This window comes from Pseudomonas sp. zfem005 (assembly GCF_032621735.1).
Taxonomy (GTDB): domain Bacteria; phylum Pseudomonadota; class Gammaproteobacteria; order Pseudomonadales; family Pseudomonadaceae; genus Metapseudomonas; species Metapseudomonas solani.
Genome location: NZ_JAVYJE010000009.1, coordinates 1 through 112364, shown reverse-complemented (window position 1 = coordinate 112364; position 112364 = coordinate 1). Strand labels below are relative to the sequence as shown.

At 67.3% G+C, this 112364-nt stretch carries 97 protein-coding genes, 1 other RNA gene, 2 pseudogenes and 1 riboswitch (1 of these 101 running past the window's edge); of the genes and pseudogenes, 47 read left to right on the top strand and 53 right to left on the bottom strand.

What is annotated here, in order from left to right:
- From hpaE to RTW82_RS20475, 7 genes are all read left to right on the top strand, one after another.
- A protein-coding gene (gene hpaE / locus RTW82_RS20505) for a 5-carboxymethyl-2-hydroxymuconate semialdehyde dehydrogenase (RefSeq protein WP_316926442.1) crosses the window boundary here: on the top strand, window positions 1–398 show its end. It extends 1063 nt beyond the left edge of the window; only the last 398 of its 1461 coding nucleotides appear in the window; the start codon falls outside the window, past its left edge; its stop codon occupies window positions 396–398.
- Between the two features lie 120 nt (window positions 399–518).
- Window positions 519–1442, top strand: coding sequence for a 3,4-dihydroxyphenylacetate 2,3-dioxygenase (gene hpaD / locus RTW82_RS20500; RefSeq protein WP_021221082.1), 924 nt, complete (start codon window positions 519–521; stop codon window positions 1440–1442).
- A 100-nt stretch (window positions 1443–1542) separates the two neighbouring features.
- A complete protein-coding gene (locus RTW82_RS20495; protein WP_316926273.1) occupies window positions 1543–1935 on the top strand; it encodes a 5-carboxymethyl-2-hydroxymuconate isomerase in 393 nt (130 codons plus the stop codon).
- A gap of 51 nt (window positions 1936–1986) precedes the next feature.
- Entirely contained in the window at window positions 1987–3291 is a 1305-nt protein-coding gene (locus tag RTW82_RS20490; protein WP_316926272.1) for an MFS transporter, read from the top strand.
- 12 nt (window positions 3292–3303) lie between these two features.
- On the top strand, window positions 3304–4107 hold the full coding sequence (gene hpaH / locus RTW82_RS20485) for a 2-oxo-hept-4-ene-1,7-dioate hydratase (RefSeq protein WP_184489932.1): 804 nt from the start codon (window positions 3304–3306) through the stop codon (window positions 4105–4107).
- A 100-nt stretch (window positions 4108–4207) separates the two neighbouring features.
- Window positions 4208–5011, top strand: coding sequence for a 4-hydroxy-2-oxoheptanedioate aldolase (gene hpaI, locus RTW82_RS20480; RefSeq protein ID WP_263401346.1), 804 nt, complete (start codon window positions 4208–4210; stop codon window positions 5009–5011).
- Window positions 5012–5099: 88 nt separating this feature from the next.
- Complete coding sequence (locus RTW82_RS20475; protein ID WP_316926271.1) at window positions 5100–6554, top strand: NAD-dependent succinate-semialdehyde dehydrogenase; 1455 nt, start codon at window positions 5100–5102, stop codon at window positions 6552–6554.
- Between the two features lie 427 nt (window positions 6555–6981).
- Here RTW82_RS20475 and hpaR read toward each other — a convergent pair whose 3' ends face one another.
- Together hpaR and RTW82_RS20465 are read right to left on the bottom strand one after the other, a co-directional pair.
- Window positions 6982–7404, bottom strand: a complete 423-nt coding sequence (hpaR, locus tag RTW82_RS20470; protein WP_111264608.1) for a homoprotocatechuate degradation operon regulator HpaR — start codon at window positions 7402–7404, stop codon at window positions 6982–6984.
- A 54-nt stretch (window positions 7405–7458) separates the two neighbouring features.
- Window positions 7459–8520: an extracellular solute-binding protein gene (locus RTW82_RS20465; protein ID WP_316926270.1), complete on the bottom strand. Its 1062-nt coding sequence runs from the start codon at window positions 8518–8520 to the stop codon at window positions 7459–7461.
- Between the two features lie 232 nt (window positions 8521–8752).
- Here RTW82_RS20465 and RTW82_RS20460 point away from each other — a divergent pair, with 232 nt between their 5' ends.
- The 4 genes from RTW82_RS20460 (at window position 8753) to RTW82_RS20445 (ending at window position 11912) form a co-directional block, all read left to right on the top strand.
- Window positions 8753–9196, top strand: a complete 444-nt coding sequence (locus tag RTW82_RS20460; RefSeq protein WP_316926269.1) for a heme-binding protein — start codon at window positions 8753–8755, stop codon at window positions 9194–9196.
- A 120-nt stretch (window positions 9197–9316) separates the two neighbouring features.
- Window positions 9317–10615 carry an FAD-binding oxidoreductase gene (locus RTW82_RS20455; protein WP_316926268.1) on the top strand — a complete coding sequence of 433 codons (1299 nt, stop codon included), beginning with the start codon at window positions 9317–9319 and terminating at the stop codon, window positions 10613–10615.
- Window positions 10616–10789: 174 nt separating this feature from the next.
- Entirely contained in the window at window positions 10790–11155 is a 366-nt protein-coding gene (locus tag RTW82_RS20450) for a cupin domain-containing protein (protein ID WP_111264605.1), read from the top strand.
- Window positions 11156–11252: 97 nt separating this feature from the next.
- Window positions 11253–11912 (top strand): helix-turn-helix transcriptional regulator, encoded by a 660-nt coding sequence (locus RTW82_RS20445; protein WP_184489924.1) that lies wholly within the window; start codon window positions 11253–11255, stop codon window positions 11910–11912.
- A 9-nt stretch (window positions 11913–11921) separates the two neighbouring features.
- Here RTW82_RS20445 and RTW82_RS20440 read toward each other — a convergent pair whose 3' ends face one another.
- The 5 genes from RTW82_RS20440 to RTW82_RS20420 form a co-directional block, all read right to left on the bottom strand.
- Window positions 11922–12830 carry a helix-turn-helix transcriptional regulator gene (locus tag RTW82_RS20440; RefSeq protein WP_316926267.1) on the bottom strand — a complete coding sequence of 303 codons (909 nt, stop codon included), beginning with the start codon at window positions 12828–12830 and terminating at the stop codon, window positions 11922–11924.
- 818 nt (window positions 12831–13648) lie between these two features.
- Window positions 13649–14965 (bottom strand): MFS family transporter, encoded by a 1317-nt coding sequence (locus RTW82_RS20435; RefSeq protein WP_316926266.1) that lies wholly within the window; start codon window positions 14963–14965, stop codon window positions 13649–13651.
- 297 nt (window positions 14966–15262) lie between these two features.
- The gene (locus tag RTW82_RS20430) at window positions 15263–15802 is read right to left on the bottom strand and encodes a GNAT family N-acetyltransferase (protein WP_316926265.1); all 540 of its coding nucleotides are present in this window, start codon (window positions 15800–15802) and stop codon (window positions 15263–15265) included.
- Window positions 15802–16146, bottom strand: coding sequence for a hypothetical protein (locus RTW82_RS20425; RefSeq protein ID WP_316926264.1), 345 nt, complete (start codon window positions 16144–16146; stop codon window positions 15802–15804). The genes RTW82_RS20430 and RTW82_RS20425 overlap by 1 nt, the downstream gene beginning before the upstream one ends.
- Window positions 16143–17183 carry an AraC family transcriptional regulator gene (locus tag RTW82_RS20420; protein ID WP_316926263.1) on the bottom strand — a complete coding sequence of 347 codons (1041 nt, stop codon included), beginning with the start codon at window positions 17181–17183 and terminating at the stop codon, window positions 16143–16145. The genes RTW82_RS20425 and RTW82_RS20420 overlap by 4 nt, the downstream gene beginning before the upstream one ends.
- Window positions 17184–17347: 164 nt before the next feature.
- Between RTW82_RS20420 and RTW82_RS20415 the strand changes: the two genes are divergently transcribed.
- The 6 genes from RTW82_RS20415 to RTW82_RS20390 all read left to right on the top strand — a co-directional run bounded on the left by RTW82_RS20415 (window position 17348) and on the right by RTW82_RS20390 (window position 22997).
- Entirely contained in the window at window positions 17348–18823 is a 1476-nt protein-coding gene (locus RTW82_RS20415; protein WP_316926262.1) for an NAD(P)/FAD-dependent oxidoreductase, read from the top strand.
- Window positions 18807–19745, top strand: coding sequence for an alpha/beta hydrolase (locus RTW82_RS20410; RefSeq protein WP_316926261.1), 939 nt, complete (start codon window positions 18807–18809; stop codon window positions 19743–19745). Before RTW82_RS20415 ends, RTW82_RS20410 begins: the two co-directional genes overlap by 17 nt.
- Window position 19746: 1 nt before the next feature.
- A complete protein-coding gene (locus tag RTW82_RS20405; protein ID WP_316926260.1) occupies window positions 19747–20508 on the top strand; it encodes an SDR family oxidoreductase in 762 nt (253 codons plus the stop codon).
- 109 nt (window positions 20509–20617) lie between these two features.
- Window positions 20618–21517, top strand: a complete 900-nt coding sequence (locus RTW82_RS20400; protein ID WP_316926259.1) for a DMT family transporter — start codon at window positions 20618–20620, stop codon at window positions 21515–21517.
- Window positions 21518–21778: 261 nt separating this feature from the next.
- The gene (locus RTW82_RS20395) at window positions 21779–22120 is read left to right on the top strand and encodes a ribonuclease E inhibitor RraB (protein ID WP_021222644.1); all 342 of its coding nucleotides are present in this window, start codon (window positions 21779–21781) and stop codon (window positions 22118–22120) included.
- A 133-nt stretch (window positions 22121–22253) separates the two neighbouring features.
- A complete protein-coding gene (locus RTW82_RS20390; RefSeq protein WP_021222643.1) occupies window positions 22254–22997 on the top strand; it encodes a type 1 glutamine amidotransferase in 744 nt (247 codons plus the stop codon).
- A 338-nt stretch (window positions 22998–23335) separates the two neighbouring features.
- Here the strand turns inward: RTW82_RS20390 and ydcS are convergent, their stop codons facing one another.
- Window positions 23336–24493, bottom strand: coding sequence for a putative ABC transporter substrate-binding protein YdcS (ydcS, locus tag RTW82_RS20385; protein WP_316926258.1), 1158 nt, complete (start codon window positions 24491–24493; stop codon window positions 23336–23338).
- A 395-nt stretch (window positions 24494–24888) separates the two neighbouring features.
- On the opposite strand from ydcS, the gene RTW82_RS20380 reads away from it, so the two are divergent.
- The 4 genes from RTW82_RS20380 to RTW82_RS20365 all read left to right on the top strand — a co-directional run bounded on the left by RTW82_RS20380 (window position 24889) and on the right by RTW82_RS20365 (window position 28917).
- Complete coding sequence (locus tag RTW82_RS20380; RefSeq protein WP_021222641.1) at window positions 24889–26298, top strand: circularly permuted type 2 ATP-grasp protein; 1410 nt, start codon at window positions 24889–24891, stop codon at window positions 26296–26298.
- Window positions 26299–26301: 3 nt separating this feature from the next.
- On the top strand, window positions 26302–27252 hold the full coding sequence (locus tag RTW82_RS20375) for an alpha-E domain-containing protein (protein WP_021222640.1): 951 nt from the start codon (window positions 26302–26304) through the stop codon (window positions 27250–27252).
- Entirely contained in the window at window positions 27249–28052 is an 804-nt protein-coding gene (locus tag RTW82_RS20370) for a transglutaminase family protein (protein WP_316926257.1), read from the top strand. Before RTW82_RS20375 ends, RTW82_RS20370 begins: the two co-directional genes overlap by 4 nt.
- Before the next feature lie 133 nt (window positions 28053–28185).
- Window positions 28186–28917, top strand: a complete 732-nt coding sequence (locus tag RTW82_RS20365) for a proteasome-type protease (RefSeq protein ID WP_111264281.1) — start codon at window positions 28186–28188, stop codon at window positions 28915–28917.
- Window positions 28918–29180: 263 nt separating this feature from the next.
- Here RTW82_RS20365 and RTW82_RS20360 read toward each other — a convergent pair whose 3' ends face one another.
- The 4 genes from RTW82_RS20360 to RTW82_RS20345 all read right to left on the bottom strand — a co-directional run bounded on the left by RTW82_RS20360 (window position 29181) and on the right by RTW82_RS20345 (window position 33710).
- Window positions 29181–32003 (bottom strand): DUF4132 domain-containing protein, encoded by a 2823-nt coding sequence (locus RTW82_RS20360; RefSeq protein WP_316926256.1) that lies wholly within the window; start codon window positions 32001–32003, stop codon window positions 29181–29183.
- A 22-nt stretch (window positions 32004–32025) separates the two neighbouring features.
- Complete coding sequence (locus tag RTW82_RS20355) at window positions 32026–32469, bottom strand: hypothetical protein (protein ID WP_316926255.1); 444 nt, start codon at window positions 32467–32469, stop codon at window positions 32026–32028.
- Between the two features lie 90 nt (window positions 32470–32559).
- Window positions 32560–33354 carry a cytochrome c gene (locus tag RTW82_RS20350; RefSeq protein ID WP_316926254.1) on the bottom strand — a complete coding sequence of 265 codons (795 nt, stop codon included), beginning with the start codon at window positions 33352–33354 and terminating at the stop codon, window positions 32560–32562.
- Entirely contained in the window at window positions 33354–33710 is a 357-nt protein-coding gene (locus RTW82_RS20345; protein WP_316926253.1) for a rhodanese-like domain-containing protein, read from the bottom strand. Before RTW82_RS20345 ends, RTW82_RS20350 begins: the two co-directional genes overlap by 1 nt.
- Window positions 33711–33830: 120 nt before the next feature.
- Here RTW82_RS20345 and RTW82_RS20340 point away from each other — a divergent pair, with 120 nt between their 5' ends.
- From RTW82_RS20340 to RTW82_RS20330, 3 genes are all read left to right on the top strand, one after another.
- A complete protein-coding gene (locus RTW82_RS20340; protein WP_043244162.1) occupies window positions 33831–34718 on the top strand; it encodes an AEC family transporter in 888 nt (295 codons plus the stop codon).
- Window positions 34719–35264: 546 nt separating this feature from the next.
- Complete coding sequence (locus RTW82_RS20335; protein ID WP_316926252.1) at window positions 35265–36470, top strand: acetyl-CoA C-acetyltransferase; 1206 nt, start codon at window positions 35265–35267, stop codon at window positions 36468–36470.
- Between the two features lie 76 nt (window positions 36471–36546).
- Entirely contained in the window at window positions 36547–38691 is a 2145-nt protein-coding gene (locus RTW82_RS20330; protein ID WP_316926251.1) for a 3-hydroxyacyl-CoA dehydrogenase NAD-binding domain-containing protein, read from the top strand.
- 57 nt (window positions 38692–38748) lie between these two features.
- Here RTW82_RS20330 and RTW82_RS20325 read toward each other — a convergent pair whose 3' ends face one another.
- From RTW82_RS20325 to RTW82_RS20295, 7 genes are all read right to left on the bottom strand, one after another.
- Window positions 38749–41037: an ATP-dependent DNA helicase gene (locus RTW82_RS20325; protein ID WP_316926250.1), complete on the bottom strand. Its 2289-nt coding sequence runs from the start codon at window positions 41035–41037 to the stop codon at window positions 38749–38751.
- Window positions 41007–42662 carry a VRR-NUC domain-containing protein gene (locus RTW82_RS20320; protein WP_316926249.1) on the bottom strand — a complete coding sequence of 552 codons (1656 nt, stop codon included), beginning with the start codon at window positions 42660–42662 and terminating at the stop codon, window positions 41007–41009. Before RTW82_RS20320 ends, RTW82_RS20325 begins: the two co-directional genes overlap by 31 nt.
- Before the next feature lie 107 nt (window positions 42663–42769).
- A complete protein-coding gene (locus RTW82_RS20315; protein WP_316926248.1) occupies window positions 42770–43732 on the bottom strand; it encodes a hypothetical protein in 963 nt (320 codons plus the stop codon).
- A gap of 84 nt (window positions 43733–43816) precedes the next feature.
- Window positions 43817–44839 (bottom strand): iron ABC transporter permease, encoded by a 1023-nt coding sequence (locus RTW82_RS20310; protein WP_316926247.1) that lies wholly within the window; start codon window positions 44837–44839, stop codon window positions 43817–43819.
- Window positions 44836–45801: an ABC transporter substrate-binding protein gene (locus tag RTW82_RS20305; protein WP_316926246.1), complete on the bottom strand. Its 966-nt coding sequence runs from the start codon at window positions 45799–45801 to the stop codon at window positions 44836–44838. Before RTW82_RS20305 ends, RTW82_RS20310 begins: the two co-directional genes overlap by 4 nt.
- The gene (locus tag RTW82_RS20300; RefSeq protein ID WP_316926245.1) at window positions 45798–46571 is read right to left on the bottom strand and encodes an ABC transporter ATP-binding protein; all 774 of its coding nucleotides are present in this window, start codon (window positions 46569–46571) and stop codon (window positions 45798–45800) included. The genes RTW82_RS20305 and RTW82_RS20300 overlap by 4 nt, the downstream gene beginning before the upstream one ends.
- A 22-nt stretch (window positions 46572–46593) precedes the next feature.
- Window positions 46594–48732 carry a TonB-dependent receptor gene (locus RTW82_RS20295; RefSeq protein WP_316926244.1) on the bottom strand — a complete coding sequence of 713 codons (2139 nt, stop codon included), beginning with the start codon at window positions 48730–48732 and terminating at the stop codon, window positions 46594–46596.
- A gap of 107 nt (window positions 48733–48839) precedes the next feature.
- Window positions 48840–49044, bottom strand: a riboswitch (cobalamin riboswitch).
- A gap of 237 nt (window positions 49045–49281) precedes the next feature.
- Between RTW82_RS20295 and RTW82_RS20290 the strand changes: the two genes are divergently transcribed.
- Window positions 49282–49725, top strand: a complete 444-nt coding sequence (locus tag RTW82_RS20290; protein WP_111263092.1) for a PaaI family thioesterase — start codon at window positions 49282–49284, stop codon at window positions 49723–49725.
- A 3-nt stretch (window positions 49726–49728) separates the two neighbouring features.
- Window positions 49729–50757, top strand: coding sequence for a zinc-dependent alcohol dehydrogenase (locus RTW82_RS20285; protein WP_316926243.1), 1029 nt, complete (start codon window positions 49729–49731; stop codon window positions 50755–50757).
- Here the strand turns inward: RTW82_RS20285 and RTW82_RS20280 are convergent, their stop codons facing one another.
- Window positions 50758–51225 carry a MarR family winged helix-turn-helix transcriptional regulator gene (locus RTW82_RS20280; RefSeq protein WP_043244173.1) on the bottom strand — a complete coding sequence of 156 codons (468 nt, stop codon included), beginning with the start codon at window positions 51223–51225 and terminating at the stop codon, window positions 50758–50760.
- Window positions 51226–51341: 116 nt separating this feature from the next.
- On the opposite strand from RTW82_RS20280, the gene RTW82_RS20275 reads away from it, so the two are divergent.
- Complete coding sequence (locus tag RTW82_RS20275; RefSeq protein WP_316926242.1) at window positions 51342–51947, top strand: glutathione S-transferase; 606 nt, start codon at window positions 51342–51344, stop codon at window positions 51945–51947.
- A gap of 466 nt (window positions 51948–52413) precedes the next feature.
- On the opposite strand, the gene RTW82_RS20270 is transcribed toward RTW82_RS20275, so the two are convergent.
- Window positions 52414–53604 carry a hypothetical protein gene (locus RTW82_RS20270; protein WP_316926241.1) on the bottom strand — a complete coding sequence of 397 codons (1191 nt, stop codon included), beginning with the start codon at window positions 53602–53604 and terminating at the stop codon, window positions 52414–52416.
- Between the two features lie 185 nt (window positions 53605–53789).
- Between RTW82_RS20270 and RTW82_RS20265 the strand changes: the two genes are divergently transcribed.
- Entirely contained in the window at window positions 53790–54131 is a 342-nt protein-coding gene (locus tag RTW82_RS20265; protein WP_316926240.1) for a hypothetical protein, read from the top strand.
- A gap of 161 nt (window positions 54132–54292) precedes the next feature.
- Here the strand turns inward: RTW82_RS20265 and RTW82_RS20260 are convergent, their stop codons facing one another.
- From RTW82_RS20260 to RTW82_RS20250, 3 genes and pseudogenes are all read right to left on the bottom strand, one after another.
- Window positions 54293–55504 (bottom strand): Bcr/CflA family efflux MFS transporter, encoded by a 1212-nt coding sequence (locus tag RTW82_RS20260; protein ID WP_316926441.1) that lies wholly within the window; start codon window positions 55502–55504, stop codon window positions 54293–54295.
- Between the two features lie 18 nt (window positions 55505–55522).
- Window positions 55523–58573 (bottom strand): annotated as a pseudogene (locus tag RTW82_RS20255) (efflux RND transporter permease subunit); the annotation flags it as partial.
- A gap of 1 nt (window position 58574) precedes the next feature.
- Window positions 58575–59696 carry an efflux RND transporter periplasmic adaptor subunit gene (locus tag RTW82_RS20250; RefSeq protein ID WP_316926239.1) on the bottom strand — a complete coding sequence of 374 codons (1122 nt, stop codon included), beginning with the start codon at window positions 59694–59696 and terminating at the stop codon, window positions 58575–58577.
- A gap of 140 nt (window positions 59697–59836) precedes the next feature.
- On the opposite strand from RTW82_RS20250, the gene RTW82_RS20245 reads away from it, so the two are divergent.
- Window positions 59837–60481 (top strand): class I SAM-dependent methyltransferase, encoded by a 645-nt coding sequence (locus RTW82_RS20245; RefSeq protein ID WP_316926238.1) that lies wholly within the window; start codon window positions 59837–59839, stop codon window positions 60479–60481.
- Window positions 60482–60510: 29 nt separating this feature from the next.
- Here RTW82_RS20245 and RTW82_RS20240 read toward each other — a convergent pair whose 3' ends face one another.
- The 4 genes from RTW82_RS20240 to RTW82_RS20225 all read right to left on the bottom strand — a co-directional run bounded on the left by RTW82_RS20240 (window position 60511) and on the right by RTW82_RS20225 (window position 63119).
- Window positions 60511–61164, bottom strand: coding sequence for a peroxiredoxin (locus RTW82_RS20240; protein ID WP_316926237.1), 654 nt, complete (start codon window positions 61162–61164; stop codon window positions 60511–60513).
- A gap of 114 nt (window positions 61165–61278) precedes the next feature.
- A complete protein-coding gene (locus tag RTW82_RS20235) occupies window positions 61279–61845 on the bottom strand; it encodes a DUF4291 domain-containing protein (RefSeq protein ID WP_316926236.1) in 567 nt (188 codons plus the stop codon).
- 42 nt (window positions 61846–61887) lie between these two features.
- Entirely contained in the window at window positions 61888–62595 is a 708-nt protein-coding gene (locus RTW82_RS20230) for a DUF1963 domain-containing protein (RefSeq protein ID WP_316926235.1), read from the bottom strand.
- A gap of 83 nt (window positions 62596–62678) precedes the next feature.
- Window positions 62679–63119 (bottom strand): MarR family winged helix-turn-helix transcriptional regulator, encoded by a 441-nt coding sequence (locus RTW82_RS20225; protein ID WP_316926234.1) that lies wholly within the window; start codon window positions 63117–63119, stop codon window positions 62679–62681.
- Window positions 63120–63191: 72 nt separating this feature from the next.
- Here RTW82_RS20225 and RTW82_RS20220 point away from each other — a divergent pair, with 72 nt between their 5' ends.
- The gene (locus tag RTW82_RS20220) at window positions 63192–63926 is read left to right on the top strand and encodes a siderophore-interacting protein (protein ID WP_316926233.1); all 735 of its coding nucleotides are present in this window, start codon (window positions 63192–63194) and stop codon (window positions 63924–63926) included.
- Window positions 63927–64012: 86 nt separating this feature from the next.
- On the opposite strand, the gene RTW82_RS20215 is transcribed toward RTW82_RS20220, so the two are convergent.
- The 3 genes from RTW82_RS20215 to RTW82_RS20205 form a co-directional block, all read right to left on the bottom strand.
- Window positions 64013–64477, bottom strand: a complete 465-nt coding sequence (locus RTW82_RS20215; RefSeq protein WP_316926232.1) for an SRPBCC family protein — start codon at window positions 64475–64477, stop codon at window positions 64013–64015.
- A 71-nt stretch (window positions 64478–64548) separates the two neighbouring features.
- Complete coding sequence (locus RTW82_RS20210) at window positions 64549–64791, bottom strand: hypothetical protein (RefSeq protein WP_263403468.1); 243 nt, start codon at window positions 64789–64791, stop codon at window positions 64549–64551.
- Window positions 64792–64906: 115 nt separating this feature from the next.
- Complete coding sequence (locus RTW82_RS20205) at window positions 64907–65854, bottom strand: LysR family transcriptional regulator (RefSeq protein ID WP_316926231.1); 948 nt, start codon at window positions 65852–65854, stop codon at window positions 64907–64909.
- A gap of 145 nt (window positions 65855–65999) precedes the next feature.
- Here RTW82_RS20205 and RTW82_RS20200 point away from each other — a divergent pair, with 145 nt between their 5' ends.
- On the top strand, window positions 66000–66749 hold the full coding sequence (locus RTW82_RS20200) for a 3-oxoacyl-ACP reductase family protein (protein ID WP_316926230.1): 750 nt from the start codon (window positions 66000–66002) through the stop codon (window positions 66747–66749).
- A 259-nt stretch (window positions 66750–67008) separates the two neighbouring features.
- Here RTW82_RS20200 and RTW82_RS20195 read toward each other — a convergent pair whose 3' ends face one another.
- From RTW82_RS20195 to RTW82_RS20160, 8 genes are all read right to left on the bottom strand, one after another.
- Window positions 67009–68331, bottom strand: a complete 1323-nt coding sequence (locus RTW82_RS20195) for a sigma-54 dependent transcriptional regulator (protein ID WP_316926229.1) — start codon at window positions 68329–68331, stop codon at window positions 67009–67011.
- On the bottom strand, window positions 68328–70232 hold the full coding sequence (locus RTW82_RS20190) for an ATP-binding protein (RefSeq protein ID WP_316926228.1): 1905 nt from the start codon (window positions 70230–70232) through the stop codon (window positions 68328–68330). Before RTW82_RS20190 ends, RTW82_RS20195 begins: the two co-directional genes overlap by 4 nt.
- Window positions 70233–70326: 94 nt before the next feature.
- Window positions 70327–71061, bottom strand: a complete 735-nt coding sequence (locus tag RTW82_RS20185) for an amino acid ABC transporter ATP-binding protein (RefSeq protein ID WP_021222213.1) — start codon at window positions 71059–71061, stop codon at window positions 70327–70329.
- Window positions 71058–71723 carry an amino acid ABC transporter permease gene (locus tag RTW82_RS20180; RefSeq protein ID WP_037022405.1) on the bottom strand — a complete coding sequence of 222 codons (666 nt, stop codon included), beginning with the start codon at window positions 71721–71723 and terminating at the stop codon, window positions 71058–71060. The genes RTW82_RS20185 and RTW82_RS20180 overlap by 4 nt, the downstream gene beginning before the upstream one ends.
- Before the next feature lie 5 nt (window positions 71724–71728).
- Window positions 71729–72475, bottom strand: a complete 747-nt coding sequence (locus tag RTW82_RS20175; protein WP_021222211.1) for an amino acid ABC transporter permease — start codon at window positions 72473–72475, stop codon at window positions 71729–71731.
- 133 nt (window positions 72476–72608) lie between these two features.
- Window positions 72609–73517, bottom strand: a complete 909-nt coding sequence (locus tag RTW82_RS20170; RefSeq protein ID WP_184489478.1) for a glutamate/aspartate ABC transporter substrate-binding protein — start codon at window positions 73515–73517, stop codon at window positions 72609–72611.
- A 416-nt stretch (window positions 73518–73933) separates the two neighbouring features.
- Window positions 73934–74821: an SDR family NAD(P)-dependent oxidoreductase gene (locus RTW82_RS20165; protein ID WP_021222209.1), complete on the bottom strand. Its 888-nt coding sequence runs from the start codon at window positions 74819–74821 to the stop codon at window positions 73934–73936.
- On the bottom strand, window positions 74818–76380 hold the full coding sequence (locus RTW82_RS20160) for an NAD(P)/FAD-dependent oxidoreductase (RefSeq protein ID WP_316926227.1): 1563 nt from the start codon (window positions 76378–76380) through the stop codon (window positions 74818–74820). The genes RTW82_RS20165 and RTW82_RS20160 overlap by 4 nt, the downstream gene beginning before the upstream one ends.
- 114 nt (window positions 76381–76494) lie before the next feature.
- Between RTW82_RS20160 and RTW82_RS20155 the strand changes: the two genes are divergently transcribed.
- Window positions 76495–77226 carry a TetR family transcriptional regulator gene (locus tag RTW82_RS20155; RefSeq protein WP_271658241.1) on the top strand — a complete coding sequence of 244 codons (732 nt, stop codon included), beginning with the start codon at window positions 76495–76497 and terminating at the stop codon, window positions 77224–77226.
- A gap of 57 nt (window positions 77227–77283) precedes the next feature.
- Here the strand turns inward: RTW82_RS20155 and guaD are convergent, their stop codons facing one another.
- The 6 genes from guaD to RTW82_RS20125 form a co-directional block, all read right to left on the bottom strand.
- On the bottom strand, window positions 77284–78588 hold the full coding sequence (gene guaD / locus RTW82_RS20150) for a guanine deaminase (protein WP_316926226.1): 1305 nt from the start codon (window positions 78586–78588) through the stop codon (window positions 77284–77286).
- Window positions 78589–78691: 103 nt separating this feature from the next.
- The gene (xdhC, locus tag RTW82_RS20145) at window positions 78692–79540 is read right to left on the bottom strand and encodes a xanthine dehydrogenase accessory protein XdhC (protein WP_316926225.1); all 849 of its coding nucleotides are present in this window, start codon (window positions 79538–79540) and stop codon (window positions 78692–78694) included.
- A complete protein-coding gene (locus tag RTW82_RS20140) occupies window positions 79537–79686 on the bottom strand; it encodes a hypothetical protein (protein WP_158480976.1) in 150 nt (49 codons plus the stop codon). Before RTW82_RS20140 ends, xdhC begins: the two co-directional genes overlap by 4 nt.
- Before the next feature lie 19 nt (window positions 79687–79705).
- Entirely contained in the window at window positions 79706–82102 is a 2397-nt protein-coding gene (xdhB, locus tag RTW82_RS20135; RefSeq protein ID WP_184489471.1) for a xanthine dehydrogenase molybdopterin binding subunit, read from the bottom strand.
- Between the two features lie 131 nt (window positions 82103–82233).
- The gene (gene xdhA, locus RTW82_RS20130; protein ID WP_316926224.1) at window positions 82234–83673 is read right to left on the bottom strand and encodes a xanthine dehydrogenase small subunit; all 1440 of its coding nucleotides are present in this window, start codon (window positions 83671–83673) and stop codon (window positions 82234–82236) included.
- Between the two features lie 249 nt (window positions 83674–83922).
- A complete protein-coding gene (locus RTW82_RS20125) occupies window positions 83923–85059 on the bottom strand; it encodes an alkane 1-monooxygenase (RefSeq protein WP_184489469.1) in 1137 nt (378 codons plus the stop codon).
- Between the two features lie 276 nt (window positions 85060–85335).
- On the opposite strand from RTW82_RS20125, the gene RTW82_RS20120 reads away from it, so the two are divergent.
- The 4 genes from RTW82_RS20120 to ligA all read left to right on the top strand — a co-directional run bounded on the left by RTW82_RS20120 (window position 85336) and on the right by ligA (window position 92985).
- Window positions 85336–85995: a GntR family transcriptional regulator gene (locus RTW82_RS20120; protein WP_316926223.1), complete on the top strand. Its 660-nt coding sequence runs from the start codon at window positions 85336–85338 to the stop codon at window positions 85993–85995.
- 26 nt (window positions 85996–86021) lie between these two features.
- Entirely contained in the window at window positions 86022–89510 is a 3489-nt protein-coding gene (smc, locus tag RTW82_RS20115; protein ID WP_316926222.1) for a chromosome segregation protein SMC, read from the top strand.
- A 210-nt stretch (window positions 89511–89720) separates the two neighbouring features.
- Window positions 89721–90545 (top strand): cell division protein ZipA, encoded by an 825-nt coding sequence (gene zipA, locus RTW82_RS20110; RefSeq protein ID WP_263402106.1) that lies wholly within the window; start codon window positions 89721–89723, stop codon window positions 90543–90545.
- A gap of 67 nt (window positions 90546–90612) precedes the next feature.
- Complete coding sequence (gene ligA, locus RTW82_RS20105; RefSeq protein WP_316926221.1) at window positions 90613–92985, top strand: NAD-dependent DNA ligase LigA; 2373 nt, start codon at window positions 90613–90615, stop codon at window positions 92983–92985.
- A gap of 96 nt (window positions 92986–93081) precedes the next feature.
- Here ligA and RTW82_RS20100 read toward each other — a convergent pair whose 3' ends face one another.
- Window positions 93082–93423, bottom strand: coding sequence for an HU family DNA-binding protein (locus RTW82_RS20100; protein ID WP_316926440.1), 342 nt, complete (start codon window positions 93421–93423; stop codon window positions 93082–93084).
- Window positions 93424–93600: 177 nt separating this feature from the next.
- On the opposite strand from RTW82_RS20100, the pseudogene RTW82_RS32235 reads away from it, so the two are divergent.
- From RTW82_RS32235 to ffs, 3 genes and pseudogenes are all read left to right on the top strand, one after another.
- Window positions 93601–94398: pseudogene (locus RTW82_RS32235) on the top strand (MCP four helix bundle domain-containing protein); the annotation flags it as partial.
- A 153-nt stretch (window positions 94399–94551) separates the two neighbouring features.
- The gene (locus RTW82_RS32230; RefSeq protein WP_410478829.1) at window positions 94552–95256 is read left to right on the top strand and encodes a methyl-accepting chemotaxis protein; all 705 of its coding nucleotides are present in this window, start codon (window positions 94552–94554) and stop codon (window positions 95254–95256) included.
- A 104-nt stretch (window positions 95257–95360) separates the two neighbouring features.
- An RNA gene (gene ffs / locus RTW82_RS20090) (signal recognition particle sRNA small type) lies at window positions 95361–95457 on the top strand.
- 26 nt (window positions 95458–95483) lie between these two features.
- Here ffs and RTW82_RS20085 read toward each other — a convergent pair.
- On the bottom strand, window positions 95484–96215 hold the full coding sequence (locus RTW82_RS20085) for a substrate-binding periplasmic protein (RefSeq protein ID WP_184489465.1): 732 nt from the start codon (window positions 96213–96215) through the stop codon (window positions 95484–95486).
- Window positions 96216–96360: 145 nt separating this feature from the next.
- On the opposite strand from RTW82_RS20085, the gene dnaX reads away from it, so the two are divergent.
- The 3 genes from dnaX to recR all read left to right on the top strand — a co-directional run bounded on the left by dnaX (window position 96361) and on the right by recR (window position 99664).
- Window positions 96361–98598 carry a DNA polymerase III subunit gamma/tau gene (dnaX, locus tag RTW82_RS20080; RefSeq protein ID WP_316926219.1) on the top strand — a complete coding sequence of 746 codons (2238 nt, stop codon included), beginning with the start codon at window positions 96361–96363 and terminating at the stop codon, window positions 98596–98598.
- An 11-nt stretch (window positions 98599–98609) separates the two neighbouring features.
- Complete coding sequence (locus RTW82_RS20075; RefSeq protein WP_021222150.1) at window positions 98610–98936, top strand: YbaB/EbfC family nucleoid-associated protein; 327 nt, start codon at window positions 98610–98612, stop codon at window positions 98934–98936.
- Window positions 98937–99064: 128 nt separating this feature from the next.
- Entirely contained in the window at window positions 99065–99664 is a 600-nt protein-coding gene (recR, locus tag RTW82_RS20070; RefSeq protein WP_021222149.1) for a recombination mediator RecR, read from the top strand.
- Between the two features lie 37 nt (window positions 99665–99701).
- Here the strand turns inward: recR and RTW82_RS20065 are convergent, their stop codons facing one another.
- Both RTW82_RS20065 and RTW82_RS20060 read right to left on the bottom strand, forming a co-directional pair.
- Complete coding sequence (locus RTW82_RS20065) at window positions 99702–100163, bottom strand: GNAT family N-acetyltransferase (protein ID WP_316926218.1); 462 nt, start codon at window positions 100161–100163, stop codon at window positions 99702–99704.
- Window positions 100164–100195: 32 nt separating this feature from the next.
- Window positions 100196–100633: a rhodanese-like domain-containing protein gene (locus tag RTW82_RS20060; protein ID WP_316926217.1), complete on the bottom strand. Its 438-nt coding sequence runs from the start codon at window positions 100631–100633 to the stop codon at window positions 100196–100198.
- A 98-nt stretch (window positions 100634–100731) separates the two neighbouring features.
- Between RTW82_RS20060 and ftrA the strand changes: the two genes are divergently transcribed.
- The 4 genes from ftrA to fabF all read left to right on the top strand — a co-directional run bounded on the left by ftrA (window position 100732) and on the right by fabF (window position 104844).
- On the top strand, window positions 100732–101700 hold the full coding sequence (gene ftrA, locus RTW82_RS20055) for a transcriptional regulator FtrA (protein ID WP_316926216.1): 969 nt from the start codon (window positions 100732–100734) through the stop codon (window positions 101698–101700).
- Between the two features lie 76 nt (window positions 101701–101776).
- Window positions 101777–102925 carry an acyl-CoA dehydrogenase family protein gene (locus RTW82_RS20050; RefSeq protein WP_316926215.1) on the top strand — a complete coding sequence of 383 codons (1149 nt, stop codon included), beginning with the start codon at window positions 101777–101779 and terminating at the stop codon, window positions 102923–102925.
- A 111-nt stretch (window positions 102926–103036) separates the two neighbouring features.
- Window positions 103037–103570, top strand: coding sequence for a PaaI family thioesterase (locus RTW82_RS20045; protein WP_316926214.1), 534 nt, complete (start codon window positions 103037–103039; stop codon window positions 103568–103570).
- Window positions 103570–104844 carry a beta-ketoacyl-ACP synthase II gene (gene fabF, locus RTW82_RS20040; protein WP_316926213.1) on the top strand — a complete coding sequence of 425 codons (1275 nt, stop codon included), beginning with the start codon at window positions 103570–103572 and terminating at the stop codon, window positions 104842–104844. Before RTW82_RS20045 ends, fabF begins: the two co-directional genes overlap by 1 nt.
- A 46-nt stretch (window positions 104845–104890) precedes the next feature.
- Here the strand turns inward: fabF and RTW82_RS20035 are convergent, their stop codons facing one another.
- The 3 genes from RTW82_RS20035 to RTW82_RS20025 all read right to left on the bottom strand — a co-directional run bounded on the left by RTW82_RS20035 (window position 104891) and on the right by RTW82_RS20025 (window position 108070).
- Window positions 104891–105457 (bottom strand): TetR/AcrR family transcriptional regulator, encoded by a 567-nt coding sequence (locus RTW82_RS20035; RefSeq protein ID WP_316926212.1) that lies wholly within the window; start codon window positions 105455–105457, stop codon window positions 104891–104893.
- A 130-nt stretch (window positions 105458–105587) separates the two neighbouring features.
- Window positions 105588–106721: a thiolase family protein gene (locus RTW82_RS20030; RefSeq protein ID WP_316926211.1), complete on the bottom strand. Its 1134-nt coding sequence runs from the start codon at window positions 106719–106721 to the stop codon at window positions 105588–105590.
- A gap of 158 nt (window positions 106722–106879) precedes the next feature.
- Complete coding sequence (locus tag RTW82_RS20025; RefSeq protein ID WP_316926439.1) at window positions 106880–108070, bottom strand: MFS transporter; 1191 nt, start codon at window positions 108068–108070, stop codon at window positions 106880–106882.
- A gap of 90 nt (window positions 108071–108160) precedes the next feature.
- Here RTW82_RS20025 and RTW82_RS20020 point away from each other — a divergent pair, with 90 nt between their 5' ends.
- Window positions 108161–108727 (top strand): TetR/AcrR family transcriptional regulator, encoded by a 567-nt coding sequence (locus tag RTW82_RS20020; RefSeq protein ID WP_316926210.1) that lies wholly within the window; start codon window positions 108161–108163, stop codon window positions 108725–108727.
- Between the two features lie 37 nt (window positions 108728–108764).
- Here the strand turns inward: RTW82_RS20020 and RTW82_RS20015 are convergent.
- Window positions 108765–112364, bottom strand: a 3600-nt coding sequence (locus tag RTW82_RS20015; RefSeq protein ID WP_316926209.1) for a calcium-binding protein, incomplete at its 5' end; no start/stop codon positions are given.

Genomic DNA, 112364 nt, shown 5'->3' with positions numbered 1-112364 from the left:
ACCTGGCCAAGGGGCAGTTCATCCAGCCCACGGTGTTCGCCGACGTCGACAACCGCATGCGCATCGCCCAGGAAGAGATCTTCGGCCCGGTGGTCTGCCTGATCCGCTTCAAGGACGAGGCCGAAGCGCTGCAGCTGGCCAACGACACCGAATACGGCCTGGCCTCCTACATCTGGACCCAGGACATCGGCAAAGCCCACCGCCTGGCCCGTGGCATCGAGGCCGGCATGGTCTTCATCAACAGCCAGAACGTGCGTGACCTGCGCCAGCCCTTCGGCGGCGTGAAGGGCTCGGGCACCGGCCGCGAAGGCGGCGAATACAGCTTCGAAGTGTTCGCCGAGATCAAGAACGTCTGCATTTCCATGGGGAGCCACCATATCCCCCGCTGGGGCCTGTGAGGCACCGCGCCCCTTCTCGCCTTCGAGGAAGGGGCGCAGGATAACGATTACCGAGCGTGCACCGACAATCACAATGAACCCTGAAGGCCCGGCGGCGGGCCTTCCACTCGGAGAACGACCATGGGCAAACTCGCTCTGGCTGCCAAGATCACCCACGTTCCATCCATGTACATCAGCGAGCTCGAAGGCCCGCGCAAGGGCTTCCGCAAGGCGGCCATCGACGGCCATATCGAGATCGGCCGGCGCTGCCGCGAGCTGGGCGTGGACACCCTGGTGGTGTTCGACACCCACTGGCTGGTGAACGCCAACTACCACGTCAACTGCGGCAAGCACTTCCAGGGGCTGTACACCAGCAACGAGCTGCCGCACTTCATCGCCAACATGGAGTACGGCTTCCCCGGCAACCCCGAGCTGGGCCACCTGCTGGCCGCGGAATGCAACCGCTACGGCGTGGAGACCATGGCCCACGACGCCACCACCCTGGCACCCGAGTACGGCACCCTGGTGCCCATGCGCTACATGAACACCGACCAGCACTTCAAGGTGATCTCGGTCTCCGCCCTGTGCACCTCCCACTACCTCAACGACAGCGCCCGCCTCGGCTGGGCCATGCGCAAGGCGGTGGAAGAGCACTACGACGGCACCGTGGCCTTCCTCGCCAGCGGCTCGCTGTCCCATCGTTTCGCCCAGAACGGCCAGGCCCCGGAGTTCGCCACCAAGATCTGGAGCCCCTTCCTCGAAACCCTCGACCAGCGCGTGATCCAGATGTGGGAAGGCGCCGAGTGGGAGGAGTTCTGCGGCATGCTCCCCGAGTACGCGGCCAAGGGCCACGGCGAAGGCTTCATGCACGACACCGCGATGCTACTCGGCGCCCTCGGCTGGTCGAAGTACGACGGCCACGCTGAAGTCATCACCCCCTACTTCGCTGCCTCCGGCACCGGCCAGCTCAACGCCGTGTTCCCGGTCACCCCGCAGGACGGCTCGACCATCCCGCAACCGCAAGCCTCCAACCCGGCCGGCGTCGCTTCCGCCAGCCGCCTGTAGCACCCGTGGCGGCGGGCCCCACGCCCGCCGCCACGCCCCCTGAACGCCACGCCAGCCGGTGGCGGATGCGCAGCCGCCATCCGCACCAGAGGAGGACCGCATGCCCCATTTCATCGCCGAATACACCGACAACATCGAACGCGAGGCCGACCTGCCCGGCCTGTTCGAAAAGGTCCACGCCTGCCTGGGCGACTCCGGCGTCTTCCCCCTCGGCGGCATCCGCAGCCGCGCGGTGCGCCTGGACACCTGGCGCATGGCCGACGGCAAGCACGACTACGCCTTCGTCCACATGAGCCTCAAGGTCGGCGCCGGGCGTGACCTGGAAACCCGCCGCCAGGTCGCCGATGCACTGTTCGAAGTGATCAAGGCGCACTTCGCCGAACTCCAGGCCTCGCGCCTGCTGGCCCTGTCCTTCGAACTCAACGAGCTGCACCCGGAGCTCAACTACAAGCACAACAACGTCCACGCGTTCCTCAAGGGGCAGGCGGGCTGACCACCGCCCCACCCCCGACCCGTCATTGGCAACTCCAAGAAGTACAAGACCATGAGCCAAGCGAAATCCCTGCCCCTGTCCCACGCCAGCGCCGACGACCTGACCTTCCGTCGCATCGGCTGGCGCCTGATGCCCCTGCTGCTGACCTGCTACCTGTTCGCCCACCTGGACCGCATCAACATCGGCTTCGCCAAGCTGCAGATGAGCGCCGACCTGCAGTTCAGCGACACCGTCTACGGCCTCGGCGCCGGCCTGTTCTTCATCGCCTACGCGCTGTTCGGCCTGCCCAGCAACATCGCCCTGGAGCGGGTCGGCCCGCGCCGCTGGATCGCCTTCCTCATGGTCACCTGGGGGCTCATGTCCACCGGCATGCTGCTGGTGGAAAGCGCCACCGGCTTCTACACCCTGCGCTTCCTCCTGGGCGTGGCCGAGGCCGGCTTCTTCCCCGGCATCCTGGTCTACCTCAACCGCTGGTTCCCGGCCCAGCGCCGCGGCCAGATGATCGCCCTGTTCGCCATCGCCGTGCCCATGGCCGGCGTCATCGGCGGCCCGCTGTCGGGCAGCATCCTCGACGGCTTCCACGACTTCATGGGCCTGCGCGGCTGGCAATGGATGTTCCTCATCGAAGGCCTGCCGGTGGTGCTGCTCGGCCTGCTGGTGTGGCGTGCCCTGCCCGACGGTTTCGAGCAGGTCGCCTGGCTCGACGCGCAACAGAAGGACAGCCTGCGCCAGCAGATGGCCGGCGAAGAGCGCGGCAAGACCATCACCTCGTTCAGCGGCATCTTCCGCGACCGCAACGTCTGGCTGCTGGTGGCGATCTACTTCGCAGTGATGCTGGCGGTGAACACCATCGCCTTCTGGATGCCCGCGCTGATCCACGGCGCCGGCATCGCCCAGGACCGCAACGTCGGCCTGCTCAGCGCCATCCCCTACCTCGCCGGCTGCTTCTTCATGGTCGCCCTCGGGCGTTCCTCGGATCGCCTGCGCGAGCGCCGCTGGCACCTCTGCGTGCCCCTGCTCATGGCCGCCAGCGGCCTGGTGCTGGCCGGCCTGTTCCCCGACCGCGTGCTGCCGGTGATGACCGGCCTGCTCATCGCCGGGATGGGCGCCAGCGCCGCCCTGCCGATGTTCTGGCAGCTGCCGCCGGCCTTCCTCTCGGTGCGGGTGCAGGCCGCCGGCATCGCCCTGGTCAGCTCCTTCGGCAGCATCGCCGCCTTCCTCGCGCCCTACCTGATCGGCTGGATGCGCGACACCACCCACAGCGCCAGCCTCGCCCTGTTCATGCTGGCCTTCCTCATCGCCCTCGGCGGCCTGCTGGTGCTGCGCACCCCGGCCGCCCTGGTCAACCCACGCTAAGAGAGACTCACCATGCTCGACGCCAGCATCATCCAGCAATCCGCCGCCCGCCTAGACGCCGCCGAGCGCTCGCGCCAGCAGGTGCGCCAGTTCTCCCTGGACCACCCCGAGATCACCATCGAGGACGCCTACGCCATCCAGCGCGCCTGGGTCGAGCAGAAGATCCGTGACGGCCGCAAGCTGGTGGGCCACAAGATCGGCCTCACCTCCCGCGCCATGCAGGTGTCCTCCAACATCACCGAGCCGGACTACGGCGCGCTGCTGGACGACATGTTCTTCGACGAAGGCAGCGACATCCCCTTCGAGCGCTTCATCGTCCCCCGCGTGGAAGTGGAACTGGCCTTCGTCCTCGGCAAGCCCCTGCGCGGGCCGAACTGCACCCTGTTCGACGTGCTCGACGCCACCGAATGGGTGATCCCCGCCCTGGAAATCATCGACGCCCGCATCCAGCAGGTGGACCCGGACACCAAGGCCACCCGCAAGGTCTTCGACACCATCTCCGACAACGCCGCCAACGCCGGCGTGGTCATGGGCGGGCGCGCCATCCGCCCCACCGAGCTGGACCTGCGGCGCATCCCGGCGATCCTCTACCGCAATGGCGTGATCGAGGAATCCGGCGTCTCCGCCGCCGTGCTCAACCACCCGGCCAAGGGCGTCGCCTGGCTGGCCAACAAGCTGGCCCCCTACGACATCACCCTGGAAGCCGGGCAGATCATCCTCGGCGGCTCCTTCACCCGCCCGGTGGCCGCCAACCCCGGCGACACCTTCCACGTCGACTACGACCAACTGGGCTCGATTGCCTGTCGGTTTGTATGAACTTGAGCTGGAAGCTTAGAGCTTGAAGCTGGAAGAAAAGGCGGTTCGTGCGCGCTTCCGGCTTCCGGCTTCCGGCTTCCGGCTTCCCAAGGAGCTTCCCATGTCTATTCCCATCAACACCTTCAAACAACGCCTCCTGGCCGGCGACGCGCAGATCGGCCTGTGGCTCGGCCTGGCTGATCCTTATTGCGCGGAGCTGGCCGCCAATGCCGGCTTCGACTGGCTGCTGATCGACGGCGAGCATGCGCCCAATGACCTGCGCAGCCTGCTCGGCCAGTTGCAGGCGGTGGCGCCCTACCCGTCGCAACCGATCATCCGCCCGCCCATCGGCGACCCGGTGCTGATCAAGCAGCTGCTGGACATCGGCGCGCAGACCCTGCTGGTGCCCATGGTGGATTCCGCCGCCCAGGCCGCCGAGCTGGTGCGCGCCATGCGCTACCCGCCGTCCGGCATCCGTGGCGTCGGCAGCGCCCTGGCCCGTGCTTCGCGCTGGAACAGCGTGCCCGGTTACCTGGACCAGGCCGACGAGCAGATGTGCCTGCTGGTGCAGATCGAAAACCTCGACGGCCTCGCCGCGCTCGATGCCATCGCCGCCACCGAGGGCGTCGATGGCGTGTTCATCGGGCCGGCCGACCTTTCCGCCGCCATGGGCCATCGCGGCAATCCCGGGCATCCCGAGGTGCAGGCCGCCATCGAGGACGCCATCGCCCGCATCCGCCGTGCCGGCAAGGCCGCCGGCATCCTCAGCGCCGACGAGACCCTGGCCCGCCGCTACCTGGAACTGGGCTGCGCCTTCGTCGCCGTCGGCGTCGACACCAGCCTGCTGATGAAGTCCCTGCAGGCCCTCGCCGGCCGCTTCAAGGGCACGCCGGCCCCGCAATCCAGCGCCGGCAGCGTCTACTGAGCCGAACACCCTCAACCTCTTACAGCCCGCCCCGGCCCTGCTCGCAGGCCCGGGAACGGGCATGGACCGTCCGAAACAAGGCAGACCGATGAAACTCAACGACCTCAACCTGCTGCGCGAACAGGCCTACGTGAACGGCCAATGGATCGAAGCCGACGACGAAGGCCGCTTCGGCGTGACCAACCCGGCCAACGGCGAGCTGATCGCCGAAATCGCCTCCCTCGGGCGTGCCGAAACCGCCCGCGCCATCGACGCCGCCCAGGCCGCCCTGCCCGCCTGGCGCGCCCGCACCGCCAAGGAGCGCAGCACCATCCTGCGCACCTGGTACGAACTGATCATGGCCAACCAGGAAGACCTGGCCCGCCTGCTCAGTTGGGAACAGGGCAAGCCCCTGGCCGAAAGCCGTGGCGAGATCGCCTACGGCGCCAGCTTCATCGAATGGTTCGCCGAGGAAGCCAAGCGCGTGTACGGCGACGTCATCCCCCACGACAAGCCCGGCCGCCGCCTGGTGGTGATCAAGCAGGCCATAGGCGTCGTCGCCGCCATCACCCCGTGGAACTTCCCCAACGCCATGATCACCCGCAAGGTCGGTCCGGCCCTCGCCGCCGGCTGCACCGTGGTGCTCAAACCCGCTTCGGAGACGCCCCTGTCCGCCCTGGCCCTGGCCGAACTGGGCGAGCGCGCCGGCCTCCCCGCCGGGGTGCTGAACATCGTCACCGGCACCCGCTCGCGGGAGATCGGCGGCGAGCTCACCGGCAACCCACGGGTGCAGAAGCTCTCCTTCACCGGCTCCACCGGCATCGGCAAGCTGCTGATGGCGCAATGCGCCGAAACCATCAAGAAGGTCAGCCTGGAACTGGGCGGCAACGCCCCCTTCATCGTCTTCGACGATGCCGACCTCGACGCCGCCGTGCAGGGCGCCCTGGGCTCCAAGTTCCGCAACAGCGGGCAGACCTGCGTCTGCACCAACCGCCTGCTGGTGCAAAGCGGCGTGCACGACGAGTTCGCCCGGCGCCTGGTGGCCGCGGTCAATGCCCTCAAGGTCGCCCCGGCGGACGAGGACGGCGCGCAGCAGGGCCCGCTGATCAACGCCAAGGCCGTGGAGAAGATCGAGGAACACATCGCCGACGCCCTCGCCAAGGGCGCCACCCTCCTCGCCGGTGGCAAGCGCCACGCCCTGGGCGGCAGCTTCTTCGAGCCCACGGTGCTGGGGGATGTGACCGCCGAGATGCTGGTGGCCCGCGATGAAACCTTCGGCCCCCTGGCGCCGATCTTCCGCTTCGACACCGAGGAACAGGCCATCGCCCTGGCCAACGACACCGAGTTCGGCCTCGCCTCCTACCTCTACACCCGCGACCTCGGCCGCGCCTGGCGCGTCAGCGAAGCCCTGGAATACGGCATGGTCGGCGTCAACGAAGGCCTCATCTCCACCGAAGTCGCCCCCTTCGGCGGCATCAAGCAATCCGGCCTCGGCCGCGAAGGCTCGAAATACGGCATCGACGACTACATCGAACAGAAATACATGTGCCTCGGCATCGGCTGAAGCCCCCTGGTGGGCTGAAGCCCACCCTACGGGAATGCCCCACCCCACCGGGCAGCACCCAGTGGGAGCGAATTCATTCGCGATGCTCTTCGTGGTTGAAACCGCTCCCACAATCCCCCCAAACGCCGCGCAACTCTGTAGGGACGAATTCATTCGCCAAGCGGCGCGCAGCGCCGCCATAGGTTGGTGCCATCCTGTGGGCGAATTCATTCGCGATGCTCTTCGCGGTTGAAACCGCTCCCACAATCCCCCCAAACGCCGCGCAGTCCTGTAGGGGCGAATTCATTCGCCAAGCGGTGCGCAGCGCCGCCATAGCTTCGCGAGCAGAGCTCGCTCCTGCGATCGTGCAATTGGGAGGGGATACAGCAACGCCCAGCTCCGCTGCGTTGGGCTTCGTACCTCAGCCCAACCTACACAGTTCACTGCCTCAAGGCTTGATGCCCTTCAGCTCCTGCAACAGCTCCAGCAGTTCCTGCAGCTTTTCCTCGCCCAGTTGCGCCTGGATGGATTGGTAGCCCCGCTCCATCTCCTGGCTCATGGACTGGAAGCAGGCCTCGCCCTGTTCGGTCAGGGCCAGGAGGATGCGGCGCTGGTCTTCGGCGACCTTGCGTCGGCGGACCATGCCGTCGCGCTCCAGGCGGGCGAGCACGCCGCTCATGCTGGGTTTGAGGATGCAGGCCAGGCGCGCCAGCTTGTGGCTTTCCATCTCGCCTTGCTGGCGGAGGATGCGGATGACCCGCCACTGCTGCTCGGTGAGCCCGTGGAGGTTGAGCTGGGGGCGGAAGAAACGCATGGCCGACTCACGGGCCTGCAGCAAGGTGAGGGTCAGGGAAGCACGGGTATTGGGCATGGGTTGGGCAGTGTCGGAAATTAGTTCACAGTTTAACGAATGACGCTTTCCGCGTCATGGCGAACGGCTCGCCTTGAGTTTCGCCCAGAAGGCATCCAGGGCCGTTTTCTGCTCCTGGTTGAGCCGCTCGAGCACATACAGGCGCCGGCGCTCGTCGCTTTTCAGCACCTGCATGGGGCGCTCCTTGGCCAGCTCCGCCAGCTCGGGGGTATCGGCGGCCAGGGGCGAATAGAACTGGCTGGCGCGGGCATCGGCCAGGGCGTTGCGTGGCTCCAGCAGGTAGTCGATGAAGCGGTAGGCCAGGTGCGGATGCTCGGCATTGGCGGGGATCGCCAGGCTGTCGATGAAGACCATCGCCCCCTCGTCGGGAATCCGGTAGCTGAGCGCCGGGTTGCGCGCGGAGGCGGTCAGCGCATGGCCGACCCAGGCCATGGCCACGCACAGGCGGCCGTCGGCCAGGGCATCGATGTAGGTGTCGTTGTCCAGGTGCCGCGCCATGCGGGCGATGCCCAGCAGGGGCTGCAGGTTGCGCTCGACCTGCCGCGCGCCATAGCTCGACAGGCTGCGGCCCCGGTAGTTGAACCACAGCGAGGCGGTCTCTTCCGGCGCGTCCAGCAGGCCGATGCCGCAACCGGCCAGCCGCGCGGCCTGGCGCTCGTCGAACAGCAGCCCCCAGCTGTTGGGCAAGGGCCCGCCATAGCTGGCTTCGGCCAGCTTCGGGTTGACCACCAGCCCCACCGAGCCCCAGAGGTAAGGCACCGCATAGCGGTTGGCCGAATCGATGCCGGCGAGCATCGCCAGCAGGCCCACGTCGACGCTGGCGTAATGGCTGAAGCGCCCCGTGTCCAGGGGCGCCAGCTGGCCGTTGTGGATCAGCCGCGAGAGCTGGAAGTGCGACGGCACGACGATGTCGAAGGCCTGCTCGCGGCCCAGGGCGGCGTCCAGTTCCTCGGCGGCGGTCATGGTCTGGTATTCGACCCGGATGCCGGTCTGCTTCTGGAAGTCCGCCAGCACCTGCGGCTCGATGTAGTTCTTCCAGTTGAGGACCCGCAACACCTCCTCGGCCCGGGCTTCCAGGGCCAGCAACAGCATCGCCAGGCAGGCCAGCAGTCTCATCGCGCAACTCCTTGCAGGGAATGGGGCCGGCACCTGCCGGGTGCGCCATTAGGAGCGAGGCGACGCCCGCCCGTCATGTTCGAGGCTGCCAGCTTCTTGCTTGCCCGTGCCGGATTCGCCCAAGCGTGACCCCGTGCCCATTCGCCGCCCGGAAAAACCCGCGCCCGGGTCATTGCGGCCGGTCATTAACCTGTTCATGATCGAGCGATAAAAACACCTAGAGGTCGCTCCCATGAACGCACTGCTGCGCACGCAGACCCACCTCGGCCTCGCCCTCGCCATGCAGGCGCTGCAGGCCGCCCTGGATGCCGCCGCCGAGCAGGGCGCCCGGGTCAGCATCCAGGTGGTGGACGCCGCCGGCCTGCCGATCCACAGCGCGCACATGGACGGCGCCCCCGGCCCCAGTCGCGCCATCGCCCTGAACAAGGCCTTCACCGCCGCCGGCTTCGGCATCGCCACCAGCGCCTGGCAGGAGCGCCTCGAGGGCTGCTCCGCCGCCGTGCGCCAGGGCCTGCCCCTGCAACCGGGGATGGCCCTGTTCGGCGGCGGCGAGCCCTTCCACCACCAGGGCCAGGTGATCGGCGCCATCGGCATTTCCGGTGCCTCGGAACGGCTCGACGGGCTCTGCGCCCGCGCGGCCGTGGAGCGCGTCGCAGAGCTGCTGGCGCCAGGTTGACCCGGCGCCTGTCACCCCGGGTCAAGGTGACGGGCAGTGAGGGACAAGACCGCAAGGGGCCGCACGCCCCTTAATAGTCGCCAGCAGAACGCATTCCACCCACCGTTTCAGGCTGCAGTCATGATCAATATCGAGACACCCACCTACTACACGGCCACCAAGAAGTACGACCTCGCCTTCCCCTCCCTGGAGGCGGACCTGGACGCAGACGTCGTCGTGATCGGCGGAGGGTTCTCCGGGATCAACACCGCGCTGGAACTGGCGGAAAAGGGCATCACCAACATCGTCGTGCTGGAGGCCCGCTACCTGGGCTTCGGCGGCACCGGCCGCAACGGCGGGCAGATCATGGCCGGCATCGGCCACGACCTGGAGAAGATCCGCAACGACGTGGGTGAGGACGGCCTGCGGCAGATCTTCGAAATCAGCGACCTGGGCGCCGACATCATCAAGGACCGCATCGCCAAGTACGGCATCGACGCCGACTTCTGCCACGGCTACGGCTACATGGGCTTCAACGGCCGCCAGGAGAACACCCTGCGCGCCTGGGAGAAGGAGTTCAAATCCCTCGGCTCGCCCCACGAGATCCGCTTCCTCGGCGGCTCCGAGGTGAAGCAGATCATCGGCTCCGACGCCTACAGCAGCGCCCTGCTGCACATGGGCGGCGGCCACGTGCACTCCCTCAACCTGCTGCTGGGCGAAGCCAAGGCCCTGGCCAGCCACGGGGTGAAGATCTTCGAATACAGCCCGGCGCTGGAAGTGACCTACGGCGAGCGCATCACCGTGCGCACCGGCAAGGGCTCGGTACGCGCCGGCAAGCTGCTCTGGGCCTGCGACAGCTTCCTCAACAAGCTGGAGCCGGAGCTGCACAAGACCACCATCAACACCTACGCCTTCCAGATGATGACCGAGCCGCTCTCCGACGAGCTGATCCAGCGCATCAGCCCCATTCGCGGGGCCTACAGCGACATCCGACCGGTCATCGACTACTACCGCGTGACCAACGAGAACCGCCTGCTGTTCGGTGCGGCGACGCCCTTCGTCGAACACATCCCCGGCGATCTCAAGGCCTGGAACCGCAACCTGATGCTGAAGATCTTCCCCTACCTCAAGGACGTGAAGATCGACCTCGCCTGGGGTGGCCCCATGGCCTGCAGCCCCAACCTGTTCCCGCAGATCGGCACCCTGCCCGGCCGCCCCAACGCCTACTTCGTGCAGGGCTACTCCGGTTTCGGCGTCACCCCCAGCCACATCATCTGCAAGGTGCTGGCCGAAGGCATGAGCGAAGGCTCGTCGCGCTACGACCTGATCAGCTCGGTGCGGCGCATCAAGGTGGTCGGAAAGGACCATATCCGCCCGCTGCTGCTGACCGCCGGCAAGAGCTGGCATCAGGTGTCCGGCTACTGGAACGGCCGCCGTTGAATCTGATCGGCGCGGCTGCGCGTCGGCGGTACGGCGTTGGGGTCGGCCTTGTACCGCTCTAGCTCGCTCGTGCCGGAAGCGATGCAGCGGAGATGCAAATACCGTCATTCCCGCGAACGCGGGAACTCACTAAACGAGCAACCCCACTTTTTCATCACTCGCAGGAGAACTGCCATGTCCCTCACCCCCATCAAGACCGGTATCACCCTCGCTGAACTGGATGCCTGGGGCACCGTCGCCGACCTGGGTTCGGAAATCCTCGAAGGCGAGGTCAAGGCCTTCGGCAAGATGACCGCCGGCGCCCCCACCGACCCGGTCAGCGCTGCCTATTTCGGCACCACCGGCGGCAAGTTCCGCATGGTCTACCCGTTCAACGAGCAAGCCACCGTGGTCACCGGCGAGGTGATCCTCACCGACGAATCCACCGGCCAGACCACCCGCTTCAAGGCCGGTGACAGCTGGTACGTCGCCAAGGGCACCCCGGTGCTCTGGGAAGTCCCCGGCGAGAGCTTCGTCAAGCACTACTACGCGGTGGCCTGACCTCTCCAGGTGCCTGCCCCCCGGGCAGGTTCGCGCCACTGGCAACCTCTGCGGCGATGGTCTGCACTGCCCTCACCGCCCACACGAGGGTTCCTCCATGACGCCATCCCCCGTCGAATTCGCCAGGCACTGCCTGAGCACCTTCACCCACTTCGTCCCCGCCTCCCTCGGTGCCTTCTACCTGATCGACGATCAGTTGCAGGCCCGCGACTTCCAGCTGCTGGGCATGCACCCGCAGATGCACGACGCCTACCTGCGCCACTACCGCCACCTCGACCCGCTGCAACCCGGCGCCTGCCTGGCCACCGGCCTGCCGGTGGTGCCCCTGCAAGCAGGCCAGGCCCGCCAGGACGAGGCGCAGAACCGCGAATACCAGGGGTTCCTGCGCGCCCATGAGGTGATAGACGTCGTTGAAGTCATCGCCCAGGCCGGCGAGCGCCCCGTGGCCGGGCTGTCCCTGCTGCGTTGCAGCGGCATGCCGGCGTTCTCGGAGGAGGAGCTGGCCAGCCTGGCGGCCCTGCAGGGGATGATGGAAGCCGGTGTTCAGGCCCTGGTGCCCGCCGCCGAGCCGAAGCTGCAAGGCCTCACCCCGCGTGAACGGGAGATCGCCCTGCTGCTGCGCGAAGGCATCGGCAACAAGCAGCTCGCCCGCCACCTGGGCGTCGGCCTGCCGACGGTGAAGACCCACCTGCTCAACCTGTTCCGCAAGGTCGGTGCCAGCAGCCGCACCGAACTGGTGGCGATGCTGTTCCTCTGACGGCGACCCTCAGCGCCCCGACTGCTGCACCAGGGTGGCGGGCACGGCGCCCGCCGGGGGCTCACCCAGTTCGGTGCCCAGCAGGTGATTGACGAAGAGGTGGAACAGCTCCGACTGGCTGGAAATGCCCAGCTTGCTGTAGAGGTGCTTGCGGTGGTTCTTCACCGTGCCCTCGGCAATCTCCAGGTGCAGGGAGATCGACAGGCTGGAATGCCCCCGCAGGATCAGCCCGACTATGGCCTGCTCACGCGCGGTCAGGCGGTCGGTGGCGAAGCCGGAGAAGGCCGCCGCCAGGTGCTCGGCGATGCTGCGCTCGGGCCGTGCCCCCAGCGGCTGGGCGGCGACCTTGGCGTAATGGCGCTGGAGAAAGGCCTCCAGCGCCGGCTGGCAGAGCCGCAGCGCGGCCACGTCCTGATCCGAGAACACCGGCGAGCCGTTGCAGCGCATCAGCGAATAGGCCGCGTAGGTGCCGCCGGGCAAGGGCGAAAGAAACACGATCTCCTCCGCCAGACTGCCCGACGCCATGGAAATGCACGGGTGCACGTCCGGCGAATTGAAATACTCGCCCTCGAAGAAGGCATCCGGCGCCAGCTCCGCCATGCGGTAGAGGCCGGCGGGCCGACCATGGGCGCAGGCGGTGTAGACCGGGTCCAGCAGGTAGGTGCCGTTGACGTAGCGCTGCATCGCGCCGGGCTCGGGGATGCCGTGCAGGTTGTCGTGCAGCAGCGCGGGGCTGCCGCCGGCCGGGTAGACGAAGATGCAGCTCTGGTCGAAGGGCGCCAGGGCCTGCAACGCCTCGTCCAGGCGCTCGGCGAAGGCCGCCGTCTCCACGCTGGCGATCAGCTCGGGGCTGTGTGCGTGCCAGGCTTCCAGCACCTGCCAGCCCTGGGAATGGGAGAGTCCTGCTGCGTGCGCCATGCTTCACCTTCTTGTTGTCCGGCCGCCCCGCCCAGGTGCAGAAATGGGCCTTGGAGCGCGCGTTTCAGGGGTGTTTTCAACAAAGCATTTTGCTTGCCACAACGCTCTCCGCGCCAGCGCTTTTCAGCGCGACCGTAGGGGCGAATTCATTGGCTATGTCTGCGTTAAGTGTTGCTAAAGGATTTGAGCTCAGCTGATTGTCGAGTTCTGGTGATGTTTCTGGTTTCGCCCACCCGGGCGAGTCCCTTTTCCAATCGTTGAAAAGGAACCAAAAAACTTGCCCCATCATCCGGCCCCGGCTTCGCCGGGGTTCCCTCACTCCATCGTCGCTCTGGGGGCCGGCGCGATGGGCCATCCATGGCCTGGCGCGCCTCTCGCGGCATCCATGCCGCTCGTCCCCCTGCGCAACGACTGCGTTCGGCCTCCTGGAGGGGCGTTGGCGGCTGCTCCAACTTTTTTCGTCCAGCGCATCACCACGTGGTGCGCACAGGCTTTCGTAGGATGGTGTAGAGCGAAGCGAAACCCATGCGGTGGAGGTGGTACGAACTCTTGGACGCCCGGAAAGGGCCGTGCTTGAGCGCTTGCATTAAAACCACAACAGCTAACGCCGACAGAGCCAATTCATTCGCCCACGAGCAACGGCGTTGCCCTGATGTGGGCAGTCGTAGGGCGGGTGAAACCCGCGATCCAGGTGCACGGACAATGTCGGGTTGCACCCGACCTACGGGCTGGAGGCTTCTTCCGTGGGGGCGGTTTCAACCGCGAAGGCCGTGGCAGGGTGCCCATTCGCGAATGAATTCGCTCCCACGATGGGGCCCCTACAGATCGTGATGCAGGTAGCTCGCCTGCTTCGGCAGCCGCAGGCTGAAGAGGAAGGCCACCACCATCATCGCCGAGACGTACCAGTAGAAGGTCTCCTCCATGCCGATGGATTTCAGTCCCAGGGCCGCGTATTCCGCCGAGCCGCCGAAGATGGCGTTGGCCACCGCGTAGGCCAGGCCCACGCCCAGGGCGCGGACTTCCGGGGGGAACATCTCGGCCTTCACCAGCCCGCTGATGGAGGTGTAGAGGCTGACGATGGCCAGGGCGAGGATGATCAGCGCGAAGGCGATATAGGGGCTCTCCACGCCCTTGAGTGCGGTGAGGATGGGCCAGGTGCACAGCGCACCGAGGGCGCCGAACCAGAGCATCGAGGTGCGCCGGCCGATGCGGTCGGAGAGAGCGCCGAACAGCGGTTGCATGAGCATGTAGACGAACAGCGCGCAGGTCATCACCGCACTGGCGGTCTTGGTGGTCATGCCGGCGCTGTTGACCAGGTATTTCTGCATGTAGGTGGTGAAGGTGTAGAAGATCAGCGAGCCGCCGGCGGTGTAGCCGAGCACGGTAATGAAGGCGCGCTTGTGGTGGCGGAACAGGTGGCCCAGGCTGCCGGATTCCTCGTTGTGCAACTGGTCCTCGCGGGCGGTTTCGTTCAGCGAGCGACGCAGGTAGAAGGCGATCACCGCCGTCGCCGCGCCGATCACGAAGGGAATGCGCCAGCCCCAGGCGCGCAGCTCGTCCTCGCTCAGCAACTGCTGCAGGATCACCACCACCAGCACCGCTAGCAGCTGGCCGCCGATCAGGGTCACGTACTGGAAGGAGGCGAAGAAGCCGCGCTGGCCCTTCAGCGCCACCTCGCTCATGTAGGTGGCCGTGGTGCCGTACTCGCCACCCACCGACAGCCCCTGGAACAAGCGCGCCACCAGCAGCAGCGCCGGGGCCAGGGCGCCGATGCTGGCGTAGGTGGGCATGAAGGCGATGGCCAGGGAGCCGGCGCACATCATCAGCACCGAGATCATCATCGAGACCTTGCGCCCGTACTTGTCGGCCACGCGGCCGAACAGCCAGCCGCCGATGGGGCGCATGAGGAAGCCGGCGGCGAACACGCCGGCGGTGTTCAGCAACTGCACGGTCGGGTCGTCGGAGGGGAAGAAGGCCGGGGCGAAATAGATGGAGCAGAAGGCGTAGACGTAGAAGTCGAACCATTCCACCAGGTTGCCGGAAGAGGCGCCGACTATGGCGAACACGCGTTTGCGGCGTTCTTCGAAGCTGTAGTGCGGATGGGGGCTCTCGAGGTGTTCGGTCGTACTGCTCATGGGGCGTGGCACTCGTTCTGGAATGAGTTCCGGCCCGCGTCCTCGAGCGGAAGCGGGCCGGGCCTGTCCATTGGATTGACTGCCGATGTCACAAAATGTTGCGGCGTCCTGATATCAGCCAAGCCCCGCTCGGTCGGAAAAGCAACGACCGCAGGGCGGCTCGCGGGGCGATGTTAGGGGACGTATAGGGCGCGCGTAGGATGGGTAGAGCTTGGCGAAACCCATGCTGTGGTGGTCGGTGGCGCTGGCGTGGGTTCGGGCTCGGGACCGATGGGTTTCGCTGCGCTCTACACCATCCTACGGGGCGGGGATCACCGGGCCGAGGCACAGCTGCATGGCCACGCGGTTGGCGAGGCCGAAGGCTTCTTCCTCCCTGAGACGGCGGATCAGCTCGTCGTGCAGCTCGGCTTCCTCCAGCGGGCGGAAGCCAAGCCGGGCGTAGTAGGGGGCGTTCCAGGGGATGTCGGCGAAGGTGGTCAGGTACAGCGCTTCGTGGCCGCGTGCCTCGGCCCAGTCGCGGGCGGCGGCGATCAGGCGGCGGCCGATGCCGCGACGGCCCAGGGCGGGCAGCACGTCCAGTTCCGCCAGCAGCGCGATGCCGCCGAGCACCTCCACCAGGGCGAAGCCCACGGCCATGCCGCCGCTGTCCTGGGCCACCCACAGGCGGCCTTCGGCCTGCCCCTGGGCCAGCAGCGCCTGGGGCACGGTGGCCTCCCGCAGCAGCTCGGGAATGACGCCCTCCGGGAACAGGCTGGCGGCGGCGCGTTCGATCTCGGCCAGGGCTGCCAGGTGGCGCGGCTCGGCGGGTACCACGGCGTAGTCGTCGGCCTGGCCCATCAACGCCACTCCCCTTGCTGGTCCACCAGGGTGCGCTCGCCCCGGGTCACGCTCAGGTGGCCGTCCTCGCCGACGAAGTAGCGGGTATCGCCGTTGTTGAACTCGTAGCCCAGGGAGTGGCAGGGGGTGACGCCGTCGGCGCACAGGCGCATCAACTGGCGGCCCTTGAGCTCCAGGGTGTTGCCGTTCTTCTTGCTGGTGCCGCGATAGAGCATGTTGTCGCAGCCGACCGTGCCTTCCTCGCACTGGTCGATGATCTCGATGCGGTAGCCGGGGGTTTCCAGGGTCTGGGCCAGCAGCGGGCCGGCGGCGAGCAGCAGGGGCAGGGCGAGGGCGTATCTCATGAAAGAGCGTTCCGGGGCTGGAGTTGGCTGCGGTACTGGCCGGGCGTGATGCCCTTCCAGCGCTTGAAAGCATGGATGAAGTTGGACAGCTCGCCATAGCCGAGGCGTTCGGCGATCTCTTCCAGTCGGATGCCATCGGCGGCCAGCAGTTCCTCGGCCAGGGCATTGCGCACCTCTTCCTGCAGCTGGCGGAAGGAGGTGCCCTCGGCGTCCAGGCGGCGGCGCAGGGTGCGCGAGGTCATGTGCAGTTCGGTGGCGATGCGCTCCATGTCCGGCACCTGGCCGGGCTGCGACAGCAGGCGATCGCGGATGCGCCCGGCGAGCCCGGCACGCACCCGGCGGCGGGCCAGCAGTGCCTTGCACTGGGCCTCGCACTGCTGCGCCACCTGGGGGTTGGCGCCAGGCAGCGGCAGGTCGAGCAGGGCGCGGGCGAAGACCATGCGGTTCTCCGCTGCGGCGAAGCTCGGCGTCACCCCCAGCAGCTCGCGGTAGGGCGTGGGGTCGGCCGGCTCGGGCAGGGCCAGGCTGACGCGGGTCAGCGGCAGGTCGGCGTTGTTCAGGTCGCGCTGCACGCTGAGGGCGCCGGAAATGTCGCGCTCCAGCAGGAAGCCGCGCAGGTCCTCGGGCAGGCCGCGCCCTTCGAGCACCAGGTGCGCTTCGTCGCCGTGTTCTTCCAGGCGCATGCTGTGAAAGGCATAGGTCAGGTCGAGGTAGCGCAGGCCCAGTTCGGCGGCACTGCGGTAGGTGGGGCTGCTGAGCAGGGCGAAGCCCCAGATGCCATAGGTGCTGAGGTGGTAGCGGCGGCCGGCCTTGAGGCCGATACCGGGCATGTGCCCCAGCGCCTGGACGATGTTGCGCACCAGGGCCAGCTCCTGGTCGGCGTTGACCTCGGCGCCGGGGTCGGCGAGGGCGTTCCAGTCCAGGCCGGTGCCGGCCAGGCAGCGTTCCACGGACAGGCCGTGGTCGAGGCCGAACTGGGTGAGCAACTGCACGCTGATGGCGCTGCGGCGGGGTGGCCAGTGGGCGGTGTGGTGCATGGTGGTCGCGGTCCTGGGCGGTTGAACGGGGGCTTCTGTCCGAAAAGCACAATTCGCTGTCCGATGATGCCATAAACAGCGTGCGCCGCCGCGCATTAGCATCCGTTCATCCGCACGCTGGCTGGCCTGGTCCCCGGCGGTTGCGGCGAACATGGGAGATAACAATGAACAACAATCCCCAGCACCCGGCGCCTCTGCGCGTGCTGATCATCGGGGCCGGTTTCGGCGGCCTCGGCCTGGCCATCCGCCTGCAGCAATGCGGCATCGAGGATTTCCTCATCCTCGAAAAGGCCGACGACCTGGGCGGTACCTGGCGCGACAACACCTACCCCGGCGCCGCCTGCGACGTGCCTTCGCACCTCTACTCCTTCTCCTTCGAGCCCAAGCTCGACTGGTCGCGCAAGTTCGCGCCCCAGGCGGAGATCCACGCCTACCAGCAGCAGTGCGCCGAGCGCCACGGCCTGCGCCGGCGCATCCGCTTCGCCACCGAGGTGGCCTCCGCCAGCTTCGACGAGGCGGCGGCGCTGTGGCGGGTGGAGACCACGACGGGCGAGCACTTCAGCGCCCAGGCCCTGGTCAGTGCCTGCGGCCAGCTGAACCGCCCGGCGGTGCCGCGCCTGCCCGGCATCGAGAACTTCAGCGGCGAGGTGTTCCATTCGGCGCGCTGGAACCATGACTACGACCTGGCCGGCAAGCGCGTGGCGGTGATCGGCACCGGTGCCAGCGCCATCCAGTTCGTGCCGCAGATCGCCCGCAAGGTGGCGCAGCTGCACCTGTTCCAGCGCTCTGCCGCCTACGTGATCGCCAAGCCCGACCGCGCCTACCGCCCCTGGGAGCTGGCGTTGATGAAGCGCCTGCCGGCGCTGCAGAAGGTCGACCGCCTGCTCAAGTACGTCCAGCACGAGGCGCGGGCCCTGGCCTTCACCGTGTTCCCGCCGCTGATGAAGGCCATGCGCCTGAGCTTCCACCTGCACCTGGCGCGGGGCATCCGCGACCCCGAGCTGCGCCGGCGCCTGCAGCCGGACTACCCACTGGGCTGCAAGCGCATCCTCATCTCCAACGATTTCTACCCGGCCCTGGCCCAGGACAACGTCGAGCTGGTGGACCAGGCCATCGCCAGCATCAGTGAACGCGGTGTGCTCACCGCCGATGGTCGCGAGCGCGAAGTCGACGCGATCATCTACGGCACCGGTTTCGCCGCCACCGACTTCCTCGCCCCCATGAGCATTCGCGGGCGTGGCGGGCGCGACCTCAACGAGGCCTGGCGCGAGGGTGCCGAAGCCTACCTGGGCATCAGCGTCAGCGGCTTCCCCAACCTGTTCATCCTCTACGGGCCGAACACCAACCTGGGGCACAACTCCATCCTCTACATGCTGGAAAGCCAGTTCGCCTACGTGCTCGGCTGCCTGCACGCGCTGAAGTGCGACGGCCTGCGCTACATGGACCTCAAGCCCGAGGTGCAGCGTCGCTTCAACGACAAGCTGCAGCACGCCGTGCGCCATACCGTGTGGGAGCGCGGTTGCAACAGCTGGTACAAGACCGCCGATGGCCGCAACACCAACAACTGGCCCGGCTTCACCCTGACCTACCGCCAACAGACCCGCCAACCGGAGCTCGACCACTATGAATGCGTCCGTTGATTTCATCGCCCCCGATGCCGGCCAGCCGCTGCTGCGTGCGGTGTTGCGCGGGGGCTTGCGGGTGCTGTTCCGGGGCCTGGTGCGCCCGCCGATGCCCATCGCCGGGCAGCGGGCGGTGATCCGCGCGCTGACGGCCACGCCCGTGTCGATGCGCGGCGTCACCCGCAGCCGCGACAGCCTCGGCGGCGTGCCCTGCGAATGGCACCGCCCGGTAAGCGACAACGGCAGCGTGCTGCTCTACCTGCATGGCGGCGCCTTCCTGATCGGCGCCGCCTCCACCCACCGCGCCATCACCGCCACCCTGGCGCGGCGGGGCGGGTTCGCCGTCTGCGCGCTGGATTACCGCCTGGCGCCCGAGCACCCGTTCCCGGCCGCCCGCCAGGATGCCGTAGCCGCCTACCGTGCCTTGTTGGCCCAGGGCTACGCCAGCGAGCGCATCTTCATCGGCGGCGACTCCGCCGGTGGCAACCTCAGCCTGATCACCGCCCTGGAGCTGGCGCGCCAGGGGCTGCCACAGCCGGCAGGGCTGGTGCTGTTGTCGCCGGTCACCGACTTCAGCGGCGAGCAGATGCACCAGCCGCCGGCGGGCGATCCGCTGCTCAACCCGCTGTGGATGGAGCAGGCCATCAGCCTCTACGCCCCGGCGGGGCTGGACCGCCGCGACCCCGGCCTGTCGCCGATCTACGCCGACCTGGCCGGCCTGCCGCCGATCCTGGTGCAGGTGGGCGAGGACGAATTGCTGCTCAACGACAGCCTGCGCCTGGCGGAGGCGGCGAGGGCCGCCGGGGTGCCGGTGCGCCTGGAGCGCTACCCCGGCCTGTGGCACGTGTTCCAGGCCCACGCCGGCATGCTGCGGGCCGCCGACCAGGCGCTGGCCAGCATCCTCGCCTTCATCCGTGCCCGCAGCGGCGAGGGGGTCTGAAATGCACAACATCCTGATCACCGGGGCCGCCTCCGGCATCGGCCGGGCCACCGCGCGGCTGTTCCACGAGAAGGGCTGGACGGTGGGCCTGCTGGACATCGCCCCGCAGCCCCTGGAGGAACTCTCCGCCGAGCTGGGCGGGCTCTGGTACCAGGCCCTGGACGTCACCGACCTGGCCGCCGTCGAAGGCGCCCTGGCGGACTTCTGCGGGCGCCACGACGGCCAGCTGCGGTTGCTGTTCAACTGCGCGGGGTTGCTGCGTTTCGGCCACTTCGAGGCGATCGACATGGCCGAGCACGCGCGCATCCTCGCGGTGAACGTGCTGGGCCTGGTGCAGATGACCCACGCGGCCTTTCCCTACCTCAAGGCCACCGCCGACGCCCAGGTCATCAACATGGGCTCGGCATCGGGGCTCTACGGCACGCCGCACATGGCCAGCTACTCCGCCTCCAAGTTCGCCGTGCGCGGTTTCACCGAGGGCCTGGAGCTGGAGTGGCGCCGCCATGGCATCCGTGTCGGCGACCTGATGCCGCCCTTCGTGCGCACGCCCATGGTCGAGAGCCAGCGCTTCGAGCCGCCGACCCTGCGCCGCCTGGGGGTCAACCTCAAGGCCGAGGACGTCGCCGAAGCGGCCTGGCAGCAGGCCCATGGCGCCGCCGTGCACCGGCCCATCAGCGCGCTGTTCAAGCTGATGTACTGGTCCGGGCAGGTGTCGCCGCCCTGGATCAGCCGGCTGATCATGGGTTGGTTGAGCCGGGAATAGGGCGCGCTGAGACCCTGCACGCCGGGTTGAGCTCGGATGGTTTTGCGGGCCGGCACCGGATAGTCTGGCCGGCCGCACCTCCCTGGTGCGCCCCGCAAGGAGGCTTTCCATGACCCCCTGGTTTGCTTACGTTTGTCTCGCCCTGTCCATGCTGCTGGTCGGCGGCAATATCGCCATCGGCAAGCTGGTGCTGGCCGAGGTGCCGCTGTTCGTTTTCGCCTGCCTGCGCTTTCTCATCGCCACCCTGGTACTGGCGCCGGGCATGCTGTCGTCCAGGGTGCGCCGGGGTCTGGATGCCACGGCCGGCAAGGGGCTGTTTCTGCAAGCGTTCTTCGGCTGCTTCCTGTTCAGCTTGTTCATGCTCTACGGCGTGCAGCACACCAGTGCCACCAGTGCGGGCATCATCACCAGCGCGACGCCGAGCGTGGTGGCGCTGCTGGCCTGGTTCTGGCTGCGTGAGCAGATCGGCGCCCAGAGTGTGCTGGCGATCCTTCTCGCGGTCTCCGGTATCGCGTTGCTCAATCTGCTGGGCGCAGGTGAGGGCGGCATCGGTAGCGTGCTGGGTAATACCCTGGTGCTGGGCGCGGTGCTGGCGGAGGCGATCTTCGCCATCTACTCGCGGCGCCTGTCCCTGGCGTTGCATCCCTGGGCCATGGCCTTCGGCGTGAACCTCGCCGGTTTGCTGCTGCTCCTGCCACTGGCGCTGTATCAGGGGCGCGCGCTGGACGGGTTGGCGATAAGTCCGGCGACCTGGGGCTGGGTGCTGTTCTATGCGCTGAGCGCCAGCGTGCTGTCCTTCCTCCTCTGGTACCGCGGCATCAGCCAGGTACAGGCCAGCGTGGCCGGGCTGTTCACCGGGTTGATGCCGGTGGGCGCGGTGCTGGTGGGCGGCTTGCTGCTGGGCGAGGGGCTGGATGCCGGTCAGGCGCTGGGCATGGCACTGGTGCTGGGGGCCATCGGCCTTGGCGGGCTGGCGGAGCGACGGGCGGTTTCGTCCGGCGACGCCTGAATGCCGCCCGTCGTGCCGGGGGCGGGAAAATTCGCCCTCCGGCGGGCAGACCGGCCGAGCTGACGCTACCCTGCATGCTGATGCAGTAGATCGTTGTGCGTGAGCTGAAGCAGCGGCCGGTTCCGCTTTCGCGGGCCTGGCCAGGGCCGTGTCCCGCGTCCGTGGGGCAGCCCCGTGGCGGCGCCGCCGGGCGTCGCGAGGCCGAATCCTTCGGCCGTCTACAAGCGAAACTCATCAATCGCCAGAGAGGAGGTCGTAACCATGAGCACAACCTTCCACGATGACGTCAGCAGCAATGTTCTGCGCCGCATGAAAGAGGGCGGTTTCGATTTCGCCCGTGTGCACCCCATCGAGTTCTACGCCATCTTCCCCGACGAGGACCGGGCCCGGATGGCGGCGCGAAAATTCAGTGGCGAGTGGTTGAATGCCCAGGTTTCCCCCCGTGACGACGGGGCCTGGCACCTGCAGGTGAGCAAGGTCATGTATGCCACCCATTCCGGTATCGGTGATTTCGAGCACGACCTGGAGGAGCTGGTCGTACCACTGGGCGGAACCCTGGATGGATGGGGCGTGACCCAGGAATTGGCGGCGCCCGCGCGCTGAATTCCCGTTCCCTTGTGCAATCACCGGCCAGCCTCGTGCTGGCCGGTGCCGTTTCCGCAGTCGGAAAACTTACATTTTCCTGACTCGACCTCGGCACGGGCTTTGCCTCAGACTGCGGAAACGGAGGGTTCACATGACCGATATCCTGATTCTTACCCACGCGGATTTCTGCCCGCCCGGCCACCTCGCGAGCCTGCTGGACGCGGAGCAGCGGGCCTTCACGGTGCTGCGCGTGGACCAGGGCGAGTTGCAGGGCTATGACCTCGACCGCCCGAAAGCGGTAGCCGTGATGGGCGGGCCGATGAGCGTGAACGACCCACTGCCCTGGATCGAGGCAGAAATCGAAGCGCTGCGGCATTTCATCGCGCGGGACATCCCCATCATCGGCCACTGCCTCGGTGGCCAGTTGCTGGCGCGGGCGCTGGGTGCCGCGGTGCACCGCATGCCCTACACCGAGATCGGCTGGCAGCCCCTGGAGAAACGCGCACTGGCGGTGGGCAACCCCTGGGTGGCGCACCTGCCCATGCAGTTCCCGGTCTACCAGTGGCACAGCGACACCTTCGACCTGCCCAGCGGCGCCCAATGGCTGTTCGACAGCCCCTGGTGCCCGAATCAGGGCTTCGCCTGGGGCGACAAGGTGCTGGCCCTGCAAGGCCACCCGGAAATGACCGAGGAACTGGTGCAGCTGTGGCTGACCGACTGGGCCCACCTGCTCGACGAGACCCAGCCCAGCCAGCAGGCCAAGGGCCGCATGCTCACCGACCTGCCGGCCAAGGTGGAGGCGCTGCACGGGGTGGCGGAGGGGTTCTACCGCCGCTGGCTGGACCTGGCCTTCCAGGATCAGCCCCTGCGCATGGCCCCCGCCTTGAGCGCCTAGCGTTGGGTTCCGGTGGGCTGAAGCGGAGCGCCGCCCGGCCCACCCTACGGCAGGGCGTCGAGTGCTTCGCGCAACAGTTCGTAGGGCGGGTGAAACCCGCGGCGTTACGCACCATTGTCGGGTTGCACCCGACCTACATCAGGCGCAGACCCTGTAGGGGCGAATTCATTCGCCAAGCGGTGCGCAGCGCCGCCGCTCTCTTGCCGGCCCGACGCCATGCCGTAATCGACCCCGCCTGGTGGAGGTAAAAAGCGACCTCCACCCTACGCAGCGGTCAGGCCCGGGGTGGGAGCCAATTCATTCGCGAAGAGGGTCGCGCGGCGCCCCGGGAAGGCCCGCTAACGCCCACCCATGATCGCGATGTAGTCCTGGGTCCAGCGGCTGTAGGGCACACACTGCCCGTCGCCGCACTTGGCCTGGGGTGTCTTCCAGAAGGCGATCTTGTCGAACTGGTCGTAGCCGTTGGTGGCGCAGCCGCCGGCGCCGAGCAGTTCGCTGCCGCTGCAGCCCTTGGGCACCGCCGGCACCGAGCCGAACCAGGCGGCCACATCGCCCTGCACCTTGGGCTCCAGGGACCAGTTCATCCATTTGTAGGCGCAGGTCGGGTGCTTGGCCTCGGCGTGCAGCATGGTGGTGTCGGCCCAGCCGGTGGAGCCCTCCACGGGAATGGTGGAGGCGATGGGTTGCTTGTCGCCGCGCAGGGCGTTGACCTGGTAGGGCCAGGAGCCCGAGGCGACCACGCCTTCGTTCTTGAAGTCGCTCATCTGCACCGTCGCGTCGTGCCAGTAGCGGTGGATCAGCGGCTGCTGGCCGCGCAGCAGGGCGATCACGGCGGCGTACTGCTCTTCGTTCAGCGCATAGGGGTCGCCGATGCCCAGTTCGGGCCGGGTGGTGCGCAGGTAAAGGGCGGCGTCGGCGATGTAGATGGGGCCGTCATAGGCCTGCACGCGGCCCTTGTTGCTCTTGCCGTCGGGCAGGGTGGTTTCCTCGAACACCACCTTCCAGCTGGTCGGCGCCTTGGGGAACACCTGGGTGTTGTACATCAGCACGTTCGGCCCCCACTGGTAGGGCGTGCCGAAGTGCTGCCCGGCCACGCTGTGCCAGGGGGCGTCCTTGAGCCGGTCGTCGAGGTTCTTCCAGTTGGGGATCAGCGCGACGTTGATCGGCTGCACGCGCTTGCCCGCCACCAGGCGCAGGGAGGCATCGCCCGAGGCGGTGACCAGGTCGTAGCCGCCCTTGGCCATCAGGCTGACCATCTCGTCGGAGGTGGCGGCGGTCTTCACGTTGACCTTGCAGCCGCTGTCCTTCTCGAAGGCGGTGACCCAGTCGTAGGCCTTGTCGGTTTCGCCGCGCTCGATGTAGCCGGGCCAGGCAATGATGTCGAGCGCCCCTTCGCCCTCGCCGAGCTGCTTGAGGGGTTCGGCGGCCTGCAGCGCGCCGCTGAGCAACAGGCTGGCGCAGGCGAAGGCCGGGAGGGTGGTCCGGATGAAAGGCATGGTCGACTCCTGTTGCGGCTGCGGGCGGAGCCTGGGCGGCGGACGCCGGAGCGGCGGGCCTTGAGGCGGGAGGTGCTCAAGCCAGCGTAGTTCGGGGCCTGTGGCCTGACAAGCGCGGTTACCGATGGCGCCGGGCAGGCGCGCGGGCGTGTCCTAGACTGCTTGCGTGGGCGCATTCGCGATAAGCGAAGAAATAGGGAACAAGTACGCGCAGGCCCCCGTCCTAATTCGTATCGCCGCCAAACGGGGCGGTAGTCACCGTTCCGCTCTACCGCCTGCACCAAGGCAGTGCGCGGTGGCGAGTGGCTGATTGCAAGTCATTGATACGTATAGGGTTGAGTCGCTGGCACGAGGCTTGCGACTGCAAGATGGTCGGTGGTGACAAGGAGTCCGGCATGGCCCGCACCTTTTTTGACGAAATGTATGACGCGAACGGCGACTGTCGTCCGCATTATCGGGAATTCGCCCGCTGGTTGGCCGATACCCCCGAGGAACTGCTTGCCCAGAGGCGGCGCGAAGCCGACCTGCTGTTCCACCGGGCAGGCATCACCTTCACCCTCTACGGGGACGAGCAGGGCACCGAGCGCCTGATCCCCTTCGACACCATTCCCCGTTCCATCCCCATGAGCGAGTGGCGCGTCGTCGAACGCGGCTGCATCCAGCGCGTCAAGGCGCTGAACATGTTCCTCGCCGACCTCTACCACGGCCAGCGCATCATCAAGGCGGGCATCGTCCCGGCCGAGCAGGTGCTGGCCAACGAGGGCTACCAGATCGCCATGCAGGGCCTGGACCTGCACCGCGACATCTACGCCCATATCGCCGGCGTGGACCTGGTGCGCGACGGCGATGGCACCTACTACGTGCTCGAAGACAACCTGCGCACTCCCAGCGGCGTCAGCTACATGCTGGAAGACCGCAAGATGATGATGCGCCTGTTCCCCGAGCTGTTCTCGGCCCAGCGCGTAGCCCCCATCGACCACTACCCGAACCTGCTGCTGGAGACCCTCAAGAGCTCCAGCCCGCTGGATAACCCCAGCGTCGTGGTGCTCACCCCGGGGCGTTTCAACAGCGCCTATTTCGAGCACGCCTTCCTTGCCCGCGAGATGGGCGTGGAACTGGTGGAGGGCGCCGACCTGTTCGTCCGCGACGACCGCGTCTACATGCGTACCACCTCCGGCCCGCAGCCGGTGGACGTGATCTACCGTCGCCTCGACGATGCCTTCCTCGACCCGCTGGCCTTCAACCCGGATTCCATGCTCGGCGTGCCCGGCCTGCTGGCGGCGTACCGCTCCGGCAACGTGGTGCTGGCCAACGCCATCGGCACCGGGGTGGCGGACGACAAGTCGGTCTACCCCTATGTCGGCGACATGATCCGCTTCTACCTCGACGAGGAGCCCATCCTCGCCAACGTGCCCACCTGGCAGTGTCGCAAGCCCGAGGAGCTGTCCCACGTGCTGGCCAACCTGCCGGAACTGGTGGTGAAGGAAACCCAGGGCTCCGGCGGCTACGGCATGCTGGTCGGCCCGGCCGCCACCAAGGCCGAGATCGAAGCCTTCCGCGAACGCCTCAAGGCGCGCCCGGAGGCCTACATCGCCCAGCCCACGCTGAGCCTCTCCACCTGCCCGACCTTCGTCGAGAAGGGCATCGCCCCGCGGCATATCGACCTGCGCCCGTTCGTCCTCTCCGGCCGCGAAACGCGCCTGGTGCCGGGCGGCTTGACGCGCGTCGCGCTGCGCGAAGGCTCGCTGGTGGTCAACTCGTCGCAGGGCGGCGGTACCAAAGACACCTGGATCGTGGAGGACTGACCCGTGCTGAGCCGTACTGCCTCCGATCTGTACTGGATGTCGCGCTACCTGGAACGCGCCGAGAACCTCGCGCGCATGCTCGATGTGAGTTACTCGCTGTCGCTGATGCCCCAGGACGGCCGTGGCGATGGCCTGGAAGAGCTGGCCATGCCGCTGCTGATCACCGGCACCCTGGACGCCTACCTGACCCGCCACGGCCAGCTCCACGCCGAGCGCATGCTGCACTTCTTTGCCCTCGATGCGGAGAACCCGGCGAGCATCTACAGCTGCCTGGGGGCCGCCCGTACCAACGCCCATGCCGTGCGCGGCCGCATCACCGCCGACATGTGGGAGAACATCAACGCCACCTGGCTGGAGATGCGCGGCATCGCCGGCGAGGGCCTGGGGCGCTATGGCATCAAGCGCTTCTGCGAGTGGGTCAAGGAGCGTTCGCACCTGTTCCGCGGCGCCACCTTCGGCACCATCATGCGCCACGACCCCTACCGCTTCATCCGTCTCGGAACCTTCATAGAACGTGCGGACAATACGCTGCGCCTGCTCGATGCACGCTACGAGATGCTCGGCGAGGAGGCGGAGGAGGTCAGCGATACGTCCGCACGTGGCTACTACCAGTGGAGCGCCTTGCTCCGCGCGCTGTCGTCCTTCGAGGCGTACACGGAAGTCTTCCGTGGCTCGCCCGGTGCGCGCCAGGTGTCCGAGCTGCTGTTGCTGCGCCCCGATGTGCCGCGCTCCCTGCGGGCCTGCATGGAGGAGCTCAACCTGATCCTCTCCAGCCTGCCCGGCGAGAACGGCCGGCCGGCCCAGCGCCTGGCCGCCGAGCTGGATGCACGCCTGCGCTACACGAGCATCGACGAGATCCTCGGTGAGGGCCTGCACGGCTGGCTCACCGACTTCATTCTGCTGGTTCGCCAATTGGCCAGAGCGATCCACAGCTCTTATCTGGAGGCCGTATGAAACTGTCCATCCGCCACGAAACCACCTATCGCTACGACGACCAGGTTCGCGCGAGCATCCAGTACCTGCGCCTGACGCCCCACGACAGCGAGCGCCAGCACATCCTCAGCTGGCAGCTCGACCTGCCACGCCCGGTGCGCGCGCAGATCGACCCCTACGGCAACATCCTCCACGTGCTGACCCTGGATGAACCCCACGAGGCCATCGTCATCGGCGCCCGTGGCCAGGTGGAGATCGACGAGCACAGCGAGGCCGAGCACGACAAGCTCTCGGCGCTGCCCTTCCTGCGCTCCACCCGCCTGACTGCGGCGGACGAGGCATTGCGTGCCTTCGCCCACACCCACTGCCAGCTGCGGCCAGAGCGCAGCGGCCTGATCACCCTGATGGACGCGCTGCACGAGCACATCGACTACCAGACCGGCGTCACCGCCGTGGACAGCACCGCCGCCGAGGCCTTCGCCGGTCGCGCGGGGGTTTGCCAGGACCATACCCACGCCTTCCTCGCCTGCGCCCGCACCCTCGGCGTGCCGGCGCGCTTCGTCTCCGGCTACTTGTACAAGGAGAACAACGCCCACCTGGTCAGCCACGCCTGGGCGGAAGCCTGGCTGGGCGATGCCTGGTACAGCTTCGACGTCACCAACCGTCTGTCCCGCCCGGAGCGCCACCTCAAGCTCGCCGTCGGCCTGGACTATCTGGACGCCTGCCCGGTGCGCGGCATGCGCCGTGGCGGCGGCGAGCAGATGCACGCACGTGCGGACGTCGCCGTACCGCCGTTGCTGATGGTCCAGGAACAGCAGTAACACGCGTCACAGGACTTCTCGCCGCATCACCGGTCATTCGACTGCCCGCCTGCCATCCCGGCAGGCACGGGCCGGTGATGCCGAAGCGCAAGGCGCGGGGGAGGCGGGGGGCATATAAAAACGGGAGAGAACCATGACCTACTGCGTCGCCATGCACCTTGCCGATGGCCTGGTGTTCGTTTCCGATTCGCGCACCAACGCGGGCATCGACCACATCGCCACCTTCCGCAAGCTCTTCACCTTCGGCACGCCGGGCGAACGCCTGATCGTGCTGCAGACGGCGGGCAACCTGGCCACCTCGCAATCGGTGGTCAACCTGCTCAAGCAGCGCCTGGGCAGCACCCTGGTGAACCTCGACAGCGTGCCCACGCTCTACGACGCCACCGCCCTGGTCGCCGAGACCATCCGCGAAGTGGTGGCCCGCGACGGCGCGCCGCTGGCGGGCAACACCGACCTGACCTGTTCGTTCCTGGTCGGCGGGCAGATCGCCGGCCAGCCGCCCGCGCTGTACAGCATCTACCCCCAGGGCAACTTCATCCAGGCCACCGAGGACACGCCCTTCCTGCAACTGGGGGAGAGCAAGTACGGCAAGCCGATCCTCGATCGCAACCTCAAGCACGACACCAGCCTGGAGGAGGCACTGCGCTGCGCGCTGGTCTCCTTCGACTCCACCATCCGCAGTAACCTCTCGGTGGGCATGCCGCTGGACCTGCTGGTCTACCACACCGACAGCCTGATCCTCCCCGCCGGCTACCGCGTCACCGAAGACGACGAGTACTACGAAGGCGTGCGCCGCCAATGGGCCGCCGGCCTGCACGAGGTGCTGGAGAAGCTGCCGGCGCCGCCGGCGGAGTACAACGTCTGACGGCGAAGTCACGGGGGGCGCGAAAGAGCGGGCGAATGAATTCGCCCCTACAGGGTTGCCAGGCTGGGCATCGCTGCGTTGGGCCTCGCTGCGCTCGGCGCCAAACTACGGCACCGGCTGTGGGTGCCTGTAGGTCGGGTGCAACCCGACAAGGACCGTGCACGAGGCCACGCGGGTTTCACCCGCCCTACGGACTGCGAGAAGGGCGGGCAGGGTGCCGGCTTTATCGCGAATGAATTCGCTCCTACGGGTTGCGCCCGTCCCTAGGCCGGCACTTCGCTGCGGCGGATCTGTTCGAGGATGCTGGGGTCGTCGATCGCCCCGTCGTCCAGCAGCAGGAACAGCTTGCTGATGATCTCGCTGGTGCGTGCGTCGCTGTCGGCGAAGGGCAGGTAGAGGTCATCCGCCGGCTTGCCGGCAGGGACGATGCACAGGTAGTTGCCCGGTTCGATGTGGATGACGCCGCTGCCCAGGTGCAGCCGGTAGCGTGCGCGGCTGCCGGTGATGTGGGCGTGGTGGCCTTCGCAGCGCACGTTGGCCAGCCCCAGGTCGGCCACCAGTGCCTGTACCAGCTCGGCGCGGCGCTGGATGGTCTCGGCGCTGCCGGCGTGGCTGGCGGTCTCGCCGGTGAAGGCCACCGAGACGATCAGGTCGGCGTCGCGCAGGGTTTCGGAGAACAGCAGCGGCGGCACCTCCTCCAGCGGCAGGGCGGCGCGGTCGCGGACGAACTCAACCTCCCGCAGGGTGATGGCCTCGGTCAGGGGCAGGTAGCGCTGCGCATCGGGGAAGTTGACGAAGGCGTACAGGCCCTGGCCCCAGTTGCGGAACACTTCCTCGCCGTCGTGGGTGGTCCAGCCCCGGGCCCGCAGCAGGCGCGCGGCCACGGCGCTGCGCAGCACATGGCCGGCGAAGCGCAGGGACTTCAGGCCGTTCTCCCGCTCGGCCGGGGTCAGCAGGTACAGCTCGCGGAACACCTGCTTGAACGGCTGCACCCGGCGCTGGGCCACCAGGGCCTTCTGCCAGGCGGAGAGCGCCCCGGCTTCGAACAGGTGCAGGGGGTGGGCGATCAGCAGCGGGCCGTCGATGGCACGGGCCGGTCCCGCCAGGGGGCAGAGGGTGAAGGCGTCGCCGTCCAGCCAGCCCAGCAGGCCGTCACCGTCGCGCAGCACCAGGTGGTCCAGCAGCAGGCGCGCCGCCGGCATGCGCAGCAGCTGGCGCAGCTGCGTCAGCTCCAGGGCCTCGCCCCGCGCCATCATGGCTTCCAGGGTCAGGCGGAAGCGGCGGATCTGGTCCTTCATGCGGGCCTGCAGGGTCTTCAGCTCGGCCAGGCCTTCGTGCTTGCGCAGGGCGGGGGGTACGGACTTCAGGCGCTTGCCGTCCTTGCTGGCGACCATGACCGGGTTGAGCCCCTGCAATTCCAACCACAGGTCGTAGCCGTCCAGGCGCAGGCGGTCCGGGGTCTGTTCGGCGATCTCCGCTTCCATCGCCCATTCCAGGCGGGTGGCGTCGCCGTAGCCGGCGGTGCGGGCGAGGTTCTCCAGCCCGGCCTGGATGGCGGCCTGGGAGTTGGCCTGGCGCTCGGCGCCGTAGCGTTCCACTTCGCGGTGATAACGCTTCAGGGCCAGGTAGCGCTCGCGGGTTTCGTCCGCGCCGCTGATGGGCAGCAGGCCGTAGGCGCGCAGGGCGGCCTGGGCGTGGCGCTGCAGCTTCTTCTCCAGGGCCTTGCGCTCCAGGCCGCGGAAGGCGTCCAGCAGCAGGCGGGTATTGGGAAAGGCCCAGGGCGTGCCGTCGAGGGTGGCCAGGTAGTCGGTGAGGTGCCCGGCGTCGGCCTGGTCCAGGGCGGCCTGCAGGGCGGGGCGGTCCACCACGCCCAGCTCCGGGTCATCGCTGCTTTGCAGGTCTTCCACCAGTCGCCCGCTGTGGTCGACGGCCAGCGCCAGGTCGAGGTAGAGGCGTTGCAGGGGCTTCAGGTCGCTCCAGCTGAGGGCGTCCAGCACCGCTTCGCTGGCCGCGCCGCTGTAGGGCAGGGCGGTGAGCAGGCTGGCGCGGGGGAAGCCGGCGAGCTGCTTGGCCAGTTCAGCCTCGTCGTCCTTTTCCAGTTGGCCGACGTCGAGCAGGGCGGTCAGTACCCGGCCCAGGTGGTTTTCGTAGTGTCTTTCGAGGGCATCCGGCGCCAGATCGAGGCGCGACAGTTCGCGCACGCCGGCCAGCAGCCACTGTGCAGTGGAGATTCCGGGCTCATCGATCAGGCTTCGCAACAGCGTGGCGCTGTCCGGCAGTTGGGCCAGCGCGTGATCGACGAACTCGGCGTTGAGCGCGTCGAGCTGTTGCTCGCCCGTGCTGTCGCCTTGGACGAGGGGTGGCAGCGTGCACAGGCTGTCTGCCCAGGTGTGCACCGCGCGCTCGTGCAGGGCCGCATCCAGGCGGCCGGCTTCGGCCAGGGCCACGGCGAAGCGCCGGATGGCCTCCGTTGCCTTGCCTTGGTAGACCTCGGCGAGGCGCGGGTAGTCAGCGTCTTCGGCGGGGCTGGGGCGGTCCCAATCGCCGCCGAGCAGCCACTGGGCGAAGTCCAGCCAGGCACCGTCGACGGGGTAGCCGGCGAGCAGCTCCAGGCATTCCTCCAGGTCGGGCGAGACCCAGGCGCCGGTGGGGTAGTGCCAGTGGGCCTGGGCCTTGAAGCCGGGTTGCAGGGCGTAGTCGCTGTCTTCGAAGGCCTGGGTCAGCATGTGCCGCACACGCCGTTCCAGGGCCTGGAAGCCATAGGCGCCGGGGTGCGCCGTGACGCCCGCGTGGCTGGCGATCTGGGCCAGGCGCTGGCGGGTGTAGAGGTGCTCAGTCTCGTCGTGGCCCCAGATGCGCGGGAAGACCAGGGCATCCACCAGGGCGGGCTGGCCGTCAGGGCCGGCTTCGGCGAGGAAGGCGTCGGCCAGGGCGAGGCCGTCGACCTCGTCCCAGAACGGGTGCTGGTAGCCGTCTTCGGCCAGCAGGGCGTCGCGCTCGGGCAGGGCATCCAGGGTGCGGTCGAGGAAGGCATCGAGCAGGGCGATGCGGGCCTGCTGGCGGGTGTCGGCTTGGTAATGCTGCATGGGGAGTCCGTTCGTCATGGGCTTAACCACCCACCAGTGGGACCAGGCGCAGGAAGGTGAGCCGGGCCTGGGCGGGCAGGTCGAGGGAGTGGTCGAGGTCGTGGAGCATCTGGCCGTCGAGGAGGACGCGGTAGCGGCGCTGGCGGAAGCCATCCAGGGCGCGCTGCACCTCGGTTTCGGCGTCTATCCGTGGGGCGCCGGGCACCTGGGTGCGCAGCTTGATGGCGCCCCGGGCGGACTGGTGGCGGATGTCTTCTTCGCTGAGGTAGCCGGGGCCGCTGCTGGCCTGCAGGCGGTCCAGCCAGCGCTCGGTGGTCTGTTCGGCCACGACATGCAGCACCACCCGGCGGATCAGCTCGCCCAGGGTGAGCCGGGAAGCGTCCAGGTGCAGGTTCAGGTCCGGGGTGAGGGCCTCGTTGCGGGCCCCGCGAAGGACCAGGCTTTCGACGTGGAGCTCGGTGCTCATGCTGGCTCTCCCGGCCGGCGGTTCAGGTGGGAGAGCGTAGCGCCGGCGCGGTTGGCGGAGAAGCCCGGCCGCCACCGTCCGTGAGGGCCGTCACGGCGTCTTGCGACCGCTCATGTGGCGCAGGTAGGCGACCAGCTGTTCCAGCTGCGCGTCGTCGATCACCGCAGCCGGGAAGGCGGGCATGCGCCCTTGCGGCCAGCGACGCATGGCCTGCGGGTCGCGGATGTAGCGCTGGAGGAAGCCTTCGGCGAAGTATTCGGTGGGGTTGTAGGGCAGGTTGAGGTCGGGGCCGAACTGGGCGTCGCCGGCACCGTTGAGGCGGTGGCAGGCCAGGCAGTTCTTCTGGAACTGGGCGAAGCCGGCCTGGATGTCGGCGCTTGCATCGCTCGCCGGCAGCAGCGCGGGGAAGCGCTCGGCGACCGCAGCCAGGTAGCGCAACTTCGCCACCTGGAAGGGCCACTGTTCCGGGCCTATGCCGCCGGCCTGCGGGTCCGTCCACACCAGGTAGAAGGGCCCGGCGCTGGGCTTGCCCTTGGCCAGGGGTGGCCAGGGCTTGCCCGGGTCTTCCACCGCTAGCCAGGCCCGGGCGCCCTCCTTGGCGAGCAGGGGCGTGGCGGGCAATTCGGCGGCGAACCCATCCAGCGCCACGGCTTGCAGGTGCTGGCCGGGTTCGACCCCGTCCAGCAAGGCCGCCAGGGGCAGGGCGCGGTAATGCATGGTGCGCTTGTAGGCGACGTCGGCGGGTACCTCGATATCCCGCGTCTGGGGGTGGGCCAGCAGCCTGGCGCTGTCCCAGCGCTGCGTGCCGCCGGGCAATTCGAGCAGCAGCTCGGCGGCGTGCAGGGTAGGGGTCAGCAACAGCAGGCAGAACAGCAGGTGGCGCATCAGGGTGTGTCCAGAATCGGCTTGAGGGTGGTGTAGCCGCCGGCATTCTGCACATTGGTGTAGCCCCTGGCACGCAGATCGTCCTGGGCGATGCCGGAGCGGCGACCGCTTCGACAGTAGAGGACGATAGGGGTCTGCTTGTCCGGTGCCAGTTCCGCGATTTTCGTACCAATGTCTTCGAAGCCGATGTAACGGGCACCGGGCAAGGCTCCTGCCTCGATTTCTTCCGGCGTACGCACGTCGATCAGCACAGCGCCCGGTTGCTTCAGTGCTTCCAGCGCCGCGGCCTGGTCGACATCGGCGGCGAGTGCGGGAAGGCTGAGGGAAAGGGCCAGTGTGGCGAGCATCTTGCGCATGGTGTAACTCCCTGAAAAACAAGAACCCTTGGACCCTAGCACAATTGCCGGAGGTCATCGCCAGCCGTTAGGATCGGGCCTTTCCGTCATTCCACGCCCCTCCGGGCTAAGGAGCGGGCCATGCTGGCCGCGCTGTTCGCCGTCATGGCGCCGATCCTCATCACTGCTGGCATCGGCTATGCCTGGGCACGTTCCGGGCAGAATTACCCAACAGACTTTATCGCTCGTCTGGTTCTTAACGTGGGCACGCCGAGCCTGGTGCTTTCCACCCTCAGCCAGGCGGAAATCGACAAGCACGCCTTCGGCCAGATCGCCATCGCCTGCCTGCTCACCACACTGGTGATGGGCGTGATCGGCCTGGGCCTGAGCCGGGCCATGAAACAGGACTGGCGCGTGCTGGTGCCGGCCTTCCTGTTCCCCAATTCCGGGAACATGGGCCTGCCGGTGGCGCTCTACGCGTTCGGCGAGCCGGGCCTGGCCCTGGCGGTGGGCTTCTTCCTGGCCCTGGCGGTGGTGCAGTTCAGCCTGGGGCTGCTGCTCTCGGGCAGCGAGCGTTCGGTGAAGAAGCTGTTCATCAACCCCATCGTCATCAGCCTGGCCCTGGCCATTCCGCTGATCCTCTTCGACCTGACACTGCCGCGCTGGCTGGCCAACACCATCGAGCTGCTGGGCGGCATGACCATCCCGCTGATGCTGCTGACCCTGGGCGTGTCCCTTGCCAGCATCCGCGTCGGCCACCTGGGCAGCGGCCTGCTGCAGGGGGCGTTGCGCATCCTCTTCGGTGCGGGCGTGGGCTGGGGAGTGGGCCTGGCATTGCAGCTGGAGCCGCTGACCCTGGGTGTGCTGGTGATGCAGTCGGCGATGCCGGTGGCGGTGTTCAACTATCTGCTGGCGGTGCGCGCCGGGCGTTCGCCGGAGCAGGTGGCGAGCCTGGTGATGTGTTCGACGCTGTTGTCGTTCGTGACCATTCCGCTGTTGCTGGCCTGGTGGCTACCTGCGCTGCGTTGACCGCAGGGCGCGGTGCGCAGCACAGGACGATGCCCGCGTTGTCAGCTGACCAGCCGGGTCAGGTTGGGGAGGATGAGGATGACGGTAGTGGCGAATACGATGAGGCTCGCTTGCCGCATTTTCGGCTGTTTGAACATAGCCTTGTGCCTTTGTTTTTGTTGGAGGCGCCATGCGTCGGGCGTGAACGGCCTGCCGGTCGGCGTGGCCGCCTCCTTGGCGGTGGGTGGACAAAGCCGCCCCGGCAAAACCCGGCAGCGACCTCTGACAACCTCAACTCTAGGGGCCGGTTCCCCGGCCCTTTAGAACGCTTGGGATCAACAGCCCGCTGCTTAGAACGCCGTTCGCGGGTCGCCCCGGGCCTGTGGATGGCAACCCTTGAGCCAGACACATCGCGTTGACCTGGGAGTCAGGTGACCGTTCGTCTGAGCGCAGAAGTCAATGGCACTGAGCAGTTCGGTCATTGAGTGCGGCCCGCGTGCCGCTAAGGTAAGCCCACAGCGGTCGGCCCCTGGCTGGCCCCTCTGCCTAACGACAAGAGAGAACCCCATGACCGAAGCATATATCTACGACGCGGTGCGCACGCCCCGCGGCAAGGGCAAGAAGGACGGCGCGCTGCACAGCGTCAAGCCGGTCAACCTGATCGCCGGCCTGCTCAAGGCCCTGGAAGCGCGCAACACGCTGGATACCAGCCAGGTCGACGATATCGTGCTCGGTTGCGTGACCCCGGTGGGCGACCAGGGCGCCGACATCGCCAAGACCGCCGCGCTGGTGGCCGACTGGGACGAGACCGTCTCCGGCCAGCAGATCAACCGCTTCTGCGCCTCGGGCCTGGAAGCCGTCAACCTCGCCGCGATGAAGGTGCGCTCCGGCTTCGAAGACCTGGTGGTGGCCGGTGGCGTGGAATCCATGTCGCGCATCCCCATGGGCTCCGACGGCGGTGCCTGGGCCATGGACCCGGAAACCAACCTGCACACCCACTTCGTGCCCCAGGGCATCGGTGCCGACCTGATCGCCACCCTCGAAGGCTTCAGCCGCCAGGACGTCGACGCCTTCGCCCTGCGCTCCCAGCAGAAGGCCGCCCGCGCCAGCGCCGACGGCTCGTTCAAGAAATCCCTGGTGCCGGTCACTGACCAGAACGGCATCGTGCTGCTGGACCATGACGAATTCATCCGTGGCGAATCCACCCTCGAAGGCCTCGGCGCGCTGAAGCCGAGCTTCGAGATGATGGGCCAGATGGGCTTCGACGCCACCGCCCTGCGCAAGTACAGCCATGTCGAGCGCATTGAGCACGTGCACACCCCGGGCAACAGCTCCGGCATCGTCGACGGCGCCGCCGCCATGCTCATCGGCTCCGCCGCCAAGGGCAAGGAACTGGGCCTCAAGCCCCGCGCGCGCATCGTTGCCACCGCGGTGACCAGCACCGACCCGACCATCATGCTCACCGGCCCGGCACCGGCCACCCGCAAGGCCCTGGCCAAGGCCGGCCTGGCGGTGGGCGACATCGACCTGTTCGAGGTCAACGAAGCCTTCGCCTCGGTGGTGATGAAGTTCATGAAGGACATGGGCGTGCCGGAGGAGAAGGTCAACGTCAACGGCGGCTCCATCGCCATGGGCCACCCCCTGGGCGCCACCGGTTGCGCCATCCTCGGCACCCTGCTCGACGAGCTGGAGAAGCGCCAGCTGCGCTATGGCCTCGCCACCCTCTGCGTGGGCGGCGGTATGGGTATTGCCACGATCATTGAGCGCATCTGAAGGAGCTATCAGGGGCTGCTGCCGCGTAGCTCGCGACGTCCCTGATGCGCTCCCCGAACATTGGGATTGAAAAAAAATGACTGACGCCATCCGTTACGAAAAAGGCCAGGACAACATCGTCGTCCTGACCATCGACATGCCCGGCCAGAGCGCCAACACCATGAACGCGGTGTACCGCGAGGCCATGGGCGCCACCGTGGACCGCCTGGAAGCCGAGAAGGATTCCATCGCCGGGGTCATCGTCACCTCCGCCAAGAAGACCTTCTTCGCCGGCGGCGACCTCAACGAACTGATCAAGGTCACCAAGGCTGATGCCAACGGCTTCTACCAGATGATCCTCAAGATCAAGGGCCAGCTGCGCCGCCTGGAAAGCCTCGGCAAGCCCGTGGTCGCCGCCATCAATGGCGCGGCCCTGGGCGGCGGCTGGGAAATCTGCCTGGCCTGCCACCACCGCATTGCCGTGGACGAAAGCCACGTCCAGCTCGGCCTGCCGGAAGTCACCCTGGGCCTGCTCCCCGGTGGCGGCGGCGTGGTACGCATGGTGCGCCTGCTGGGTATCGAGAAGGCGCTGCCGTACCTTGCCGAAGGCAAGAAGGTGCGCCCGGACCAGGCCCTCAAGGCCGGCCTGATCCACGACATTGCCAAGGGCCGCGACGAGCTGCTGGCCAAGGCCCGCGCCTTCATCGCCGCCAACCCCAGCGCCGTGCAGCCCTGGGACGTGAAGGGCTACAAGATCCCCGGCGGCACCCCGTCGACTCCCGCCGTGGCCCAGATGCTGGCCATCGCCCCGAGCGTGCTGCGCGACAAGACCAAGGGCTGCTTCCCGGCACCGGAGAAGATCATGTGCGCCGCCGTCGAAGGCGCTCAGGTGGACTTCGACACCGCCCAGCTGATCGAGGCGCGCTACTTCACCGAGCTGACCACCGGCCAGGTGGCGAAGAACATGATCGGCACCTTCTGGTTCCAGCTGAACGAGATCAACGCCGGCAGCTCCCGTCCCAAGGGCCCGGCCCGCTATGAAACCAGGAAAGTGGGCGTGCTCGGCGCCGGCATGATGGGCGCGGGCATCGCCTACGTCTCCGCCGCCGCCGGCATTGAGGTGGTGCTCAAGGACGTCTCCATCGAAGCCGCCGAGAAGGGCAAGGCGTACTCCGCCGGCCTGCTGGACAAGAAGGTCTCCCGTGGCCACCTGAGCGCCGAGAAGCGCGACGCTTTCCTCGCCCGCATCAAGCCGACCGTGGATGACGCCGACTTCGAAGGCTGCGACCTGATCATCGAAGCCGTGTTCGAAAACCGCGAACTCAAGGGCAAGGTCACCGCCGCCGCGGAAACCCATGCACTGGCCGACGCGGTGATCGCCTCCAACACCTCCACGCTGCCGATCACCGGCCTGGCCGCTGCCGTGGCCAAGCCGGAGAAGTTCATCGGCCTGCACTTCTTCAGCCCGGTCGACAAGATGCCCCTGGTGGAAATCATCCGTGGCGAGAAGACCTCGGACGAGACCCTGGCCCGTGGCTTCGACTACGTGCTGCAGATCAAGAAGACCCCGATCGTGGTCAACGACAGCCGCGGCTTCTTCACCTCGCGGGTGTTCGGCACCTTCACCAACGAAGGCATCGCCATGCTCGGCGAGGGCGTATCGGCGGCGATGATCGAGAACGAGACCCGCCAGGCCGGCATGCCCGTGGGCCCGCTGGCGATCTCCGACGAGGTCTCCATGAGCCTGATGACCCACATCCGCAACCAGACCGCCGCCGACCTCAAGGCCGAAGGCAAGGCGCTGCCGCAGCACCCGGCCTTCGCCGTGATCGACCTGATGGTCAACGAGTACAAGCGCCCCGGCAAAGCCGCCGGCGGTGGCTTCTACGAGTACCCGGCCAGCGGCAAGAAGCGCCTGTGGCCGGAGCTGAAAGCGCGCTTCGAGAAGGCCGACCAGCAGATCCCGGCGGAGGACGTGCGTGACCGCATCCTTTTCATCCAGGCCATCGAGACCGTGCGCTGCGTGGAGGAGGGCGTGCTGCACTCCACCGCCGACGCCAACATCGGTTCGATCTTCGGCATCGGTTTCGCCGCCTGGAGCGGTGGCGCCCTGCAGTTCATCAACCAGTACGGCGTGCAGGACTTCGTCGCCCGCGCCAAGTACCTGGCCGAGCAGTACGGCGAACGCTTCGAGCCGCCGGCCCTGCTGCTGGAGAAGGCCGCCAAGGGAGAGGGTTTCTGATTCCCTGATGGCGTAAACACAAAGCCGGCCCCTGGGCCGGCTTTGTCGTTCCTGGGCTCAGCCCGGCTCTACCTGCCACCAGGTGGGCAGCAGGCGGCGGATCTCGGGTTGGGCGAAGCGTTCGTCCATCAGGTGCACCACGCCCCGGTCGCCCTGGGTGCGGATCACCCGGCCGGCGGCCTGCACCACCTTCTGCAGGCCGGGGTAGAGGTAGGTGTAGTCGTAACCGGCCTGGAAGATCGCACCCATGCGCTGCTTCAACTGCTCGTTCACCGGGTTGACCTGGGGCAGGCCGAGGGTGGCGATGAAGGCGCCGATCAGGCGTTCGCCGGGCAGGTCGATGCCTTCGCCGAAAGCCCCGCCAAGCACCGCGAAACCGATGCCGCGCCCGCCCTCGGCGAAGCGTTCGAGAAAGGCCGTGCGCGCGCCTTCGTCCATGCTCCGTGACTGGCTCCAGGCGGGAATGAAGGGGTGGCGCTCGGCGAACAGCGCGGCCACCTGCTCCAGGTACTGGTAGCTGCTGAAGAAGGCCAGGTAGTTGCCCGGGCGCTCGTGGTACTGGTCGGCCATCAGCTCGACGATGGGCTCCAGCGACTGCGCCCGGTGCTGGTAGCGGGTGGACAGGCGCCGCGCCACGCGTACCTGCAATTGCTCGGCGGCGAAGGGCGATTGCACCTCCAGCCAGGGCGTGTTGGCCGGCACCCCCAGCAGGTCGGCGTAGTAGCGGCGCGGGTTGAGGGTGGCGGAGAACAGCACTGTGGAACGGCTGCCGGCCAGGCGCGGGCCGAGGAAGGGCGCCGGCACCAGGTTGCGCAGGCACAGGGTGGAGCGGCTGCTCTTGCCCGCCTGGTATTTGCTCAGGTCGAACAGCGAATGGTGGTCGAACAGCTCGGCCATGCGGCCGAAATGCATGGCGTCGAAATAGAACGCCATCAGCTCCGGGTCCAGCGGCGCGCCGGGCTGTTCGGCGAGGTGGTCGGTGATGGCGGTGACTGCGCTCTGCAGGGCGCCGAGCAGCTTCTGCGGCGGCTCGTCGTAGGCCTGGTAATCCACCACCTGGGCCTTGTTCAGTTCGCTCCAGCTGCGCTGCACCCGCTCCAGGGGCTTCTTCAGCGGCGCCGGCACGCTCTTGCACAGAGCCTTCAACGCGCCCTGGCGCAGCTCGGCGGAGTACATGGCGCGGGCCCGCTCCACCAGGTTGTGGGCTTCGTCCACCAGCACGCCGACGCGCCACTGGTTGGCCTGGGTGAGGCCGAAGAGCAGGGCGCCGAGGTCGAAGTAGTAGTTGTAGTCGCCCACCACCAGGTCGCTCCAGCGGGCCATCTCCTGGCCCAGGTAGTAGGGGCAGACGTCATGGGCCAGGGCCACCTCGCGCAGGGCCGCGCGATCCAGCCAGCGACGCTCGGCGGCGGCCGCGCGGGCGGCTGGCAGGCGGTCGTAGAAGCCCCGCGCCAGCGGGCAGGCCTCGCCGTGGCAGGCGCTGCCGGGGTGCTCGCAGGCCTTGTCGCGGGCGGTGAGCTCCAGCACCCGCAGGGGCAGTTCATCGACGCTGTCGCGCAGGGTCGCCAGGCTGTGCAGGGCCAGCTGGCGCCCCGGTGTCTTGGCGGCGAGGAAGAAGATGCGCTCCAGGCGCTCGCCGCCCAGGGCCTTGAGCTGGGGGAACAGGGTGGCCAGGGTCTTGCCGATGCCGGTGGGTGCCTGGGCCAGCAGGCAGCAACCGGTGCTGGCGGCCTTGTACACCGCCTCGGCCAGTTCCCGCTGGCCGCTGCGGAACGCCGCGTGGGGGAAGCGCAACGCCTGCAGCGCCAGGTTGCGCACACCCTGGTGGGCCAGCTCCTGCTCGGCCCAGGCGATGAAGGCCCGGCACTGGGCCTCGAAGAAGGCGCGCAGCTCGGCGGCGCTGGCGCGCTCGGTGAACAGGGTTTCCTTCTGGCTGGCGACATCGAAATACACCAGGGCCAGTTCCACCTCGTCCAGGCCACGTTCCTGGCACAGCAGCCAGCCGTAGACACGCACCTGGGCCCAGTGCAGCTGGCGGTGGTTGGCCGGCTGGCGGGCCAGGTCGCCACGGTGGGTCTTCACCTCTTCCAGGCGGTTGCGCGCGGGGTCGTAGCCATCGGCACGGCCGCGCACCTTGAGGTTTCGGAACTCGCCGGCCAGGGCCACTTCGCTCTGGTAGCCCTCGCCACGGCGCGCGGCCACCAGGGCGTGGCCGGCCATGCCTTCGAGGGCGGTGGGGGCGGGGGTGAAGCGCAGGTCCAGGTCGCCGCACTTGGCGGTGAATTCGCAGAGCGCGCGCACCGCCACCTGGTAGCTCACGCCAGGGCGGCCTCGGTTTCGGCCCATTGCACGTAGCAGACGGTGACCGGCATCTGGTGCTCGGCGCAGAAGTCCAGCCAGCGCAGCTGGTTGTCCTGCAGGCGGTCGCCGGGGCCCTTCACCTCGATCATCTGGTAGCGCCGCTCCCCGGGCCAGAAGCGGATCAGGTCCGGCAGCCCGGCGCGGTTGGTCTTGATATCCAGCAGCAGGCGCTGGAACCACAGCTTCAGGTGTGCGGCGGGCAGGCACAGCAGGGCCTGTTCCAGCAGGGTTTCATCGAGCACGCCCCAGTAGACGAAGGGCGACTGCAGGCCGTATTTGGCCGCGTGGTTGCGGCGGATGGTGGCCTGCCAGGCGTCGCCATCCAGCTGCGCCAGGCAGGCGGCGAAGGCCTCGGCGCGGCGGGCGTGGAAGTCCGCCGCCAGCAGGTCCGCCGGTGCGGCGTGGAAGGGATGGAAGAAGGCGCCCGGCAGCGGCAGGAAGATCGCCTCCCAGCACAGCAGGCCGAACAGCGAGTTGATCAGGGTGTTCTCGACGTAATGCACCGGGCCCGGCTCGTCCGCCAGGTGCCGGGCGACGCTGTGCTCCACCGAGACGAAGTCCTCGCCCCGGGGCAGCTGCAGATCCAGCCGCAGCACCGGCGCCGGCTTGCGGGCCGCCGCCTTGGGCAGCCCCAGCTTGCGCTGCAGGCGCGGCAGGATGCGCGCCAGGTGCTGGCGCTCCTCCTCGCTGTGGGGGCCGGCGGCGAGGTCCAGGGCGAGGCGGTGGGCCTCGTCGAATTCGGCGGTCTTCTCCAGCACGCGGATACGGCGGATGCGCGCACCGGGGTAGCTGCACCCGGCGTAGATCTCCAGGGCCAGCGCCCATTCGCCCAGGCGCTCGCAGTGCTGGCCGAGCTGGAACAACAGGCGCGCGCGGCGGCTCTGCAACCAGGGGTTGTCGTGGGCTGGGGGAATGTCGGCGAGCACGTCGACGGGGGCTTCGCCGGCTTCAAAGCGTTCGCGGCACTGGTAGAGGTGCAGGTAGAAATCGATATCGGCGCGCTGGCGGAAGCCCCGGGAGGCGGCGTCCAGCTCGACCTTTTCGTACTGGTAGATGCCCAGGTCGGCGAGGACGAACTCGGACCAGTCCTGGGCCAGGTTGCCGAAGAACATCAGCCGCAGGCGGTCGCACAGGGCCATGAGCTGCAGGGCATAGATGCGCTCGTCCAGCGCCGGGCACCAGGCTTCCAGGGGCTGCGCCTCGGGGTACAGGGGTTGCAGCAGGGCAAGCTGGTCGGCCTTGCGCAGGGCCACGCGGCCCAGTTGCGTGCTGAAGCAGGCGGCGATCTCCGGCTTGCGCAGCAGGGCGAAGAGCTGCGCGAGCTCCAGCCTGGGCGCCGCATCCACCCAGCCCTGTGCCACCAGCGGCAGCATGGCTTCGCGGGTGGGGCCGATCTCGGCGTACTCCAGCTTGCTCTCGCGGAACAGCGTGCCCTTGCGCATCACCATGCGCACCAGCAGCGCCCGGGACGCCTTGGGCAGGCCGGCGAAGGCGACGATGAAGCCGCGTTCCTCGTCGTCCAGCAGGTCGTCATAGCGGGCGCCGATCCAGTCGAGCACGGCCTGGAAGTTGTTCAGGTAGTAGAAGGGATCGTCGAGGGCGCTGGGCATGGCGGAACGGCTTGGGTAAATGGCTGGCTATTTATACAGCTATCGACCCCTGCCGCCCAAGGGGATTTCGATCAGTGGGATGGCATCGGGCGCCACCCCACTTGGCTTCAGTAGAAGGCCACGGCTTTCAGCCGGTCCATCGAGTCGCCGAAGTGGTAGCTGAACGGACGACCCAGGGCGCCGGCCAGATGTTCACATTTCGATGCCAGGTCCATGTGGGTGTTGACGCCGACCTTGGCGTTCTCGTGTTCGACGCCCCCGACGGGGCCGATGACGAACTCGAACTGGTTCAGTTCGCGCTTGTTGCGAAGGGGAGTCGATCGGTCGGTCACGGCAGAGGTGACCAGGATCGTCTCCTGGCTCACCAGGGCCTCCATGGCCGGGTCTGCGAAGCGAATCTCCACCGGGATCTCGTCGTAGGAGTAAGGGGTGGAAAGGTTCAGCAGCATCATGTGGCGATAGGGGCTCCCTTCCTGCTCCGGTGCTTTCAAACCGATGAAGGGCAGGGCGGGGGCGAAGTGCGCCGTCACGTTGCAAACCGCCTCGCTCTGCATGCTCTGCGAGCCCTTGAGGGCCATGCCGACCAGGTCGGTCAAGCCGTAGGCCACGCTCAGGGATACGTGGTCGAGGCTGAAGTGAGCGTCGTACTCGCGAGGCAATTCGAGGGCCTCGGCGCGAGCTTTGGCCTCGGTGGGATCCATGGCGTCGGGGTGAATGGCCAGGTGCATGTCCAGCGAGGCGTTGCGGTCCTCGACGATGGCCTCGAGGGCGGCTTGCAGGGCCGTCTTCTGTGCCGGTTCCAGACCACCGAACAGCGGCTCGCTGAGCACCAGTTCCTGACTCAGGCTGCCGGCGACCCGAAAGGTGACCTTCTCCGGATCGATGCCCTGTGCATGAATCAGCGCTGACAATTGTTCGTGGTAGATCGGCAGGAGTTCGTCACCGAAAGTGGTATCGAGTACCGAGCGCTCGAAGGTGAGCGTGGCGAAATCACTGTCGCATCCACCGAGCAGGAGCGCGGCGGCAAGCAGTGACAGGGAGCGGGTGGTTCGGGGTGTGCTGGAGGTCATCGTGCGTCCTTGTTGATGGGCGGCGGTATTTCACCACAGGCCCTGCCCTGCGTGCATCGCTGCGTCCCGTCCTGCTGCCGGCGGTCAACGCCGACGCAGCAGGCCAATGAAGAACAGCCCGCCGATGGCTGCGGTGGCGATGCCGATGGGCAGGTCCTCGGGGGCGACCAGGGTGCGGGCGGCGACGTCGACCCAGACCAGGAACAGCGCGCCGAGCAGGGCGGCGACCGGCAGCAGGCGGCGGTGCTCGGCGCCCACCAGGCGCCGGGCCAGGTGCGGCAGCATCAGGCCGACGAAGCCGATGGCGCCGCTCAGGGCCACCAGCACCCCGGTGAGCAGCGAGGCGCAGACGAACACCTGCAGGCGTACGCGACGGGCGCTGAAGCCCAGGCTGACGGCGGTCTGCTCGCCGGCCATCAGGGCGTTGAGCCCGCGGGCCTGGGCGAGCAGCACGAGCAGGCCCAGGGCCAGGCACAGCGCCGGTGGCCAGAGCAGCTCCCAGCGCGCGGCGCCGAGGCCGCCGAGCATCCAGAACACCACCGAGCTGGCGGCGTGGTGGTCGCCAAGGAACAGCAGCAGGTTGACCAGCGCCATGCACAGGAAGGACACGGCGACGCCCGCCAGCAACAGGCGGTCGCTTTCCAGGCGGCCGTGGCGGCTGGCGATGGCCAGCACCAGCAGGGTGCTGCCCAGGGCGCCGATGAAGGCGGCTAGGGGCAGGCTGAGCACGCCGATGAATTCGCCCAGGTAGAGCAGCACCAGCACCGCGCCCAGGGCCGCGCCGGAGCTGACCCCCAGCAGGTGCGGATCGGCCAGCGGGTTGCGCGTGGCCGCCTGCAATGCGCCGCCCACCAAGGCCAGGCCGGCGCCCACCAGCGCGCCGAGCAGCACCCGGGGTGCGCGGATCAGCCAGACGATGTGTTCCTGGCCACGGCTCCAGTCGCCCGCAGCGCTCACGCCCAGGCGCTCGGCGAGGATGCCCCAGACGTGGGCCTGGGGCACCGCGGCCGGGCCGAAGCCCAGGGCGACGATGCAGGAGAGCGCCAGCGCCACGGCCAGGCCGAGCAGCAGCAGGCGGTAGGCGCCGGGCGTGCGCACCGGGCTCATGGCGTCTTCCCGGCGAAGCGTTCGGGGTGCAGGCCGGCGGCCAGGGTCTCGATGGCCTCGATGTTCTCCACCGAGGGGGTGACGGCGAGGTAGGGCAGGACCAGGAAGCGCTGCTCGCGGATCGCCTCGACCGATTGCAGGGCCGGGTGGGCCAGGAGGAAGTCGCGCTTCTGCTGCCAGCTGCGTTCGCCGTAGTCGACGATGAGGATCACCTGCGGGTCGCGCTCGACCACGGTTTCCCAGTTGACCTGGGTCCAGCTGGCGGCGAGGTCGTCCATCAGGTTGTGGCCGCCGGCGGCGTCGATGATCGCTTGGGGCATGCCCAGGCGGCCGGAGGTGAAGGGGCGGTCCTCGCCGCTGTCGTAGAGGAACACCCGGGGCGCCTCGCCACCGTTGGCCAGGCGCCTGGCCACCTCGGCCTGGCGCGTGCGCAGGGCGGCGACCAGGGCGGTGGCGCGGGCCTCGACGTCGAAGATGCGGCCGAGGTTGTCGAGGTCGCGGTAGAGGTCTTCCAGGCTCGCCGCCTCGCGGGGCATCACGTGGGCGCAGGATTCGCTCAGCTCGTACACCGGGATGCCCAGTGGCGCGAGGGTGGCCGGGGTGACCTCGCCGCCCACGCGCATGCCGTAGTTCCAGCCGGCGAAGAAGAAGTCGGCATCGACGTTGAGCAGCGTTTCGATGGAGGGGTATTTGCGCGCCAGCTCCGGCAGGTCGCCCAGGGCGGCCATCAGCCGGGCGTCCGGGGTCTTCCAGCCGCTGATGCCGCTGTAGCCGACCATGCGCGATTGCAGGCCGAGGGCGACCATCATGCCGGTGAGGTTGATGTCCTGGCTCACCGCCCGCTGCGGCGCGCGCTCGAACACCACCTGGCGGTCGCAGCTGGTGACGCGCAGCGGGTAGTCGGTGGCCTGGGCGAGGGGGGCCAGGAGCAGGGCGAGCAGGGCGATCGATGAAGGCTTCATGGGCTGATCCAGGTGATGCGCGGGTGGTCGGCGAGGGGGTGGCGGTCCACCAGCGCGTGCACGCCGAACACCTGTTGCAGCAGCTCGGCGGTGAGCACGTCGGTGGGCGTCCCGCTGGCCACCACGCGGCCTTGGTCGAGGACGTAGAGGCGGTCGCAGAAGGCCGCCGCCAGGTTGAGGTCGTGGAAGCTGGCCAGGGTGCTCAGGCGCAGGCGCCGCAGCTGGTGCAGCAGCTCCAGCTGGTAGCGCGGGTCGAGGTGGTTGGTGGGCTCGTCGAGCAGCAGCAGGCCGGGGCGCTGGACCAGGGCGCGGGCCAGCAGCACGCGCTGCTTCTCGCCGCCGGAGAGGCGGGCGAAGGGGTGCGCGTGGAAGCCGCCCATGCCCACGGTGGCCAGCGCCTCGGCGACCATCGCGGCGTCTTCGGCATCGTCGCCATCGAACAGGCCCTTGTGCGGCGAACGGCCCATGGCGACCACCTCGGCCACGGCGAGGCCGAAGTCCTGGGGGAATTCCTGCAGCACCACGGCGATGCGTTGCGCGCTCCAGCGCGGGGTGCGTCGCCAGAGGTCCTCGCCATCCAGCGCCACCCAGCCGGCGGCCGGGCGCTCGGCGCGGTAGGCGCAGCGCAGCAGGCTGGTCTTGCCGCTGCCGTTGGGGCCGATGAGGCCGACGAACTCGCCCTCGCGCACCTGCAGGTCGATGCCCTGCAGAAGCCAACGGGGGCGAGCGTCGGGAGCCCAGGCGAGGTCGCTGATGTTCAGTGAGGGCATGCCGGGCACTCCTTTCGCCGGATCAGAAGCTGTAGTCGGCGGTGACGAAGAACGAACGGGGCTGGCCCAGCAGCCATTGCTGGCCGCCGTTCTGCTGGGTGACGGCGTAGCGGCGGTCGAGCAGGTTGTTCAGCTCCAGCCCCAGGCGCGTGTCCGGCAGCACCTGCCAGCCGAGGTTGGCGTCGAGCACGGTGTAGCCGGGCACCTTCACGGTGTTGGCCGCGTCCGCATAGCGGGCATCGACGTAGCGCGCGCCGATGCCGGCGTCCAGGTCATGGCCGAGTGCCTTGCTGACCCAGAGGTTGGCGGTGCGCCGTGGCACGTCGGTGGGGCTGTTGCCGGACCGGGAGACCAGCTGGCCGCCGACGGATTCGTTGAAGTCGTCGTATTCCGCGCGCAGCACCGAGGCGTTGGCCGAGAGATGCCAGCCCTGTTCCAGGGCCAGTTCCAGGGTCGCTTCCAGGCCGTCGGAGGACTGCTGGCCGATCTGCTGGGTGGGGCGGGTCACCGATTCGCGGGAGAGCAGCTTCTTCTTGACGATGTGGTAGGCGGCCAGGGTCCATTCGCCGCGCCCGTCCCAGAACTGTTGCTTGAGGCCGAACTCGGTCTGCTTCGACTCGGTCAGGTCCATCTGTTGCTGGGTGGGGCTGAGGGTGATGAGGTTGCTGACGCCGTCCTCGCTGGTGGAGTACTGGCCATAGAAGGACAGCTGCGGGGTGGCGGCGAACACCAGGCCGGCGCGCCAGTTGCCGCCCTGGATGCTGCGGTCGTTGCGGCTGTTGGCACGCAGGTCGGTGCGGTCGACGTGGTTCTGGTCGCGGCGCAGGCCGGTGACCACGGACCAGCGCTCGCCGAACTGGGTGCGGTTCTCGGCGAACAGCGCGGCGGTGCGGGTTTCGCTGCGCGAGTGCGGGCGGTAGGCCGAGGCGCTCTGGTAGTAGCCGGGCGCGGGGTTCCAGGGGTCGACGTAGTCGCCGCCGATGTCGGTGTAGGGCGAGTTGTTCAGCAGGTCGAAGCGGATGCGGTTGAACTCGCCGCCGACCAGGGTGCGGCTGTCGAGGCCGAACAACGAGTGGTCGAAGGTGAAGGTCTGGCGGTCGCCGATCTGCTCCTGCTCGTGCTTGATGCGCAGGTTCTCGGCGCGCTCCAGCTGGCCCCGGCCGGCGTCCCAGGTGTAGGCCTCGGCGTTGCGCCAGTAGCGGCGGCTCTTGATGTGGTAGAGCTGGTTGCTGGCGCTGAAGCCTTCGCCGGGCGTCCAGTCGGTGACGAGCCGGGTCCACTGGTCGTTGTAGCGCAGCTCGGCGTTGTGCAGGTTGTAGTTCTTGTCTTTCAGGCTGTCCCGCAGGTGGCCGTCGATCAGCGGCGTGCCGAAGTAGTTCATCGGCTGCAGGTCGCCCTGGTCGTGGGCCAGGGTGAAGGCCAGTTCGTCGCTGGCCTGCCAGCGCAGGGCGGCGCTGAGGCCGAGGTTCTTCGAGTCGCCCCGGTCGATCCAGCCGTGGCTGGTCTCGCGGTTGAGGTTGAGGCGGTAGCTGAGGGTGTCGGTGAGCGAGCCGCCGCTGTCCAGCGCCATCTGCTGGCGGTCGTCGGAGCCATAGCCCAGGCGCAGGCGGTTGCGGATCTCGCCGTCGAAGGGCTTCTTCGGCACCACGTTGATCACCGCGCCCGTGGCGCCTTCGCCGTAGAGCACCGAGGCCGGGCCGCGGATCACGTCGATGCGCTCGACCATCCACGGGTCGGTGGGGAAGGTGGTGGTGCCCATGCCGGTGTAGAAGCGCGTGCCGTCGTACAGCTGCATCACCGAGGCGTGGCCGGTGAAGCCCCGGGCCGAGAGGGCGGTGCCGCCGTTGCCGGGGGTGCCGATATGGGTGATGCCGGGGCTGCGGGTCACGGCGTCCTGCACGGTGGCGTTGTTGCGAGCACGCACGTCGTCACCGCTGATGGCGCTGGTGCTGGCCGGGGTTTCCAGGGCGGACAGGCCCAGGCGCGAGCCGGCGGGCACGGGCGTGTCGAGGCGGATGACGGTGTCGTCCGCCTGGTCGGTGACGGCGGTGGCCGGCAGCGCCAGGGCGCCGTCTTCGGCGTGCAGGGAGAAGGAAATGGACAGCGCGAGCAGGCCGAGTGCGGCGCTCGCCGGAGCGTTGGAGCTGAAGGTACGGGACATGTCGTTCCTATCACGTCAGGAATGAATGGAGCCCGGAGGGAATGCAAAGGCGCGCGCGGGCGCGTGCACCCGTGCGAGAAACCGGCCCGTGCCCGCCCACCGCGGGTTTGCCTATCGATGCTCCAGGCCGGTCTCCGGGCTTGCGAGGATCACGCCGCATTCGCCTTCCCATGCCGTGGGCACAGTGGCGTATCGAATGCAGCGCTCGCTTACCGTTGCGGGGGCAGCGCCGGACTGGTCCTGATGGACGCACCGGCTTCCCGTTTCACCCCACGCACGACGGCGTGGGACACCTGGAACGGCGCGCATATGACCATCCGCGCGCCCGGGCGTCAACGTTGAAATCGTGCGCGGGATGGCGCAATCCCCCTTCCCAGAGCCGTAGCGACGTTGCCGGAATGCCTTCCTTATTGTCATATCAACAATGTTGATTTGAGATTCTGCGCTCACGTATCGTCCGTCCACGGGCTGCAGGGCGATTCCCTCGCAGGGCCGCCCGCCATCCCCCCGAAACCGCTCGCCGACCCCGGCAGAGCCAGGAGCCTCGAGATGACCGATACCCCGAACAGATCCATCCCTTCCGGCCTGCAGATCCTCCAGGCGGTGATCGACGGCAAGCTGCCCGCGCCCTCCATCGGCGAGACCATGGCGATGAAGGCGGTGGGCGTCGAGCCCGGTCGTATCTTCATCGAGGCGCGGCCGGATGTACGTCACCTCAACCCGGCGAACACCGTACACGGCGGTTTCGCCGCCACCTGCCTGGACGGTGCCGCGGGCCTGGCGCTGTTCACCACGCTGCCCGGCGATACGCGGTATTCGACGGTGGACCTGGGCGTGAAGTACCTGCGCCCGCTCAAGGCCGGCGAGGTGTACAGCGTGGAGGGCTGGGTGGTGGAGCGCACCCGCAGCCTGGCGTTCTGCGATGCCCATATCCGCGATGCCGCCGGCACGCTCTGTGCCCGCGCCACCACCACCTTCAGCGTGAGGGACTGAGCCATGCGCGAACTCATCGTCAAGGGCGCGGGGCGCCTGGCCTGGGAGGAGGCGCCGTCACCGGTGCTGGATTCGCCGCTGGCGGCGCTGGTGCGGCCCATCGCCTCGGCCTCCTGCGACCTCGACCGGCGCCTGATCGCCGGGCTGACGCCGTTCAAGCCGCCCTTCGCCCTGGGCCACGAATGCGTGGCCGAGGTGCTGGACGTGGGCGCGCAGGTGCGCACGGTCAAGCGCGGCGACCTGGTCTCGGTGCCCTGGAAGATCGCCTGCGGCACCTGCCGCCAATGCCTGGCCGGGCGCAGTACGGCCTGCACCGGCGTCGCCCGGCATGCGGCCTATGGCGTGCCGGCGGGCGGGCACTGGGGCGGGCTGTTCTCCGAGGTGGTGCGGGTGCCTTTCGCCGACGCCATGCTGGTGCCGCTGCCGCCAGGGCTGGACCCGGTGGCCGTGGCCAGCGCCAGCGACAACCTCACCGATGCCTGGGTGGCCACCAGCCGCCCGCTGGCGACGCGGGAGGAGGCGAAGGTGCTGGTGGTGGGCGGCACCGAGAGCCTGGGCATTCTCGCGGTGCAGATGGCCCGCGCCGCCGGAGCGGCCGAGGTGGATTACCTGGATGGCGACGGCTACCGCGACGACCTCGCCGTGCGCAGCGGCGCCACCTTGCGCAACGGCGCCGACGGCGCGCTGAACGAGCGCTATGACCTGGTGGTGTCCGCCACCCGCGACCCGCAGGCCCTGCGCACCGGCCTGCTGGCGCTGGCGCCGGGCGGGCATTGCTCGTGCATCGGCATCATCTTCGAGGACCCGGCCATCCCGCTGTTCGGCATGTACATGCGCGATGTCACCCTCTCGGTGGGCGCCTGCAGCGTGCGGCCGCACATCCCCAGGGTGCTGGAGCTGGTGGAGCAGGGGCATTGCGACCCCTTGCTGGTGAGCCCCAGCGTGGTGCCCTGGGAGGAAGCCACCGAGGCATTGATCCAGCCGCTGGCCAAGTGCATCGTGGTGCGCGAGCGCATCACCTCGGCGGGTTGATCAGTCGAGGCGGGCGGCCAGGGATTGCATGACCGAGTGCCAGGCGATCCGGCCGTCCGTGTCGGTGGTGTCCAGCGCGGCGCGGATGACCCGGCGTTCCAGGTCGGTGGCGCGGTGCTCCACATCGTGGCCTTCCGTGCTGAGGGAGAGGCGCTTGTAGCGGTGCTGTTCCGGGTCGCGCTGCTGGGTCACCAGGGCGCGTTCGAAGAGGTGGGTCAGCGGGCGGTGCAGTGCCTGCTTGCTGACCCCGAGGAGGGCGGCCAGTTCGCCGACGTTGATGCCATCGACGCGCCGGATCGCGTAGAGGATGCGGTGGTGCACACGCGACAGGCCGAGGGTTTCCAGGTAGGCGTCGGCGTCCACGGTGAGGCCGCGAAATCCGAAGTGCAGTAACTCCAGCGCGACATCCAGATCGTCCAGGCGTCTGATGTCGGCGGAGTCCAGTTTGATTTTCCTGTCGATGACCATGGGCAGCTCCCGGGCGCGATGGGCGGGGATGCTACCGGCGCCGCCGGTGGTGGTCCAGTTGCAACCACAGCGGATGCCGGCAACCAAGCCGGCCCGCACACAGGAGGAACTGCGTGATGAAACTGATCTATGCCGGAGCGTCGCCTTTCGCCCGCAAGGTCCGGGTGCTGGCCCTGGAGGCCGGGCTCGCCGCCGGCATCGAGATGCTCGACACCGCCGTACTGCCGATCAAGGAGAACGCCGAGGTCAACCGCGCCAACCCGCTGGGCAAGATCCCGGTACTGATCACCGCCGAGGGCGAGGCGCTGTTCGACAGCCGGGTGATCTGCGAATACCTCGACGCCTTGCAGAGCGGCGACGCCTTCTTTCCCCATGGCAGCGAGCGCTGGACCTGCCTGACCCGCGCGGCCCTGGCCGATGGCCTGATGGATGCCGCGCTGCTGGTGCGCTACGAGGGCGCCATCCGCCCCGAGGCGTTGCAGTGGCAGGAGTGGAAGGACGGCCAGCTGGGCAAGATCCACCGCGCGCTGCAGGCACTGGAAGCCATCGCCGGGCAGCTCCAGGGCCCGGTGGACATCGCCCAGATCGCCGTGGGCTGCGCCCTCGGCTACCTCGACTTCCGCTTCGCCGACCTGGGCTGGCGCAATGGCCACCCGGGGCTGGAACGCTTCTTCGCCGCCTTCTCCGAGCGTGAATCGATGAAGGCGACGGTGCCGGCCTGACACCGTTGCGTTGGGCCTCGCTGCGCTCGGCGCCAACCTACGGCGCGGCCCCAATCCCGCGCCGGGGCTGACCGTTGTGTAGGGTGGATGGCGCTTCATCATCCACCAGCGGAATCACATGGAAACCCGGAGCCCTCGTAGGTTGGGCTGAGGTACGAAGCCCAACGTCGCCAGGCCGGACATCGCTGCGTTGGGCCTCGCTGCGCTCGGCACCAACCTACGGCGCGGCCCCAACCCCGAGCCGGGGCTGACCGTTGTGTAGGGTGGATGGCGCTTCATCATCCACCAGCGGAATCACATGGAAACCCGGAGTTCTTGTAGGTCGGGTGCAACCCGACAATGACCGTGCATAGGCCCACGCGGGTTTCACCCGCCCTACGGGCTACGGTCTGCGCTCGACACCAACCTACGAAGCCGGGGTGTAGCCCGATCGCGAATGAATTCGCCCCACAGGTTCGGGGTCTGCCTAGGTGGTCGGCGGCGGGATCATGCCGTTGGCCTGCCAGCGCAGCACGGCGGGGCCGGTGAGGACGATGCGCACCAGGTCGGCCTGGCGGCTGGTGCCGGCCTTGGCGGCGGCGGATTTGAACTGGGCGCGCACGGTGTGCAGGGAGACCTGCTGGCGCTCGGCGTATTCCTGGGGCGTGAGGCCGTTGACCAGGGCCTCGGTGAGCCGCGCTTCGGCCGGGGTCATGCCGTAGATCGCGCGCAGCATCGGCGCCAGGGAGCCGATCACGGCGCCCGGGTCGCTGAGGAACACCACCACCGAACTGCGCTCGCCGAAGGGCGAGGCCCAACTGGGCAGGGGGGCGATCACGGCGTCCAACTGCGAACCTTCCAGCCCGCGCAGGCGCAGGGCGCCACCGCCATCGCCCGTGGCGCCCACGCCGGTGCGCAGGGCGCTGAACAGGCGTTGTTGCAGCAGGTTGTCGTCGGCAGCGTAGGTGGCCCGCAGGCTGTCGGCAGGGCCGAAGCGCAGCAGCCCGGAGCGGTTGGCCAGGCCGTGGGCCAGGCTGTTGGCGTGCAACACGCGGCCGCGATGGTCCAGCAGGATGATGCCGAAGGTGCTGGTCTCCAGCGCCGCCATCGAGGCCTGGGACAGCGCTTCCAGCCGGTGCAGCCGGCGGTGCAGGGCGAAGGCGGCCTGCAGGTGCGGCATCAGCGCGGAGATCACCTTCAGTTCTTCCTCGCGGAAGATGCCCACCCGCTCGGAGCGCACCACGGTGACGTTGAGCGAGCGGTCCTCGCGCTTGGACACCACCGCGGCGGATGAATAGAAGAAGTCCTGGTGGCGCAGCCAGTCGGCGTAGTACTCGGTGCGTTTGAGCTGGTCGTCCGGGAACAGGCTGGAGGAGGTGACCACATGGCCCTCGCCGTGCTTCAGCGGGTCTTCCATCCAGACGTTGCGCTGGCAGTAGTACTCGGCGAAGTCCGCCATCGCCTGGGCGTCGATGCCGGTGAAGGTGGCGATGGAGCCGGTGCTGTTGTCGATCTCGGCGCTGCGGTCGCTGAAGTCGTGGCCCCAGATCATCGCGGCGTGGGAGTCGAGGCGCGCGGCGAAGCCGGCGAGGAATGCATTCCAGCGGCCATTGTCCAGGGCCGCCTCATAGATGCTGGCGATCAGCGGGCCCAGGCCCAAGGGTTCAGAGACATCCATGCTTCTAACCTCGGTGCCGCTCGATATTGGCGAATGGCCATTATTCTTCAGCCGGCCGCGCCCGGTAAACAGGCGCATAGCCAATTCTGGTGATGTGCGCTGCCACAGGCTTCCCGGAGAATGCCGTCGGCCGTGGGCACCCTTGCCCGCGCCATCGACCAGACATGCTCCGCAGGGGAAGAAGGATGATCAGGAAAATTGCGCTTGGAATACTGATGCTGGCCGGGGTGGCGAATTTCGCCCAGGCGGATGAGGACATTTGCGAGGGCTGGACCCACAAGGCCTACCCGGTGCACATGGAGGCTTGCTCCTATCCGAACGGTGGCTCGGGCTACACCCGCATCACCAACAACGGCAGCACCGCCGCCGCCATCTGCTGGACCGTGGTGACCAACAGCGGCCGCGAGATCAACGGCTGCAACAGCAACATGGAAGCCGGGGAGACCAACGAGGCCGCCTGCGCCAGCTGTGGCCACAAGAACGGCGGCGTGCAGTACATCCTGCTGCAGAAGTACGAAGCGCACTGATCACGGCGCCAACACACCTCGCGCATTCTCGCGCAGTTCGGGCGACACCACGGCAGGCCCCCTCTCACGCTCCAGAGGTGGGCCCGCGTTGCCCGATTCTTTTCAGTGGCTGAGCCGCCTGCCTAGCAGGGTGAGCACCGGCCAACGCTGCTATTCCTTCTTCAGTCCGTCACCAGCGCCGCTGTACGTGCCTGGTGCGCCCGGGCGAGGCGGAACAGGCCGAAAGCGGCGATGGCGAAGGTGACGTTGAGGCCGATCATCGGCAGCGCGCTGTCGTTCTGCAGGGCGCTGAGCAGCAGGCCGGAGAAGGTGGCGCCGGCCATCTGGGCGAAGCCGATGAAGCCGGCGGCGAGCCCCGCCCGGGTCGGGTTGGGGATCACCGCGCCGGCCACCGAGCCGGGCAGCACCATGCCGGCGCCGAGGGTGAGCAGCATCTGCGGCAGCAGCAGGCCGGGCACCGAGGGGCCGGCGGCGAGCAGGATGGCGAGGGTGAGCAGCGCGCCCGTGGCCACCAGCGCGGTGCCGATGCCCACCAGGCGCGCCGGGCCCAGCTTCATGATGAGGCGGTTGCTGAGGATGGCGCCGGTGATCAACCCCGAGACGATGCCGCCGAAGACCAGCCCGTACTGGGTGGGGCTCAGGCCGAGCTGGCCGACGAACACCCGCGAGGAACCGGCGATCACGCAGAACATGGCGCCGTAGGTGCCGGCGATGGCGAAGGAGAAGGCACGCACCTCGGCCCCCTTGAGCAGTTCGCGGTAGTTGCCGGCGAGGGTGGCCAGGCGCCCGGCGAGTGGGTCCTTGGCCTGGTTGCTTTCGCGGTAGAGCAGGGTGCAGGCGAGCAGGGCGACGATGCCGATGATCACCGTGGCCACCACCACCGCCCGCCAGGAGCCGGCCTTGGCGGCGATCAGCCCGCCGATGACCGGCGACAGCATGATGGTACAGAGCATGCCGATCACGGTGATGGCCATGACCGGCCCGGCTTTTTCACGCCAGACGTCACGCACGATGGCCCGTGCCACCACTAGGGCGGCGCAGGCGCCGAGGCCCTGCAGGGCGCGGCCGGCGATGAACTCCGGCATGGAGTGGGCGAAGGCCATCCACAGCGAGGCCAGCACATAGGTGGCGACGCCCGCCAGCAGCACCGGCTTACGGCCGATGCGGTCCGACAGCGGGCCGAAGAACAGTTGGCCCACGCCGAAGGCGCCGACGAACACCGAGAGCGCCACCAGGGACGAGCCGGGCGCTGCCGCCAAGCCGTGCTCGATGGCGGCGAGGCTGGGCAGCAGCAGTTGGGTGGAGACCTCGCCCAGGCCGCAGAGGCCGACGAGCAGGGCGAGCAGCAGGCCGGAACGGCGGGTGGCGTCCATGGATGAGTCCTCCGGTGGGCGGCGGGGTTTGCGCACCAGCACCAGGGTGCAGAGTGCCGGCAGGAACAGCAGGGTGAGCAGGGTGCCGACCAGCACGCCGCCGATGAGCACGAAGGCCAGGGACGACCAGAACACCGAGAGCGTGAGCGGGATGAAGGCCAGCGCCGCCGCCAGGGCGGTGAGCACCACCGGGCGGGCGCGGCGCACCGTGGCTTCGATGATGGCCTCGCGCACCTCTTGGCCGGCCTCGCGGTTCTGGCGGATCTGGTCGGTGAAGATCAGCGTGTTGCGCATGAGGATGCCGCCGATGCCGATCAGGCCGAGGATGGCGTTGAAGCCGAAGGGCTGGTCGAACAGCAGCAGTGTGGGCACGGCGCCGATCAGCCCCAGGGGCGCGGTGGCGAAGACCATGAACATCACGCCGAAGGAGCGCACCTGGAACATGATCACCACCAGGGTCAGCAGGATCATGATGGGGAACAGCGCGGCCAGGGCCTTGTTGGCCTTGGCGCTTTCCTCCACCGGGCCGGCGATCTCCACCCGGTAGCCGGACGGCAGCTGTGCCAGCAGCGGCTGCAGGTCGCGCCACACGGCCATTTCCACGTCCGGTGGCTGGGTGCCGTCGACGATATCGGCACGCACCTCGAAGGTGATGTCGCGGTCGCGGCGCTTGAGAACCGGGTCCTCCATCACCGCCTGGAAGCGCCCCACCTGTTCCAGCGCCACGGACTGCCCGGCGGCGTTGGTCAGGGTCAGGTCGGCGAGGTTGCCGAGGTTTTCCCGCTGGTCATCCAGCGCCCGGGCGATGACCAGCACGTTGCGGGTGCCTTCGCGCACTTCGGTGACGTTGTTGCCGGTGAGCAGGGCGTTGACCTGGCTGCGCACCTGGTCCGGGGTGAAGCCGAGCAGGCGCAGGCGGTCCTGGTCCAGCACCAGGCGGTAGGCGCTGGTGCGCTCGCCCCAGTCGAGGAAGCTGTCGCGGGTCAGGGCGCTGGCGGCCACCACCTGGCGCACGTCTTCGGCGATGCCGCGCAGCACGTCGGCGTCCGGCCCGGCCACGCGGAACACCACGGGGAAGGGTACCGGCGGGCCGAACAGCAGCTGGGTGACGCGCACCCGTGCCGAGGGGAATTCACCGGCGGCGATGCGTTCGCGCATGCGCGCCTTGAGGGCGTCGCGGTCGTGGGCGCTGGCGGTCTGCACGATGAGCTTGGCGAAGGCCGGGTCCGGCAGCTCCGGGTTCAGCGAGAGGAAGAAGCGTGGTGCGCCGCCGCCGACATAGGCGTCCACCAGTTTGGTTTGCGGTTCTTCCAGCAGGGCGCTTTCCACCTGGGCCACCACCGCTTCGGTGGCCTTGAAGGCGCTGCCCGGCGGCATGTAGACCTCGAGGATCAGCTCGGAGCGGTCGGAGTTGGGGAAGAACTGCTTCTTCACCGCGCCCATGCCCAACACGCAGAGCACGAAGGCGCCGAGCACCAGGGCGGTGACCAGCCAACGGTGCTCGACGCAGGCGCTCACCAGGCGGCGCAGGCGTGCGTACCAGGGGCCGGCGTAGAGGGCGTCGTGGCCGCCGGGCACGGGAACGATGCGCGGCAGCATCTTCACCCCGAGGTAGGGCGTGAACACCACCGCCACCAGCCAGGAGGCGATCAGGGCGAAGCCGACGATCCAGAAGATGTTGCCGGCGTATTCCCCGGCGCCGGAGCGGGCGAAGCCCACCGGCAGGAAGCCGATGATGGTCACCAGGGTGCCGGTGAGCATGGGCGCGGCGGTGGAGCTCCAGGCGAAGGTGGCGGCCTTCATGCGGTCGAAGCCTTCCTCCAGCTTCACCACCATCATTTCGATGGCGATGATGGCGTCGTCCACCAGCAGGCCGAGGGAGAGGATCAGCGCGCCGAGGGTGATGCGGTCGAACTCGCGGCCGGTCATCAGCATGATCACGAAGACGATGGACAGCGTCAGCGGCACCGCCGCGGCCACCACCAGGCCGACGCGGAAGCCCAGGGCGAGCAGGCTGATGAGCATGACCACGGCCAGGGCGACGAAGAACTTGAGCATGAATTCGTCCACCGCCAGGCGGATGTTCTTCGCCTGGTCGGAGACCTTGTCGAAGCTGACGCCCAGGGGCAGGTCGGCGTGGATGCGGTCTTCCTCGGCCTGCAGGGTGCGGTCCAGGTCGAGGCCGTTGAAGTGCGGCTCCATGATCACCCCGAGCATCAGCGCCGGGTCGCCCTGGTGGCGGATGCGGTAGCTGGCCGGGTCTTCGTAGCCGCGGCTGACCGTGGCCACGTCGGCGATGCGCAGCACCTTGCCGCCGGCGGCGATGGGCACGTTCTCGATCAGCGCGAGGGTGTCGAAGGCGCCGTCGATGCGGATGTAGGCGCGCGGGCCGGCGGTTTCGACGAAGCCGGCGGGGGAGACGCCGTTCTGCGCGGCGAGGGCGGCGAAGATCTGCTCCGGCTTGATGCCGAGGGTGGCCAGGCGCTGGTAGGAGAACTCGACGAACACGCGCTGGGCCTGCTCGCCGAGGATATTGACCTTCTTCACCCCCGGCAGGCGCAGGAAGCCCTGGCGCAGGTCCTCGGCCATCTTCACCAGCTCGCGGTGGGGCAGGGCCTTGGCCTCCAGGGCATAGAGGGCGAAATAGACATCGGAGTATTCGTCGTTGAAGAACGGCCCCTGCACGCCACGGGGCAGGCGGGCGGCCTCGTCACTGAGCTTCTTGCGGGTCTGGTAGAACAGCTCCTGGATATCGCCGGGGCGGGTGGATTCGAGGAACTGCACCTTCATCGAGACGAAGCCGGGCTGGGCGATGGTTTCCACGCGGTCGTAGAAGTCCAGCTCCTGCAGGCGCTTCTCCAGGCGGTCGGCGACCTGTTCCTGCATCTCCCGCGCGGTGGCGCCGGGCCAGGTGGCGGTGACGGTCATGGTCTTGACGGTGAAGGAGGGGTCTTCGGCGCGGCCCAGCTTGCCGAAGGCGAAGACCCCGGAAAGGATCACCGCGATGATCAGGAACAGGGTCACCGCCGGGTTGCGTACGGCGATTTCGGAGAGGTTGAGGCCGCGCATCTCAGCGCACCTCGTCGTTCTGGCGGGCCAGCGCCAGGGCCTGGCCGGGCAGCAGGCGCACCTTGTCGCCCTCGTGCAGCAGGTGGGCGCCGAGGGCGACCACGCGCTGGCCGGCGCTGACGCCGCCTTCCAGCAGGGCGTATTCCTGGCCGAGGCGGGCGACCTTCACGGCGGCGAAGTGCACGCTGTCGTCTTCGCCTATGACCCAGACGCCGCTGCCCGAACCCGGGTTGTGCAGGGCGCCGATGGGCACCCGCAGCAGCTCGGCCTGCTCGCTCTGCAAGCGCACGGTGATGGTGGAACCGATGCTGAAGCGCTCGGCGGCGCCATCGAGGATGTAGCGGGCGCGGTAGGTGCGGGTGACCGGGTCGGCGGAGGCGGAGAGCTCGCGCAAGGTGGCTTTCACCGCCTGCTCGCGGGCATCGAAGGGGTAGGCGAGGGCATCGCTGCCGGCCAGGGCGCGCTGGGTTTCCGGCAGGTCGATCACCGCTTCGCGGGCGCCGTCGTGGGCCAGGCGGGCGACGATCTGCCCTTCGGCGACCACCTGGCCGCGCTCGACGCGCACGTCGGTGATGATGCCGTCGCCATCGGCCTTGAGGGTCGAGTAGCTGCGGCGGTTCTGCACCTGGCTGGCTTCGGAGCTGGCGGCGGCCAGTTCGGCCTCGGCGACCCGCAGGTTGGTGGCGGCCTGGTCGAACACCTGGCGCGACACGGCGCCGGTGGTGGACAGGCGGCGGTAGCGGCTTTCGTCGTCACGGGCCTGGCGCAGTTGCGCACGGGCGGCGCTGACGCGGTTGTTGGCGGCGCGCAGGGCCAGCTCGAAGTCCTCGATATCCAGCACCAGCAGGGTGTCGCCCTTGGCCACCCGGGCGCCGGGGTCGACGCGGCGCTCGATCACCTTGCCGCCGACGCGGAAGCCCAGGTCGCTCTCGGTGCGCGCCGCCACCACCCCGGTGTAGGCGGCCTGGTGGTGGCTGGCGCTTTCCACCTGGGCGGCCAGTACCGGGCGTGGCTGCGGGCCGCTGGCGGCGTTCCGGGTGTCGGCCTGGCTGTTGCAGCCGCCGATGGCCAGCAGTGCTGCCAGCAGGGCCAGGGGGCGGAGGTTCAGCGCGTGTCGGTTCATGGTCCTGCACTCTCGGGGATGCCTGCGATGTTTTAGATGATATGCGTAATATTATTCGTCGCATAGATGTCGTTCGTCATTTAATGAGGCGGCCGGCGGGGGCGGTTAGAATCGCCCGGTCACCGCCACGAGATGCCCCGATGCCCCTGCAGCCCGATGAACTCGCCAGCCTCAGCGCCACCACCCTGGACGACTACAACCAGAACGCCGAGGGCTTCCGCGAGAACACCCGCGACCATGATGTGAGCCAGAACATCGAGGCCCTGCTGCGGCATATCCACGGCGCGGCGCCGCTGGCCATCCTCGATTTCGGCTGCGGGCCGGGGCGCGACCTGCGCACCTTCCGCGCCCTGGGCCACACGCCGGTGGGGCTGGACGGCGCCGAGCGTTTCGTCGAGATGGCACGGGCGGATTCCGGGTGCGAGGTGTGGTTGCAGTCCTTCCTCGACCTGCAGTTGCCGGATGGGCGCTTCGATGGTGTGTTCGCCAATGCCACGCTGTTCCACGTGCCGGGGCAGGAGCTGCCGAGGGTGCTGCGCCAGCTGCACGCGACGCTGAAGCCGGGTGGGGTGCTGTTCAGCTCCAACCCGCGCGGGCAGAACCAGGAAGGCTGGAGCGGCAACCGCTACGGCGCCTGGCACGACTTCCCGGCCTGGAAGGCGCTGCTGGAGGCGGCGGGGTTCGAGGAGCTGGAGCATTACTACCGCCCGGCGGGCCTGCCGCGGGAGCAGCAGCCCTGGGTGGCGAGCGTGTGGCGCAGGAGCGGGACGGTGGCCCCGGACTGAAGCCCGGGCTACCACCGGGTGGAGCGGACCTACTTCGGCGCGGCGGTGGTGCGCAGGTAGGGCAGCTTGATGTCGATGCTGCCGTACTTCTCGCGGGCCTGGTCGTCATTGAGGGCGAGGGCGACGATCACGTCCTGGCCTTCGGTCCAGTTGGCCGGGGTGGCCAGGGGCACGTTGTAGGTCAGCTGCAGGGCGTCGAGGGCGCGCAGTACCTCGGCGAAGTTGCGGCCCACGGACATCGGGTAGGTCATGGACAGCTTGAGCTTCTTGTCCGGGCCGATGATGAACACCGAGCGCACGGTGGCGGTGTCGGCGGCGGTGCGGCCATCGGGCAGGTAGGCCTCCGCGGGCAGCATGTCGAAGGCCTTGGACACGGCCAGGGACTCGTCGGCGATGATCGGGAAGGTCGCGTTGGCGCCACAGAACGTCTCGATATCACCCTTCCACTTCTGGTGCGCCTGCACCCCGTCCACCGAGACGCCGATCACCTGGGTGCCGCGCTTGGCCCATTCGGCGGCCAGTTGCGCCACGGCGCCGAACTCGGTGGTGCACACCGGGGTGAAGTCCTTGGGATGGGAGAAGAGGATGGCCCAGTTGGAGCCGATCCAATCGTGGAAGCTGATGCTGCCCTGGTCGGTTTCGGCCTTGAAGTCAGGGACCGTATCGTTGATGCGCAATGCCATGGTGGTGTCCTCCTGAAGTGGATGGCGGGCGGGTCGTGGGTGAGCGTAGACGGCTTTCGTGACGACGCTAACCCGCTGACGCACGCCGCCGGCCGGGTCGGAGGAGCAGGTGTTTCAAGGGATGTATTCGCGCTCTTCGGGCAGCCTGCGCCGCGCCTCTTCCAGCTCTCCGGCCTGCACCAAGGCGTGGATGTCATGGGCCAGGCCGGTGACCTCGGAAATGCCCTGTATCCACTGCTCCACGTAGCGCCTTGAAGCCTCCGGGCCCAGGCCGATCTGGATCGCGCGGTGGGGCTGCGGTTCGAGGTGCAGGTTGCGTTCCGGGTCCCACTGGATGCGCACCGGCGAGGCGTTCTTGATGCGCTCCCATTCCTCCTTGCCCTGGCCCGGCTCCGGGTGGCTGGGGCAGCTGTTGGCCAGGGCCCAGGCGAAGCCTTCGTGGCTGATGTCGAGGGCGAGGATGCGATTCTGCCCGCTGTCCTTCAGGCCCCAGCCGGCGCGGTACATCATCCAGAGGAAGGAGGGTTTTATCCAGGTCATGCGCTCCAGCTTGAAGGGCGGCGAGACGAAGGTGCCGTGGGCCAGCGCGCTGTCGGCGATGGCATCGGAATAGGCCTGGTAGACGCGGAGGGTGCGGGCGTCGTAGTGGGCCCTGATCTGTTTCTGGGGGATGGCCTGCATGGATTCCTGCATTGGGATGAAGCGTGGGTGAGGGGGCGCGGCTCAGTAGAAGTCGTAGTAGAGCGCCCATTCGCCGCTGCTGCGGTGCTTCCAGAACATCAGGCTGCCGCTGTCCACGACGTTGAGGTTGATCTTGGCGTCGGAGGAGATCTGGAAGACGAATTCGAAGCCGTCGCCCGGGTCGATGCCGGACTGGCAGAAGGACGGGTAGCCGCCGATCTTGTGCGCGTAGCAGTGGCTGACGATGTCGTAGTAGCTGTCGATCGTGCCTTGGCGCTCCAGTTCGAGGATGCGGTCTTCCAGGTCCGCCGGCACGCCGCCGCCGTCCCATAGCGGGTAGTCCTCGTCCAGCCGTTCGGCCTTGAGCGGGAAGGGTTTGATGAAGGAAGCCGGCGCGGCCAGCTCCTTGCGCTCCAGCACCTCGTGGTGACCGTATTCACGGATGAGCCAGTGGGCGCCCATGGGCTCCAGCGGCTCGCCGAAATCGGCGGAGATGAACAGGGTCAGCACCTGTACATCCGCCAGCAGCGGGTGGTTGACCGGCAGGCTCGGCAGGTGGAACTGGGCCAGGGGCAGCATGGCGTCCCCGGCCGCGTTGCAGGGGATGCCTTCGTTGGGGCGGAACAGGAAGACCCGGCCCAGCCAGCTTTCGTCGTCGGCCTGGGTGGGGCGGAAGCCGCCAGCGGTGAACTGCGTGGCGGGGCGGGCCAACTGCTGGCGGATCGCCTGGATTTCATCGTTGTCGTGCATCTGTCGTCCCTGACCGGTGGGGAAAATCACGGCGCCTATTCTGCGGTGTCGGCGGCCGCTGCGCATCCCTCGGGGGTTGGGCGTCAGTCTTCGGCGTTCAGGTTGGCCTGCACCCGCGCCAGCAGGTCGAGCAACTGCTGGCATTCCGCCTGGCTGAAGCCGTCCACCGCCACCTGGTTGAGGCGTCGGCCCTGTTGGCGCACCGCCTGGTGGAGAGCCGTGCCGGCGGCGGTGGGGTAGAGCCGGATGCTGCGCTTGTCGGCCTCGTCGGCCTTGCCTTCCAGCAGCGCCTTGGCGCGCAACGCCTGGATCAGGCGGGCGATCTGCGCCTTGTCGCGCCCGGAGTGGGCCACCAGGTCGCTCTGGGTCGCCCCCGGATTGTGGGCGAAGAAGTTCAGCGCCTTGAATTCCATGTGGGCGAGGTCGTGGGCGCCGTCGCGCAGCGACCGGTATTGCCGGGCGCGGTAGAGGTGCATGACGGAGTGGATGGATTCGAAGACGTCTTCGGCTGTATCGGCGGTCATATGGTTGACAATATCAACTAGTGGTTTTTATGATCGTTGATGTTATCAACCATCCCTTGCGAGCAACAACCCATGGACCAACCCGTACAGACCCGCCGCGTGCAGCGCGTGCGCCACGAACTGCGCCGCCGCGAGCTGGACGTGCTCCGCGTTGAGCGCATCAGCCCGCATTTCATGAGCGTCACCTTCGGCGGTGACGAACTGGCGGACTTCGTTTCCGCCTCCTTCGATGACCACATCAAGTTCATGTTCGTGGACGAGCAGGGCGAACTCATCCGCCGCGACTACACGCCGCGCCACTTCGATCTTGAACGTCGCGAGCTGACCCTCGAATTCGCCCTGCACGGCGAGGGCGGCGCCTGCGAATGGGCCGAGCGCACGCAGCCGGGCGACTCCGCGCTGATCGGCGGTCCGCGCGGCTCGATGATCATCCCCCTGGATTACGACTGGCACCTGCTGGTGGGCGACTCCAGCGCCTTGCCGGCGATCCACCGCCGCCTGGAGGAGCTGCCGGCCGGCGCCCGCGTCACCGCCATCGTGCAGCTGGCCGAGGCCGACCGCCGCGATTTGCGCAGCGCCGCGAACCTCGACCTGCGCTGGGTGGATACGCAGGAGGAACTGGTCGCCGCCGTACAGGCCCTGCAGCTGCCGGCTGGCGAAGGCTACGCCTGGGGAGCCGGCGAGCACGGGATGATGACCCGCACCCGCGCCCTGCTGGTGGAGAAGGGGCAGCCGAAGGAGGCGATGCGCGTCGCGGCCTACTGGCGGCAGGGGTTCTCGGACCACCATGAGGACCTGGGGGACTGAGTTGGCGGCGCATCGATGGGTTTCGCTGCGCTCTACGCCATCCTACGGGTGCGGTGCGGTGCGGTGCGGTGCGGGTGCTGTGGCGCTTAGGCCATGGGCCAGTCGACGTTGTGCACTTCGGCGGTTAGGCGGTCGAGATTTTCCTCGTTGGCCGGCAGCACGAAGGCGGCGATCTGTTCGCGGTGTTCCGCGCTGTCGAAGACCTGCTGCCAGCCCACCCGCGTGCCGGTGCCCTCGAGCGTGAGGGTGATGGTGAGGAAGAAGTGGTGGTCGTCGGAGAGGTGTTCGATCAGCACCCGCCCGGGGGTGATCTCGCGGAACACGTTGTGGTTGGGGTAGTCGGTGCCATCGGGGCCATGCAGGGTGAAGCGCCAGGCGCCGTCGGGGCGGAATTCGAAGGTGTCGAAGGTGCTGCTGAAGCCGTTCGGGCCCCACCAGCGGGCGAGGTGCTCGGGGCTGGCGATGGCGCGGAATACCCGGGCCGGCGGTGCATCGATGAGCCGTGAGGTGGCGCATTCGCGATGGGCGGTGGGGGAGGCGGTGCTGCTCATTGGGGCGGGCCTTTCACTCGGTCGGGGCCGCCTGGTGGCCAGGCGGTCAAGCGCAAAGCATAGCCCCGGGTTCAGCCCTCGTTGCGGCGGATGAAGGCGGCCTCGTAGTCGCGGCTGGCGCTGGAGACCTTGGGGTTCATCAGCGCGGAGCGGACTTTCTCGTAATCCTCGTAGGACAGGCCGGCGCGGTTGAGCATCTCCAGGGAGAACTGCTTGACCTCGGCATCGGTGTACGGGCGCGGCTCCGGTTGGCTGGCGCAGCCGGCGAGGATGAGGGTGGTAGCGGCGAGTGCGATGGCGAGCAGGCGATTCATTTCGGGCCCCCTGGGGTGGCGTTGTCCTTTGATGAACAAAGGTTATCCGCGGCCCCGGGGGCGGAAAAATCACCCACTTCGATAATGACTATTGCCTGAGTGGCAACGGTGCCGATCAGCCCCGGCCGCCGCAGGCGGGGCCCTGGGCGGAGAAGCGTTCGGCCAGGCCCTGCTCGCGGAAGGCGTGCACCACATGGTCGATGAAGACGCGAGTCTTGGCCGGCAACAGCTTCTGCGCGCTGAAGTAGAGGCACAGCGGGTCGGAGAGCACGTGCCAGTCCGGCAGTACCCGCACCAGCTGGCCGCGCTCGATGAAGTGCACCGCGTGCACCGTGCTCACCAGTGTGATGCCCAGGCCCATGCACGCGGCGTGGCAGGCGGCTTCCGGGTCGCTCATCAGCATGCGCGGCCGCAGGTCGATGGTGGCCTGGTCGTCACTGCCGTTGCGCAGCACCCAGTTGCGCACGCGGCCTGTCTGCGGCGAACGCAGGAGGATGCCGTCGTGCTGGGGGAGGTCCGCCGGCGCTTGTGGCTGCGGGTGTTTCTCCAGGTAGCCGGGGGAGGCCAGCAGCACGCGATGCCCCGGGCCGATCTGCCGGGCGATCACCCCCTGGGGCAGCTCGAAACCGCCGCCGATGCCGATGTCGAAGCCTTCGCCGATGAGGTCCACCTGGCGGTTGTCGAAATGCCAGTCGGGGACGATGGCGGGATAGCGGGCGAGGAAGCCCTCGAGCAGCGGCACGATGTACTCGCGGCCGAACATCAGCCCCATGCTCACCTTGAGGTTGCCCGCCGGCTGGCCGCCCGCGCTGGCGAGGTTGGCCACCGCGCCCTGGAGGGTGGCGAGGCCGCCGCTGACCTCGGCGAGGAATCGTTCACCGGCCTCGGTGAGTTTCAGGCTGCGTGTACTACGCTGGAACAGCCGCACCCCCAGCCCGCTTTCCAGTTTCGCCACGTTCTTGCCGACCGCCGCTGGCGTCAGGCCCAGGCGCCGTGCGGCCTCGGCGAAGCTGCCGGCCTCAGCGCTGCGGACGAAGCATTCGATGTTGTTCAGGGTTCCCATGGCGTCACTGTAAACCGTTTGGATCGGAAGAATATAGCGATTGCCGGCTTATCGGTTGTGAATATCTCTCCGATACTGGCCCCGTCATCGAGCAACAGCCAACCGGCCAAGCCCGAATCCCCCTACAGACAATTGGAGAACCATCATGACCTCGACTCAAACCCTCAGCGGCAAGGTTGCATTCATCCAGGGCGGCTCCCGCGGTATCGGTGCTGCCATCGCCCAGCGCCTGGCCCGTGAAGGCGCCGCCGTGGCGCTGACCTACGCCGCCTCCGGCCAGGCCGCCGAAGAGGTGGTGAAAGCCATCGAAGCGGCGGGTGGCCGCGCCCTGGCCATCAAGGCCGACAGCAGCGACGAGCAGGCCCTGCGCGGCGCCATCCGCTATACCGTCGATACCTTCGGGCGCCTCGACATCCTGGTGAACAACGCCGGCGTGCTGGCGGTGGCGCCCATCGAGGAATTCGCCATCGAAGACCTCGACCGCACCCTGTCGGTGAACGTGCGCAGCGTGGTGATCGCCAGCCAGGAAGCCGCCCGGGTGATGGGCGAGGGTGGCCGCATCATCACCATCGGCAGCACCAACGCCGAGCGTATGCCCTTTGCCGGTGGCTCGGTCTACGCCATGAGCAAGGCGGCGGTGGCGGGCTTCACCCAGGGCCTGTCCCGTGACCTGGGGCCCCGTGGCATCACCGTGAACAACGTGCAGCCCGGCCCGGTGGACACCGACATGAACCCGGCCGAAGGCGACTTCGCCGAATCGCTCAAGCAGATGATGGCGCTGGCGCGCTACGGCAAGGCCGAGGAGATCGCCAGCTTCGTGGCCTACCTGGCCGGCCCGGAAGCGGGCTACATCACCGGTGCCAACCTGACGATCGACGGTGGTTTCGCAGCCTGACGACTCGGGCACAAGGAAAACGCCGGCCACTGGGCCGGCGTTTTTGTTTGTGGCTCGTTTTCGGTGCCCAGCAGAGGAGCGGGCGAATGAATTCGCCCCTACACCCATTTCCATCCTTGGCGTCTTGCGGTGGCACCTTTGTAGGGTGGATGACGCTCTTTTCATCCACCAGCGGAGTGGCCGGCGGGCACGGAAGGTGGACCGGTGGAGCGGGGTCCACCCTACGTGGCGAGGGCGTCCGGGTTTGGCTGGGGGCGGATCAGAGCCCGTATTTCTTGACCTTGTCGAACAGGGTGGTCTTGGCCATGCCGAGGGCGATGGCGGCCTGGCTGAGGTTGCCGCCGTGGCGTTCCAGGGCGTCGCCGAGGAGGTTGCGTTCGAAGGCTTCCACGGCTTCGGCGAAGCTGGGTTCGTTGCTGTCCAGGGCCAGGCCGGTCTTCTTGAACACGGGGAGGCCAAGGGCGTAGCGCTCGGCGACGTTGCGCAGTTCGCGCACGTTGCCCGGCCAGTCGTGGGCCATGAGGCTGGAGACGGTGGCGCGGTCGATCTCCGGCATGGCGCGGTCGAAGCGCAGCGAGGCGAGCTGCAGGAAGTGGTCGAACAGCAGCAGGATGTCTTCGCGGCGGTCGCGCAGCGGCGGCAGTTCCAGGGTCACCACGTTGAGGCGGTAGTAGAGGTCGCTGCGGAACTGGCCGGCCTTGCCCTGTTCGTCGAGGTCGGCCTTGGTGGCGGCGACCACGCGGCAGTCCACGGGGATCGGCTGGTTGGAGCCGAGGCGCTCCAGGGTCTGCTCCTGCAGCACGCGGAGGAACTTGATCTGCAGGTTCATGGGCATGCTCTCGATCTCGTCGAGGAACAGGGTGCCGTTGTGGGCGTGCTCGATCTTGCCGATGCGGCGCTTGCCGGCGCCGGTGAAGGCGTGGGCCTCGTGGCCGAAGATTTCGCTGTCGAAGAGGTTTTCCGGCAGGCCGCCGCAGTTGAGTGCGACGAACTGCTGGGGCTGGCGCCGGCTGTAGTCGTGCAGGCAGCGGGCGACCAGTTCCTTGCCGGTGCCGGTCTCGCCTTCGATCAGCACGTTGGCGGCGGTGTCGGCGACGTTGGCGATCAGCTCGCGCAGGGCCTGCATGGCCGGCGAGCGGCCGATGATGCGTTGCTCCAGCGACTGGCGCCCGGCCAGTTGGCGGCGCAGGGCGGTGACCTCGCGGGCCAGGCCGCGCTGCTCCAGGGCGCGCCGCGTGACCTCCACCAGGCGTTCGGGGGAGAAGGGCTTCTCCATGAAGTCGTAGGCACCGTCGCGCATGGCGCCCACCGCCATGGAGATGTCGCCGTGGCCGGTGATCAGTACCACCGGCAGGCTGCGGTCGCGGGCCTTGAGGCGGGCGAGCAGCTCGAGGCCGTCGATGCCCGGCAGGCGGATGTCGCTGATGACGATGCCGGCGAAGTCGGTGCCGATCTGCTTGAGGGCTTCCTCGGCGCTGGCGACACCGATGCTGGGGATGTCTTCCAGGGCCAGTGCCTGCTGGCAGCCGAGCAGGACGTGGGGGTCGTCTTCGACGATAAGGACGCTGAGCGGCTCGGTCATGGGCGGGTGCTCGTTTCGGAGGGGGCGGCGATCTGCGGCAGGCGCAGCTCGAAGGCCGTGCCGCCGTCCTCGGGGTGTTGCACGCCAAGGCTGCCACCGGCGGCGGTGGCGAGGCTGGCGGACAGGGTGAGGCCAAGGCCCAGGCCGTGTTCGCCGGGCTTGGTGGTGAAGAAGGGTTCGAACAGGTGCTCGCGCACGGCCGGGGAGATGCCGGGGCCGTTGTCGCGCACACGGAGGATGTAGGTGCCGTCTTCGTCGTGGCCGTCGAGCCAGAGCTGGCAGTCGGCCTGGCCGCTCATGGCGTCCAGGGCGTTGGCGATGAGGTTGACCAGGATCTGCTCCAGGCGGGTCTGGTCGATGGCCAGGCGAGCATCGGTGAAGGCGCGGTGCAGGGTCAGCGGGGTGTGTTCCAGGCGCGTGTGGAGGATGAACAGCGCCGCGTCCACGGCCTTGCCCAGGCTGGCCTGGCCATGGTCGTCGGCACGCCGGGCGAAGGCGCGCAGGCTGGCGGTGATGCGGCCCATGCGATCGACCAGCTCGTTGATGGCGGTGAGGTTGGTGCTGGCCACGTCCAGCGCGCCGCGCTGGAGGAAGCGCACGGTGTTGCCGGAGAGGGTGCGCAGGGCGGCCAGGGGCTGGTTGAGCTCGTGGGCGATGCTGGTGGACATCTGCCCGATCACCGCCAGTTTGCCGGCCTGGACCAGGCCGTCCTGGGCCTTGCGCAGGTTTTCCTCGGTCTGCCGGCGTTCGCGGATCTCGCCCATCAGGCGCTGGTTGCTGGAGCGCAGGTCCTGGGTACGTTCGGCGATCTTGCGCTCCAGTTCGTTGTTGGCCTGGAGCAGCGCCTCGCGGGCGGCGAGGCGGGTGGCGAGCACCTTGCGCCGCTCGTTCCAGGCGATGGCGAGGAAGGCCAGCAGGGCCAGGCCGGCGGCGGCCAGCAGGCCGTGGATGACGGCCTCGCGGCGCAGGTCGGCCAGGGGCGAGAGCAGGGTGAAGTGCCAGGGGGTGTCGCTGAGCGGCCGGCTCTGTGCCAGGTAGGCGATTTCCTGTTCGCCGCCGTCGGGCAGGGGCGAGGCGAAGCTGAGGGTTTCCAGGCCGTCGCCCAGGTCCTGGCGCGAACGCGGTTGCCATTCGTTGAGCGCCCACCAGTGGTACTGCAGGCTGCGGGCCAGGCGCTCCTTGTCTTCGGCGGAGAGCGCGCGGATGGCCTTCATACGCAGGACCGGGTCGCTGGAGAGGATGATGATGCCGTTCTCGTCGCTGACGAAGGCCTGCAGGCGGGCCTTTTCCCAGCGCTCCTGCAGCGCCTCGAGCTTCACCTTGACCACCGCGACGCCGATGATGCGGCCTTCGTAGCGCAGGCCGTGGGCCAGGTAGTAGCCGGCCTCGCCCGTGGTGCTGCCGATGCCGTAGAAGCGCCCGGGCTCGCCCTTCATCGCTTGCTGGAAGTAGGCGCGGAAGGCCAGGTCTTCACCGAGGAAGCTGTCGGCGTCGCGCCAGTTGCTGGTGGCCAGCACGCGGCCGTTGGTGTCGAGGAGGAAGATGGCGCGGTTGCCGCTGCGGCGGTTGAGCCCTTCGAGGTAGTCGTTGACCAGGTTGCGCCGGTAGGGCGTGGGGTTGAGCAGCAGGTGGCTGACGCTGGATTCCAGCTCCAGCAGGCTGGGCAGGTAGGTGTAGCGGTTGATCTCGCTCTCCACGGCGCGGGCGTGGAGTTCCAGCTGGCGTTCGCCGTTCTCGCGCAGGGCGCGGATGCCGGAGAGCTCGCTGAGGTGGTAGCCGACCCAGCCGACGCCGAACATGGCCAGGACCAGCAGCAGGGTCAGCGAGAGGTGGCGGAGCAGGCGCGGTTTCACGGTCAATGCGGGCGGCACGGCGCGGAGGCTGGCGGGAGGGCATTGCATCATAAGTGGTCCGGGCCTTGCCAGTCGGTGCGGGGTGCCGAGCGGCGGGTGGGGCGACGCGGCCCCTCTCCGAGGTGGAGAGGGGCGCGGTGCATCAGTGTTGCAGGATCTTGGCGAGGAACTGCTGGGCGCGTTCGGAGCGCTGGCTGACGTCGCCGAAGAACTCTTCCTTGGGGCAGTCTTCGACGATCTGGCCGGCGTCCATGAAGATCACCCGGTCGGCGACCTTGCGGGCGAAGCCCATCTCGTGGGTCACGCACATCATGGTCATGCCTTCGTTGGCCAGCTGCACCATCACGTCGAGCACTTCGTTGACCATCTCCGGGTCGAGCGCCGAGGTGGGTTCGTCGAACAGCATCACCACCGGGTCCATGGCCAGGGCGCGGGCGATGGCGACGCGCTGCTGCTGGCCGCCGGAGAGTTGGCCGGGGTGCTTGTGGGCGTGGGCGGAGAGGCCGACGCGCTCCAGCAGCTTGAGGCCCTTGGCGGTGGCTTCTTCCTTGCTGCGGCCGAGCACCTTGATCTGGGCGATGGTGAGGTTTTCGGTGATCGACAGGTGCGGAAACAGCTCGAAGTGCTGGAACACCATGCCAACGCGGGAGCGCAGCTTGGGCAGGTCGGTCTTCTTGTCGGCGATGGAGGTGCCGTCGACGACGATGTCGCCCTTCTGGAAGGGCTCCAGCGCGTTGACGCACTTGATCAAGGTGGATTTGCCGGAGCCGGACGGCCCGCAGACGACCACCACTTCACCTTTCTGGACCTCGGTGCTGCAGTCGGTCAGCACCTGGAATTCCCCGTACCACTTGTTGACGTTCTTGATCGAAATCATACGGCTAACCTTTTTTGCAGGAGCTTGACCAGCTGCGAGGCGGCGAAGCTGACGGTGAAGTACACCAGGCCGGCGAAGATCAGGAATTCGTGCGGCTGGCCGATGATGTCGCCACGGGAACGGGCGGCGTTGAGGAAGTCCATCAGGCCCACGGTGTAAACGAGCGAGGTGTCCTGGAACAGGATGATGCTTTGCTGCAGCAGCAGCGGGGTCATCTTGCGGAACGCCTGGGGCAGGATGATCAGGCGCATGGTCTGGCCGTAGGTCATGCCCAGGGCCTGGGCGGCGCCCATCTGCCCACGGGGGATGGCCTGGATGCCGGCGCGGACGATTTCGCAGAAGTACGCCGCCTCGAACATCATGAAGGCGATGAGGCAGGAGGTGAACGCGCCCACCGGGGTGTCTTCGCCGGTGATCCAGCGCAGCACGAAGGGCACCGCGAAGTAGAACCAGGTGATCACCAGCAGCAGCGGGATGGAGCGGAAGTAGTTGACGTACAGGGCGCCGAGCTTCGACAGCAGCGGGTTGTGCGACAGGCGCATGAGCGCCAGCAGGGTGCCGAGCACCACGCCGCCGATGATGCCCAGCACCATGAGCTGCAGGGTCATCAGCATGCCGTCGACCAGGCCCGGCAGGGCGGGGATGATTGCGCTGAAATCCATCTCCATCATTTGCCTCCTACGGCGATCAGGCCTGGGACCGCGACCTTGCGTTCAACCATGCGCATGAACAGCATCAGGCTCATGTTCAGGGTGAAGTAGATCAGCGTGGCGAGGGTGAAGGCCTCGAACAGGTTGGCGGAGAACTCGGCGGTCTGCTTGGTCTGCGCGAGCAGCTCCATCAGGCCGATGAGGGAGGCCACCGAGGAGTTCTTGAAGATGTTGAGGAACTCGCTGGTCAGCGGCGGAATGATGATGCGGAAGGCTTGCGGCAGCAGCACGTAGCGGTAGATCGCCGGCATGCGGAAGCCCATAGCGCGGGCGGCGGACGCCTGGCCGGCGGGCAGCGCCTGGATGCCGGTGCGCACCTGCTCGCAGACGCGGGCGGCGGTGAATAGGCCGAGGCACACGACCACGCTCAGGTAGGCGGACGTGGCCGGGTTGAGGTCTTGCTTGAACCAGATTTCCAGCGGCTCGGGCAGCAGGTCCGGCACCAGGAAGTACCAGAGGAACAGCTGCACCAGCAGCGGCACGTTGCGGAAGATTTCCACGTAGGTGGTGGCGATGCCGGACACCCAGCGGTTGGGCACGGTACGCATGACGCCGAGCAGCGAGCCCAGCAGGAGCGCGACGATCCAGGCGGCGAGGGCGATGGCGATGGTCCAGCCCAGGCCGGTGACGAACCAGTCCAGGTAGATTTCGCTGCCGATGCCGGTGGACTTGAAGAACACGCCCCAGTCCCAGTTGTAGTTCATCAGGGTTTTCCCCTCAGGGTTCTTGTCTTTCTGCGGTTGAAGGCAGTGGAGGGAGGCGGGGCCGGCCGGCGCCGCGGGGAGCCGGCGGCCCTTGCTCCTGGCCCATCCCGCGAGGCGGGATGGGCGCGACAGGTCAGATTTCTTCGGCCGACTTGTCGGTGGGGGAGGCGATCAGCTTCTTCAGCTCGTCGCTCATGGGGAAGTTGAGGTTGAGGTTCTTCGGCGGGATCGGCTGGGTGAACCACTTGTCGTAGATGCCGTTGATTTCGCCCGAGGCGAAGGTGTCGGCGATGGCCTTGTCGACCACTTTCTTGAAGGCCTCGTCTTCCTTGCGGACCATGCAGCCGTAGATTTCATAGGACTGCGGTTCGCCGGTGACGACCCAGTCGGCGGGCTTCTTGGCCTTGGCCATCTCACCGTAGAGCAGGGCGTCGTCCATCATGAAGGCGATGGCACGGCCGGATTCCAGCATCAGGAAGGATTCGCCGTGGTCCTTGGCCGAGATGATGTTCATGCCCATCTGCTTCTCGGCGTTCATGGACTTGAGCAGGCGCTCGGAGGTGGTGCCGGCGGTGGTCACCACGTTCTTGCCCTTGAGGTCGGCGAAGTCGTTGATGCCGGCGGTCTTCTTCGACAGCAGGCGGGTGCCGACTTCGAAGATGCCGATGGAGAAGCCGACCTGCTTCTGGCGCTCGAGGTTGTTGGTGGTGGAGCCGCACTCGATGTCGACGGTGCCGTTCTGCACCAGCGGGATGCGGGTCTGCGAGGTCACCAGGTTGTAGCGCACCTTCAGGTCCGGCAGGGCCAGTTCCTTCTTGATGGCTTCGACGACCTTCAGCTGGATGTCGTGGGAGTAGCCCACCGGCTTGCCCGGCTCGGTGCCGAGGTAGGAGAAGGGGATGGAGGCGTCACGGTGACCGAGGACGATGGTGCCGCTGTCCTTGATCTTCTTGAGGGTGCCGGTCAGTTCTTCGGCGATAGCGGGAGCGGAAATCAGGGTCGCTGCGATGGCGGCGGCCAGAACCTTCGGAAGGATACGCATGTGTTTCAGTCCTCGACTTTGTTTGTTCTTATCGACGCCAGCGGTTCGGCGCCGTCGGGGATCTGTAATGGCAGGATGCGTGCCATCTGTATGGTTGTGCTGATTTGTCTGTAATTGATTGATTTATAAGGATTTATTTTTTGATGCTGAAGGGGATTGGAGGCGTGGTGTTCGGGGTTCCGGCTTTGGCGGGTTTTATCGTTCGGATATCCGAACGGGTTTTGCAGGAATAGGGGCGTGAGGGGAGTGAAGGAGGGCAGGGAAGAACAGGGTTTCGCGAGCAGAGCTCGCTCCTACGAGGGGTGGGCAGGTAGGTCGGGTGCAACCCGACGATAAGGGCGATACGACCACCGCGTAGCCCGGGCTTCAGCCCGGGGAGGTGAGCCCCGGGCTGGGCACGGGCTACGCGGGGAGGGTCAATCCGCCAGGTTCTGCGCTTCACGGTCCCGACGGGGCTTGGGGGCGAAGCGGGCGGCCAGGCGCATGGAGGTGGTGACCAGGCGCTGGTAGAGGGTCGGCAGCAGGCGTTGCATGCCGTCCAGGGCCCAGGCGTCGGCACCGATGAGGATGCGCCGGTTGTCCTTGAGCACGCCGCGCAGGATCACCGAGGCGGCCTTGTCCGGGGTGGTGCGCAGCAACTGGTCGTTGAACTGCTTGCGCGCTTGGTCGGTTTCCTGGCCGACCACCCGGGCGAGGCTGTCGTTCATCCGTGCGGTCTTGGCGATGTTGGTCTTGATGCCGCCGGGATGCACGCAGCTGGCGGAGACGCCGCAGCCTTCCATGTCCAGCTCCTGGCGCAGGGCTTCGGTGAAGCCGCGCACGGCGAACTTGGTGGCGTTGTAGGCGCTCATGCCGGGCTGGGCGAACAGGCCGAATACGCTGGAGACGTTGACGATCTGGCCGTCGCCGGTGGCCTTGATGTGCGGCAGGAAGGCCTTGGTGCCGTGCATCACGCCCCAGAAGTTGATGTTCATGATCCACTCGTATTCCGAGTAGTCGCTGCCTTCCACGGTGCCGGCGTGGGCGACGCCGGCGTTGTTGAAGATCAGGTTGACCCGACCGTGGTCGAGCACCACTTGGTCGGCCCAGGCGTGTACCGCTTCGCGGTCGGCGACGTTGACCAGGGTGTCGGTGACCTGCACGCCGAGCTTGCGGGCCTGGGCGGCGGTTTCCGCCAGGCCTTCGGCGTTGACGTCGGAAAGCGCCAGGTGGCAGCCCTGGCGGGCCAGGCCGTAGGCGAGGGCGCGGCCGATGCCGGAGCCCGCGCCGGTGATGGCGGCGACCTTGTTCTCGAAGGACTTCATGCCGGTACTCCTTCTGCAGCGGCGGTGGTGGCGAGGGTCAGCGGCCCCTGGGCGGCGTGCACCGGCTGGATGCGGCTGAAGTGATAGGCCGCCGGGTCGAAGTTGCGGGTCAGCAGGCGGAAGCGCCAGGTGAAGCCGGGCCATACGGTGCAGTTGCGGCCGCTGACCGGGTGGATGTACCAGCTCTTGCAGCCGCCGGCGTTCCACACGGTGTTGCCCAGGCTGCCCTGGATCTTGCCGTTGAATTTGTCCTGCACCTCGCGCTTGACCTCCAGGCTCTGCAGCTTGCGCTGGTCGAGCAGTTCGAGGGCGCCGAGCACGTAGTGGATCTGCGATTCGATCATGTAGACCATCGAATTGTGGCCCAGGCCGGTGTTCGGGCCCATGAGGAAGAACAGGTTGGGGAAGCCGGCGGTGAGGGTGCCCTTGTAGGCTTCCGGGCCTTCCGGCCAGGTGTCGAGCAGGTCGACGCCACCGCGGCCGAAGACCACGCCGCGCGGCAGCGGGTCGCTGGGGGTGAAGCCGGTGCCGAAGATGATGGCGTCCACCGGGCGCTCCTGGCCGTCCTGGGTGACGATGCTGTTGGCGCGGATCTCCTTGATGCCATCGGTGATGACGTCGACGTTGGCCTGGGTCAGCGCCGGGTAGTAGTCGTTGGAGATCAGCACGCGCTTGCAGCCCATGGTGTAGTCGGGCGTGACCTTGGCGCGCAGCACCGGGTCCTTGATCTTGCGCTTGATGTAACCCTTGGCCACCAGCTGGGCGAGCTTCATCACCTTCGGGGTCAGGGCGAAGCCGATCACGCGGCTTTCGAGGATGGCGTAGATGCCGCCGCGCCAGAGCTTCTGCAGCAGGGGGAAGCGCTTGAAGCGCGAGCGTTCGTTTTCGCTGATGGCGCGGTCCGGCTTGGGCATGACCCAGGGCGCGGTGCGCTGGTAGAGGTCGAGCTGGCCGACCACCTTCTGGATCTGCGGGACGAACTGGATGGACGAGGCGCCGGTGCCGACCACGGCGATGCGCTTGCCCGCCAGGTCGTAGTTGTGGTCCCACTGCTGGGAATGGAAGCTCTTGCCGGCGAAGTTCTCCAAGCCATTGAGGTGGGGGATGGCCGGAGTGGACAGGGCGCCCATGCCGGACACCACGAACTGCGCGGTGTAGTGATTGCCGGCGGCATCGTCGATGTGCCAGAGCTCTTCGCTGTCGCTCCAGGCCACGCGGGTGATCTCGGTGCCGAGCAGGGTCTTGTCCTGCAGGCGGTATTTCTCCCAGCAGCCTTCCAGGTAGCCCTTGATCTCTTCCTGCTTGGCGAACATCCGCGTCCAGTTGGGGTTCGGCTCGAAGGAGAAGGAGTACAGGTGCGATTGCACGTCACAGCCGCAGCCCGGGTAGTTGTTGACGCGCCAGGTGCCGCCGACGCCGGCTTCCTTCTCGAACAGGAGGAAATCGTTCTCGCCTTTCTGTTTCAGGCGGATCGCCATGCCCAGGCCGGAGAAGCCGGAGCCGATGATGGCAACCTTGCAGTGGCGGGCAGGGGTGGGAGGTGATACGGGCGCGTTCATGGCCAAGCTCCTGTTATGCTTATTTTGTGGCGTATACAGCTGTATACCAATGTAGACAGATGTATACTCGCCAGCAAGCCATCGCGGTACAACCAACCTTAGGTAGGGTCAGCCATGAGTTCTGTGCTGGACGACGGGCAACAGTCCAAGGAAAGAGCAGTCGATGCACCGGGCAAGCGCCTGCTGATGGAGGCGGCCCTGCGCCTGACCTCCCAGAGCCGCAGCCTGAGCAGCCTCGGCCTGCGCGAGCTGGCGCGGGAGGCGGGGCTCAACCCCAATACCTTCTATCGCCATTTCAAGGACGTGGACGACCTGGGCCTGGCGATGATCCGCAACATCTCCACCCAGCTGCGCCAGCCCCTGCGTGACCTGCGCCGTGAAGCGGCGGCGCGGGCGGTGCAGGGCGAGCACAGGGCCATGCCCAAGCTGATGGGCATCGACCTGGGGCGCGGCAAGCGCGTGTGCCATGAAACGGTGAACCTGTTCTTCGACTTCGTCGCCGACAACGCCGAGGCCTTCATCATCGGCGTGCGTGAGCTGCATGGTGCGTCGCCGGCCATGCGCGAGGCCCTGCGCGAGGTGATGGACGAATTCGCTGATGACATGGCCGAGGACATAGTCGAGTTCAAGCTGCTGCCGGCGCTGGTGCCCGATGCGGTGGTGCGGCGGGTGTCCAGCCTGATCAGCCGCAACCTGTTCCAGATGTCCCTGGATTTCATCGGTGAGCCCGAACGCCGTGCCGACATCCGCCTGGAGGCCGAAGAGCAGGTGCTGTTCCTCTTTACCGGTGCCAGCGTGCTGCAGGGGCTGGAGGCGATGGGGTCGCTGGGCGACGGCCCGCGATAGGGCGCGCGCAGCAATGAATAAGCCCCGCAATGCGGGGCTTTTTGAGGGGGCGCTGGATCAGTCGCGTTTGTGCACGGAGCGGCCGGCGGCGAAGGTTTCCTTCACGGAGCGGTCGTCGCCGAGGATGGTCAGCGCGAAGAGCTTCTCCTCGATGGTCTTGGCCTGCTGCATGCGGTAGGCGATCAGCGGGGTGGCCTGGTAGTCGAGGACCACGAAGTCCGCGTCCTTGCCGCTGGCGAAGTTACCGATCTTGTCGTCCAGGTACAGCGCGCGGGCGCCGCCCAGGGTGGCCAGGTACAGGGATTTGAACGGGTCGAGCTTCTTGCCCTGCAACTGCATGACCTTGTAGGCCTCGTTCAGCGACTGCAGCTGGGAGAAGCTGGTGCCGGCGCCGACGTCGGTACCCAGGCCCACGCGCACGCCGTGCGCTTCCAGCTTCTGCAGGTCGAAGAGGCCGCTGCCCAGGAACAGGTTGGAGGTGGGGCAGAAGGCCACCGCCGAGCCGGTTTCCGCCAGGCGCTTGCACTCGTCGTCGCAGACGTGGACGCCGTGGGCAAAGACCGCGCGCGGACCGATCAGCTTGTAGTGGTCGTACACGTCCAGGTAGCCCTTGCGCTCCGGGAACAGCGACTTCACCCATTCGATCTCCGCCTTGTTCTCGGAGAGGTGGGTGTGCATGTACAGGTCCGGGAACTCGCCGAACAGCTTGCCGGCCAGGGTCAGTTGCTCCGGGGTGCTGGTGGGGGCGAAGCGCGGCGTCACCGCGTAGTGCAGGCGGCCCTTGCCGTGCCAGCGCTCGATCAGCTCGCGGCTGTCGGCGTAGCCGCTTTCCGGGGTGTCGGTCAGGTAGTCGGGGGCATTGCGATCCATCAGCACCTTGCCGGCGATCATGCGCAGGTCCAGGGCTTCGGCGGCTTCGAAGAAGGCGTCGACGGACTGCTTGTGCACGGTGCCGAACACCAGGGCGGTGGTGGTGCCGCTGCGCAGCAGTTCCTTGAGGAAGATGGCCGCCACGTCCGCCGCGTGGGCCTTGTCGGCGAAGGCTTTCTCGGTGGGGAAGGTGTAGGTGTTCAGCCAGTCCAGCAGCTGTTCGCCGTAGGAGGCGATCATGCCGGTCTGCGGGTAGTGGATGTGGGTGTCGATGAAGCCGGGGGTGATCAGGGCGTCGCGGTATTCGCGCACGTCCACGCCCTTGAGACCGGGCAGCAGGTCGGCGGCATTGCCGACGCGGGCGACCTTGCCGTCCTCGATCACCAGCACGCCGTCCTCGAAATACTCGTAGGACTGCTCGATGCCCACCTCGGCGGGGTCGGCGATGCTGTGCAGGATGGCGGCGCGATAGGCTTTTACAGGGCTGGTCATGTTGAATCTCGTTCTTTCGTGATCTTGATGCCCCGTGTCGGGGCTCCGCGCAGGCGAGCGCCGAGCTGAAGCAGCTCGGCGTCCTTCTGCATGAATCGGGGTGTCAGGCCTGTTCGCGGCGGGAAGAGGGCACCAGTTTGGCGACTGTTTCCCTTTTCTTCACGTCCTGGCCTTCTTCCTTCTGACCGAAGGTGGCGTTGTAGGTGGCGATGATCTCGCCGGCGATGGAGATGGCGATCTCGGCGGGCAGCTTGCCCTTCACCTCGGCGATGCCCATTGGGCAGCGCATGCGTTGCACGGTTTCGGCGGCGAAGCCGCGGTCGCGCAGGCGGTGTTCGAACTTCACGCGTTTGGTCTTCGAGCCGATCAGGCCGTAGTAGGCGAAGTCGTTGCGCTTGAGGATCTCTGCGGTGAGCTCCAGGTCGAGCTGGTGGTTATGGGTCATGACGATGAAGTAACTGCCGACAGGCATGCGCTCGACTTCATCGACCACTTCATCATTCACCACCTTCTCGACGCCGGCCGGGATGAAGGCCGGGAATTCGTTCTCCCGCGAGTCGATCCAGCGCACCTTGCAGGGCAGGCTGGCGAGCAGCGGAACCAGGGCACGGCCGACGTGGCCGGCGCCGAACAGGGCGATGTGCGCCTGGGGCTGGCCCATGGGTTCGAACAGCAGCACCGTGGCACCGCCACAGCACTGGCCGAGGCTGGCGCCCAGGCTGAAGCGTTCCAGTCGGGTGTCCTGGGTGCGGGTGCGGAGCATTTCCCGGGCGATTTCCATCGCCTTGAACTCCAGGTGGCCGCCACCGATGGTTTCGTAGATGCGGTCATCGCTGACCACCATCTTCGAGCCGGAATTGCGCGGGGTGGAGCCGCGCTCTTCGATGATGGTCACCAGCACGCAGGCTTCGCTGCGTTGCTGGAGTTCGGCCAGGGCGCTGATCCAGCTCATTTGCTCAACCTCCAGGTGCGCAGGGGTTTGGCGGAGCGCGAGAGGCGCCAGACATCCTGTTCCGGGCGACGCAAGGCTTCGGTCGGCAGGACGGGAGCGGCCTGCTGTTCCGGGGTTTCGCGGCTGAAGGCGGGTTGGCTGTTCATCTCGGCTCCCGGCCCGCCGTCAGGCGGGCTCTACCTGGCTGGCAGCGGGCTTGCTGGCCGCCTGCTGCAGCTTCTTCATCTGCTCCACGCCCCAGAGCACGCGCTCCGGAGTGGCCGGTGCATCGATGTTCGGTTGCGCCTTGTAGTCCGCCAGGCTGGCCACGGCGTCCTTGAGTGCGCACCACACGGCGATGCCGAGCATGAAGGGCGGCTCGCCCACGGCCTTGGAGTGGAACACCGTCTGCTCGGGGTTCTTGCGGTTCTCTACCAGCTTCACCCGCAGGTCGATGGGCATGTCGGCGATGGCGGGGATCTTGTAGCTCGCCGGGCCGCTGGTCATCAGCTTGCCCTTGGCGTTCCACACCAGCTCTTCCATGGTCAGCCAGCCCATGCCCTGGACGAACGCGCCTTCCACCTGGCCGATGTCGATGGCCGGGTTCAGCGAGTCGCCCACGTCATGCAGGATGTCGGTGCGCAGCATCTTGTACTCGCCGGTCAGGGTATCCACCAGCACTTCCGCGCAGGCAGCGCCGTAGGCGAAGTAGTAGAAGGGGCGGCCGCTGGCCTTGTCGCGGTCGTAGAAGATCTTCGGCGTGCGGTAGAAACCGGTGCTGGAGAGCGAGATCTGGTTGAAGTAGGCGAGCTGGATCACTTCCTCGAAGGACAGGTAGTGGTCGCGTACGCGCACCTGCTCGTTGCTGAACTCGATGTCTTCGTCGGTCACCTTGAAGTGGATGGCGAGGAAGTCCACCAGGCGCTTCTTGATGGTTTCGGCAGCGTTCTGCGCGGCCTTGCCGTTCAGGTCGGTGCCGCTGGAGGCCGCGGTCGGCGAGGTGTTGGGCACCTTGTCGGTGTTGGTTGCGGTGATCTGGATGCGGCCGATGTCCACCTGGAAGACCTCGGCCACCACCTGGGCGACCTTGGTGTTCAGGCCCTGGCCCATCTCGGTGCCGCCGTGGTTCAGGTGGATCGAACCGTCGGTGTAGATGTGTACGAGCGCGCCGGCCTGGTTGAGGAAGGTGGCGGTGAAGCTGATGCCGAACTTGACCGGAGTCAGCGCCAGGCCCTTTTTCAGCACCGGGCTCTTGGCGTTGAACGCGCGGATCTCTTCGCGGCGCTTGGCGTATTCGCTGCTGGTCTCGAGGTCGGCGGTCATCTCATCCAGCAGGTTGTGCTCGACCGGCTGGTAGTAGTGGGTGACGTTGCGCTCGTCCTTGCCGTAGTAGTTGGTCTTGCGCACCTCCAGCGGGTCCTTGCCCAGGTGGCGCGCGATCACGTCCATGATCTCTTCGATCACCACCATGCCCTGCGGGCCGCCGAAGCCGCGATAGGCGGTGTTCGACGCGGTGTTGGTCTTGCAGCGGTGGCCGTTGATGGTGGCGTGTTCGAGGAAATAGGCGTTGTCCGAGTGGAACATCGCGCGGTCGACGATGGAGCCGGAGAGGTCCGGCGAGTAGCCGCAGTTGCCCGCCAGTTCCAGTTCGATGCCGGTGAGCAGGCCGTTGTCGTCGAAGCCGATGTCGTACTCGGCGTAGAACGGGTGGCGCTTGCCGGTGATGCTCATGTCTTCGACGCGCGGCAGGCGCATCTTGGTCGGGCGGCCGGTGAGGTGCGCGATCACCGCGCAGAGGCATGCCGGGCCGGCGGCCTGGGTTTCCTTGCCGCCGAAGCCACCGCCCATGCGGCGCATGTCGATGACGATCTTGTGCATGTGCACGCCCAGCACCTCGGCCACCAGCTTCTGCACCTCGGTGGCGTTCTGGGTGGAGGTGTAGACGATCATGCCGCCGTCCTCGGTGGGCATCACCGAGGAGATCTGGGTTTCCAGGTAGAAGTGCTCCTGGCCGCCGATGTGCAGGTTGCCCTGCAGGCGGTTCTTCGCGCTGGCCAGGGCGCTGGCCGAGTCACCGCGCTTGTGCTGGTGACTGTCGAGGACGAAGTGCTTCTTGCGCAGCGCGTCGACCACGTCGAGCACCGGCTCCAGGTCTTCGTATTCGATGATCGCGGCCATGGCCGCCTTGCGGGCAGTTTCCAGGCTGTCGGCGCCAACCGCGATGACCACCTGGCCGACGTACTCGACCTTGCCGTCTGCCAGCAGCGGGTCGCCGGCCACGACCGGGCCGATGTCCAGCTGGCCGGGAACGTCCTCGGCGGTGATGGCGATGGCCACGCCGGGGAAGGCGTAGCAGGGGGTGGTGTCGATGCGCAGGATGCGGGCATGGGCGCGGTCGCTCATGCGGGCATAGACGTGCAGCTGGTTGGGGAACTCCAGGCGGTCGTCGACGTACACGGCTTCGCCGGAGACGTGCTTGGGCGCGCTCTCGTGCTTGACGCTCTTGCCGACGCCGGTGGTGATGTCGGCGCGGAACAGCGCGGCCAGTTCTTCCTGGGATTTGATCTTGTGGTGGTTAGACATGCTCTGTGCCTCCAACGACTGCTGCGCCCGCGTGAACGGTGACGGGCGCGACGTGCAGATTAAGCCGACGGTACTGCGCTTCCTGGCCAGCAACTGCCGGGTGCGGCGCTTGGTGCGCGACATGCTTGAAATCACACATAGGCAGTCACCCGGGTTTCGACTTCGGGGGCCTGCAGTTCGAGGAAGAATTTGCGTAGCAGGTTCTGTGCGGTCAGCAGGCGGTATTCCTTGCTGGCACGGAAGTCCGACAGCGGCGTGAAGTCCTGGGCCAGGGCTTCGCAGGCGCGTTCGATCACGCCCGGGTACCAGGCAGCGCCCACCAGCGCGGCTTCACAGGCCGCCGCGCGCTTGGGAATGCCGGCCATGCCGCCGAAGGCGATGCGGGCTTCACGCACCACGCCGTTTTCGATCATCAGGTTGAAGGCGGCGCAGACGGCGGAAATGTCGTCGTCCAGGCGCTTGGAGACCTTGTAGGCGCGGAACGCCTGGTTGGTGCGGGCGCGCGGCACGAGGATCTTTTCGATGAACTCGGCTTCCTGGCGCACCGTCACCTTGTAGTCGAGGAAGTACTCGTCCAGCGGCAGGGTGCGGGTCTGGTTGCCCTTGCGCAGGACGATCTTCGCGCCGAGGGCGATCAGCAGCGGCGGGGCGTCGCCGATGGGGGAGGCGTTGCCGATGTTGCCGCCCAGGGTGCCCTGGTTACGGATCTGCAGCGAGGCGAAGCGGTGCAGCAGTTCGCCGAAGTCCGGGTATTCGCGGGCCAGGGCGCTGTAGCAGTCGGAGAGCGCGGTGGCGGCGCCGATCTCGATGAAGTCGGGGCCGATCTCGACGCGCTTCATGGCGTCGATGTGGCCGACGTAGATCATCACCGGCAGTTCGCGGTGGAACTGGGTGACTTCCAGGGCCAGGTCGGTGCCGCCGGCCAGCAGGCGGGCCTGCGGGTTGGCGGTGTAGAAGTCGGCCAGGTCGGCGACGGTCAGCGGTACCAGGCAGCGCTTGTCACCGCTGTTGAGCTCGGCGGTCTCGCGCGGGGCGATGGCCTGGAGCTGGGCCACGGTCTGGGCCTCGAAGGCGTCGAACTGATCCGGCTGTTTCTGGCAGCAGGCCTGTTCGGCGGCGTCGATGATGGGGCGGTAGCCGGTGCAGCGGCACAGGTTGCCGGCCAGGGCTTCCAGGGTCTGGGCCTTGTCGTATCCGTCGCTGTTCTTTTGCAGGGCGAACAGCGACATGACGAAGCCGGGGGTGCAGAAGCCGCACTGGGAACCGTGGCAGTCGACCATGGCTTGCTGCACGGAGTGCAACTGGCCTTTGTGCTTGAGGTCTTCCACGGAAATCAGCTGCTTGCCGTGCAGGGACGAGACGAAGGTCAGGCAGGAGTTGAGGGTGCGATAGCGGATGCGATCCCCCTCCAGTTCGCCGACCACGACCGTGCAGGCGCCGCAGTCGCCCGAGGCACAGCCTTCTTTGGTTCCGGGTTTGGCCAGGTGTTCACGCAAGTAGTTGAGCACGGTGACGTTGGGATCGAGATCGCGCTCGGTGCGCAGCTCCCGATTGACTAAAAACTGGATCAAGGACGACCTCCAGGCACTTTATTGTTTTTACGAGGGCTCGTATGGCCGCGAATTTAGAATCCTCTGACTTTCTGGTCAATAAATATTTGACTCAAAAGTCAGAAAATCTTCATGCCGATGGGCTATGAGGGCGGCGCGCCCGCTCTGGTACGGCAAAGTTGCTTAATCCGTGCCAGTCATCTGCAAGTGTAGAAACGCCGACGCCCCCATGGGGGGGCGTCGGTCGAACGGTGGGGGTGGCGAGGGCGGTCAGGCGGCTTGCTGGGAATCCGTCAACTGGTGTTCCTCGCCGGCGTAGTAGGCCCGCACGCGGGGGTCCATCACCGCGCGCCAGAGCGGCGGGATCAGCGCCAGGACGATCATCCCCGCGTAGCCGTTGGGCAGTTGCGGGCTGTCGTCGAAGTGGCGCAGCACCTGGTAGCGGCGCTTGGCGTAGGCGTGGTGGTCGGAGTGGCGCTGCAGGTGGAAGAGGAACAGGTTGGTGAGCAGGAAGTTGCTGTTCCAGGAATGCGCCGGGCTGGTCCGCTCGTAGCGGCCGTTCTCCAGCTTGCGCCGGTGCAGGCCGTAGTGCTCCACGTAGTTGACGATCTCCAGCAGGGTGAAGGCCATGGCCGACTGGCCGAGGAAGAACAGCACGCCGAGCCAGCCGAACGCCAGGCCGAAACCGACGGTGAAGGCTGCACTGATGGCGTACCACCAGATCAGCTCGTTGCGCCAATGCAGTGCAGGCAGGCCCTTGCGCTTCAGGCGCTCGGACTCCAGGTGCCAGGCATTGAGGAAGTTGTGCTTATAGGCATGGGGCAGGAAGGCATAGAGGCTTTGTCCGTAGCGCGAGGAGGAGGCGTCCTCGGGGGTCGAGACATGGACGTGGTGACCACGCACATGCTCGACCTTGAAGCCCCCGTAGCAGACGGCCGCCAACAGCAGGCCGCCGGCGTTCTGTTCGATCTTCGGGTCCTTGTGGATCAGCTCGTGGGACACGGTGATGCCGATGGCGCCCATCACGGTGCCCACCGAGAGCAGCCAGCCGAGGCGGCCGACCCAGTTCCAGTCCTCGTGGTGGATGAAGACCCAGCCGCTCCAGGCCAGCATCCCCAGCAGCAGCGGCACGGTGGCCAGGCTGAGCACCTGGTAGTAGTCCTGGCGCTCCATCTCCGGCACCTGCTCGGCTTCGTCCGGGTTGGCCGGGTCGCGGCCGACGATGGCGTCGAGGAGCGGGATCACCCCGAAGACCACGGTGATCACCAGCCAGGGCCAGGCATTGGCGTAGTGGCTGTCCAGCGACCAGTAGAAACTCATGGGGATTCCGGCAACCGGGATCAGCCAGATCCAGTAGCCGACCTTTTTCAGGGCGAGCATCCAGTTGGAAGGCAGGCGTTCGAACATGGGTGTTCTCCGTGTCGAGGTGGATGGGTTCTTGTAAAATTGTCAGACAATCCTGCGCCTCCCAGCCCCACCCGGCGACCGACCTTTAGGTCTGAATGCCCGCTTGTTGTCACCTTTGCCAGGTAACACCCTGTGTTACACTTCGCCCCCTGCAGCGTTCCGCTGCGGGCCGCAATCCCTTGAAGCTGCTGCGTTCCCGGGCCGATATAGCAACGCCGGAGCTATCGCCGAGGGCGCCTTACGGACATTCCCAGCCTCCATGACCGAAGGAAAACCATGACGTTCAAGGCACCGGACAGCCTCGCCGAACAGATCGCCCACCACCTCGCCGAGCGAATCATTCGCGGGGAGATGAAGGAACGCGAGCGCATTCAGGAGCAGAAGGTCACCCAGTCCCTCAACGTCAGCCGCGGTTCCGTGCGCGAGGCGTTGCTGATCCTCGAGCGCCGCCACCTGATCAACATCCTGCCGCGCCGTGGCGCCCAGGTTTCCGAGCTCACCCCCCATCACGTGCAGAGCCTCTATGCGCTGATGATGGAGATGTACATCCTCCTGGCCAACGCCGTGGCCCAGCGCTGGAGAAGCGAGGCGGACCTCGCCCCCTTCCGCGCCATCCAGCTGCGCCTGGAGGAATGCCTGAAGGAGCACGACATCGGCAACTTCGTCGATGCCAGCTTCGACATCATGCGCGCCGCCTTCCCCTTCGCCGACAACCCCTACCTGGAAGAGACGGTGGAGAACCTGCTGCCGGCCATCAGCCGCACCTATCACCTGGCGCTGGAACAGCGCAAAGGCGAGATGGCCCAGTTCATGCTGGCGTTCGCCGAGTTGCTGCAGGCGGTGATCGCCCGTGAGCCGGCGCGCATCCGCGACGTGCTGCACGCCTATGGCCAGCACAACTGCCAACTGGTGCTTGCGGCGCTGGCCGGGCGCTGATCGTTCACTGACCGAGGGAGGCAGGGATGCGGCTCAAGTGCATCAAACTGGCGGGGTTCAAATCCTTCGTCGACCCGACCACGGTCAACTTCCCCAGCAACATGGCGGCGGTCGTCGGCCCCAACGGCTGCGGCAAATCCAACATCATCGACGCCGTGCGCTGGGTGATGGGTGAGAGCTCGGCGAAAAACCTGCGCGGCGAGTCGATGACCGACGTCATCTTCAACGGCTCCAACACCCGCAAGCCGGTGGCCCAGGCCAGCATCGAGCTGATCTTCGATAACTCCGACAACACCCTGGTGGGCGAGTACGCGGCCTTCGCCGAAATCTCCATTCGCCGCCGGGTCAGCCGCGACGGGCAGAACACCTATTTCCTCAACGGCACCAAGTGCCGGCGCCGCGACATCACCGACATCTTCCTCGGCACCGGCCTGGGGCCGCGCAGCTACTCGATCATCGAGCAGGGGATGATCTCCAAGCTGATCGAGGCCAAGCCCGAGGACCTGCGCAACTTCATCGAGGAAGCCGCCGGCATCTCCAAGTACAAGGAGCGCCGCCGCGAGACCGAGAGCCGCATTCGCCGTACCCACGAGAACCTCGCCCGCCTTACCGACCTGCGCGAAGAGCTGGAGCGCCAGCTCGAACGCCTGCACCGCCAGGCCCAGGCCGCCGAGAAGTACCAGGAATACAAGGCCGAGGAGCGCCAACTGCGCGCCCAGCTCGCGGCCCTCAAATGGCAGGCCCTGAACGAACAGGTAGGCCAGCGTGAGGCGGTGATAGGCAGCCAGGAGGTCAGCTTCGAGGCACTGGTGGCCGAACAGCGCAGCGCCGACGCCAGCATCGAACGCCTGCGCGATGGGCACCATGAGTTGTCCGAGCGCTTCAACCTGGTCCAGGGCCGTTTCTATTCCGTGGGCGGCGACATCGCCCGCGTCGAGCAAAGCATCCAGCACGGCCAGCAGCGCTTGCGCCAGTTGCAGGACGACCTGCGCGACGCCGAGCGCGCCCGCCAGGAAACCGAATCCCACCTCGGCCACGACCGCACCCTGTTGGCCACCCTGGGCGAGGAGCTGGAAATGCTCGCGCCCGAGCAGGAGATCAGCGCCGCCGCCGCCGAGGAAGCCGCCGCTCAGCTGGAAGAAGCCGAGACCGGCATGCACGCCTGGCAGGAGCAGTGGGACGGCTTCAACCAGCGCAGCGCCGAGCCCCGGCGCCAGGCCGAAGTGCAGCAGGCGCGCATCCAGCAGCTGGAGCAAAGCCTCGAGCGCCTGCTGGAGCGCGGGCGCCGCCTCAATGACGAACGCGCCCAGCTCGCGGCTGATCCGGAAGACGCCGCCATTCTCGAACTGAGTGAGCAGCTCGCCGCCGGTGAGTTGCAGCTGGAAGAGCTGCAGGCCGCTGAAGAGGCCCAGGTCGAGCGCCTGGAGCAACTGCGCGAAGAACTGCAGCAGGCGACCCAGGCCCAGCAGCGCGCCCAGGGCGAACTGCAGCGCCTCAACGGGCGCATCGCCTCCCTCGAAGCCCTGCAGCAGGCCGCGCTCGATCCCGGTACCGGCACCGCTGAATGGCTGCGCAACCAGAAGCTCGACCAGCGCCCGCGCCTGGCTGAAAGCATGCGGGTGGAAGCGGGTTGGGAGCTGGCGGTGGAAACCGTGCTCGGCGCCGACCTGCAAGCCGTGCTGCTGGACGATTTCAATGCCCTCGACCTGAGCGGCTTTACCCAGGGCGACCTGCGCCTGGCGGCCGCCGTCAAGGGCGGCGCCCGGGTGCCCGGCAGCCTACTGGACAAGGTCGAATCCGCCATCGACCTGGCGCCCTGGCTGGCGCGGGTGCGGCCCGTGGACAGCCTCGACCAGGCCCTGGCCGCGCGTTCGACGCTGGCCGCTGATGAGAGCCTGATCAGCCGTGATGGCTACTGGGTCGGGCGCAACTTCCTCCGTGTGCGCCGTGCCAGCGAAGCCGAAAGCGGCGTGCTGGCGCGGGGCCAGGAGCTGGAGCGCCTGCATGCGGAACATGATGAGCAGCAAGCGGCCCTGGAAACCCTGGAAGAGCGCCTGCAGCACCTGCGTAACAGCCAGCGCCAGCAGGAAGAAAGCCGCGAGCAGCAACGCCGTCGCGCCCAGGATGAATCCCGCCGCCTGGGCGAGCTCAAGGCGCAGCTGTCTGCCCAGCAGGCCAAGGTCGAGCAGCTCACCCTGCGTCGCCGTCGTCTGGAAGCGGAGCTGGCCGAGCTGGACGAACAACGCGCCATCGAACACGAACAGCTCGGTGAGTCGCGCCTGGTTCTGCAAGACGCGCTGGACGCGATGGAGGCCGACACCGAGCAGCGCGAGAAGCTGCTCGCCGAGCGCGACAGCCTGCGCGAGCGCCTCGACCGCATCCGCCAGGAGGCCCGGCAGCACAAGGACCAGGTCCACCAGTTGGCCGTGCGCGTCGGCTCCCTGCGGGCCCAGCATGATTCCACGCGCCAGGCGCTGGAGCGCCTGAGCCTGCAGTTCGAGCGCCTCGAAGAGCGCCGCGAGCAGCTCAATCTCAATCTGGAAGAGGGCGCCGCGCCGCTGGAAGAGCTGCGCATGAAGCTCGAAGAGCTGCTGGACCGGCGCATGGGGGTGGAGGAGGAGCTCAAGCTCGCCCGCCTGGCCCTGGAAGATGCCGACCGTGAGCTGCGTGACGCCGAGAAGCGTCGCACCCAGGCCGAGCAGCAAGCGCAACTGCTGCGCGGCCAGCTGGAGCAGCAGCGCATGGATTGGCAGGCCCTGAGCGTGCGTCGCAAGACCCTGCAGGACCAGCTTCACGAAGACGGCTACGACCTCCACGGCGTGCTCGCCACGCTGCCCAACGAGGCCAGCGAAGCGGCCTGGGAAGAAGAGCTTGAACGCCTCGCGGCGCGCATCCAGCGCCTGGGGCCGATCAACCTCGCGGCGATCGACGAATACCAGCAGCAATCCGAGCGCAAACGCTACCTGGACGCCCAGAACGACGACCTGGTGGAAGCGCTGGACACCCTGGAAAACGTCATCCGCAAGATCGACAAGGAGACCCGCAACCGCTTCAAGGAAACCTTCGACCAGATCAACTCGGGTCTGCAGGCACTGTTCCCCAAGGTCTTCGGTGGCGGCCATGCCTACCTGGAGCTGACCGGGGAAGACCTGCTCGACACCGGCGTCGCCATCATGGCGCGGCCGCCGGGCAAGAAAAACAGCACCATCCACCTGCTTTCCGGTGGCGAGAAGGCGCTCACCGCGCTGGCTCTGGTATTCGCCATCTTCCAGCTCAACCCCGCGCCCTTCTGCATGCTCGACGAAGTGGACGCGCCACTCGACGATGCCAACGTCGGACGTTACGCGAGGCTGGTGAAGGAGATGTCGGAGAAGGTCCAGTTCATCTATATCACCCACAACAAGATCGCCATGGAAATGGCCGATCAGCTGATGGGCGTGACCATGCACGAGCCGGGATGCTCGCGCCTGGTCGCGGTGGACGTCGAGGAGGCTCTTTCCCTCGTAGAGGCCTGACCGGGCGGGGAGAATCCTCACCGCTCCAGGGGCCGTGAAGCCTCTATCAGAGGTTTCTCTGCTGGGCTGGCCGTGCTAGCTTAATGCCCACTTTTGTCGCACGTGGAAAACGCCATTCAGAACATGGAGTTGGGCGCCACGTTTTCAGGGGACCGGATGTCCTTTCTTCACCATCATCAGAATATTTTTTGACCAGGGGACACAGGATTAATGGATATCGGTCTGCGCGAGTGGCTGATCGTCATCGGCATCATCGTAATCGCCGGCATTTTGTTCGATGGCTGGCGCCGCATGAGCGGCGGCAAGGGAAAACTGAAATTCAAGCTCGACCGTAGCTTCTCCAACCTTCCTGACGATGACGAGGATCCCAATCTGGTGAGCCCGGTACGCGTCAAGGAACGCCACCAGGAACCCTCGCTCGATGAGGAAGACCTGCCGCCCATGAGCGCCAAGGAGCTGAACAAGCGCCGCGGCGAACCGCACCAGGGCGACCTCAATCTCGATGAGCCGGTACCGACCCTGCTCAACCCCGTGGACGATGGCACCCCGGCCAAGCCCGCCAAGAACGGCAAGACCCATGCTGCACCGGCCCAGGACCTGCCTCCGGTGGAGGAAGTGCTGGTGATCAACGTGGTGGCGCGCGACGGTGACGGCTTCAAGGGCCCGGCCCTGCTGCAGAACATCCTCGAGAGCGGCCTGCGCTTCGGCGAAATGGACATCTTCCACCGTCACGAGAGCATGGCCGGTAACGGCGAAGTGCTGTTCTCCATGGCCAACGGCGTCAAGCCCGGCACCTTCGACCTGGACGACATCGACCACTTCAGCACCCGCGCGGTGAGCTTCTTCCTCGGCCTGCCGGGCCCGCGTCATCCGAAGCAGGCCTTCGACGTGATGGTCGCCGCGGCGCGCAAGCTGTCCCAGGAACTGAACGGCGAATTGAAGGACGATCAGCGCAGCGTGATGACGGCGCAAACGATCGAACACTATCGGCAGCGCATCGTCGAGTTCGAGCGCCGCAGCCTGACCAAACGCTGAATCACAGGATCCAACGAAAGAGCAGCCCAGGCTGCTCTTTTCGTTTGCACAGAAAAGAGCACGAATCATGACCGACGCCCAGACCGCCGCCCAGCGCATCCACCAATTGCGTGCCGAACTGGATGAGCACAACTACTGCTACTACGTGCTGGACGAACCCAGTGTCCCCGATGCCGAGTACGACCGCCTGTTCCGCGAGCTGCAGGCCCTGGAAGCCGAGCATCCGGAGCTGGTGACGCCGGAGTCGCCGACCCAGCGCGTGGGCGGCGAGGCCCTGAGTGCCTTCGGCGAAGTGCGCCATGAGGTGCCCATGCTCAGCCTGGGCAACGCCTTCGAGGAGGAAGACCTGCGCGCCTTCGACCGCAGCGTGCAGAGTGGCCTGGGGCTCTCTTCCGGCGACCTATTCGGCGGCGGCGCCGAGGTGGAGTACAGCTGCGAGCCCAAGCTCGACGGCCTGGCGGTCAGCCTGCTGTACCGCGACGGCCAGCTGGTGCGTGGCGCCACCCGGGGCGACGGCAGCACCGGTGAAGACATCAGCGCCAACGTGCGCACCATCCGCAGCGTGCCGCTGAAGCTCAAGGGCGAGGGCTGGCCCGCCGTGCTCGAAGTGCGCGGCGAGGTGTACATGCCCAAGGCCGGCTTCGAGGAGCTCAACGCGCGCCAGGCGGAAAACGGCGGCAAGACCTTCGCCAACCCGCGCAACGCCGCGGCCGGCAGCCTGCGTCAGCTGGACCCGCGCATCACCGCCAGCCGCCCCCTGGAGTTCTGCTGCTACGGCATCGGCCAGGTCAGCGGCGAGCTGCCGGCCACCCAGGTCGGCATGCTGGAGAAGCTCAAGGGCTGGGGCGTGCCCATCAGCCGTGAATTGAAACTGGCCAAGGGCGTCGAAGCCTGCCTGGCCTACTACCACGACATCGGCCAGCGGCGCATGGACCTGGCCTATGACATCGACGGCGTGGTGTTCAAGGTCAACAACATCGAAGACCAGCAGCAGCTGGGTTTCCGTGCGCGCACCCCTCACTGGGCGCTGGCCCACAAGTTCCCCGCCCAGGAGGAGCTCACCGAGCTGCTGGACGTGGAATTCCAGGTCGGCCGTACCGGTGCCGTCACCCCGGTGGCGCGGCTGAAGCCGGTCAAGGTGGCCGGCGTCACCGTGGCCAATGCCACCCTGCACAACATGGACGAGGTCGCACGCCTGGGCCTGATGATCGGCGACACGGTGATCATCCGCCGGGCCGGCGACGTGATCCCCCAGGTGATGCAGGTGGTCACCGAGCGCCGCCCCGCAGATGCCCGCGAAGTGCATGTCCCCGAGCAGTGCCCGGTGTGCGGCTCGGCTGTCGAGCGTACCCAGCTGGTCAAGCGCGCCAAGGGCAAGGAAACCACCAGCGAAGGCTCGGTCTACCGCTGCGTCGGCCGCCTGGCCTGTGGCGCCCAGCTGAAGCAGGCGATCATCCACTTCGCGTCCCGCCGCGCGCTGGATATCGAAGGCCTGGGTGACAAGATCGTCGAGCAACTGGTGGACACCGGGCTGGTGGCCTCGCCGGCGGACCTGTTCACCCTGACCTACGAGCAGGTGGTGGCGCTGGAAGGCTTCGCCGATCTGTCGACCCGCAACCTGCTGGCGGCGATCCAGGACAGCGCCAAGCCGACCCTGGCGCGCTTCATCTATGCGCTGGGCATCCCCGATGTGGGTGAGGAAACCGCCAAGCTGCTGGCCCGCGCCCTCGGCTCCCTGGCACGCATCCGCCAGGCGCTGCCCGAGGTGCTGACCTACCTGCCGGACGTGGGCCTGGAAGTCGCCTTCGAGATCCACAACTTCTTCAGCGATGCCCACAACCTCCAGGTCATCGACGACCTGCTGGCCCGTGGCGTGGTGCTGCAGGAGGAGGGCGACCTCAGCCCCGAGTTCGCTGCCTGCGCGACCCTGGCCGGCTTCATCGACAAGCTCAACATCCCCTTCATCGCTGCCACCGGTGCAGAGAAGCTGGCAGTGAAGTTCGGCAGCCTGGAGGGCGTGATCAAGGCCGACTGGCTGGACCTGCGCCAGGTGGAACGCCTCAACGAGAAGGCGGCCAAGTCCCTGCGCGACTTCTTCGACCAGCCCGCCAACGCCGAGCGCGCCGCGCTGATCGAAGCGCAGCTGCGCGACTTCGGCATGCACTGGGAGAGCGAGAAGAAGACCGTCGAAGGCCTGCCCCTGGCCGGGCAGACCTGGGTGCTGACCGGCACCCTGGAAGTGATGAGCCGCGATGTGGCCAAGGAAAAGCTGGAAGCCCTCGGCGCCAAGGTGGCGGGCTCGGTCTCGGCCCGTACCCACTGCGTGGTGGCGGGCCCCGGTGCCGGCTCCAAGCTGGCCAAGGCCACCGAGCTGGGCGTGCGCGTGCTGGACGAGGAGGCCTTCCTGGCCGAATTGAAAGGGATGGGCGTTTCGCTGTGATCCGTCGTGGCCATGCTCAGCGAGCGTACTCTTGCTGAAAGGCGGCACACATGAAAAGGCCGGGCATTAGCCCGGCCTTTTTTATTGCGTTGTCGCTTACTTGTTCACGGCGTCGCTGAGGCCTTTGGCCGGCACGAATTTGACGACCTTCTTGGCCGCGATGTCGATGCTCTTGCCGGTCTGCGGGTTGCGGCCGGTGCGGGCCGGACGCTCGGTGATCTTCAGCTTGCCGATGCCCGGCAGGGTGATCTCATCACTGTTTTCCAGCGTATCGCTGACGATCTCGCTCAGCTGTTCCAGCACGGCACGCACGGAGGCCTTGGTGGTGTCGGTGGCTTCGGCGATGTCTGCGATCAGTTGGTCTTTGGTGATTGCCATGGTGTAGCTCCAGTGGGGGTGGGTTCGGCTCGCTGCCGTGCCGGGATCGCCGGCGCGGATTGAGACCCGCGCCGGCGCTGAAAGTGCAATGGTAGCGGGCCCGGTGGCGAAGCCGGCGGCACGCTAGCACAAAAGCCGTGTCGGGCCGGCGACTCAGTGTTTCTGTTCATCGCCACGGCCTTTTCGCAGAGGCCCGACAGGCGGTGATGGGCGGTCTACGCTTGCTGTTACATCGCTATGACATCGCGGAGAGTCGCCATGCTACGTGCCTTTGCCGACCTGGGGTTTCGTTGGAAGATCGCCCTGCCCATCCTGCTCCTGGTGGTGCTCCTGGTGCTGATGGGGGGCCTGGGCATGCAGGGGGTGTCCCAGGTGGCCGATTCCAGCAAGCAACTGACCAATCGCTACCTGCCCGCCATCAGCCTGCTGCTCAATGCCGACCGCGATCTCTACCAGGCCTTCACGGCCGAGCGCAGCCTGCTGGACGAGGGGGCGGGTACGCATATCGAGCAGCTCAAGGCCGACCATGCGGAGAACCTGCAGCAGGCCTATGACCGCGTGCACAAGTACGCGGAGATGGGTGCGAGTGCCGAGGCGCGGCAGCTGGTGGCCCAGTTCGACAGTGGCTTCCAGCAGTGGAAGGTCACCTCGCTGAAAGTGGTCCAGCTGGCGACTTCCGACCCGGAAGCCGCCAGCGTCCTCAGCTTTGGTGACAGCGAAAGCCAGTTCCAGAACATGCGCGATGCCATCGATAAGCTCGGCGAGCTCGAGGACAACGCAGCCAATGCCGAGGGGCAGCGGGCGATTGCCATCGGCGAGACGCGCAGCTGGCAGCAGGGGGTGATCATCGTCATCGGCCTGGCCATCTGCCTGGTGCTGGTGCTCGGCTTCCCGACTCTGGTCACCCGGCCCCTGCATCGCCTGCTGGAGCGCATCGAGCAGATCGCCGATGGCGACGGTGACCTGCGTGTGCGCCTCGATGTCACCTCGCGGGACGAGCTGGGCAAGCTCAGCCACGCCTTCAACCGCTTCCTCGACAAGCTGCAGCCGCTGATCAAGGAGGTCGGGCGCGTCACCGGCGAGGTTGCCGACTCGGCGCAGAACCTGGCCGGCCTGGCGGCGGCCAACGACCGGCTGATCAGCAGCGAGCACGCGGCGGTCGACCAGGTCAGCACCGCTGCCACCGAAATGAGCGCCGCCGTTCATGAAGTGGCACGCAACGCCCAGAACGCCGCCGATGCCGCGCGCTTCGCCGAGGTGCAATCCCGCGAGGGGGCGCAGGTGGTCGGCGCCACCATCAAGGCCATTCGCCAGTTGGCCCTGGAGGTGGAAAGCGCCTCCACCACCATCGGCACGCTGGAGCAGGAGACCGCCAACATCGGCGCCGTGCTCGCGGTGATCAAGGGCATCGCCGACCAGACCAACCTGCTGGCGCTCAACGCGGCCATCGAAGCGGCACGGGCGGGCGAGCAGGGCAGGGGCTTCGCTGTGGTGGCCGACGAGGTGCGTGCCCTGGCCGCGCGCACCCAGGAGTCCACCAAGGACATCCAGCAGATGATCGAGCGCCTGCAGGTGGGCGTGCAGAATGCCGTGCGCGCCATGCATTCGGGCAGCGCCCAGGCCCGTGACAGCGTGGAGCGCGCCGCTGGCGTCGACCAGGCGCTGACGGACACCGGCGATTCGGTGCAGCGCATCAACGACATGGCTGCGCAGATCGCCACCGCCTGCGAGGAGCAAAGCAGCGTCACCGAAGAGATCGCCCGCAACATCAGCGACATCCGCGACCTCTCAACCGAGGCGGCGCACACCTCCGACCAGAGCACCCAGGCGAGCCGTCATCTCTCCGAGCTTTCCAGTGGCCTCGCCAAGCTGGTCGGGCGCTTCCGGGTATGAGTCGCAAGTGCTTGTAACGGAAATGTTTTTAGCAGTTGTAAGTTGGCGAAGAGCCGGTACAATGGCGCGGCTCGCCGATCTGGCGAGCTGCGTTATGGTGGCCCTGCCGGTCCCCCCGCAACGATTACCCGTCAACCTGGTCAGATCCGGAAGGAAGCAGCCACAGCGGGAACATTGTGTGCCGGGGTGTGGCTGGTAGGGTCACCCCCATCTCCCAGCGCTGCAATTCACCGGTAGCGCGACACGATTCTCTCTATCTCTCCCGATGTCCGCATGCGCGCCAGTGCACGCACGATTTCGTTCGCCGGTATCTCCGGTGCATTGCGCACCAGGCAGGCCACGGGCTCTTCCTCCAGTACCGCCACCGCCGCCAAGCGTTCGCTCGCCGGCATGCCGCGGTTGAACCATTTAAGCGCCAGTTCGCTGCTGACCGCGTAGCGGTAGCGCCCAGCACCGAGCTTCTGCAGCACCAGGCCCTGGTTGCGGGCCTCGTCTCGTTGCAGGGTGCCGTCATCGAACCGCTCCTGCAGGCCCGGGTAGGAATAGCCCAGCACGGTGCCCACGCTCTGCGCCGGCAGGCGTTGCGGGTCGACGGGGCTCGCGTTGTCGGGGGCGCTCACCAGCAGGTCACGCTGCACCAGGATCGGCTCGCTCCACAGGTAGTTCACGCCCAAGTCGCCCATCCAGTTGGGGCTCACGTAGCAGCGTACGTCGACATCGCCATGCTCCAGGGCCAGCTGCACGCGGGTACGGGGCAGTACGTTGATCTGCGCCTCGCGCCCGAGTTGCCGGGCCAGACCCTGGATGATGTCGAAGATGATGCCGCCGGTCAGCTCGTTGCTCTCGATCTGCGCCACCGGCATGGCCCAACTGTCCACTGCGGAGAAGCGCAGGGGAGCCGTTTCGGCGCGAGCCAGCGCACTGGTGATCAGCAACAGGAGGAGCAGCGTTGGACGCATCAAGCACCCTCGAACGGGTATGGCGAGGCATCCACGATGCCGCGTGTCACACCTGTTGAACATAGAGCACTTCGCATCGGATGCAATTTGCGGTTTGCTCCGCTAGCATTAGCCCCTTCCGATTCCCCAGCTGCGACGGTTTTCAATGAGTTATCAGGTTCTTGCACGTAAATGGCGTCCGCGCTCGTTCCGCGAAATGGTCGGCCAGACCCATGTGCTGAAGGCTCTGATCAACGCGCTGGACAACCAGCGCCTGCACCATGCCTACCTGTTCACCGGCACCCGTGGCGTGGGCAAGACCACCATCGCACGCATTCTCGCCAAGTGCCTGAACTGCGAAACCGGCATCAGCTCCACGCCTTGCGGCCAATGCTCGGTGTGCCGCGAGATCGACGAGGGCCGCTTCGTCGACCTGATCGAAGTGGACGCCGCGAGCCGCACCAAGGTCGAAGACACCCGCGAACTGCTGGACAACGTGCAGTACGCGCCGAGCCGGGGCCGCTACAAGGTCTACCTGATCGACGAAGTGCACATGCTCTCCACGCACTCGTTCAACGCCCTGCTCAAGACCCTCGAAGAGCCGCCACCCCACGTCAAGTTCCTGCTGGCCACCACCGACCCGCAGAAGCTGCCCGTGACCATCCTCTCGCGTTGCCTGCAGTTCTCCCTGAAGAACATGCCGCCGGAGCGCGTGGTCGAGCACCTGACCCACGTCCTCGGTGCCGAAAGCGTGCCGTTCGAGCCCGACGCCCTGTGGCTGCTGGGCCGTGCCGCTGACGGCTCGATGCGCGACGCCATGAGTCTCACCGACCAGGCCATTGCCTTCGGTGAGGGCAAGGTTCTCGCTGCCGATGTGCGTGCCATGCTCGGCACCCTCGACCATGGCCAGGTCTATGGCGTGCTCCATGCGCTGCTGCAGGGCGATGCCCGTGGCGTGCTCGAGGCCATCCGCCACCTGGCCGAGCAAGGCCCGGACTGGAGCGGCGTGCTCGCCGAAATCCTCAACGTGCTGCACCGCGTGGCCATCGCCCAGGCGCTGCCGGATGCGGTGGACAACGGCCAGGGCGACCGCGATCGCGTGCTGGCCTTGGCCGAAGCGTTGCCCGCCGAAGACGTGCAGTTCTATTACCAGATGGGCCTGATCGGCCGCCGCGACCTGCCATTGGCGCCGGACCCGCGTGGTGGCTTCGAAATGGTGCTGCTGCGCATGCTCGCTTTCCGCCCTGCGGATGCCGACGGTGCCCCGAGGGTCACGCTAAAGGACCCGGGAATCAGCAGGGCCACGGCTGATTCCTCGAACACCCCAGTGGCCGGCGCTGTCGTGGCGCCGGTTGCCCCCGTATCCCCCGTTGCCCCGGTAGCGGCTCCCCAGCCGCCTGTCGAGCCCGTGGTCGCCCCGGCGGCCGTGGTGCCGGTGCAGGTTGCACCCGAGCCGGTGGTTGCTGCCCCTGTGGTGGAAGCCCCGGTCGCGCCCCGCGTGGCTGAAGTGGCTCCTGCTGCTGAAGTGGCGCCGCAGCCTGTAGCCGAGCCTGCCCAGGTCGCTCAGCCTGCTCCCGAGCCCGAGCCCGAGCCCGAGCCCGAACCTGTTGCCCAGGCCGAGGTGATCGACCTGCCCTGGGAAGAGCGTCCCGCCTCGCCGGTCGCCCCTGCCCAGCCCGCAGTCGAGATCGCCGAGCCGGCCGCAGTCGCCGAGATTGTTGAAGCCGTTGCAGTAGTCGAGGCGGTCGAGCCGCCTGCTCCGGTGGTGGAAGCGCCAGCCCCGGTCGTCGAACCCACACCCGAGCCGCAGCCCGTTGCCGCGCCCGTGGTTGCGCAACCCCAGGGTACGGAGCTGGTTGTCGCCTCGGATGCGGATGACGACGAGCCGCCGCCCGGCGACTACGACGATTATTACGAGGCGGACGTCGAATCCATCGCCTATATGGATGAGCTGCCCGTCGCCGAACCTGAAGCCGCCGCCGTGCCGGATGTGCTGCCCGCTGCGCAGCCCGCCACGGGGCTTGCCGCCGAGTGGCTGGACCTGTTCCCGCGCCTGGGCATCAGTGGCCTCACCGGCAACATCGCCGCCAACTGCACCCTGGTGTCCGTGGAGGGCGACGTCTGGCGCCTGCACCTGGACCCGGCGCAGAGCGCGCTGTTCAACTCCACCCAGCAGCGCCGCATCAACGACGCGCTGAACCAGTACCACGGCCGTACCCTGGTGCTGGAAGTAGAGGTGCGCAAGCCCGAGCAGGAAACCCCTGCCCAGGCCGCCGCCCGCAAGCGTGCTGCCCGCCAGCGCGATGCCGAGGAATCCATCTCCCTCGACCCGCTGGTACAGAAGATGATCGAACAGTTCGGCGCGAGCGTTCGCCCGGACACCATTGAACCCCTTGACCGCTGAGGACAACCATCATGATGAAGGGTGGCATGGCAGGCCTGATGAAACAGGCCCAACAGATGCAAGAAAAGATGCAGAAGATGCAAGAAGAGCTGGCCAATGCCGAGGTTACCGGCCAGTCCGGTGCCGGCCTGGTGAGCGTGGTGATGACCGGTCGCCATGACGTCAAGCGCGTCACCCTGGACGACAGCCTGATGCAGGAAGACAAGGACATCCTCGAAGACCTGATCGCCGCCGCCGTCAACGATGCCGTGCGCAAGGTCGAGCAGAACAGCCAGGAAAAGATGTCCGGCATGACTGCCGGTATGCAGCTGCCGCCCGGCTTCAAGATGCCTTTCTGATCAAATAGCTCCAAGTGCCAAGCCGCAAGCTTCAAGCAGAAGCGGGTGGCCTGGCACGATTTCCCCGATTCTTTGCAGCTTCCAGCTTCCAGCTTCCAGCTTCCAGCTTTCTTCTTTGAGATTTCTTGATGAGCTTCAGCCCGCTGATCCGCCAACTGATCGATGCCCTGCGCATCCTGCCCGGTGTCGGGCAGAAGACCGCCCAGCGTATGGCGTTGCAGATGCTCGAGCGTGACCGCAGCGGCGGGCTGCGCCTGGCCCAGGCGCTGACCTCGGCGATGGAGGGCGTGGGGCATTGCAAGCAGTGCCGTACCCTCAGCGAGGATGATCTCTGCCCGCAGTGCGCCGACCCGCGCCGCGACGATTCGCTGCTGTGCGTGGTGGAAGGGCCGCTGGATGTGTTCGCCGTCGAGCAGACCGGCTATCGCGGCCGCTTCTTCGTGCTCAAGGGCCACCTCTCGCCCCTCGATGGCCTGGGCCCGGAAGCCATCGGCATTCCCGAGCTGATGGAACGCGTGGATGCCGGCGCCTTCAGCGAAGTCATCCTCGCCACCAACCCCACGGTGGAAGGCGAAGCCACTGCCCACTACATCGCCCAGCTCCTGGCCCCCAAGGGCCTGGTGGCCTCCCGCATCGCCCACGGCGTGCCCCTGGGTGGCGAACTGGAGCTGGTGGACGGCGGCACCCTGACCCACGCCCTGGCCGGTCGCCGCCCCATCGGGCTCTGATCGCCACTCTGCGTAAACGCGCGCCGTAGCCTGGGCTTCAGCCCGGGGTCGGAGTGGGTTCGTTCGCCAACGCAGCCAACGCCTCTGTATCCATCCCATAGGCGATCCACTTGCCGTCCGGCCGGCCGCACAGACGCTGGTAGAAGCGCTCGGCATCACCGTTGCCTGCCAGCACATCCCACTTCATCCGTCCCGCACCGCGTGTCAGCGCCCACTGCGCGATGGCGGCGAGCAGGCGCTCTCCGATGCCGAGCGAACGTGCCGGCGGCGCCACGAACAGCTCCTTGAGCACCAGGGTCGGCTGAAGGTCGTAGGTGAAGGCGATCTCCAGCGTTACCGCATAGCCAAGCAACCTGCCCGCCGCCTCGGCCACGACTATCCGGCACTGGGGCTGCGAGCCGAAGGCGCGGGCCAGCAGCTGCACCTCGTCCACCGCGAAGTCCTCCAGGTAGTCCTCGAAGCGGGCCAGTTCGCGCATCAGCGGGAGGAGGGCGGGCACATCCCCGGCCCGCGCCTCGCGTATGCCCGCACTCAGCATGCGCAGGGGATGCCCTGGCCAGCGGGGCGGACCGCTGCCGCGCCGGTGAGGCTCAGCCCCTCGTCCAGCCAGCCAGTGACGCCGCCGAGCATCTCCTTCACCGCGAAGCCCAACCCGGCCAGGCGCACGGCCGCACGGTGCACGCCGTTGCAATGGGGGCCGGCGCAGTAGACGACGAACAGCGTATCGCGCGGGTAGGCCGCCATGAACGCGGCGTCCATCAGGCGGTGGGGGATGTTGATCGCGCCCGGCACATGGCCGGCGGCGAAGGCCGTCTCACCGCGCACATCGACCAGCACGTAGTCGACGTCGCCGGCCTGCTGGCTGGCGCTCACGTCCGAGCAATCGGTCTCGAAGGCCAGGCGCTGGGTGAAATGGGCCAGGGCCGCATGGGGAGCGGCGGCGGGGAACTGGCTGACGAGGCTGGGCATGGTGGTTCTCCATCGGTTGAGTTGATGGCGCCACTGTATCCAGCGCCTTTCCTGCTCTACAGTGGCGGGCAGGACAGCGACTGGTAAGTTTCCGCCAAATGAACGACGACCCCGGCCTGGTGGCCATCCTCGCCTACGACGGCCTGTGCACCTTCGAATTCGGCATCGCCGTGGAGATCTTTGGCCTGCCTCGGCCCGAGTTCGATTTCCCCTGGTACCGCCACTGCATCGTCGGCCTGGACGAGGGTCCCATGCGCGCCATGGGTGGCATCCAGGTGCTCGCCGACGGCGGGCTGGAGCGCCTGGCTGAGGCCCGGACCGTTGTCATCCCCGGCTGGCGTGACCGTGCCGAGGTACCGCCCGAGCGGCTGCTGGCCGCGTTGCGCGAGGCCCATGCGCGTGGGGCGCGGCTGGTGTCCATCTGTTCCGGCGTTTTCGTCCTTGCCGCCAGCGGCTTGCTGGACGGCCAGCGCGCCACCACCCACTGGCGCTACGCCGAGGAACTGGCGCAGCGCTTTCCGGCCGTCGAGGTGGACCCCGAGGTCCTCTACGTCGACGCCGGGCAACTGATCAGCTCGGCGGGCAGCGCCGCCGGCATCGACGCCTGCCTGCACCTGGTGGCGCGGGACTTCGGTACCCAGGTGGCCAACACCGTGGCGCGGCGCCTGGTGATGTCGCCCCAGCGCGCCGGCGGCCAGGCGCAGTTCATTCCGGCACCGGTGGCCCGGGCGCCGCGCAACGACCTCTCGGCGTTGATGCACTGGGCCCGGCAGAACCTGCAGCAACCGCTGGAGGTGAGCCAGCTGGCACGCCGCGTGGCCATGAGCGAGCGCACCTTCCTGCGGCGTTTCAGCGAAGCCACCGGCATGACGCCCAAGGCCTGGCTGCAGCACGAGCGCCTGGCCCGCGCCCGTGAGCTGCTGGAAAGCGGCGTCGACGGCAGCGAGCGCATCGCCGAGCTGTGCGGCTTCCGCTCGGTGGAAAGCTTCCGCGTGGCCTTCCGCAACGCCGTCGGGCTACCGCCTTCGGCCTACCGGGAGCGCTTCGGCGCGGCGCATACGTCCTGATCGATGGCGCATGTCTCGCCTTGAAAACCAAGCAAGCGCTCGGTAAGTTTCTCTGACTTTCTCAGGGAGCTCCGCCATGTCCGCTTGTCAGGAATACTTCGACGAATCCCATCAACTGGTGCGCGACTCGGTGCGCCGCTTCGTCGAGCGGGAAATCCTCCCGCATATCGGCGATTGGGAGGAGGCCGAGGAATTCCCCCGCGAGCTCTACCTCAAGGCTGGGGCGGCCGGCATTCTCGGCATCGGCTACCCGGAGCAGTACGGCGGCAGCCACGAAGGCGACCTGTTCGCCAAGGTGGCGGCCAGCGAGGAGCTGATGCGCAGCGGCTCCGGCGGCCTGGTGGCCGGGCTGGGCTCTCTGGATATCGGCCTGCCGCCGCTGGTCAAGTGGGGCCGCCCCGAGCTGCGCGAGCGCATCGCATCCCAGGTATTGGCCGGCGAGAAGATCATGGCCCTGGCCATCACCGAACCCTCTGGCGGCTCCGACGTCGCCAGCCTCAAGACCCGCGCCGTGCGCGAGGGCGATTTCTACCGCGTCAACGGCAGCAAGACCTTCATCACCAGCGGCGTGCGTGCGGACTATTACACGGTGGCGGTGCGCACCGGTGGCGATGGCTTCGGCGGTGTCAGCCTGCTGCTGATCGAGAAGGGCACACCCGGCTTCAGCGTCGGCCGCAAGCTGAAGAAGATGGGCTGGTGGGCCTCCGACACCGCCGAGCTGTTCTTCGAGGACTGCCTGGTGCCGGTGGGCAACCTGATCGGTGCCGAGAACATGGGCTTCGCCTGCATCATGGCCAACTTCCAGTCCGAGCGGCTGGCCCTGGCCATCATGGCCAACATGACCGCGCAGCTGGCGCTGGAGGAATCCCTGGCCTGGGCCCGCGAGCGCGAGGCCTTCGGCAAGCCCATCGGCAAGTTCCAGGTGCTCAAGCACCGCCTGGCCGAGATGGCCACCCAGGTTGAGGTCTCCCGCGAGTTCACCTACCGCCAGGCGGCGAAGATGGCCGCCGGCAAGAGCGTGATCAAGGAGATCTCCATGGCCAAGAACTTCGCCACCGACATCGCCGACCGCCTCACCTACGACGCCGTGCAGATGCTCGGCGGCATGGGCTATATGCGCGAGAGCCTGGTGGAGCGCCTCTACCGCGACAACCGCATCCTCTCCATCGGCGGCGGCTCGCGGGAGATCATGAACGAAATCATCAGCAAGCAGATGGGGCTCTGAAGCCACCCGCGCAAGGCGCCCATCGGGTGGCCTTGCGCGAGGCCCTGCGCCTCGCTATATGATGATCGAAATTTAAATAGGGCCTGCGGGCCGGACAAGAGGGTAGGTGCCATGAGCGAATCGAGCCGTGAAGAGAAACTGCAGGCCTGGCTGGAAGCGGAGCGCAGCATGCTGGAGCGCCTGAAGCCCGGCACCCTGAGCATGTCCGAGGTGGTGCAGCTGAGCCCGCGCGAGTTCTTCGACGGCATCGGCCGGGGCGACCTGCCGTCACCTCCCATAGGTGAACTGATGGGCTTCGTGCCTATCGAATGGTCAGAGGAGCGCTTCGTTTTCCAGGGCGTTCCGGATGCCCGCCACTACAATCCATTGGGCACCGTGCACGGCGGCTACGCGGCCACCTTGCTGGACTCCTGCATGGGCTGCGCCATCCATATGCACGTCAAGCCGGGGCAGGGCTACACCACCACCGACCTGCGCATCAGCTACGTGCGGGCCATGACCGTGAACACGGGGCCGGTGAGGGCGGAGGGGCGGATCACCCACGTGGGGCGCTCGACCGCGCTGGCCGAGGGCCGCATCTATGACGTGGACGGGAAGCTCTATGCCACCGGCTCCACGACCTGCCTGATACTCGGAGGGAAGTGATGAACTCGCAACGTATCGTCGTCACCGGCATGGGGCTGGTCTCGCCCCTGGGCTGCGGCGTGGAGATCGCCTGGCAACGCCTGCTGGCCGGCCGCTCGGGTGTGCGCGCCCTGCCCGAGGCCACCGTGCTCGACCTCGCCGCCAAGGTAGGCGGCAGCGTGCCGACCCGGGAGGAGGACGCCGAAGGCGGCTTCGACCCCGACAGCGCCGCGCCGCCGAAGGAGCAGAAGAAGATGGACCGCTTCATCCTCTTCGCCCTGGCCGCCGCCGCCGAAGCGTTGCAGCAATCCGGCTGGGTGGCCGACAGCGACGAGAAGAAGGCCCGCACCGCCACCGTGATCGGATCCGGCATCGGCGGTTTCGGCGCCATCGCCGACGCCGTGCGCACCACCGACAGCCGCGGTCCACGGCGCCTGTCGCCTTTCACCATCCCGTCTTTCCTGGTCAACCTGGCCGCTGGGCACGTCTCCATCCGTCACGGCTTCCAGGGCCCCATCGGCGCCCCGGTGACCGCTTGCGCGGCGGGCGTGCAGGCCATCGGTGACGCCGCGCGGATGATCCGTGCCGGCGAAGTGGATATCGCCCTGTGCGGCGGCGCCGAAGCCTCCATCGACCGCGTGGCGCTGGCCGGCTTCGCTGCGGCGCGGGCGCTGTCCACCGACTTCAGCGAGCACCCGGAACAGGCCTCGCGGCCCTTCGACAGCCGCCGCGACGGCTTCGTCATGGGCGAAGGCGCCGGCATGCTGGTGATCGAGTCCCTCGACCACGCCCTGGCCCGTGGCGCCACGCCCATCGCCGAGCTGGTGGGCTACGGCACCAGTGCCGACGCCTACCACCTCACCGCTGGGCCGGAGGATGGCAGCGGCGCCCAGCGTGCCATGCGCACCGCCATCGCCCAGGCGGGCATCGAGCCGCGGCAGATCCAGCACCTCAACGCCCATGCCACGTCCACCCCGGTGGGCGACAAGGGTGAGCTGGCGGCGATCAAGGCGGTGTTCGGCGAGGAGGGCGGAGTGGCCGTATCCGCCACCAAGTCCGCCACCGGGCACCTGCTCGGCGCTGCTGGTGGGCTGGAAGCGATCTTCACCGTGCTGGCCATCCGCGACCAGGTGGCGCCGCCGACCCTGAACCTGGAGCAACCGGACGAGGATGCCGCTGGCGTGGACATCGTCCACGGTGCGGCGCGGCCGATGACCATCAACTACGCGTTGTCCAACGGTTTCGGTTTCGGCGGGGTGAATGCCAGCGTGCTGTTCCGACGCTGGATGGGGTGAGCCGAGCGGCCCTTGCGGCCGGTCCCGTTACATCGAAGCGGCAGGCTCAGGCCTTGCCGCTTTTTTCTTCCAGGCGCGCTGTCAGGTTGGCGCAGGCATCGTCGAGAATGCGCTTGGACAGGGCCTCGTCCGCCACGCTGCGGGACAGGCTCAGCGCGCCGACCATGGTGGCGACCATCGCCATCGCTTCCTGCGAGTCGCCCGTTTCCTTCTCGATCATCCTCAGCAGGTTGCCCACCACCTCGTCGCTGATGGGACTGGCCTGGCCGCGCTGGCCCAGCTCGGACGACATGGTCGGCAGCGGGCAGCCGGCGTCCGGGTGGTCGCGGTGTTCTGGCGACAGGTAGCGCTTGAACAGGGTCTTCAGCGGTTCCGGCTTGGCCAGCACCTTGGCCCACTGACCGCTGGCGTCGTTGGCCGCCGCGCGCAGGGCTTCCTGCACCAGGGCGTCCTTGGATTTGAAGTGGGCGTAGAAGCCGCCGTGGGTCAGGCCCAGCGCCTTCATCAGCGGCTGCAGGCCGGTGGCGTCGATGCCGTCCGCGCGGAAGCGGCGGGAGGCTTCGGCGATGATGCGTTTGTGGGTTTCGGCTTTGTGGTCTTCCGAGTAGCGCATGGCAATGGCCTCAACTTCCGGGCGTTAGTATGGCGATTGTAATTCCACATTCGCCGCCTGTATGCAGTCAGCGTCGCGCGAGTGCCGGTGGCCGACGGAAGGGGAGGTGCGAGCGCACCTCCCCGGCGCCTCACTCGACGCTTTCCAGCAGCGTGGCCACGCCCTGGCCGCCACCGATGCACTGGGTGGCGATGGCGTAGCGGCCGCCGGTGCGCTTGAGCAACGACGCGGCCTTGCCGGTGATGCGCGCACCGGTGGCGCCCAGCGGGTGCCCGATGGCCATGCCGCCGCCGTCGAGGTTGACCTTGGCGACGTCGATGTCCAGTTCGCGGATGCAGGCCAGTGCCTGGCTGGCGAAGGCTTCGTTGATCTCGAACAGGTCGATGTCGTTCACCGACAGGCCGCTGCGCTGCAGCAGCTTGCGGGTGGCGTGCAGCGGGCCCATGCCCATCACCTCCGGCGCGCAGCCGACCACGGCCACCGCCTTGATGCGCGCGAGGATGTCCAGCTTCCAGCGCCGGGCGAGCGCCTCGGTGCAGACGAACACCGCCGCCGCGCCATCGGTCAGCGGCGAGGCGGTGCCGGCGGTCACGCTGCCACCGAACGCCGGCTTCAGTTGGGCCAGGGCCTCGGCGGTGGTGCCGGGGCGGATGCAACCGTCTTCGGTAACCGGGCCGTCGGGCGTCTCGATGGTGATGATCTCATCCTGCAGCAGGCCGCGCAGGCGTGCATCGGCGGCCTTCTCGTGGGACTGCACGGCCATCGCCTCCTGGTCCACGCGGCTGATGGCGTAGCGCTCGGCGACGATCTCGGCGGTGTGGCCCATGGGGATATAGGCCTGGATCTCGCCGCTGGTCAGGCGCGGGTTGGGCGAGATGTTGAAGCCTCCCATGGGCACGCGGGTCATGGATTCCACGCCGCCACAGATGAAGGCCTCACCGGCGCCGAGCTGGATCTGCCCGGCGGCGAAGTGGATGGAGGTCATGGACGAGCCGCAGAAGCGGTTCACCGTGGCCCCGGCCACGCTCTGCGGCAGGCCGGCGAGGAAGCCGACGATGCGTGCCAGGTTCATGCCCTGCTCGGCCTCAGGGTAGGCGCAGCCGAGGATCAGGTCCTCGATCTCGTTGGGGTCGATGTCCAGGCGGTCCACCAGCCCCTTCACGACCTGGCCGGCGAGGTCGTCCGGGCGGATGTTGATCAGGCCGCCCTTCTTGGCGAAGTGGAAGGGCGAGCGGGCGAAACCGGCGATGACGATGGATTGCATATCTCGTGTCCTTGCGTGGTAGAGCCGGGCGGAGCCGGCGGGAGCGCCAGGGTGAGAGAGCGATACGACGGGCGCATGCTTAGGATGATATGCATAATTCAAACGCTTGTATATTACGGGTGTAATCCAATCGTCGGGTCGTTACGGGCAAGGTGGGCTCAGGCGTGATCCCGGCGCGCCAGCCCAATCAGTGCCACCAGCGTCAGCCCGATCAATACCGTCGCGAACCCCGTTGCGGTCGCCACCAGCCCAAAGTGGCAGGCCATTACTCCCGCCAGCAGCGCCGGCACACAGAACGCCAGGTAGCTGATCACGTAGTAGGTGGCCATCAGCCCCGCGCGCTCATGGGCATGGGCCAGCGGCATCACGCTGCGCAGCGCGCCGAGGAACCCTGAACCGAAGCCACCGCCGGCCACCAGCGAGGCGAGCAGGAACAGCCACAGCCAGCCGGCCTGCACGGCCACCAGCATGGCGCCCACTCCAACCAGCAGCAGGGCGGTGGCGATGCGCAGCACCTGCTGCGCCGTGTGCTGGCGCAGCCACAGGATCGACAGCGCGCCGCTCAGGGTCAGCGCCGTTACCGCCAGCCCACCCACCAACGCCGAATTGGAGCCGGTGGCTGCGCGGATCAACGACGGCGCGAGGGACAGGTAGAAACCGCCCAGGGACCAGACCGCGACGTTCACCGGCAGCGTGCGCCACAGCGCGCCCCAGGCCTGGGGCGGCACCCGCAGGGTCGGGCGCAGCGAGGCGAGGGCGCCCGGGCGGCGCGAGATGGATTCCGGCAGCCACCACAGCAGCAGAGCCTGGGCGGCGAACACCAGCAGCAGGACCAGGTAGACCAGGTGCAAAGGCCAGGGCGCCCACTCCACCAGCATCCCGCAGCCCAGCGCGCCACAGGCCATGCCCAGTTGCGGCGCCACGCTGTTGAACAGCGGCCCGCGTTCGGGGTTGCGATCCAGCAGCGCCGCACCCAGCACGCTGGTCGCCATCCCCGTGGCGAAGCCCTGCATCACCCGCGCTGCCAGCAACCAGCCGACGCCATCGGCCTCGATGAACAGCGCCATCGCCAGCATCTCCAGCAACAGCGCGGCGAGGATCACCGGCCGCCGGCCCAGGTAATCGGACAGCTTGCCCAGGGTGAGCAGTGCCGCCAGCAGGCTGAAGGCATAGATGGCGAAGGCCAGCGTCAGCATCGCCGGGCTGAAGGCCCAGTGCGCCTGGTACACGGGGTAGAGCGGGGTGGGCGCGCTGGATGCGGCCAGGAAGCTCAGCAGCGTGCTCGCCAGCAAGGCGATGCCGCTGCCGGTGTGACGCTGGTCGAGGCAGGTATCGGCGGTCTGGACCATCATGGGCTCACTAAAGCTAAGACATTGCGTTTGCGCAGTCTGCGCGCAGAAATTCCTTAACGCAAATTCTTTGTGTTAAGGTCCGCCGCCATGGCCATCAAAGAAAACCGCCGCACTGGCGGGCGCAGCGCCCGGGTGCAGGAATCCATCCACACCGCCGTGCGCGCACTGCTCGACGAGCGCGACCGCGCCGACCTCACCGTCCCGCAGATCGCCGCTCGCGCTGGCGTCACGCCGTCCACCATCTACCGCCGCTGGGGCGACCTCTCGGCGCTGCTGGCCGACGTCGCCCTGGAACGCATGCTCCCCAGCGAGCCGCAGGACACCGGCACCCTCGCCGGCGACCTGCACGCCTGGGCCGAGCAATACCTCGACGAGATGAGCTCCGAGCTCGGCCGCACCCTGATCCGCGACGTCGTCTCCGACCTCGCCGGCGACTACCCTGGCCAATGCGCCGACCTCGTCCGCTGCCAGCTGCAGCTCATCCTCGACCGCGCCGCCCAACGCGGCGAATCAACCCCCAGCGCCGACCAACTGGTCGACGCCGTGGTCGCCCCGATGATCTACCGCATCCTCTTCGCCCCCCAAGCTCCCAGCGCCGAGCAGGTGAGGGCATGGGTGGATGGGGCTCTGGAACATTCCAAGCCCCGGAAATGAACAAGGCCCCGTAAGGGGCCTTGTCGTTTATCTGCGGTTACTGCCAGTTCGCAGCGATCACCACCTCCAGCTGCGCTTTCTGCTCGGGCGTCAGGTTGGAGCTGCCGCCTGCAGGCGGCGCGAAGGCCGCCATGGCGTTGACCAGGTTCTGCACCTGGCTGTCGAGCAGCACTTTCCCGTCGGCCGACTCAACGCGCTCCACGCGGGCTGCGTTCGATGAATACCAGCCCTTGATCGAGACTTTGTCCGCCGGGTTGTCGGTCGAAATCTCCAGATCCGTCCCTACCTGGCGGAACCACAGTTCGTTGGCGTCGATATCCCCACCGAAACGCAGCACATCGGTGACCCCTGAGTAAGTCGAGGTCTCGATGAGGGTGTCATGGCCATCTCCGGCGTTGAACAGGTAGGTGTCCGAGTAGTAGCTGCCGTAAAGCGTATCGCTACCCGTTCCACCCGCCAGCAGATTGCCCTTTGCAGTACTGGCTACCTTGAGCGTGTCATCACCTGCACCACCAAACAGCTGGTTGGTACCGGCGCCGCCGTCCAGCAGGTCATTACCGTCACCGCCGTAGAGGCTCTCGTCCCCAGCCCAGCCGTTCAGTGTGTCGCCCTGGGCGGTGCCCAGCACGACGATCTGGCCCTGGATCTGGTTGACGTCCCAGCTTGACCCATCGGCGAACTCGATGCGCTCGACCCGGCTGCTATCTACCGCCGTGGCGGTGGATGCCGTGGTGTTGAACCAGTTCTTCACGGTGACCTGATCGGCGCCATTGCGGTGAGCGAAGACCAGGTCGACGCCGACCTTTTGCACCTGGATATCGCTGGCTGCGACGCCTTCACCGAAGCGCAGGGTGTCCGTTACGTTGGAGTAGGTAGACGTTTCGACGACCGTGTCCTTGCCGTCGCCCAGGTTGAACACGTAGGTATCGGCGTAATAGCTGCCGAACAGCGTGTCACTCCCGGTTCCGCCAGCCAGCAGGCTGCCTTTGGCGGTGGTTGCCACCTTGAGCGTGTCATCACCTGCACCACCAAACAGCTGGTTGGTACCGGCGCCGCCGTCCAGCAGGTCATTACCGTCACCGCCGTAGAGGGCTTCGTCACCGGCCCAGCCGTTCAGTGTGTCGGCCTGGGTGGTGCCCAGCACGATGATCTGGCTCTGGATCTGGTTGACGTCCCAGCTCGACCCATCGGCAAACTCGATACGCTCGACCCGGCTGGCATCGACCGCCGTGGCGGTGGATGCCGTGGTGTTGAACCAGTTCTTCACGGTGACTTGATCGGAGCCATTGCGGTGAGCGAAGACCAGGTCGACGCCGACCTTCTGCACCTGGATATCGCTGGCAGCGATGCCTTCGCCGAAGCGCAGGGTGTCCGTGACGTTGGAGTAGGTGGAGGTCTCGACGACCGTGTCTTTGCCATCGCCCAGGTTGAACGCGTAGGTATCGGCGTAATAGCTGCCGAACAGCGTGTCACTCCCGGTTCCGCCTGCCAGCAAGCTGCCCTTGGCGGTGGTTGCCACCTTGAGCGTGTCATCGCCAGCACCACCGAACAGCTGGTTGGTGCCGGCGCCGCCGTCCAGCAGGTCATTGCCATCACCGCCGTGGAGGGTCTCGTCACCGGCCCAGCCGTTCAGGGTGTCGGCCTGGGCGGTGCCCAGCACGACGATCTGGCTCTGGATCTGGTTGACGTCCCAGCTCGACCCATCGGCAAACTCGATGCGCTCGACCCGGCTGGCGTCGACCGCCGTGGCCGTGGATGCCGTGGTGTTGAACCAGTTCCTCACGGTGACCTGATCGGCACCGTTGCGGTGAGCGAAGACCAGATCGACACCGACTTTCTGCACCTGGATATCGCTGGCAACGATGCCATCGCCGAAGCGCAGGGTGTCAGTGACACTGGTGTAGGTGGAGGTTTCGACGACTGTGTCCTTGCCGTCGCCCAGGTTGAACACATAGGTGTCGGCGTAGTAGCTGCCATGCAGGACGTCATCCCCCAGGCCGCCACTCAGGACATTATTCTTCGAGCCATCGGCGACGACGATAAAGTCCTTGCCAGTTGTGCCGCTGATGACATTCGTCGTCCCGGAACTGGCGTTGATCGACCACTCGGTACCATCGGCGAACCTGATGGTTTGCACCGGGCTCGAGCTGCTTGCTGTCGCTGCCGAGTAGAAGAAGTTCTCGATGGTGACCTTGTCATCGGTGCCGATGGTGAGGACCAGCGAACTGCCGCTGCGGTACGAAGAAACATCTTCGGGACGGATGCCTTCCGCGAACAGCAAGGTGTTCAGCTTGGACGCCGTCTGGTCGCTGAAGCCCTTGATGATGTCGCTGCCATCGCCGCGCGCAAACACAAAGGTGTTGTTGCCGGCACCGCCGTTCAGCACGTCATTGCCCTGGCCGCCTACGAGGGTGTCGTCGCCGCCTTCTCCCGCTAGCGTGTCGTTGCCGCTGCCGCCATTGATGGCATCGGCAGTGGCATAGCCGGTCAGGCCGTCATTGCCTGCCGTTCCGAGCAGGGCCAGCTCCTTGACCGTGGCGATGTCCCAGACGTTGCCGTCGATGAAGCGGATTTCCTCCAGCTTGTAGCTGCTGGTGCCATCGGCATTGAAGTAGTTGGTGACGGTGATGCGATCAGTGCTGCCGATCAGGCTGAGGATCAGGTTGGTGCCGGAGCGGGTGACGACGATATCGCTGGCGGTAATGCCGGCGCCGAACTCGATGGCATCGACCTTGGCGGTGCCGGCATCGTTGTTGTTGATGCTGTCCTGGCCCCAACCACGGGCAAAGCGATAGGTGTCACTGCCACCTTCGCCGCTCAGGTTGTCGTTGCCGGTGCCGCCTTCGAGGATGTCGTTGCCGTTCCCACCGAAGAGGTTGTCGACRCCTTCACCGCCGTAGAGGGCGTCGYTGCCTTCGCCGCCGTACAGGCTGTCGTTACCCACGTCGCCTTGCAGCAGGTCGTTGCCGTCYTCGCCGTAGAGGCGGTCGTCGCCCAGCTCRCCRTTGAKCTGRTCATCGCCGGCTGCGCCGTAGAGSGAGTCRTTGCCAGCRCCRCCGTTGAGTACATCGTCGGTTGCATAGCCCGTCAGTGTGTCGTTGCCGGYGGTATTGAGCAGGGCCAGTTCCTTGACCTKGGCRAYGTCCCASACGCTGCCATCGATGAAGCGGATTTCCTCCAGCTTGTAGCTGCTGGTGCCATCGGCATTGAAGTAGTTGGTGACAGTGATGCGGTCGGTACTGCCGACCAGGCTGAGGATCAGGTTGGTGCCGGAGCGGGTGACGACGATGTCACTGGCCGTGATGCCGGCGCCGAACTCGATGGCATCGACCTTGCCGGTGCTGGCGTCGTTGTTGTTGATGCTGTCCTGGCCCCAACCACGGGCGAAGCGGTAGGTGTCACTGCCACCTTCGCCGCTCAGGTTGTCGTTGCCGGTGCCACCTTCGAGGATGTCGTTGCCGTTCCCACCGAAGAGGTTATCGACGCCTTCACCGCCATAGACAACATCGTTGCCTTCGCCGCCATACAGGGTGTCGTTACCCTCGGCGCCTTGCAGCAGGTCGTTGCCGTCTTCGCCGTAGAGGCGGTCGTCGCCCAGCTCACCATTGATCTGGTCATCGCCGGCTGCGCCGTAGAG

Excerpts from the sequence above, each read along its gene's own strand:
- dnaX (WP_316926219.1), top strand. The coding sequence starts at position 96,361 with ATGAGTTATCAGGTTCTTGCACGTAAATGGCGTCCGCGCTCGTTCCGC.
- RTW82_RS20125 (WP_184489469.1), bottom strand. The coding sequence starts at position 85,059 with ATGTTCGAACGCCTGCCTTCCAACTGGATGCTCGCCCTGAAAAAGGTC.
- RTW82_RS20495 (WP_316926273.1), top strand. The coding sequence starts at position 1,543 with ATGCCCCATTTCATCGCCGAATACACCGACAACATCGAACGCGAGGCC.
- ydcS (WP_316926258.1), bottom strand. The coding sequence starts at position 24,493 with ATGCCTTTCATCCGGACCACCCTCCCGGCCTTCGCCTGCGCCAGCCTG.
- RTW82_RS20320 (WP_316926249.1), bottom strand. The coding sequence starts at position 42,662 with ATGCCCAGCGCCCTCGACGATCCCTTCTACTACCTGAACAACTTCCAG.
- RTW82_RS20360 (WP_316926256.1), bottom strand. The coding sequence starts at position 32,003 with ATGCAGCATTACCAAGCCGACACCCGCCAGCAGGCCCGCATCGCCCTG.
- RTW82_RS20465 (WP_316926270.1), bottom strand. The coding sequence starts at position 8,520 with ATGAGACTGCTGGCCTGCCTGGCGATGCTGTTGCTGGCCCTGGAAGCC.
- RTW82_RS20290 (WP_111263092.1), top strand. The coding sequence starts at position 49,282 with ATGACCGATACCCCGAACAGATCCATCCCTTCCGGCCTGCAGATCCTC.
- RTW82_RS20195 (WP_316926229.1), bottom strand. The coding sequence starts at position 68,331 with ATGACCGAGCCGCTCAGCGTCCTTATCGTCGAAGACGACCCCCACGTC.
- RTW82_RS20030 (WP_316926211.1), bottom strand. The coding sequence starts at position 106,721 with ATGCAATCCATCGTCATCGCCGGTTTCGCCCGCTCGCCCTTCCACTTC.
- RTW82_RS20140 (WP_158480976.1), bottom strand. The coding sequence starts at position 79,686 with ATGAACAGCCAACCCGCCTTCAGCCGCGAAACCCCGGAACAGCAGGCC.
- RTW82_RS20400 (WP_316926259.1), top strand. The coding sequence starts at position 20,618 with ATGACCCCCTGGTTTGCTTACGTTTGTCTCGCCCTGTCCATGCTGCTG.
- RTW82_RS20245 (WP_316926238.1), top strand. The coding sequence starts at position 59,837 with ATGCCCCTGCAGCCCGATGAACTCGCCAGCCTCAGCGCCACCACCCTG.
- RTW82_RS20155 (WP_271658241.1), top strand. The coding sequence starts at position 76,495 with ATGAGTTCTGTGCTGGACGACGGGCAACAGTCCAAGGAAAGAGCAGTC.
- hpaI (WP_263401346.1), top strand. The coding sequence starts at position 4,208 with ATGTCTATTCCCATCAACACCTTCAAACAACGCCTCCTGGCCGGCGAC.
- RTW82_RS20315 (WP_316926248.1), bottom strand. The coding sequence starts at position 43,732 with ATGACCTCCAGCACACCCCGAACCACCCGCTCCCTGTCACTGCTTGCC.
- RTW82_RS20365 (WP_111264281.1), top strand. The coding sequence starts at position 28,186 with ATGACCTACTGCGTCGCCATGCACCTTGCCGATGGCCTGGTGTTCGTT.
- smc (WP_316926222.1), top strand. The coding sequence starts at position 86,022 with ATGCGGCTCAAGTGCATCAAACTGGCGGGGTTCAAATCCTTCGTCGAC.
- RTW82_RS20175 (WP_021222211.1), bottom strand. The coding sequence starts at position 72,475 with ATGAACTACAACTGGGACTGGGGCGTGTTCTTCAAGTCCACCGGCATC.
- guaD (WP_316926226.1), bottom strand. The coding sequence starts at position 78,588 with ATGACCAGCCCTGTAAAAGCCTATCGCGCCGCCATCCTGCACAGCATC.
- RTW82_RS20490 (WP_316926272.1), top strand. The coding sequence starts at position 1,987 with ATGAGCCAAGCGAAATCCCTGCCCCTGTCCCACGCCAGCGCCGACGAC.
- RTW82_RS20225 (WP_316926234.1), bottom strand. The coding sequence starts at position 63,119 with ATGACCGCCGATACAGCCGAAGACGTCTTCGAATCCATCCACTCCGTC.
- RTW82_RS20215 (WP_316926232.1), bottom strand. The coding sequence starts at position 64,477 with ATGAGCAGCACCGCCTCCCCCACCGCCCATCGCGAATGCGCCACCTCA.
- RTW82_RS20445 (WP_184489924.1), top strand. The coding sequence starts at position 11,253 with ATGACGCCATCCCCCGTCGAATTCGCCAGGCACTGCCTGAGCACCTTC.
- RTW82_RS20120 (WP_316926223.1), top strand. The coding sequence starts at position 85,336 with ATGACGTTCAAGGCACCGGACAGCCTCGCCGAACAGATCGCCCACCAC.
- RTW82_RS20205 (WP_316926231.1), bottom strand. The coding sequence starts at position 65,854 with ATGGGAACCCTGAACAACATCGAATGCTTCGTCCGCAGCGCTGAGGCC.
- RTW82_RS32230 (WP_410478829.1), top strand. The coding sequence starts at position 94,552 with ATGAGCGCCGCCGTTCATGAAGTGGCACGCAACGCCCAGAACGCCGCC.
- xdhC (WP_316926225.1), bottom strand. The coding sequence starts at position 79,540 with ATGAGCTGGATCAGCGCCCTGGCCGAACTCCAGCAACGCAGCGAAGCC.
- RTW82_RS20200 (WP_316926230.1), top strand. The coding sequence starts at position 66,000 with ATGACCTCGACTCAAACCCTCAGCGGCAAGGTTGCATTCATCCAGGGC.
- RTW82_RS20395 (WP_021222644.1), top strand. The coding sequence starts at position 21,779 with ATGAGCACAACCTTCCACGATGACGTCAGCAGCAATGTTCTGCGCCGC.
- RTW82_RS20455 (WP_316926268.1), top strand. The coding sequence starts at position 9,317 with ATGATCAATATCGAGACACCCACCTACTACACGGCCACCAAGAAGTAC.
- RTW82_RS20435 (WP_316926266.1), bottom strand. The coding sequence starts at position 14,965 with ATGAGCAGTACGACCGAACACCTCGAGAGCCCCCATCCGCACTACAGC.
- RTW82_RS20415 (WP_316926262.1), top strand. The coding sequence starts at position 17,348 with ATGAACAACAATCCCCAGCACCCGGCGCCTCTGCGCGTGCTGATCATC.
- recR (WP_021222149.1), top strand. The coding sequence starts at position 99,065 with ATGAGCTTCAGCCCGCTGATCCGCCAACTGATCGATGCCCTGCGCATC.
- RTW82_RS20420 (WP_316926263.1), bottom strand. The coding sequence starts at position 17,183 with ATGCACCACACCGCCCACTGGCCACCCCGCCGCAGCGCCATCAGCGTG.
- RTW82_RS20345 (WP_316926253.1), bottom strand. The coding sequence starts at position 33,710 with ATGCGCAAGATGCTCGCCACACTGGCCCTTTCCCTCAGCCTTCCCGCA.
- RTW82_RS20250 (WP_316926239.1), bottom strand. The coding sequence starts at position 59,696 with ATGAACCGACACGCGCTGAACCTCCGCCCCCTGGCCCTGCTGGCAGCA.
- RTW82_RS20035 (WP_316926212.1), bottom strand. The coding sequence starts at position 105,457 with ATGCGCTACTCGGAAGACCACAAAGCCGAAACCCACAAACGCATCATC.
- RTW82_RS20050 (WP_316926215.1), top strand. The coding sequence starts at position 101,777 with ATGTCCGCTTGTCAGGAATACTTCGACGAATCCCATCAACTGGTGCGC.
- RTW82_RS20270 (WP_316926241.1), bottom strand. The coding sequence starts at position 53,604 with ATGGATGTCTCTGAACCCTTGGGCCTGGGCCCGCTGATCGCCAGCATC.
- RTW82_RS20410 (WP_316926261.1), top strand. The coding sequence starts at position 18,807 with ATGAATGCGTCCGTTGATTTCATCGCCCCCGATGCCGGCCAGCCGCTG.
- RTW82_RS20305 (WP_316926246.1), bottom strand. The coding sequence starts at position 45,801 with ATGAAGCCTTCATCGATCGCCCTGCTCGCCCTGCTCCTGGCCCCCCTC.
- RTW82_RS20390 (WP_021222643.1), top strand. The coding sequence starts at position 22,254 with ATGACCGATATCCTGATTCTTACCCACGCGGATTTCTGCCCGCCCGGC.
- ftrA (WP_316926216.1), top strand. The coding sequence starts at position 100,732 with ATGAACGACGACCCCGGCCTGGTGGCCATCCTCGCCTACGACGGCCTG.
- RTW82_RS20310 (WP_316926247.1), bottom strand. The coding sequence starts at position 44,839 with ATGAGCCCGGTGCGCACGCCCGGCGCCTACCGCCTGCTGCTGCTCGGC.
- RTW82_RS20330 (WP_316926251.1), top strand. The coding sequence starts at position 36,547 with ATGACTGACGCCATCCGTTACGAAAAAGGCCAGGACAACATCGTCGTC.
- RTW82_RS20370 (WP_316926257.1), top strand. The coding sequence starts at position 27,249 with ATGAAACTGTCCATCCGCCACGAAACCACCTATCGCTACGACGACCAG.
- RTW82_RS20340 (WP_043244162.1), top strand. The coding sequence starts at position 33,831 with ATGCTGGCCGCGCTGTTCGCCGTCATGGCGCCGATCCTCATCACTGCT.
- RTW82_RS20355 (WP_316926255.1), bottom strand. The coding sequence starts at position 32,469 with ATGAGCACCGAGCTCCACGTCGAAAGCCTGGTCCTTCGCGGGGCCCGC.
- RTW82_RS20460 (WP_316926269.1), top strand. The coding sequence starts at position 8,753 with ATGAACGCACTGCTGCGCACGCAGACCCACCTCGGCCTCGCCCTCGCC.
- RTW82_RS20160 (WP_316926227.1), bottom strand. The coding sequence starts at position 76,380 with ATGAACGCGCCCGTATCACCTCCCACCCCTGCCCGCCACTGCAAGGTT.
- hpaR (WP_111264608.1), bottom strand. The coding sequence starts at position 7,404 with ATGCCCAATACCCGTGCTTCCCTGACCCTCACCTTGCTGCAGGCCCGT.
- RTW82_RS20265 (WP_316926240.1), top strand. The coding sequence starts at position 53,790 with ATGATCAGGAAAATTGCGCTTGGAATACTGATGCTGGCCGGGGTGGCG.
- RTW82_RS20210 (WP_263403468.1), bottom strand. The coding sequence starts at position 64,791 with ATGAATCGCCTGCTCGCCATCGCACTCGCCGCTACCACCCTCATCCTC.
- RTW82_RS20165 (WP_021222209.1), bottom strand. The coding sequence starts at position 74,821 with ATGAAGTCCTTCGAGAACAAGGTCGCCGCCATCACCGGCGCGGGCTCC.
- RTW82_RS20405 (WP_316926260.1), top strand. The coding sequence starts at position 19,747 with ATGCACAACATCCTGATCACCGGGGCCGCCTCCGGCATCGGCCGGGCC.
- hpaH (WP_184489932.1), top strand. The coding sequence starts at position 3,304 with ATGCTCGACGCCAGCATCATCCAGCAATCCGCCGCCCGCCTAGACGCC.
- RTW82_RS20075 (WP_021222150.1), top strand. The coding sequence starts at position 98,610 with ATGATGAAGGGTGGCATGGCAGGCCTGATGAAACAGGCCCAACAGATG.
- RTW82_RS20335 (WP_316926252.1), top strand. The coding sequence starts at position 35,265 with ATGACCGAAGCATATATCTACGACGCGGTGCGCACGCCCCGCGGCAAG.
- RTW82_RS20430 (WP_316926265.1), bottom strand. The coding sequence starts at position 15,802 with ATGGGCCAGGCCGACGACTACGCCGTGGTACCCGCCGAGCCGCGCCAC.
- RTW82_RS20185 (WP_021222213.1), bottom strand. The coding sequence starts at position 71,061 with ATGATTTCGATCAAGAACGTCAACAAGTGGTACGGGGAATTCCAGGTG.
- RTW82_RS20300 (WP_316926245.1), bottom strand. The coding sequence starts at position 46,571 with ATGCCCTCACTGAACATCAGCGACCTCGCCTGGGCTCCCGACGCTCGC.
- RTW82_RS20085 (WP_184489465.1), bottom strand. The coding sequence starts at position 96,215 with ATGCGTCCAACGCTGCTCCTCCTGTTGCTGATCACCAGTGCGCTGGCT.
- RTW82_RS20235 (WP_316926236.1), bottom strand. The coding sequence starts at position 61,845 with ATGCAGGCCATCCCCCAGAAACAGATCAGGGCCCACTACGACGCCCGC.
- RTW82_RS20475 (WP_316926271.1), top strand. The coding sequence starts at position 5,100 with ATGAAACTCAACGACCTCAACCTGCTGCGCGAACAGGCCTACGTGAAC.
- fabF (WP_316926213.1), top strand. The coding sequence starts at position 103,570 with ATGAACTCGCAACGTATCGTCGTCACCGGCATGGGGCTGGTCTCGCCC.
- RTW82_RS20295 (WP_316926244.1), bottom strand. The coding sequence starts at position 48,732 with ATGTCCCGTACCTTCAGCTCCAACGCTCCGGCGAGCGCCGCACTCGGC.
- RTW82_RS20285 (WP_316926243.1), top strand. The coding sequence starts at position 49,729 with ATGCGCGAACTCATCGTCAAGGGCGCGGGGCGCCTGGCCTGGGAGGAG.
- RTW82_RS20240 (WP_316926237.1), bottom strand. The coding sequence starts at position 61,164 with ATGGCATTGCGCATCAACGATACGGTCCCTGACTTCAAGGCCGAAACC.
- ligA (WP_316926221.1), top strand. The coding sequence starts at position 90,613 with ATGACCGACGCCCAGACCGCCGCCCAGCGCATCCACCAATTGCGTGCC.
- xdhB (WP_184489471.1), bottom strand. The coding sequence starts at position 82,102 with ATGTCTAACCACCACAAGATCAAATCCCAGGAAGAACTGGCCGCGCTG.
- hpaD (WP_021221082.1), top strand. The coding sequence starts at position 519 with ATGGGCAAACTCGCTCTGGCTGCCAAGATCACCCACGTTCCATCCATG.
- RTW82_RS20180 (WP_037022405.1), bottom strand. The coding sequence starts at position 71,723 with ATGGATTTCAGCGCAATCATCCCCGCCCTGCCGGGCCTGGTCGACGGC.
- RTW82_RS20220 (WP_316926233.1), top strand. The coding sequence starts at position 63,192 with ATGGACCAACCCGTACAGACCCGCCGCGTGCAGCGCGTGCGCCACGAA.
- RTW82_RS20020 (WP_316926210.1), top strand. The coding sequence starts at position 108,161 with ATGGCCATCAAAGAAAACCGCCGCACTGGCGGGCGCAGCGCCCGGGTG.
- RTW82_RS20425 (WP_316926264.1), bottom strand. The coding sequence starts at position 16,146 with ATGAGATACGCCCTCGCCCTGCCCCTGCTGCTCGCCGCCGGCCCGCTG.
- RTW82_RS20190 (WP_316926228.1), bottom strand. The coding sequence starts at position 70,232 with ATGCAATGCCCTCCCGCCAGCCTCCGCGCCGTGCCGCCCGCATTGACC.
- RTW82_RS20440 (WP_316926267.1), bottom strand. The coding sequence starts at position 12,830 with ATGGCGCACGCAGCAGGACTCTCCCATTCCCAGGGCTGGCAGGTGCTG.
- RTW82_RS20280 (WP_043244173.1), bottom strand. The coding sequence starts at position 51,225 with ATGGTCATCGACAGGAAAATCAAACTGGACTCCGCCGACATCAGACGC.
- RTW82_RS20045 (WP_316926214.1), top strand. The coding sequence starts at position 103,037 with ATGAGCGAATCGAGCCGTGAAGAGAAACTGCAGGCCTGGCTGGAAGCG.
- RTW82_RS20325 (WP_316926250.1), bottom strand. The coding sequence starts at position 41,037 with ATGGGCCGAAACCGAGGCCGCCCTGGCGTGAGCTACCAGGTGGCGGTG.
- RTW82_RS20260 (WP_316926441.1), bottom strand. The coding sequence starts at position 55,504 with ATGGACGCCACCCGCCGTTCCGGCCTGCTGCTCGCCCTGCTCGTCGGC.
- RTW82_RS20350 (WP_316926254.1), bottom strand. The coding sequence starts at position 33,354 with ATGCGCCACCTGCTGTTCTGCCTGCTGTTGCTGACCCCTACCCTGCAC.
- RTW82_RS20275 (WP_316926242.1), top strand. The coding sequence starts at position 51,342 with ATGAAACTGATCTATGCCGGAGCGTCGCCTTTCGCCCGCAAGGTCCGG.
- RTW82_RS20450 (WP_111264605.1), top strand. The coding sequence starts at position 10,790 with ATGTCCCTCACCCCCATCAAGACCGGTATCACCCTCGCTGAACTGGAT.
- RTW82_RS20060 (WP_316926217.1), bottom strand. The coding sequence starts at position 100,633 with ATGCCCAGCCTCGTCAGCCAGTTCCCCGCCGCCGCTCCCCATGCGGCC.
- RTW82_RS20025 (WP_316926439.1), bottom strand. The coding sequence starts at position 108,070 with ATGGTCCAGACCGCCGATACCTGCCTCGACCAGCGTCACACCGGCAGC.
- RTW82_RS20380 (WP_021222641.1), top strand. The coding sequence starts at position 24,889 with ATGGCCCGCACCTTTTTTGACGAAATGTATGACGCGAACGGCGACTGT.
- zipA (WP_263402106.1), top strand. The coding sequence starts at position 89,721 with ATGGATATCGGTCTGCGCGAGTGGCTGATCGTCATCGGCATCATCGTA.
- RTW82_RS20230 (WP_316926235.1), bottom strand. The coding sequence starts at position 62,595 with ATGCACGACAACGATGAAATCCAGGCGATCCGCCAGCAGTTGGCCCGC.
- RTW82_RS20170 (WP_184489478.1), bottom strand. The coding sequence starts at position 73,517 with ATGCGTATCCTTCCGAAGGTTCTGGCCGCCGCCATCGCAGCGACCCTG.